At 71.9% G+C, this 114,841-nt stretch carries 93 protein-coding genes and 2 tRNA genes (2 of these 95 cut by a window edge); 56 read left to right on the forward strand and 39 right to left on the reverse strand.

The annotated features are described in order from the left end of the window. The 5 genes from ACZ7EC_RS15185 to ACZ7EC_RS15205 form a co-directional block, all read left to right on the forward strand. Positions 1-351, forward strand: partial view of a DUF5063 domain-containing protein gene (locus tag ACZ7EC_RS15185; protein WP_397984834.1) — the 3' portion only. Its footprint begins 312 nt before the window's first position; the window shows 351 of its 663 coding nt (coding positions 313-663); its start codon lies off the left edge, out of view; it ends in the stop codon at positions 349-351. 206 nt (positions 352-557) lie between these two features. Further along, a complete protein-coding gene (locus tag ACZ7EC_RS15190; RefSeq protein WP_471062644.1) occupies positions 558-1,829 on the forward strand; it encodes an aspartate kinase in 1,272 nt (423 codons plus the stop codon). Next, positions 1,826-2,881 (forward strand): aspartate-semialdehyde dehydrogenase, encoded by a 1,056-nt coding sequence (locus ACZ7EC_RS15195; protein ID WP_471062646.1) that lies wholly within the window; start codon positions 1,826-1,828, stop codon positions 2,879-2,881. The genes ACZ7EC_RS15190 and ACZ7EC_RS15195 overlap by 4 nt, the downstream gene beginning before the upstream one ends. 316 nt (positions 2,882-3,197) lie before the next feature. Then, complete coding sequence (locus ACZ7EC_RS15200) at positions 3,198-3,875, forward strand: SigE family RNA polymerase sigma factor (protein WP_397984831.1); 678 nt, start codon at positions 3,198-3,200, stop codon at positions 3,873-3,875. A gap of 58 nt (positions 3,876-3,933) precedes the next feature. Then, a complete protein-coding gene (locus ACZ7EC_RS15205) occupies positions 3,934-5,076 on the forward strand; it encodes a hypothetical protein (protein WP_471062648.1) in 1,143 nt (380 codons plus the stop codon). A gap of 70 nt (positions 5,077-5,146) precedes the next feature. Here the strand turns inward: ACZ7EC_RS15205 and ACZ7EC_RS15210 are convergent, their stop codons facing one another. Beyond that, positions 5,147-5,938 carry an SURF1 family protein gene (locus ACZ7EC_RS15210; protein WP_471062649.1) on the reverse strand — a complete coding sequence of 264 codons (792 nt, stop codon included), beginning with the start codon at positions 5,936-5,938 and terminating at the stop codon, positions 5,147-5,149. A 145-nt stretch (positions 5,939-6,083) separates the two neighbouring features. Between ACZ7EC_RS15210 and ACZ7EC_RS15215 the strand changes: the two genes are divergently transcribed. Continuing rightward, the gene (locus ACZ7EC_RS15215) at positions 6,084-7,916 is read left to right on the forward strand and encodes a S9 family peptidase (protein ID WP_471062651.1); all 1,833 of its coding nucleotides are present in this window, start codon (positions 6,084-6,086) and stop codon (positions 7,914-7,916) included. Positions 7,917-7,969: 53 nt separating this feature from the next. On the opposite strand, the gene ACZ7EC_RS15220 is transcribed toward ACZ7EC_RS15215, so the two are convergent. Both ACZ7EC_RS15220 and ACZ7EC_RS15225 read right to left on the reverse strand, forming a co-directional pair. After that, positions 7,970-9,772: a potassium channel family protein gene (locus ACZ7EC_RS15220; protein WP_471062893.1), complete on the reverse strand. Its 1,803-nt coding sequence runs from the start codon at positions 9,770-9,772 to the stop codon at positions 7,970-7,972. A gap of 105 nt (positions 9,773-9,877) precedes the next feature. After that, positions 9,878-11,932: an NAD(+) synthase gene (locus tag ACZ7EC_RS15225; RefSeq protein ID WP_471062653.1), complete on the reverse strand. Its 2,055-nt coding sequence runs from the start codon at positions 11,930-11,932 to the stop codon at positions 9,878-9,880. Positions 11,933-12,035: 103 nt separating this feature from the next. Between ACZ7EC_RS15225 and ACZ7EC_RS15230 the strand changes: the two genes are divergently transcribed. The 3 genes from ACZ7EC_RS15230 to ACZ7EC_RS15240 all read left to right on the forward strand — a co-directional run bounded on the left by ACZ7EC_RS15230 (position 12,036) and on the right by ACZ7EC_RS15240 (position 15,022). Beyond that, positions 12,036-12,323 carry a metal-sensitive transcriptional regulator gene (locus ACZ7EC_RS15230; RefSeq protein WP_471062655.1) on the forward strand — a complete coding sequence of 96 codons (288 nt, stop codon included), beginning with the start codon at positions 12,036-12,038 and terminating at the stop codon, positions 12,321-12,323. Between the two features lie 410 nt (positions 12,324-12,733). After that, the gene (gene ctaD / locus ACZ7EC_RS15235) at positions 12,734-14,467 is read left to right on the forward strand and encodes an aa3-type cytochrome oxidase subunit I (protein ID WP_471062657.1); all 1,734 of its coding nucleotides are present in this window, start codon (positions 12,734-12,736) and stop codon (positions 14,465-14,467) included. Positions 14,468-14,494: 27 nt separating this feature from the next. After that, positions 14,495-15,022: a hypothetical protein gene (locus ACZ7EC_RS15240; RefSeq protein ID WP_471062658.1), complete on the forward strand. Its 528-nt coding sequence runs from the start codon at positions 14,495-14,497 to the stop codon at positions 15,020-15,022. Positions 15,023-15,100: 78 nt separating this feature from the next. On the opposite strand, the gene ACZ7EC_RS15245 is transcribed toward ACZ7EC_RS15240, so the two are convergent. Then, positions 15,101-16,249, reverse strand: coding sequence for a M23 family metallopeptidase (locus tag ACZ7EC_RS15245; protein ID WP_471062659.1), 1,149 nt, complete (start codon positions 16,247-16,249; stop codon positions 15,101-15,103). 427 nt (positions 16,250-16,676) lie between these two features. On the opposite strand from ACZ7EC_RS15245, the gene ACZ7EC_RS15250 reads away from it, so the two are divergent. Then, on the forward strand, positions 16,677-17,642 hold the full coding sequence (locus tag ACZ7EC_RS15250) for an ABC transporter ATP-binding protein (protein WP_471062661.1): 966 nt from the start codon (positions 16,677-16,679) through the stop codon (positions 17,640-17,642). Then, the gene (locus ACZ7EC_RS15255; RefSeq protein ID WP_471062663.1) at positions 17,639-18,478 is read left to right on the forward strand and encodes an ABC transporter permease; all 840 of its coding nucleotides are present in this window, start codon (positions 17,639-17,641) and stop codon (positions 18,476-18,478) included. Before ACZ7EC_RS15250 ends, ACZ7EC_RS15255 begins: the two co-directional genes overlap by 4 nt. A gap of 78 nt (positions 18,479-18,556) precedes the next feature. On the opposite strand, the gene ACZ7EC_RS15260 is transcribed toward ACZ7EC_RS15255, so the two are convergent. Genes ACZ7EC_RS15260 through ACZ7EC_RS15295 form a run of 8 tightly spaced genes read right to left on the reverse strand, consistent with a single transcriptional unit; the run spans position 18,557 to position 30,862 of the window. After that, complete coding sequence (locus ACZ7EC_RS15260; RefSeq protein ID WP_471062665.1) at positions 18,557-19,747, reverse strand: FAD-dependent monooxygenase; 1,191 nt, start codon at positions 19,745-19,747, stop codon at positions 18,557-18,559. After that, positions 19,744-20,955, reverse strand: coding sequence for an FAD-dependent monooxygenase (locus tag ACZ7EC_RS15265; protein ID WP_471062667.1), 1,212 nt, complete (start codon positions 20,953-20,955; stop codon positions 19,744-19,746). The genes ACZ7EC_RS15260 and ACZ7EC_RS15265 overlap by 4 nt, the downstream gene beginning before the upstream one ends. Further along, positions 20,952-21,902 (reverse strand): thiopeptide-type bacteriocin biosynthesis protein, encoded by a 951-nt coding sequence (locus ACZ7EC_RS15270; RefSeq protein WP_471062668.1) that lies wholly within the window; start codon positions 21,900-21,902, stop codon positions 20,952-20,954. Before ACZ7EC_RS15270 ends, ACZ7EC_RS15265 begins: the two co-directional genes overlap by 4 nt. Positions 21,903-21,916: 14 nt before the next feature. Beyond that, positions 21,917-23,506, reverse strand: a complete 1,590-nt coding sequence (locus ACZ7EC_RS15275) for a hypothetical protein (protein ID WP_471062670.1) — start codon at positions 23,504-23,506, stop codon at positions 21,917-21,919. Continuing rightward, positions 23,484-25,433: a TOMM precursor leader peptide-binding protein gene (locus ACZ7EC_RS15280; protein ID WP_471062672.1), complete on the reverse strand. Its 1,950-nt coding sequence runs from the start codon at positions 25,431-25,433 to the stop codon at positions 23,484-23,486. Before ACZ7EC_RS15280 ends, ACZ7EC_RS15275 begins: the two co-directional genes overlap by 23 nt. Then, complete coding sequence (locus tag ACZ7EC_RS15285) at positions 25,423-27,117, reverse strand: hypothetical protein (protein ID WP_471062674.1); 1,695 nt, start codon at positions 27,115-27,117, stop codon at positions 25,423-25,425. Before ACZ7EC_RS15285 ends, ACZ7EC_RS15280 begins: the two co-directional genes overlap by 11 nt. Then, complete coding sequence (locus ACZ7EC_RS15290) at positions 27,114-29,717, reverse strand: lantibiotic dehydratase (protein ID WP_471062676.1); 2,604 nt, start codon at positions 29,715-29,717, stop codon at positions 27,114-27,116. Before ACZ7EC_RS15290 ends, ACZ7EC_RS15285 begins: the two co-directional genes overlap by 4 nt. Beyond that, entirely contained in the window at positions 29,714-30,862 is a 1,149-nt protein-coding gene (locus ACZ7EC_RS15295) for a hypothetical protein (RefSeq protein WP_471062677.1), read from the reverse strand. The genes ACZ7EC_RS15290 and ACZ7EC_RS15295 overlap by 4 nt, the downstream gene beginning before the upstream one ends. 137 nt (positions 30,863-30,999) lie before the next feature. Between ACZ7EC_RS15295 and ACZ7EC_RS15300 the strand changes: the two genes are divergently transcribed. Continuing rightward, entirely contained in the window at positions 31,000-31,566 is a 567-nt protein-coding gene (locus tag ACZ7EC_RS15300) for a hypothetical protein (protein ID WP_471062678.1), read from the forward strand. 91 nt (positions 31,567-31,657) lie between these two features. Here the strand turns inward: ACZ7EC_RS15300 and ACZ7EC_RS15305 are convergent, their stop codons facing one another. Next, positions 31,658-31,834, reverse strand: a complete 177-nt coding sequence (locus ACZ7EC_RS15305) for a thiazolylpeptide-type bacteriocin (protein ID WP_127355226.1) — start codon at positions 31,832-31,834, stop codon at positions 31,658-31,660. 264 nt (positions 31,835-32,098) lie between these two features. Next, on the reverse strand, positions 32,099-33,616 hold the full coding sequence (locus ACZ7EC_RS15310; RefSeq protein ID WP_471062681.1) for a SagB/ThcOx family dehydrogenase: 1,518 nt from the start codon (positions 33,614-33,616) through the stop codon (positions 32,099-32,101). 280 nt (positions 33,617-33,896) lie between these two features. On the opposite strand from ACZ7EC_RS15310, the gene ACZ7EC_RS15315 reads away from it, so the two are divergent. From ACZ7EC_RS15315 to ACZ7EC_RS15325, 3 genes are read left to right on the forward strand one after another with little or no spacing between them, the layout of a single operon-like run. Next, on the forward strand, positions 33,897-35,456 hold the full coding sequence (locus tag ACZ7EC_RS15315; RefSeq protein WP_471062683.1) for a class I adenylate-forming enzyme family protein: 1,560 nt from the start codon (positions 33,897-33,899) through the stop codon (positions 35,454-35,456). After that, a complete protein-coding gene (locus tag ACZ7EC_RS15320) occupies positions 35,453-36,307 on the forward strand; it encodes a 2-amino-3,7-dideoxy-D-threo-hept-6-ulosonate synthase (RefSeq protein WP_471062684.1) in 855 nt (284 codons plus the stop codon). Before ACZ7EC_RS15315 ends, ACZ7EC_RS15320 begins: the two co-directional genes overlap by 4 nt. Continuing rightward, a complete protein-coding gene (locus ACZ7EC_RS15325; RefSeq protein ID WP_471062895.1) occupies positions 36,279-37,388 on the forward strand; it encodes a 3-dehydroquinate synthase II family protein in 1,110 nt (369 codons plus the stop codon). Before ACZ7EC_RS15320 ends, ACZ7EC_RS15325 begins: the two co-directional genes overlap by 29 nt. 71 nt (positions 37,389-37,459) lie before the next feature. Here ACZ7EC_RS15325 and ACZ7EC_RS15330 read toward each other — a convergent pair whose 3' ends face one another. From ACZ7EC_RS15330 to ACZ7EC_RS15345, 4 genes are all read right to left on the reverse strand, one after another. Next, positions 37,460-38,065, reverse strand: coding sequence for a helix-turn-helix transcriptional regulator (locus ACZ7EC_RS15330; RefSeq protein ID WP_471062686.1), 606 nt, complete (start codon positions 38,063-38,065; stop codon positions 37,460-37,462). Between the two features lie 385 nt (positions 38,066-38,450). Continuing rightward, a tRNA-Pro gene (locus ACZ7EC_RS15335) sits at positions 38,451-38,524 on the reverse strand. A gap of 67 nt (positions 38,525-38,591) precedes the next feature. Further along, positions 38,592-39,323, reverse strand: a complete 732-nt coding sequence (locus ACZ7EC_RS15340; RefSeq protein ID WP_471062688.1) for a Pr6Pr family membrane protein — start codon at positions 39,321-39,323, stop codon at positions 38,592-38,594. Between the two features lie 55 nt (positions 39,324-39,378). Next, positions 39,379-40,305: a metallophosphoesterase gene (locus ACZ7EC_RS15345; RefSeq protein ID WP_471062690.1), complete on the reverse strand. Its 927-nt coding sequence runs from the start codon at positions 40,303-40,305 to the stop codon at positions 39,379-39,381. A gap of 94 nt (positions 40,306-40,399) precedes the next feature. Here ACZ7EC_RS15345 and ACZ7EC_RS15350 point away from each other — a divergent pair, with 94 nt between their 5' ends. Next, the gene (locus ACZ7EC_RS15350) at positions 40,400-40,867 is read left to right on the forward strand and encodes a GatB/YqeY domain-containing protein (protein WP_471062692.1); all 468 of its coding nucleotides are present in this window, start codon (positions 40,400-40,402) and stop codon (positions 40,865-40,867) included. Between the two features lie 93 nt (positions 40,868-40,960). Here the strand turns inward: ACZ7EC_RS15350 and ACZ7EC_RS15355 are convergent, their stop codons facing one another. Beyond that, positions 40,961-43,297, reverse strand: coding sequence for a transglycosylase domain-containing protein (locus ACZ7EC_RS15355; protein ID WP_471062694.1), 2,337 nt, complete (start codon positions 43,295-43,297; stop codon positions 40,961-40,963). A 494-nt stretch (positions 43,298-43,791) separates the two neighbouring features. Between ACZ7EC_RS15355 and wblA the strand changes: the two genes are divergently transcribed. After that, a complete protein-coding gene (wblA, locus tag ACZ7EC_RS15360; RefSeq protein ID WP_366669404.1) occupies positions 43,792-44,130 on the forward strand; it encodes a transcriptional regulator WblA in 339 nt (112 codons plus the stop codon). 129 nt (positions 44,131-44,259) lie between these two features. Here wblA and bagB read toward each other — a convergent pair whose 3' ends face one another. Both bagB and bagA read right to left on the reverse strand, forming a co-directional pair. Continuing rightward, positions 44,260-45,753 carry an ATPase BagB gene (gene bagB, locus ACZ7EC_RS15365; RefSeq protein ID WP_471062695.1) on the reverse strand — a complete coding sequence of 498 codons (1,494 nt, stop codon included), beginning with the start codon at positions 45,751-45,753 and terminating at the stop codon, positions 44,260-44,262. Next, on the reverse strand, positions 45,750-46,727 hold the full coding sequence (gene bagA / locus ACZ7EC_RS15370) for an ATPase BagA (protein WP_471062696.1): 978 nt from the start codon (positions 46,725-46,727) through the stop codon (positions 45,750-45,752). The genes bagB and bagA overlap by 4 nt, the downstream gene beginning before the upstream one ends. Before the next feature lie 100 nt (positions 46,728-46,827). Here bagA and ACZ7EC_RS15375 point away from each other — a divergent pair, with 100 nt between their 5' ends. From ACZ7EC_RS15375 to ACZ7EC_RS15390, 4 genes are all read left to right on the forward strand, one after another. After that, the gene (locus tag ACZ7EC_RS15375) at positions 46,828-46,986 is read left to right on the forward strand and encodes a DUF4177 domain-containing protein (RefSeq protein WP_018547934.1); all 159 of its coding nucleotides are present in this window, start codon (positions 46,828-46,830) and stop codon (positions 46,984-46,986) included. Next, entirely contained in the window at positions 46,983-47,447 is a 465-nt protein-coding gene (locus tag ACZ7EC_RS15380) for a RidA family protein (protein ID WP_471062697.1), read from the forward strand. Before ACZ7EC_RS15375 ends, ACZ7EC_RS15380 begins: the two co-directional genes overlap by 4 nt. A gap of 138 nt (positions 47,448-47,585) precedes the next feature. Then, positions 47,586-48,479 carry an NUDIX hydrolase gene (locus ACZ7EC_RS15385; RefSeq protein WP_471062699.1) on the forward strand — a complete coding sequence of 298 codons (894 nt, stop codon included), beginning with the start codon at positions 47,586-47,588 and terminating at the stop codon, positions 48,477-48,479. Then, positions 48,476-49,306, forward strand: a complete 831-nt coding sequence (locus ACZ7EC_RS15390; protein ID WP_471062701.1) for an MBL fold metallo-hydrolase — start codon at positions 48,476-48,478, stop codon at positions 49,304-49,306. Before ACZ7EC_RS15385 ends, ACZ7EC_RS15390 begins: the two co-directional genes overlap by 4 nt. 35 nt (positions 49,307-49,341) lie before the next feature. On the opposite strand, the gene ACZ7EC_RS15395 is transcribed toward ACZ7EC_RS15390, so the two are convergent. Both ACZ7EC_RS15395 and ACZ7EC_RS15400 read right to left on the reverse strand, forming a co-directional pair. Continuing rightward, a complete protein-coding gene (locus ACZ7EC_RS15395; protein WP_471062703.1) occupies positions 49,342-50,172 on the reverse strand; it encodes a nucleotidyltransferase domain-containing protein in 831 nt (276 codons plus the stop codon). 118 nt (positions 50,173-50,290) lie between these two features. Further along, positions 50,291-50,965, reverse strand: a complete 675-nt coding sequence (locus tag ACZ7EC_RS15400; RefSeq protein WP_014674022.1) for a Crp/Fnr family transcriptional regulator — start codon at positions 50,963-50,965, stop codon at positions 50,291-50,293. A gap of 324 nt (positions 50,966-51,289) precedes the next feature. Here ACZ7EC_RS15400 and nth point away from each other — a divergent pair, with 324 nt between their 5' ends. The 3 genes from nth (at position 51,290) to ACZ7EC_RS15415 (ending at position 54,382) form a co-directional block, all read left to right on the forward strand. Beyond that, on the forward strand, positions 51,290-52,309 hold the full coding sequence (nth, locus tag ACZ7EC_RS15405; protein WP_471062704.1) for an endonuclease III: 1,020 nt from the start codon (positions 51,290-51,292) through the stop codon (positions 52,307-52,309). Between the two features lie 55 nt (positions 52,310-52,364). After that, positions 52,365-53,060 carry an NUDIX hydrolase gene (locus ACZ7EC_RS15410; protein ID WP_397984781.1) on the forward strand — a complete coding sequence of 232 codons (696 nt, stop codon included), beginning with the start codon at positions 52,365-52,367 and terminating at the stop codon, positions 53,058-53,060. 122 nt (positions 53,061-53,182) lie between these two features. Further along, positions 53,183-54,382, forward strand: a complete 1,200-nt coding sequence (locus ACZ7EC_RS15415; RefSeq protein WP_471062707.1) for a MarP family serine protease — start codon at positions 53,183-53,185, stop codon at positions 54,380-54,382. A 16-nt stretch (positions 54,383-54,398) separates the two neighbouring features. Here the strand turns inward: ACZ7EC_RS15415 and ACZ7EC_RS15420 are convergent, their stop codons facing one another. The 5 genes from ACZ7EC_RS15420 to acs form a co-directional block, all read right to left on the reverse strand. Continuing rightward, the gene (locus ACZ7EC_RS15420) at positions 54,399-54,578 is read right to left on the reverse strand and encodes a hypothetical protein (RefSeq protein WP_079174927.1); all 180 of its coding nucleotides are present in this window, start codon (positions 54,576-54,578) and stop codon (positions 54,399-54,401) included. Between the two features lie 139 nt (positions 54,579-54,717). Further along, positions 54,718-55,650, reverse strand: a complete 933-nt coding sequence (locus ACZ7EC_RS15425) for an alpha/beta fold hydrolase (protein WP_471062709.1) — start codon at positions 55,648-55,650, stop codon at positions 54,718-54,720. Beyond that, positions 55,647-56,135 carry a phage holin family protein gene (locus tag ACZ7EC_RS15430; protein WP_471062711.1) on the reverse strand — a complete coding sequence of 163 codons (489 nt, stop codon included), beginning with the start codon at positions 56,133-56,135 and terminating at the stop codon, positions 55,647-55,649. Before ACZ7EC_RS15430 ends, ACZ7EC_RS15425 begins: the two co-directional genes overlap by 4 nt. Positions 56,136-56,234: 99 nt before the next feature. Continuing rightward, positions 56,235-57,677, reverse strand: a complete 1,443-nt coding sequence (gene nhaA / locus ACZ7EC_RS15435; RefSeq protein WP_471062712.1) for a Na+/H+ antiporter NhaA — start codon at positions 57,675-57,677, stop codon at positions 56,235-56,237. Positions 57,678-57,882: 205 nt separating this feature from the next. Beyond that, entirely contained in the window at positions 57,883-59,841 is a 1,959-nt protein-coding gene (gene acs, locus ACZ7EC_RS15440) for an acetate--CoA ligase (RefSeq protein ID WP_471062714.1), read from the reverse strand. 358 nt (positions 59,842-60,199) lie between these two features. On the opposite strand from acs, the gene ACZ7EC_RS15445 reads away from it, so the two are divergent. Beyond that, positions 60,200-61,471 carry a polysaccharide deacetylase family protein gene (locus ACZ7EC_RS15445; RefSeq protein ID WP_471062716.1) on the forward strand — a complete coding sequence of 424 codons (1,272 nt, stop codon included), beginning with the start codon at positions 60,200-60,202 and terminating at the stop codon, positions 61,469-61,471. Positions 61,472-61,555: 84 nt separating this feature from the next. Here the strand turns inward: ACZ7EC_RS15445 and ACZ7EC_RS15450 are convergent, their stop codons facing one another. Then, positions 61,556-62,581, reverse strand: a complete 1,026-nt coding sequence (locus ACZ7EC_RS15450; protein WP_471062717.1) for an ATP-binding protein — start codon at positions 62,579-62,581, stop codon at positions 61,556-61,558. Positions 62,582-62,682: 101 nt separating this feature from the next. On the opposite strand from ACZ7EC_RS15450, the gene ACZ7EC_RS15455 reads away from it, so the two are divergent. Beyond that, complete coding sequence (locus tag ACZ7EC_RS15455) at positions 62,683-63,507, forward strand: Fic family protein (RefSeq protein WP_471062719.1); 825 nt, start codon at positions 62,683-62,685, stop codon at positions 63,505-63,507. Between the two features lie 397 nt (positions 63,508-63,904). Here ACZ7EC_RS15455 and ACZ7EC_RS15460 read toward each other — a convergent pair whose 3' ends face one another. Further along, complete coding sequence (locus ACZ7EC_RS15460; RefSeq protein ID WP_471062721.1) at positions 63,905-64,735, reverse strand: HAD family hydrolase; 831 nt, start codon at positions 64,733-64,735, stop codon at positions 63,905-63,907. A 600-nt stretch (positions 64,736-65,335) separates the two neighbouring features. Between ACZ7EC_RS15460 and ssd the strand changes: the two genes are divergently transcribed. The 7 genes from ssd to ACZ7EC_RS15495 all read left to right on the forward strand — a co-directional run bounded on the left by ssd (position 65,336) and on the right by ACZ7EC_RS15495 (position 70,505). Further along, on the forward strand, positions 65,336-66,433 hold the full coding sequence (gene ssd, locus ACZ7EC_RS15465; RefSeq protein ID WP_471062723.1) for a septum site-determining protein Ssd: 1,098 nt from the start codon (positions 65,336-65,338) through the stop codon (positions 66,431-66,433). Positions 66,434-66,513: 80 nt separating this feature from the next. Then, entirely contained in the window at positions 66,514-67,728 is a 1,215-nt protein-coding gene (locus tag ACZ7EC_RS15470; RefSeq protein ID WP_471062724.1) for a TadA family conjugal transfer-associated ATPase, read from the forward strand. A gap of 7 nt (positions 67,729-67,735) precedes the next feature. Then, entirely contained in the window at positions 67,736-68,581 is an 846-nt protein-coding gene (locus ACZ7EC_RS15475) for a type II secretion system F family protein (protein ID WP_471062897.1), read from the forward strand. Between the two features lie 36 nt (positions 68,582-68,617). Further along, the gene (locus ACZ7EC_RS15480; protein ID WP_471062726.1) at positions 68,618-69,400 is read left to right on the forward strand and encodes a type II secretion system F family protein; all 783 of its coding nucleotides are present in this window, start codon (positions 68,618-68,620) and stop codon (positions 69,398-69,400) included. Between the two features lie 139 nt (positions 69,401-69,539). Beyond that, positions 69,540-69,677 carry a DUF4244 domain-containing protein gene (locus tag ACZ7EC_RS15485; RefSeq protein WP_397987225.1) on the forward strand — a complete coding sequence of 46 codons (138 nt, stop codon included), beginning with the start codon at positions 69,540-69,542 and terminating at the stop codon, positions 69,675-69,677. A gap of 22 nt (positions 69,678-69,699) precedes the next feature. Continuing rightward, the gene (locus tag ACZ7EC_RS15490) at positions 69,700-70,038 is read left to right on the forward strand and encodes a TadE family type IV pilus minor pilin (RefSeq protein ID WP_471062728.1); all 339 of its coding nucleotides are present in this window, start codon (positions 69,700-69,702) and stop codon (positions 70,036-70,038) included. Next, on the forward strand, positions 70,035-70,505 hold the full coding sequence (locus tag ACZ7EC_RS15495) for an Rv3654c family TadE-like protein (protein ID WP_471062729.1): 471 nt from the start codon (positions 70,035-70,037) through the stop codon (positions 70,503-70,505). The genes ACZ7EC_RS15490 and ACZ7EC_RS15495 overlap by 4 nt, the downstream gene beginning before the upstream one ends. Positions 70,506-70,647: 142 nt before the next feature. Here ACZ7EC_RS15495 and ACZ7EC_RS15500 read toward each other — a convergent pair whose 3' ends face one another. Next, positions 70,648-73,230, reverse strand: a complete 2,583-nt coding sequence (locus ACZ7EC_RS15500; protein ID WP_471062731.1) for a DEAD/DEAH box helicase — start codon at positions 73,228-73,230, stop codon at positions 70,648-70,650. Between the two features lie 81 nt (positions 73,231-73,311). On the opposite strand from ACZ7EC_RS15500, the gene bldG reads away from it, so the two are divergent. From bldG to ACZ7EC_RS15565, 13 genes are all read left to right on the forward strand, one after another. Further along, on the forward strand, positions 73,312-73,653 hold the full coding sequence (gene bldG / locus ACZ7EC_RS15505) for an anti-sigma factor antagonist BldG (RefSeq protein ID WP_010986038.1): 342 nt from the start codon (positions 73,312-73,314) through the stop codon (positions 73,651-73,653). Positions 73,654-73,856: 203 nt separating this feature from the next. Further along, the gene (locus ACZ7EC_RS15510; RefSeq protein ID WP_471062733.1) at positions 73,857-74,294 is read left to right on the forward strand and encodes an ATP-binding protein; all 438 of its coding nucleotides are present in this window, start codon (positions 73,857-73,859) and stop codon (positions 74,292-74,294) included. 317 nt (positions 74,295-74,611) lie between these two features. Continuing rightward, the gene (locus tag ACZ7EC_RS15515; RefSeq protein ID WP_471062735.1) at positions 74,612-77,023 is read left to right on the forward strand and encodes a sodium-translocating pyrophosphatase; all 2,412 of its coding nucleotides are present in this window, start codon (positions 74,612-74,614) and stop codon (positions 77,021-77,023) included. 215 nt (positions 77,024-77,238) lie between these two features. Beyond that, positions 77,239-77,871 (forward strand): small secreted protein, encoded by a 633-nt coding sequence (locus ACZ7EC_RS15520; protein WP_471062737.1) that lies wholly within the window; start codon positions 77,239-77,241, stop codon positions 77,869-77,871. Positions 77,872-77,990: 119 nt separating this feature from the next. After that, positions 77,991-79,511, forward strand: a complete 1,521-nt coding sequence (locus ACZ7EC_RS15525; RefSeq protein ID WP_471062739.1) for a DUF7059 domain-containing protein — start codon at positions 77,991-77,993, stop codon at positions 79,509-79,511. Positions 79,512-80,117: 606 nt separating this feature from the next. Further along, complete coding sequence (locus ACZ7EC_RS15530) at positions 80,118-80,282, forward strand: hypothetical protein (RefSeq protein ID WP_471062741.1); 165 nt, start codon at positions 80,118-80,120, stop codon at positions 80,280-80,282. A 268-nt stretch (positions 80,283-80,550) separates the two neighbouring features. Then, positions 80,551-83,400 (forward strand): type I DNA topoisomerase, encoded by a 2,850-nt coding sequence (gene topA, locus ACZ7EC_RS15535; RefSeq protein ID WP_471062743.1) that lies wholly within the window; start codon positions 80,551-80,553, stop codon positions 83,398-83,400. A gap of 172 nt (positions 83,401-83,572) precedes the next feature. Further along, a complete protein-coding gene (gene tmk, locus ACZ7EC_RS15540) occupies positions 83,573-86,956 on the forward strand; it encodes a dTMP kinase (RefSeq protein ID WP_471062745.1) in 3,384 nt (1,127 codons plus the stop codon). Between the two features lie 146 nt (positions 86,957-87,102). Further along, a complete protein-coding gene (locus ACZ7EC_RS15545; RefSeq protein ID WP_471062747.1) occupies positions 87,103-88,308 on the forward strand; it encodes a DNA polymerase III subunit delta' in 1,206 nt (401 codons plus the stop codon). Between the two features lie 144 nt (positions 88,309-88,452). Continuing rightward, positions 88,453-90,063 (forward strand): alpha/beta hydrolase, encoded by a 1,611-nt coding sequence (locus tag ACZ7EC_RS15550; protein ID WP_471062749.1) that lies wholly within the window; start codon positions 88,453-88,455, stop codon positions 90,061-90,063. A gap of 108 nt (positions 90,064-90,171) precedes the next feature. Next, positions 90,172-90,245 (forward strand) — tRNA-Thr (locus ACZ7EC_RS15555). A 420-nt stretch (positions 90,246-90,665) separates the two neighbouring features. Further along, a complete protein-coding gene (locus ACZ7EC_RS15560) occupies positions 90,666-91,559 on the forward strand; it encodes a glycosyltransferase family 2 protein (protein ID WP_471062750.1) in 894 nt (297 codons plus the stop codon). A gap of 631 nt (positions 91,560-92,190) precedes the next feature. Continuing rightward, a complete protein-coding gene (locus ACZ7EC_RS15565) occupies positions 92,191-95,307 on the forward strand; it encodes an AfsR/SARP family transcriptional regulator (protein ID WP_471062899.1) in 3,117 nt (1,038 codons plus the stop codon). A 148-nt stretch (positions 95,308-95,455) separates the two neighbouring features. Here ACZ7EC_RS15565 and ACZ7EC_RS15570 read toward each other — a convergent pair whose 3' ends face one another. Both ACZ7EC_RS15570 and ACZ7EC_RS15575 read right to left on the reverse strand, forming a co-directional pair. Beyond that, the gene (locus ACZ7EC_RS15570) at positions 95,456-97,159 is read right to left on the reverse strand and encodes a bifunctional 3'-5' exonuclease/DNA polymerase (RefSeq protein ID WP_471062752.1); all 1,704 of its coding nucleotides are present in this window, start codon (positions 97,157-97,159) and stop codon (positions 95,456-95,458) included. Between the two features lie 48 nt (positions 97,160-97,207). After that, positions 97,208-97,951: a Clp protease N-terminal domain-containing protein gene (locus tag ACZ7EC_RS15575; protein WP_471062754.1), complete on the reverse strand. Its 744-nt coding sequence runs from the start codon at positions 97,949-97,951 to the stop codon at positions 97,208-97,210. Between the two features lie 144 nt (positions 97,952-98,095). Here ACZ7EC_RS15575 and ACZ7EC_RS15580 point away from each other — a divergent pair, with 144 nt between their 5' ends. Continuing rightward, positions 98,096-99,205: a DUF2786 domain-containing protein gene (locus ACZ7EC_RS15580; protein WP_471062756.1), complete on the forward strand. Its 1,110-nt coding sequence runs from the start codon at positions 98,096-98,098 to the stop codon at positions 99,203-99,205. Between the two features lie 191 nt (positions 99,206-99,396). Here ACZ7EC_RS15580 and ACZ7EC_RS15585 read toward each other — a convergent pair whose 3' ends face one another. Both ACZ7EC_RS15585 and ACZ7EC_RS15590 read right to left on the reverse strand, forming a co-directional pair. Further along, on the reverse strand, positions 99,397-99,915 hold the full coding sequence (locus ACZ7EC_RS15585) for a DUF4232 domain-containing protein (RefSeq protein ID WP_471062757.1): 519 nt from the start codon (positions 99,913-99,915) through the stop codon (positions 99,397-99,399). A 169-nt stretch (positions 99,916-100,084) separates the two neighbouring features. Further along, positions 100,085-100,591, reverse strand: coding sequence for a hypothetical protein (locus tag ACZ7EC_RS15590; RefSeq protein WP_471062758.1), 507 nt, complete (start codon positions 100,589-100,591; stop codon positions 100,085-100,087). 502 nt (positions 100,592-101,093) lie between these two features. On the opposite strand from ACZ7EC_RS15590, the gene ACZ7EC_RS15595 reads away from it, so the two are divergent. Further along, entirely contained in the window at positions 101,094-101,363 is a 270-nt protein-coding gene (locus ACZ7EC_RS15595) for a DUF397 domain-containing protein (RefSeq protein ID WP_111583097.1), read from the forward strand. An 89-nt stretch (positions 101,364-101,452) separates the two neighbouring features. On the opposite strand, the gene ACZ7EC_RS15600 is transcribed toward ACZ7EC_RS15595, so the two are convergent. Continuing rightward, complete coding sequence (locus ACZ7EC_RS15600; RefSeq protein ID WP_471062760.1) at positions 101,453-101,950, reverse strand: ATP-binding protein; 498 nt, start codon at positions 101,948-101,950, stop codon at positions 101,453-101,455. Between the two features lie 342 nt (positions 101,951-102,292). Between ACZ7EC_RS15600 and ACZ7EC_RS15605 the strand changes: the two genes are divergently transcribed. From ACZ7EC_RS15605 to ACZ7EC_RS15615, 3 genes are all read left to right on the forward strand, one after another. After that, positions 102,293-103,117: a helix-turn-helix domain-containing protein gene (locus ACZ7EC_RS15605; protein ID WP_471062900.1), complete on the forward strand. Its 825-nt coding sequence runs from the start codon at positions 102,293-102,295 to the stop codon at positions 103,115-103,117. Positions 103,118-103,192: 75 nt separating this feature from the next. After that, a complete protein-coding gene (locus tag ACZ7EC_RS15610) occupies positions 103,193-104,653 on the forward strand; it encodes an aldehyde dehydrogenase family protein (protein WP_471062762.1) in 1,461 nt (486 codons plus the stop codon). A gap of 113 nt (positions 104,654-104,766) precedes the next feature. Further along, positions 104,767-105,309 carry a DinB family protein gene (locus ACZ7EC_RS15615; protein WP_471062764.1) on the forward strand — a complete coding sequence of 181 codons (543 nt, stop codon included), beginning with the start codon at positions 104,767-104,769 and terminating at the stop codon, positions 105,307-105,309. A gap of 96 nt (positions 105,310-105,405) precedes the next feature. Here the strand turns inward: ACZ7EC_RS15615 and ACZ7EC_RS15620 are convergent, their stop codons facing one another. Then, a complete protein-coding gene (locus tag ACZ7EC_RS15620; protein ID WP_471062766.1) occupies positions 105,406-106,812 on the reverse strand; it encodes a glutamate decarboxylase in 1,407 nt (468 codons plus the stop codon). Positions 106,813-106,990: 178 nt separating this feature from the next. Between ACZ7EC_RS15620 and ACZ7EC_RS15625 the strand changes: the two genes are divergently transcribed. Then, positions 106,991-107,752: a MerR family transcriptional regulator gene (locus ACZ7EC_RS15625; protein ID WP_471062768.1), complete on the forward strand. Its 762-nt coding sequence runs from the start codon at positions 106,991-106,993 to the stop codon at positions 107,750-107,752. Between the two features lie 108 nt (positions 107,753-107,860). After that, positions 107,861-108,904: a DedA family protein gene (locus tag ACZ7EC_RS15630; RefSeq protein WP_471062770.1), complete on the forward strand. Its 1,044-nt coding sequence runs from the start codon at positions 107,861-107,863 to the stop codon at positions 108,902-108,904. A 12-nt stretch (positions 108,905-108,916) separates the two neighbouring features. On the opposite strand, the gene ACZ7EC_RS15635 is transcribed toward ACZ7EC_RS15630, so the two are convergent. Then, positions 108,917-110,572, reverse strand: coding sequence for a threonine/serine exporter family protein (locus ACZ7EC_RS15635; protein WP_471062772.1), 1,656 nt, complete (start codon positions 110,570-110,572; stop codon positions 108,917-108,919). 113 nt (positions 110,573-110,685) lie between these two features. After that, the gene (locus ACZ7EC_RS15640; protein ID WP_397984741.1) at positions 110,686-111,177 is read right to left on the reverse strand and encodes an inorganic diphosphatase; all 492 of its coding nucleotides are present in this window, start codon (positions 111,175-111,177) and stop codon (positions 110,686-110,688) included. 79 nt (positions 111,178-111,256) lie between these two features. Between ACZ7EC_RS15640 and dacB the strand changes: the two genes are divergently transcribed. The 3 genes from dacB to tilS all read left to right on the forward strand — a co-directional run. Continuing rightward, positions 111,257-112,858, forward strand: coding sequence for a D-alanyl-D-alanine carboxypeptidase/D-alanyl-D-alanine endopeptidase (gene dacB / locus ACZ7EC_RS15645; RefSeq protein ID WP_471062774.1), 1,602 nt, complete (start codon positions 111,257-111,259; stop codon positions 112,856-112,858). A gap of 246 nt (positions 112,859-113,104) precedes the next feature. After that, positions 113,105-114,238, forward strand: coding sequence for a zinc-dependent metalloprotease (locus tag ACZ7EC_RS15650; RefSeq protein ID WP_471062776.1), 1,134 nt, complete (start codon positions 113,105-113,107; stop codon positions 114,236-114,238). 192 nt (positions 114,239-114,430) lie between these two features. After that, on the forward strand, positions 114,431-114,841 hold the beginning of the coding sequence (gene tilS, locus ACZ7EC_RS15655; RefSeq protein WP_471062778.1) for a tRNA lysidine(34) synthetase TilS. The gene runs 657 nt beyond the window's last position; only the first 411 of its 1,068 coding nucleotides appear in the window; its start codon is at positions 114,431-114,433; the stop codon falls past the right edge of the window.

The following is a 114,841-nucleotide window of genomic DNA, read 5'->3' on the forward strand; positions in this document are numbered from 1 at the left end:
GACCCCTACGAGCCCCGCAAGGCCCCGGTGCCGGCCCGGATCTCCGACGACCTCGCCGACATCATCGCGGACCTGCGCCACGGCATGGTCCACTACCGCGCGGGCCGCACCAGCGAGGCGCTGTGGTGGTGGCAGTTCTCCTACTTCTCCAACTGGGGTCCGACGGCCTCCGCCGTGCTGCGCGCCCTCCAGTCGGTCCTCATCCACGTCCGCCTCAACCAGCCCCTGGAGGAGCTGGACGGCCTGGACACCGACCAGAGCCCGATGGGCGACGAGACGCTGGAGTTCGAGGCGGGCCGGGTGATGGCCGAGGAGATCGGCGGTCCGCTGGGGATCCAGCCGGGTTCGTGACGCCGTGACCGGGGTCCCGCGCGGTACGGCGCCGGCTGTGACCCGGCGCACGTTCCGCGTGGGCCGGGTCCCGGCGGGCAGGAGGCCATCCGGAAGCGGGCGTCCGGGAACTTCCGGGCCGATGTCTCACCATGCGGGAGCAGGCTGGTGGATTTCGGACGCTCGTTAAACTGAGCCGACACAAACGAACCGAGCGAGGAGCGCACGTGGGCCTTGTCGTGCAGAAGTACGGAGGCTCCTCCGTAGCCGATGCCGAGGGCATCAAGCGCGTCGCCAAGCGGATCGTGGAAGCGAAGAAGAACGGCAACCAGGTTGTCGTCGTCGTTTCCGCGATGGGCGACACGACGGACGAGTTGATCGATCTCGCCGCGCAGGTCTCTCCGATGCCTGCCGGACGCGAATTCGACATGCTGCTGACCGCCGGAGAGCGGATCTCCATGGCGCTGCTGGCCATGGCGATCAAAAACCTGGGCCACGAGGCCCAGTCCTTCACCGGCAGCCAGGCCGGCGTCATCACCGACTCGGTCCACAACAAGGCCCGGATCATCGATGTCACGCCGGGCCGCATCCGGACCGCGCTGGACGAGGGCAACATCGCGATCGTCGCCGGTTTCCAGGGCGTCAGCGCCGACAAGAAGGACATCACCACGCTCGGCCGCGGTGGCTCCGACACCACGGCCGTGGCCCTCGCCGCCGCCCTCGACGCCGAGGTCTGCGAGATCTACACCGACGTGGACGGCGTGTTCACCGCCGACCCGCGGGTGGTGAAGAAGGCGAAGAAGATCGACTGGATCTCCTTCGAGGACATGCTGGAGCTGGCGGCCTCCGGCTCCAAGGTGCTGCTCCACCGCTGTGTGGAGTACGCCCGCCGCTACAACATTCCGATCCACGTACGCTCCAGCTTCAGCGGGTTGCAGGGCACGTGGGTCAGCAGTGAGCCGATTGGGGTCAAGAAGGTGGAGCAGGCCATCATCTCCGGTGTCGCGCACGACACCTCCGAGGCCAAGATCACGGTCGTCGGTGTGCCCGACAAGCCGGGTGAGGCCGCCTCGATCTTCCGCGCCATCGCCGACGCGCAGATCAACATCGACATGGTCGTGCAGAACGTGTCCGCCGCCTCCACCGGCCTGACGGACATCTCCTTCACGCTGCCGAAGACCGAGGGCCGCAAGGCCATCGACGCCCTGGAGAAGTGCCGCGGCGGCATCGGCTTCGACTCGCTGCGCTACGACGACCAGATCGGCAAGATCTCCCTGGTCGGCGCGGGCATGAAGACCAATCCGGGCGTCACCGCGGCCTTCTTCGAGGCGCTGTCCGACGCGGGCGTGAACATCGAGCTGATCTCGACCTCCGAGATCCGCATCTCGGTCGTCACCCGCAAGGACGACGTGCCGGAGGCCGTGCGCGCCGTGCACACCGCCTTCGGGCTCGACTCCGACACCGACGAGGCCGTCGTCTACGGAGGCACCGGCCGATGAACGCCAAGCCGACGCTCGCGGTCGTGGGAGCGACCGGAGTGGTCGGCCGGGTCATGCTCCAGATCCTGTCCCAGCGCAAGGACATCTGGGGCGAGATCCGTCTGTTCGCCTCCCCCCGCCCGGTCGGCCGCAAGCTGTCCGTGCGCGGGGCGGAGGCCGAGGTGGCGGCCCTGACCGAGGACTCCTTCGACGGGGTCGACATCGCCCTGTTCGACGTGCCGGAGCCGGTGGCCGCCGAGTGGGCGCCCGTCGCCGCCGCGGCCGGCGCCGTGGTCGTGGACAACTCCGGCGCCTTCCGCGCCGATCCGGACGTGCCCCTGGTGGTGCCCGAGGTCAACGCCCACCGGGCGCGCAACCGCCCGCGCGGCATCATCGCCAACCCCGGCGCCACCACCCTCACCATGGTCGTCGCGCTCGGCGCACTGCACGCCGAGTACGGGCTGCGCGAGCTGGTGGTCTCCTCCTACCAGGCGGTGAGCGAGGCCGGCCGGGCCGGCGTGGAGGCGCTGCGCGCCCAGCTCTCCCAGGTCGCCGGCACCGAACTGGGCACCGCGCCGGGGGACGTACGACGCCTCGTGGGCGACGCCACCGGTCCGTTCCCGGAGCCGGTCGCGCTGAACGTCGTACCGTGGGCCGGCACCGCGGCCGAGGACGGCTGGTCCTCGGAGGAGCTGCGGGTGCGCGACGAGATGCGCAGGATCCTCTCGCTGCCCGGCCTGCCGGTCGCCGTCACCTGCGTCCGGGTCCCGGTGGTCACCACCCACTCGCTCACGGTCCACGCCCGCTTCCAGGGCGCGGCCGGGGTGGACGGCGCCCGCGAGATCCTCGCCACCGCGCCCGGCGTGGTGCTGTGCGACGACCCGGCGGCCGGCGAATACCCCACCCCCGCCGACGTGGTGGGCACCGACCCCGCCTGGGTGGGCCGGCTGCGCCAGTCGCTGGACGACGCGAGCGCGCTCGAACTCTTCGTGTGCGGCGACAATGTGCGCAAAGGTGCCGCTCTGAACCTCGTGCAGATCGCGGAGTTGGTCGCGCGGGAGTCCACCGGGTGAGCCGTGAGGCCGCTTTGTAGGATCTGTGTGCGAAGTGTGTCCGGCGGCATGGTTCAAACCGCTTGAGCCGGCCCTCCCGGCGACAGAAGATGTGCCTCCCCGCCCTCCGCAACCACGCGGAGGGCGGGAGCGTCTTTGCGGTCACTCTTCGGGGGCGGTGGGGGCGCCGTGAGCGGACCGGGCGCGGGGTCGCGCCCGTCCACATCGGACATAGGGGAAGAACGGTACGCATGACGGCACTTGAGGCACCGCCGGCTGTCGCACATGTGGCGTCCGGCGCGTACAACCCTGGCGGGGGCAGACGTGTCCAACTGGCGTGGCAGAGGTACTGGAACTCACCGGGGCACGCGGCACCGCGGCCCTCCGGCCGCCGCGTGCGGCGCTGCGTCCCCGCACGCCCGGCGGCATGCCGGTGATCGCGCCCATGCCAGCCGCGCGGCCCGCCCGCATACCCGGTCAGCGTGACGGCGCCGACGACACCGCGGCCACGGAGGCCGTGACCGGCACCACCGTGGACCATCTCACCGAGACCTACCGGGCGCACTACCGCTCCCTGCTGGGTCTCGCCGCCCTCCTCCTCGACGACACCGCCTCCTGCGAGGACGTCGTGCAGGAGGCGTTCATCCGGGTCCACTCGGCGCGCAAACGCGTCCGGGACCCGCAGAAGACCCTCGCCTACCTCCGGCAGACGGTCGTCAACCTCTCGCGCTCCACGCTGCGCCGCCGCATCCTCGGCCTCAAGCTGCTGGCCAAGCCGATGCCGGACATGGCGAGCGCGGAGGAGGGCGCGTACGACCAGCTGGAGCGCCGCGACCTCATCAAGGCGATGAAGGGCCTCCAGCGCCGCCAGCGGGAGGTCCTGGTGCTGCGCTACTTCGCGGACATGACCGAGGCCCAGGTCGCCGAGACGCTCGGCATCTCCCTGGGCTCGGTGAAGGCGTACGGCTCCCGCGGCATCGCCGCACTGCGGGTGGCCATGGAGCAATCGTCATGATCTGCGGCCCCCACCCCGAAGCCACCACCACTCCTCACCGCACGCTGGGAACGAAACTGTGAACCACGGCCCCGACGACAGGAGCACCGAGGGGCTCGGACCCGGACGCGCCCCGGAGGGCGCCGGCTTCTCCGGCCCCGCCGGCGAAGGGACCGGTCCGGGGTCCGAGGGCGAGTGGCTCGCCCGGACGCTCGGCGGCCTCGGCTCGGACGAGGCGGCGGTGCGGCGGCTGCTGCACTCCGCGGTCGACGGCATCGAGCCGGACACGAGCGCGCTGGAGCGGCTGCGCCGGGCGGTCCCCGCGCGCCGGGCCCGCAAGCGGCAGGCGGCCGTGGGCATGGCGGCGGCGGCCCTGTTCCTCGGTACGGCGATCCCGGCCCTCGTCCATGTCTCCGACTCCGGCGGCTCCGACCCGGACACCGCGATGGCCGGCCAGTCCTCGCAGGCGCACTCCGGCACGGGGCACGGCACGGACCAGGGCGGCCGGACGAGCGGCGGCCGGGGCACGGACGGCAACCCGGCCCAGCCCGGCAAGGGGGCGGGGAAGCCGGGCGGCAAGAACGGCGGCGGCGCGGCGGGCGCCGGCACCGCCGGGGGCGCGAACCCCTCCGCCACCCTGGCCGCGGGTGTCCCGGCGTGCACGCCGGCCCAGCTGGGCTCCGCCACGGGCAGCGCGGCCGCGCCGGACTCCACGGGGGTGGTGTACGGCACGTTCCGCGTCACCAACACCTCCTCCGGTCCCTGCACGGTGAGCGGTGCGGGCACGGTGGGCGCGAGTGCGCAGGGCGCGGCGGACCCCGCGAAGATCACCGTCGTACGGCATGCGGCGGGCGACGCGGCGGCGGGGCTGCCCGACCCCTCCCAGGAGGTCACGGGGCTGGTCCTGCAGCCCGGTTCCGCCTACCAGGAGAAGTTCGCCTTCGTCCCCTCCGAGACCTGTCCCAGCGCGGGCGGCACGACCGGCGGTGGCACGGACGGCGGCCCGTCCCCCGACCCGACGCCCACCTCCAGCGACGGCCCGGCGGCCGACACCGGCGGCTCCTCCGGCACCGCCACCCAGCTGGGCACGGGCGGCGCCCCGGCCGACGGCAGCGTCCTGATCACCCACACCCCGTCCCCCGGCGGCCCCACCGCCGCCGCGACGGTACCGGGGGAGTGCGCGGGGACGGTGTATTACACGGGGGTGCTGGCGGATTCCTGAGGCTCCGGGGGTGCGGCACCCGGCCGGCGCCGGTGAGCGCGACCCACCCCCGGCCGGCCCGGCCTGCGGCTCAGCCGCCGGACACCGTCACCGGCACGCTCTCCTGCGGCGCCAGGCCCAGCGCGGCGTCCCGCGCCGCCTCGACCTCCCGCCGCAGCAGCCGGAACCACATGAACACCGTGAACCCGGCGAACACGAACCACTCCCCGGTGTACCCGAGGTTCTGGAACGCCTTGAGATCCAGGCCCGTACCGTCCGGTGCCGACGCCGGCACCGCCTTCATCCCGGCATCCGCCTTGTCCAGCGTCACCCACGCGTCGTACAACCGGTCCGGCACCAGGTTGACCAGCGAGGCCGAACTGATCGCCGACGTCTGCCCCGCGGGCAGCCCGCCCTGCGCGCTGACCCCGTTGTCCCCCGGCGTCTCGGACGCCTGCAGCGCGCCCACGACGGTCACCTCGCCCCGCGGCGGTGCGGGCGCCTTCGCCGCGGACGCCGTTCCGGGCAGCCACCCCCGCACCACCGGGAGCGACTTCCCGGTGCCGGTCCGCAGCAGCGTCAGGACGTAGAAGCCGTTCTTCCCGTCCAGCTGCCGGCCGGGCACGAGCAGCTGCGCCCCGTACCGTCCGTGTGCGGACACCCGCCGCCCCGACGTCGCCTTGTCCACCGGCAGCATCGAATCGAGCGGGCGCGGCGCCTCGGTGCCGTCGGACGCGGCCTGACGGGTCGCGGCATGGGCCTCGTGCACCCGCCCCTCGAACCGGCTCAGCTGCCAGGACCCCATGAAGATGCAGAAGGGGATGGCGAGCAGCACGAAGACGTTGATGCCCCACCAGCGCGGAGTCAGCAGAAACCGGTACACGCCCCCACGGTACGGCGCCCGCCCCACCCCCCGGCCCGCGGGTCGGCCCTTGTGCCCCTTCGTCCGCGCGCTCGTCCCGGAAAGTTATCCACAGGCTGTGCCCACCCGCCGCACAATTGTCGCCGCGGCCAGGCAGTATGGGCGCATGACTGGGGCCAAGACTGAGAGCACGAAGCCGGGCGCACCGCAGGCGCCGGGCAGCGCGGACCTGCCGGACTGGGAGAAGCGGTTCCGGGCGCCGCGGGTGTCCCTGCCCGACTGGGCCGAGGACGCACCCGACCGCGCACTGTTCGTGTCGAACGCGACGGGGACGTACGAGCTGTACGCGTGGGACCGCGCCACGGGCGAGCAGCGCCAGGTCACCGACCGGCCGAACGGCACGACGGACGGCACGCTCTCCCCGGACGGCGCCTGGATCTGGTGGTTCGACGACAAGGACGGCGACGAGTTCGGCATCTGGCGCCGCCAGCCCTTCACCGGCGGTCCCGACGAGCCGGCCGTGCCCGGCCTCGCCCCCTCCTACCCGGCCGGCCTCGCCCTGGGCCGCGACGGCACGGCGGTCGTCGGCCGCTCCACCGACGAGGCCGGTACGACGATCCACCTGGCCCGCGCGGGCGCCGACCCGGCGGAGATCTACCGGCACAGCGAGTCCGCGGGCGTCGGCGACCTCTCCCACGACGGCTCCCTGATCGCCATCGAGCACACCGAGCACGGCGACGCCATGCACGCCGCGCTGCGCGTCCTGCGCCCGGACGGCTCGACGGTCGCCGAGCTGGACGACACCAAGGGCGGCGCCGAGGAGCTGGGCCTGGAGGTGCTGGGCTTCGCTCCGGTCGAGGGCGACACCCGGCTGCTCATCGGGCACCAGCGCCGCGGCCGCTGGGAGCCGCTGGTGTGGGACGCCGTCTCGGGGGAGGAGACGGACCTCGCCCTGGAGCTGCCCGGCGACGTCAGCGCCGAGTGGTACCCGGACGGCTCGGGCCTGCTGATCGCGCACAGCTTCGAGGCCCGCAGCGAACTGTTCCGGTACGACCTGGCGACCCGTGAGCTGACCCGCGTCCCCACCCCGCCCGGCACCGTGTCCGGGGCCACCGCGCGCCCGGACGGCAGCGTGGAGTACCTGTGGTCCTCGGCCGCCGAGCCGTCGGCCGTGCGGTCCACCTCCGGCCGTGTGGTCCTGGACCCGCCCGGCATGAAGTGCCCGCCGTCGGTGCCGGTGGAGGACGTGTGGGTGGAGGGCCCCGGCGGCCGTATCCACGCCCTGGTCCAGAAGCCCGCGGGCGCCACCGGCCCCCTGCCCACCGTCTTCGACCTGCACGGCGGCCCGACCTGGCACGACAGCGACTCCTTCGCCTCGGGCCCGGCCGCCTGGGTGGACCACGGGTACGCGGTGGTCCGCGTCAACTACCGCGGCTCCACCGGGTACGGCCGCGCGTGGACCGACGCCCTCAAGCACCGGGTCGGCCTGATCGAGCTGGAGGACGTGGCGGCGGTCCGCGACTGGGCGGTCTCCTCGGGCCTCGCCGACCCCGACCGCCTGGTCCTCACCGGCGGCTCCTGGGGCGGCTACCTCACCCTCCTCGGCCTCGGCACCCAGCCGGAGGCGTGGACGGTGGGCATCGCCGTCGTCCCGGTCGCGGACTACGTCACGGCGTACCACGACGAGATGGAGGCCCTGAAGGCCATGGACCGCACCCTCCTCGGCGGCACCCCCGAGGAGGTCCCGGAGCGTTTCGCGGCGTCCTCCCCGCTCACCTACGTCGACCGCGTCAAGGCCCCGGTCTACATCTCGGCGGGGGTGAACGACCCCCGCTGCCCCATCCGCCAGATCGACAACTACATCCGCCGCCTCCAGGCCCTCGGCGCCACCCACGAGGTGTACCGCTACGACGCCGGTCACGGCTCCCTGGTCGTCGACGAGCGCATCAAGCAGGTGGCCCTGGAACTGGACTTCGCCAGGCGCCACCTCCCGGCATAGCCACCGGTCCCGGCCGATTCCGGTGGGCGAGGGGGCGGTGGGGGCGGGTGGGGTCAGCGCAGGGAGGCCAGGCCGCGGCGGGTGACGGCGACCACCACGCGGTCGCCCTTCGCCAGCACATGGTCCGCGGGGGTGTCGCTGCGGCCCGCGAGCGCCAGGACCCGCCAGGCGCCGGGGCGGAACGCCTGGCCCACCGTCCGGCCCTCCAGCATCGGATGGCCGTCCACGTCGACCGCGGCGAACAGCAGCACCTGCCGCTCCACCGCCACCGCGCCGAGCACCTGCCGGCCGAGCATCGCCCCGGCGAACGCGGGCGCCGCCAGATGCGTCACGCTCCGGCTCCGGGTCAGGGCGTGCGGGTACGCGGCGCGCAGGGTGCGGTAGACCGCGGTGGCGAAGTCGTCGTCGTACAGCCGCAGCACCACCCGCAGATCCGGCCGTACCGTCCGCGCGTACAGCACCGCCTCCAGGTTCGTGGTGTCCGAGCTGGTCACCGCGAGCAGCGCCTGCGCCCGGCCGATCTTCGCGGACTCCAGCACCCCCTCCTGCGTGACGTCCCCGAGCACCACCGGCACCCGCAGCCGCCGTGCCGTCGCCAGTCCCCGCGCCTCGGGGTCGGACTCGACGCACACCACGGGCACGTTCAGCTCCCGCAGCCGGGTCAGCACCCGTGTGCCGATCTTGCCGAGGCCCAGCAGCACCACATGCCCGCCGAGCCCGCGCGGCGGCCTGCGCAGCGAGGTGGCGGTGCGGAAGGTGCCCAGCACTTCGAGGACCGCGGCCAGCAGCACCGGCAGCAGCAGCAATCCCACCAGCGCGGACAGGAGTTGGAGGAGCTGGCGGCCGAGCGGCGCGCCGAGGGCCGGGTCGTCGATGGCGAACATGTCGAGCAGGGTGAGGTAGAAGGCCCGCACCGGATGGATACCGGTGACCGTCCACAGGGCGATCGCCAGCGCCAGCACACAGCCGACCAGACCGGCCAGCGACCACCGCAGCCGCCGCGAGAACAGCGAGTTGAGCCAGGGGACGACCCCCGCCCCGCGCGCGGCCGACTCCGCGCCGCCCGCCGTCGACACCTGCTCCAGCACGATCGCGGTCCGCCCGGCGGCCCCCCGTACCTCCTCGTCGGCCGGCAGCAGCCGCGGTTCCTGGTCCCCGCCGGCCGCCCCGGTGGGGTCGTTCACCGACAGCAGGGCGAGGGTGTGCAGACCGGAGTCGGCGGGCAGCGGACGTTCCACCGCCCGCAGCAGCAGGCCCTCGCTCTGCACGACCTTGCTGGTGCCCGCGAGCGCGGTCGCGGCCAGCGCCGGCGCGGCGGTGTCGGCGTCGGACAGCACGGTGGTCGACGCCTCCGTGCCCGCGTCGTCCCCGCCGTCGTACGCCAACGCGGCCGCCTGGTCGAGGAGTTCCTCGATGTGCTGGCCGAGCCGCCGGTTGTAGAGCCGCAGCACGAGCCGCAGCCGCGGGTTGAGCCGGCGGGCGGTGAGCGCGGCACGGATGTTGGTCTCGTCGTCGTCGTGCACCAGCGCGAGCGCGGTGGCCCGCCCCACCCCGGCCTCGGCGAGCACCGCCTCGGTCAACTCCGCGGCTTCCAGCACGGCTTCACCGCCCGAACCGGCCGCCGGGGTCGTCGCGCCCGCCGTCGGCGGCCCGCCCGTCCCGCCGGGCCGGCCGCCGACCGCCGCGTTGACCATCCGGTCGAGCAGCGCCGCCGACGCGGCCCGCGCCCGGCCGACCACCGGCCCTCTCGCCGCGCGCTCGGCGGGCGGCACCACGAGGGTGACCTGCTCGCCGTACACCCCGCGCAACTCGGCCGCCAGCCGGTGCGCGAGCCCGTCGTCCCCGCACACCACCATGTGGGGTGCGCCGGGTCCCCCTTGAAACGGAACACTCGCCACGAGGGGAAAGACTGCCTCAGCGGGAAGCCTGGTTCCACTCCCGCCGCGGTGACTGACGGGCGGTCAGTGTCCTTCCGCCGCCTGCTCGAAGTCGAACCGCGCCAGATCCGCGAGCCACACCCGCGCGTTGCCGTCCGAGGGGGCCCGCCAGTCGCCGCGCGGGGAGAGGGAGCCGCCGGCCGAGACCTTGGGCCCGTTCGGCATGGCCGAGCGCTTGAACTGGGCGAACGCGAAGAAGCGGCGGCAGAAGACCTCCAGCCAGCGCACGATCTCCGCGAGGTCGTACGCGCCCCGCTCGGCCTCGGGGAAGCCGGGCGGCCAGGCGCCGGAGGCCGGGTCGTGCCAGGCGTGCCAGGCCAGGAAGGCGATCTTCGAGGGGCGGAAGCCGTAGCGCAGTACGTGGAAGAGGGTGAAGTCGTGCAGCGCGTACGGGCCGATCTTCGACTCGGTGGACTGCATCTCCTCGCCCGGCACCAGCTCCGGGCTGATCTCCGTGTCCAGGATCGCCGCGAGGATCTCGCCGGTCTCCGCGTCGAACTGCTCGCTGCTGATCACCCAGCGGATCAGGTGCTGGATCAGCGTCTTGGGCACGCCGGAGTTGACGTTGTAGTGGCTCATCTGGTCGCCGACGCCGTACGTCGACCAGCCGAGCGCCAACTCGGAGAGGTCGCCGGTGCCGAGCACGATGCCGCCGCGCTGGTTGGCCAGCCGGAACAGGTAGTCGGTGCGCAGGCCCGCCTGGACGTTCTCGAACGTGACGTCGTACACCGGCTCGCCCTCGGCGAAGGGGTGGCCCATCTCCTTGAGCATCAGCCGCGCGGTCGGCGTGATGTCCAGCTCGGCCGCGGTGATGCCGAGCGCCCGCATCAGCCGGTGCGCGTTGTCCTTGGTGTGGTCGCTGGTCGCGAAGCCGGGCAGGGTGAAGCCCAGGATGTCGCTGCGCGGGCGCCCGGCGCGGTCCATCGCGCGGGCGGCGACGATCAGCGCGTGCGTGGAGTCCAGGCCGCCGGAGACGCCGATGACCACCTTGGGGCCGCCGATCGCCTGGAGCCGCTGCTGGAGCCCCTCGACCTGGATGTTGTACGCCTCGTAGCAGTCCAGGGCGAGCCGGTCGGGGTCGGCGGGCACGAACGGGAAGCGCTCCACCCGGCGCCGCAGCCCCAGGTCGGCGGCGCGAGGCGGCTCCAGCGCGAAGGACACCGTGCGGAAGTCGCCGGTGCGGGCGGCGTGGGTGCGCCGGTTGTCGTCGAAGCTGCCCATCCTGCTGCGCTCCTGCCGCAGCAGGTCGAGGTCGACGTCGGCCGCCGCGAACTGCTCGCCGAGCGGGAAGCGCTCGGACTCGGCCAGCAGCACCCCGTTCTCGTAGATCATCGTCTGTCCGTCCCAGGACAGGTCGGTGGTCGACTCGCCGAGACCGGCCGCCGCGTAGACGTACGCGGCCAGGCAGCGCGAGGAGGCCGAGCGGCACAGCAGCTTGCGGTCCTCGGCGCGGCCCACGGTGATCGGGCTGCCGGAGAGGTTCGCGAGCACCGTCGCCCCCGCGAGCGCCGCCTCCGCGCTCGGCGGTACCGGCACCCACATGTCCTCGCAGATCTCGGCGTGCAGCACCAGTCCGGGCACGTCGTCGGCGGCGAACAGCAGATCCACGCCGAACGGCACGTCCGCGCCGCCGACCCGGATGGTGCCGCCGCGCTCGTCGTCGGCCGCGGCGATCTGGCGGCGCTCGTAGAACTCCCGGTAGTTCGGCGGGTACGACTTCGGGGCGACGCCGAGGATCCTGCCGCGGTGCACGACGACCGCGCAGTTGTAGATCCGGTTGCGGTGGCGCAGCGGGGCACCGACGACGAGCACCGGCAGCAGGTCGGCGGATCCGGCGACCACCTCCGTCAGGGCCGCCTCGACCGCGTCCAGCAGCGGGTCCTGGAGCAGCAGGTCCTCGATCGAGTAGCCGCACAGCACCATCTCCGGGAAGACGGCGACGGCGACGCCCTCCTCGGCGCACCGGCGCGCCTGGCGCAGGACCGATTCGGCGTTGGCGCGCGGGTCGGCGATGACGGTGTGGCCCGTGCACGCGGCGATGCGCGCGAAGCCATGCTGATAGATCGACCAGAAGTTCACAGGGGGAAGCCTAGAACTTCGGTGCCACGGCGGTCGCGGGCGCTCGCCTCGGCCCCGAATCCGGACGTACAGTACCCCTAGGGGTATTGCTGGAGGAGTGAGCGTGGAACTGGAGCTCGAGGGCGCGTCCCTGAAGGCCGTCCTGAACCGGCTGCGCCGTGCGCAGGGCCAGATCTCCGGAGTGATCCGGATGATCGAGGAGGGCCGGGACTGCGAGGAGGTCGTCACCCAGCTGGCCGCCGCCTCGCGGGCGCTGGACCGCGCCGGTTTCGCGATCATCGCCACCGGGCTCCAGCAGTGCGTGGCCGACATCGAGTCGGGCCGCAGGAGCGGGGAGGACGCGGAGGCGATGAAGGCGCGGATGGAGCGGCTGTTCCTGTCGCTGGCGTGAGGCGCTGAACGGTCCCCCCGCGGGCTTCCCCTACGGACTTCCTCTACGGGCTCCCTGGGGGGCTCCTTGAGGTCCCTTGGGCCTCCTGAGGACCTCTTGGGGGCCGGCGACACGACCACCGGCGCCCCCCTCGGCAGCGGGACCGGCGCGGCAGCCGGACCATCTTCGGCACCGCGCTGTACCGCCAACACCGACCGGTAGGGGCCGGGCAAGAAGGGCCACCCGGCCCTGCCGACGCCCGCGGCCGGGCCTGTTGGGCCCTACCGGCGAGGGGTGCCCGCGGGCTGATCATGTGGCGGGCCGGGAAGCGCCGGGTCCACCACCCGCACGCGTGGCGCTTCCCGGCCGGCTCCGACATGCACAGCTGGGAGGGACGCCGTCCGGTGGACGAGGCACAGACACACAAGGGGATGACCGGCCGGCCGCACCACGTGACGACCGGCCCTCCGGGCGCCGAGATCACGGGGGCCGGCGCGCGGCAGCCCGCCGTACGGCGCGCACGGCCCACCTGGATCCAGTGGCTGACCACCACGGACCACAAGCGGATCGGGACGATGTACCTGGTCTGCGCGTTCGCGTTCTTCCTGATCGGCGGTGTCCTGGCGCTGCTGATGCGCGCCGAGCTGGCCCGGCCCGGACTGCAGATCATGACGAACGAGCAGTTCGACCAGGCCTTCACCATGCACGGCTCGATCATGCTGCTGCTGTTCGCGATGCCGCTGTTCACCGGCTTCGCGAACTGGATCATGCCGCTCCAGATCGGCGCGCCCGACGTGGCGTTCCCCCGGCTGAACATGCTGGCCTTCTGGCTGTTCCTGTTCGGCTCGCTGATCGCGGCGGGCGGCTTCCTGACGCCCGACGGCGCGGCGGACTTCGGGTGGTTCCTGTACGCCCCGCTGTCCGACGCGGTGCACTCGCCGGGGCTCGGCTCCGACCTGTGGATCATGGGCGTCGCGCTGTCCGGCTTCGGTTCGATCGCGGGCGCGGTCAACTTCATCACCACGATCATCTGCATGCGCGCGCCCGGCATGACCATGTTCCGCATGCCGATCTTCGTATGGAACGTGCTGCTGACCGCGCTCCTGGTCCTGATCGTCTTCCCGGTCCTGGCCGCGGCCCTGTTCGCCCTGGAGTGCGACCGCAAGTTCGGCAGCCACATCTTCGACGCGGCCAACGGCGGCGCCCTGCTGTGGCAGCACCTCTTCTGGTTCTTCGGCCATCCGGAGGTCTACATCCTGGCGCTGCCGTTCTTCGGCATCATCTCCGAGATCATCCCGGTCTTCTCCCGCAAACCGATGTTCGGCTACATGGGCCTGATCGGCGCCACGATCGCCATCGCCGGCCTGTCGGTCACCGTCTGGGCGCACCACATGTACGTCACCGGCGGCGTGCTGCTTCCCTTCTTCTCCTTCATGACCTTCCTGATCGCCGTCCCGACCGGGGTGAAATTCTTCAACTGGATCGGCACGATGTGGAAGGGTTCACTCTCCTTCGAGACCCCGATGCTCTGGGCCACCGGCTTCCTGGTCACCTTCGTCTTCGGCGGTCTGACCGGCGTGATCCTGGCCTCTCCGCCGATGGACTTCCACCTGTCCGACTCCTACTTCGTGGTCGCCCACTTCCACTACACGATCTTCGGTACGGTCGTGTACGCGATGTTCGCCGGATTCCACTTCTGGTGGCCGAAGTTCACCGGCAGGATGCTGGACGAACGCCTCGGGAAGATCACCTTCTGGACGCTGACCGCGGGCTTCCACCTGACCTTCCTCGTGCAGCACTGGCTGGGCGCCGAGGGCATGCCGCGCCGGTACGCCGACTACCTCGCGACCGACGGTTTCACCGCCCTCAACACCCTGTCCACGATCGGCTCGTTCCTCCTCGGCCTGTCCCTCCTTCCGTTCTTCCACAACGTCTGGAAGACCGCCAAGTACGCCGAGCCGGTGGGCGTGGACGACCCCTGGGGCTACGGCCGTTCCCTGGAGTGGGCGACCTCCTGCCCGCCCCCGCGCCACAACTTCACCACCCTCCCCCGCATCCGCAGCGAGTCCCCGGCGTTCGACCTGCACCACCCGGAGATCACGGCCCTGGAGCTGCTGGAGACCTCGGAGTCCCCGGAGGCTCTCGGGGCAGGGGCGGCGGGTTAGCGCACGACGCGAAAGAGAGACCCCGGCATGCCGCATCCCGTACCGGCCCTGGTCACCACCGCGGTGACCGCCGCCGGCTGCGTCTGGTACCTCCCGGCCCTCGCCGACCTGCGCGCGGGCGCCGACCGCCCGGTCTCCCGCCGGGCGCGGGCGGCGTCCTGCGTGACGGCGTGGTCGACGGCGGCGGCCGTCGCCGTACTCCTGCTCACGACGACCCCCTGGACCTGGCCGGCGACCGCCGCCACGACAGGCGCCCTCCTGTCCCTCGCCCTCCTCGTCTCGTCGTCCCTCCTCCACGCCCGCGAAACCCGCGAAGCCGCCGCCCAGTGGGCGCAGTTGGCCCCCGCCCAAGCCCCACCGCCCCCCGACCGCACCCGCTATGTGGTCGCCGTCCTCCTCACCACCGGCCTGACCGCCGCCGCGATCACCGCCACCCTCCACCTGTCCGAGGGCCCCACCACCCCGACCGCCTGGCTGACCGCCATCACCGCCCCCACCGCCGTCCTGGCCCTCTTCATCACCCTGGCCACCACCCACATCCGCCACCCTCACTGACCACCCCCGTCCCCGATCCGGGCGGGGCGCACTGCCTCCCCACGTGCGCCCCGCCCGTCTTCCCGTACGTGCCGTCACCTAGGTACGCACGGTCCGCCCCCGGTACAGCGAACCGCCGATCCCCCGGAACTCCAGGTCGAGGCCGAGGCCGTCCCGTTCGGCGTGGATGTGCAGATGCGGCTCGCTGCTGTTCCCCGAGTTGCCGACCTCGCCGAGCGGCTGACCGGCCCGTACGACATCGCCCGCGGCCACGGTCACCGTGCCCGGCCGCAGATGGGCGAGCTTGACGATCTCGGCACCCGTGTCGATCCACACATGGTTGCCGTAGGGCGGCTGGTAGCGGATGACACCGGGCTCCTGGTCCTCGACGAGGCCGGCGGCGGAGACGACCGTACCGTCGCACGGGGCGAACACGGTCTGCCCGTAGGCCAGATACCTCTTGTTCCCACCGCGCCCGCCCGTGGTCCGGGAGCCGCCGGGCCCGACCTGGAGGAGATCCAGCGCACCACGCTGCTCGGGAACCGCCGCGTGATGGTTCAGGCCCCGCCCGCCACCCTGCCCCACGAGCCAACGGCCGCTCCGCAGCGGGAAGTCGAGGGGCCGGGAGACGGCCATCCCCCAGCGGTGCCGCCGCGCCCGCACCAGCAGCAGCCCGAACAGGACGCACAGGCCGATGCCCATGCCCAGCTCGGCGGCGTCACCCGACGAGGGGAGCCGCGGCAGCCGCCAGGCGGAGGCGACGGCCACGAGCGCGCCGGCCTGGAGCGCCCGGCGTATCCAGCGGGAGAACTCGGCGGGGGCAAACCAGCCGTGCACGACGAGGTAACCGGCCGCGACGATGAGCAGCCGGCCGCACCAGGCGACCCGGCTGGGAGCCGTCCAGCACGCGTCGATACGCAGGGCGAACAACACCGCGAGCACCACCCGGGCCGACACCGGCACCACCCACCGGGGAACCTTGAGCCGCGCCGGCCGGTGAACGGCGGGGGAGATCAGCAACGCGTCCAGCCGCTGGCCGTCCCCGCTGGCCGCGAACGCGAGCACCTCGCCCTCACTGCCCTGAATCACCAGCCCCTCGGGACTGTCCCGCACTCCGGTGACCTTGCCGACCCGCCGGAACGTGGCCTCGAGCACCGCGTCGAGCCGCTCCCGCCCCACAGCGGCGACCACACGGGGCGCGAGCCGCTCCCGCTCACCGGCCCCGGCGACGAGAAACCGGCGCAGCACCTCCCCGACAACCTCCCCCCGACCGCCCCCGTCCCGCATCATCCCCGCCTCCCCGTGTACGCGCCCGGTGCGCCCCCAGTGGACGAGACGGGCACCACGGCCCAGGCGTTGCCCGGGAGGGGAGGCGGCGTGTACTGCTTGCGTACCGAGTCCGCCACGGCCCTGCTCTCCGGCCGCGACGACGAGTTCGTCGCCGTCGTCCTCAAGGGCTACACGGGAAGGCGCTGGGGCGAGATCGTCCGCCTTCCGGCAGGTGCCCCGCCGTGCTTGACAACTGTCGCCGCCTTGATGACGGCCGTCATCACTTCCCCTGACACCGCTCCTTCTGGGTCAGGTCCTGCCCCTAGGGTCGCCATGCCCGACAGCTCAGGTCGGCGAATGAGAACAAGACGTTGAGGAGCGGCATGAGTGAACTGGAATGTCCGCGGTGACGGCGGTCGTCGTCGAAGGGCTGAGAAAGGCGTACGAGAGTCGCGAGGTGCTGCGCGGGATCGACTTCACAGTGTCGGAAGGTGAGATCTTCGCTTTCCTCGGGCCCAACGGCGCCGGCAAGACCACGACCCTGGAGATCCTCGAGGGCTTCCGCAGTCGCGACAAGGGTCGTGTGGAGGTGCTCGGACAGGACCCCGGGACGCCCGGCGGCAGCCGTCGGCTTCGCGAAGACGTTGGGCTCGTCCTACAGGACATAGCGGTGGAGCCGTACCTGTCCGTGCGCGAGACCGTCGCGCGCAATGCGGGCTATTACCGAGCGCCCCGCGATGTCGACGGGGTCATCGAACTCGTCGGTCTGGGCGAGAAGCAGAGCGCCAAGGTCAAGGAACTGTCGGGCGGACAGAAGCGGCGGCTCGACCTGGCGCTGGGGGTGGTGGGGAATCCCCGTCTGATCTTCCTTGACGAGCCCACCACGGGCTTTGACCCCAGCGCCAGGCGCAGTGCGTGGGAAGTGGTCCGCGATCTCCGGGATTCCGGAACCACGATTGTTCTCACGACGCACTACATGGACGAGGTACAGGCACTCGCCGACTCGGTGGCTGTGATCGCGGAGGGACGGATCGTCGCCTCGGGATCGCCTGCCTCGTTGGGCGGACGGGACAGTGCGCTCACCACGATCCGCTTCGAGCTGCCGGCGGGAACGCAGACGTCGGACCTGCCGGTCCAGAAGGTCAAGGCTGTCGACGGTTCGCTGGTCACCATCGAGGTGGAGGACCCGACGCCCACGTTGCACTCCCTCACCGACTGGGCCCTGCGCAAGGGGACGACGCTCGGTCGACTCACAGTCGAACGGCCTTCTCTCGAAGACGTGTACCTCGACATCACCCGCTCCTACGATCACGAACCATCCCAGCAGAACACCGCTGTTCGAGGGCGTCGACCGAATCGGAGCCGTTCATGACCCTTCAATCCTCGCCGCCCACAGCGGAGGACTCACCGGCCGCACCGGAGCAGGTGACCGCCGACAACGACGTGTCCGGGCGCAGCCGACTCAGGCTGCTGCTTCATCAGGTGCGTTATGAGGAGCTGGCCTTCTGGCGGAATCCGCAAGCGGTGATCTTCACCTTTCTCCTGCCCGTAGTCGTGGTGACGATCTTCGGCGCAGTGTTCGGGGGAGGCGACAAACAGGACTTCTTCTTCGGGATGTCCGGCATCCAGTACTACACACCGACGGTTGCTGCGGTCTCCGTACTGGGGGCGTGCTACGGGCAATTGGCGATCGTGCTGTCGACACGACGGCAGACCGGTCAGCTCAAGCGGTTGCGCGCTACTCCGTTGCCGACCTGGATCTACTTCGTCGGTCTGCTGGTCCACTGCCTCTTGGTCAGCTTCGTGGATGTCGTTCTGGTCATGGCAGTGGGGTCCTTTTACGGTGTGCGACTACCGGACCACTGGATGGCGATCGTGCTGACGCTGATCCTGGGCGCCGCAAGCTTCTGCGCGCTCGGAGTCGCTGTCGCATCGTTGGTCAGGAATGCCGAAGCCGCCCCGGCGCTGGTGCAGTTCATCCAGTTCCCCTTGGTGTTCATCTCGGGTAGCTACTTCCCGATTCACGCCGGGGTGCTGAACGACATCGCAGGTCTGCTGCCGGTCAAGCCGTTCAACGACGCCATGCTGGCACCGTTCGCACAGAGCGGTGGCTACCAGTGGAAGGACCTCGGCGTGCTGGCGGCCTGGGGCGTCGTCGGAGCGGTGGTGGCCGTCCGGCGGTTCCGATGGGACCCCCGCCCTGAATGACAGCCTGCTGCGGTGTGGGCTCGGGCCTGGCGACGTCAGCGGTCAGGCTCGAGCCACACCGCAGCAGGTCACGGCAGATCAGCGCGGGGTCAGAACTCGGCTCGCCCCGACGGCGTCACCGTACAGCCAGTCGAGGTCCGCCAGGTGTGCACGGTCCGCCAGGTTCGCATCGCGCGCTGCCTGCCGGGCCCCGTCCGGGAAGTGGAACGTCTCGGCGCGGAGCCGTGACTGCTGGTGGACCTCTGCCGTGCGCGGCCTGCGGACGGCTTCGTATCTGCGCAGTCCGCTCGGGATGTCGCTCGGGCTCGTGGTGAGACAGTCCGCCAGGACAACTGCGTCCTCCAGCGCCTGGCTCGCTCCCTGTGAAAGGAAGGGCAGCATCGGATGAGCGGCATCACCGACCAGCACTATCCGGCCAGTGCGGTACCGCGTGGCCAGGGGCCGGTCGAACAGCCCCCAGCGAGTCACGGATCCTGCCGATCGCAGCACCCGCACTACATCCTGGTGCCAGCCGCCGAACTCGGCCAAGAGCTCCGCGATCCCCGCGGGGAAGCCCCGGAGGACGCCTCCCCCTTCCGGACCGGCGCACACCGCGCTGAAGTGGATCGAATTTCCGGACGATACAGGGTAGTAAGTGATGTGCCGCCCGGGTCCGAGCCAGAACATCACTCGCGGCTGGTCCTCGAAGGACGGGACGGCCGAGGCAGGTACCAGCCCCCGATAGACCGAATAGCCCGCGAACAACGGCTCGTCGTCCACGACACTCCCGCGCAGCACGGAGTGCACGCCGTCCGCACCGATGACGACGTCGGCGGTCGTCGATCCGCCGTCGGCGAAGCGCAGCTCCACCCGGTCGTCGTGTTCCACCACCCGGCTCACTGCCTGACCGAGGTGGATCCGCCCTGGCGGCAGCAGGTCGACCAGACTGGCTTGCAGATCGGCGCGGTGAACCAGGTAGTACGGTGCACCGAACCGTTCCTCGCAGGGCCTTCCATGCGTGAGACGGGCCAGGAGCTTTCCGTCGTCCCAGCGCCGGGTCTCGATTGCGTCCGCTTTCATGGCATCGCGGCGCATGGACGGCTCGGCCCCCAGCTCATGAAGGATGCGGGCGCCGTTGGGGGAGAGCTGGATTCCCGCACCTATCGCCGACAGCGTCTGTGACTTCTCGTAGATGTCGCATGCGACACCGTGGCGGCGCAACAGAATGGAGACGGCGAGTCCCGACACCCCGGCGCCGACCACGGCCACCCGCGGTCCGTCGGCTCTCATGACACTCCTTCCCGTTCCTGGCGTGTGGTGCGGTGCGCGCCCGCCTCATGGCCGTAGAGCCAGGCGCGCTCGCGCAGCCCGGTGGGGCCCGCGGCCCGGCGCATCACCCGGTCCCGTTCGCGTTGTTGCGGCCCGTCCGCGAGGTGCATGCTCTCCGAGTGCTCTCGGGACCCCCGCTGGATGGCTGCCGTCCGCGGCGCACGGGCCTGCTCGTACCGGCCAAGCAGTTCCGGTACGTCGGCGCGGCGAGCCCCTGCAAGCAGCGCGGCGAGCTCCACCGCGTCCTCGACGGCCTGGTTCGCTCCCTGTGCCATGAAGGGCAGCATCGGGTGCGCGGCATCACCGAGCACCGTGAGCCGGCCCGCGGACCATGCCCGCAGCTCCGGCCGGTCGTACAGGGCCCACCGCCGGACCGTGTCGGCGGTGTGGGTGATGTACGGGACCAGTCCACGCCATCCCTCGAAGGCGGCCGCCAGTTCGGCGGGGTCACCGGTGGCCGACCAGGACTCCGCTCCTCCGTCGGCGAGGGGGGCGATCGCGGCGAAGCTCATCAACCGTCCGCCGGCCACGGGATAACAGACGAAGTGCCGGCCGGGGCCCAGCCACATCCTGATCAGTGGTTCGCCCGCAGGCGCCGGCAGCCGGTCAGCCGGAACGAGCCCCCGGAAGACACCGAGGCCGGAAAACACCGGTGCGTCGCGCACCAGTGACTCCCGGACCACGGAGTGAATGCCGTCGGCGCCCACCACGACGTCGGCACGATGCGTGACGCCGTTTTGGAAGGTGAGCACCATCTCGTCGTCGTCGCGGGAAACGGACAGAAGCCGATGGCCCAGCCGCAGCGGTCCTGGCCCGACCAGATCCAGGAGCGCCTTCTGCAGGTGCGCGCGGTGTATCGCGTAATAGGGAGCCCCGTACAGGTGCTCGCAGGCGGAGCCGAACGGCGTCCAGGTGATCAGTCCGCCTGCCCAGCCGTACACCCGCATCTCGTCGACGGCCACACCGTGCTCCCGCAGCGCGGGACCCAGGCCGAGCCGCGCCAGGTGACGCGCGGCGTTCGGGGCGAGCTGGACCCCCGCTCCGATTTCGGCCATCGAACGGGCCTGCTCGAACACCTCGCACGGGGTGCCGGACCGGGCGAGCGACGCCGCCAGTGTCAGCCCCCCGATGCCGGACCCGATCACCGCGATCCGCAGTCGTCCGCTCATGGCCGGCCTCCGTGAGCCGGATCCGGCAACGGGAAGGCGTGCGTCAGCCATGCGTAGGTGCGCAGCTCGTCGAAGAGCGTCCTGCCGAGACGGTTGTGAAGCATATGCACATGGGAGACGAGGATCTGCCCGGGAATGGTGGTCGTGGTGGTGCGTACCGCTCCGACGAGGTCCGACAGAGCCGCATGCCACGCCTCGAACGGGCCGTGCCGGGAAGGGTCGACGGGCTTGGCACCTGTGCCGGCCACGCGGCACATCTCGTCCAGCTGTTCCTCGCTGCAGCCGAACCCGCCCGCCCACGCCCGCCAGGCCATGAGGCTGTGGGCGTAGAAGGCGGCCTGCTCGGTCTCGTCGCCGAGCGCGGCGGCCGCGGAGATCGTGGCGCGCAGGGCCAGGGCGGAGCGGGCCTGCGGACTCGACACGTGCGGCAGCAGGGCGAGTACCAGCTCGCTGGACAGCTGGAACAGCCGCTCCGTACGGGGCATCAGGGCGGGGCCACCATAGCGCTCGGTCTCCTGCTCGTAGACGGCCCGGTGCACTCCCGGCGCACGTAGCGCGAGAACGTCGTCGTCCCTGAGCGATTCGTTCCGGGCGAGAAGCCGGGCCTCCGCGCTGTACGTCTTCTCGTCGAGCAGGCTCTCCCCGTCCGCCGGGCGTCCGGCGGTCTCCAGCCGCTCGTGCAACGCCTGTTCCACTTCGGCGTGCCGTGCCTCTGGCAGGTCCCCCACACGGAACCTGATATGGGGTCCGCCCTGCCAGTAGCGGATGAAGAACCAAGGAGCGCCGTCGAGTTCGCCGACCGTCGGCGCGACGACCTCGTTCACCACCCGGTCCAGTAGTGGCCGGGCGTTCGAGGCCAGATGCAGGTGCCAGGAACTCCAGTGCGTCGTGGATGTCGCGGCCTCCCCGGACCGGCGTGGCTGGCCGGGCGCAATCTGCTGTGTCACGGCGTTCTCCTCCCTCATACCCTGACGTCCAGCAGCGCATGGGTGGCGTGCCTCGGCAGGCCCGACACAGCGGCCAGAGTGATCATCTCGTCGGTGTCGAGCCGGAGAATGCGCTGTGTCGGCATCTCGTTGAACGCGCGGACCGGACGGGTGAACATGCCGTGCGCCGTGGTGGACAGGCACAGGCCGTGGAGGGCCCAGCCGCAGTAGTACTGCGCGGCGCTCCACCCGTTGGGTCCGAGGCGGGCGAAGAGTTCGCGGGGCTTCACCGACAGGAACCAGATGGCCGAGGCGTGGCGTACGTCGCAGCCCGTGTCGGGGCTGAGCCCGTAGCCGTACTCCGCCTCCAGCCGTGATGCGGCGCCTTGGTCCTTGACCAGCAGCTCCGGCTTTCCGTTCCGCACGCGGTGGATGCCGCTTTCGTACCCCTCCACGTCCTGGAGCACGGCCGTGAGCGTCACCAGTTCCGAGGCGGCCCGCAGACTGTGTCCAGGCGGTGGTACGGCGAGCCAGCGGATGGCGTCATCGACACAGTCCCCGGGCACCCGCGCACGTCGGCCGCCCATGCCGAGCAGGCGGCGGGGCATGCGGCCGGAGTTGCGCCGCCACATCACTTCCGCCCAGGACAGTGCGCCGGGCGGTGCCGCGACGTGTGCCGGAACGGCCGGCGTGACGGGGGCAGGCGGGTCGTCGAACGCCTGGGTGCGGTTGACGCGCACCAGGTCCGCGAGTGAGGCGTCATCGGGGCGGTCATCGGACGTTGCGGAGCGCCAGGACTTGGGCTCGGACGAGGCGTCGGGCTCCGGCCCGGTCTCGATCACGAGGGGGAGTGACCACTCCCAGCCAGGGGTCAGGCCCAGTTCGTCCAGCAAAGCGGCGGAGCCTTCGCGCGGCAGCACCAGGCGTCCCGGCAGCCCGAACAGTTCCAGCGCCATGGCCAGGGAGCGCAGGGTGATGCCGAGCTCCAGGTTCACCAGGGAGCCGCGGAACCACTTGTAGGCCCGAGGTATGCGCGTGTATCTGCCGGTCAGTGCGATGCGTCGCCGTCGGCCGTGGTGGGTGCCGGAGGTGAGCGCGGTGAGTGCGTGCCGCTCGGGCTCGAGCAGGTGCCAGCGCTCCCCGTCGTCGAGGAAGACCTGCACGGGATAGAGACAGCGCGGTGAGGCGTACCCGCGGTGCGGGTTGTAGACGTTGTCCGGGTCGGACCACTGCACGCCGAAGCTCGCGACGAGCGCACGGGCGAGGGCCTCGTCGGGGCCCGGGAAGGCTGCCCGGCCGTGCGGGAAGGTGAGGGTGTCGAGCAGGTCGGCGGTCCCCCGCGGAAGCTCCGTACGGCTGCCGCCTTCGATACACCAGGGCGGGCGCGGCATCACGTGCGAGGTCATGGGGGGTACCGGCATGCCGGTCCATGCCGGTACGGGTGGTGCGTCGTCGCCGGCGCCGAACTCGTACCACAGCGACTCCCGTTCGATGCTGTGGTCGCCGTACGGCGGAGGCAGGTCTACGGAGGCGCGCCGCACCATGCCGGGGGCCCACTCGATCACGCGCTTCTCCTCGGGACGCGGCAGAGTGCCGGCGCGCTCACGGGAACGGGTGCGGGTCATAAGGGATCTCCCGGTTCTCCTGCGACGTTCCGGCGAGCGCGGCCGCCAGGCGGGGAAGGTTCTTCAGGCGCTGCTGGGCGTGGCCGAAACACATGGGCAGAATGCCGGGGACGACGGCCTTGGCGACCGCCACGCCGACATCGGCGTGCTCGCGGGTGGTCTGGTTCACCAGGACGATCCGGTCCAGGCCGGCTTGCGCGTACAGGCCGCGCACATGGTCCAGGGCCCCGCGAACCGTCCCGCCGGAGGCCCGGCGCAAGATGCCGGGCCAGCCGGGGAACGCATCCTGCAGGGTCGTGTCCGGCCCACCGAGCACCTCGGAGACACGGGGCAGCTTCTCGGGCAGCGTGTACAGCTGCGGGTGGTGTTCCAGTTCCACCAGCTTCCAGGGATCGTCGAGCATCCGCTCGGCTTCCTCGCGGTTCCACTGCACCTTGTTGGTCACCAGCTGGGCGACCTCCCGCAGCGCGCCGCGGATGGCGGTGTTCGGGTTGGCTCCCGATCCTCCGGACGAGTACGTGGCGGGGAACGGGTTCCTGCGGTTCACCACCAGTACCCAGACGATGGGCAGGTCGATGTCCTGCTTCGCCAACAGGATGTGCACATCGAAGCCCCGCGTCTGGATCAGGTCGATCAGACTCCGGTTCTCCGGGTCCGTGATCGAGGCGTTCGAAATACGGGGCAGTGGCGTCCGGCGGTGCCAGGAGAGCAGAAAAGCATCACGTTCGGCCAGTTCGAGCAAGGAGTGCAGCGCGGCCTCGGCAAGGCTCGATCCGGCCGCGCAGCCGCTGGAGGAGTCGTGGAAGTACTTCCTCAGGGTGCCCGGCTCGGGCGTCCCGCCCTCGGCGCGGATCTTTCGCGCGACGACGCGAGCCGCTCGCGCCGCGTGACGGGAAAGCTTGAAGCGTTGCTCGTACTGGTAGAAACCGGCCTCGGCCGGCACCAGGAGGGGCTCACCGGAGGCCAGGTCATGACCCCACACCCAGTCCATCGGCGTGTCCGCCGTATAGGGGAGCACCTGACAGCTCGGGTGGGCCAACTGCTTCTCGGTGTGCTCACCGAGCGTCGTCGGGTCAAGGGCGTGGTCGGCGACCTCGCGATAGCTGCGCTCCAGCAGCAGCGGCGTGTCGAACGGGAAACTGCCGAGTCTCTCGTACGTCTCGATGATGCCGACGGGATCGGCCTCGGCGAACGTTCCGGCCCGGCCGTGTCCCGGCGCGGCGGCGTCGGGCGCCAGACACATGCTCATGGCGAAGGGGACGTTCGACTCGCGCATGATGACCTGTATCGGCCCGTAGCGTGCATCGAGCAGGCGGTCACGCATGGCGCCGGGCCTGACCAGGTGCGCACCGCCGGCGCCGCGTGTCGGGTCCCGGGGGGAGAGGGGTTCGGCGTCGAGCGTCAGCGGCGCGGGGCGCCAGTCGTCGGCGAGTACGGCTCCGGGCTGGGCGCATGCCGGACAGAAGAAGCTGCGGGGGATGCGGTGCCGTCGCACGTAGTGGGTGCCGACGGCGTACAACTCGCCCGGCTGCAAGGGATGGTCGGCCAGGTTCTCCAGAGCGGCGTCCAGCAGTACGGGCAGCAGAGGCCGGGCGGCACGCGGTACGGCCTGTGGTTCGTCCAGCGCGTCGGCCAGCGGGTGCTCCGCCGTGTTGCGCTCGCGTATCTCGGCGCAGCACGCGCAGCCCGAGTCCGTGCCGGGCACCCACCGCGGCCCGATGATCACCTCGTCGTCATGGAGCCGCACGGAGACGAGTTCCTCCCCGTTCGCGGCGCTCTTCTCCCACTGCGCGCGCTCCCAGGCCAGATCCCAGCCCCGGTTCAGCGCGATCGGCGCGCGCACCGTGTCGCCGATGCGCTGGATCGTCTCGGCCCAGGACGCGTCGAGGGACGCCATGCCGGGGCCGTGGTGCTGTTCATCGCGCATGTCGGATCTCCTGCGTGTGCTGCTGAGCCTGGACGGGGCCGCACCAGAAGGGGATGTCACCGAGCGAGGCGTCCGTGCGGCGGGAGTGGCCCCGGTAGGAGACGTTTCGTGCGGTGGCGAGCCGTTCGACCTGTGTGCGCAGCGAGTGAATCTCCTGGTCGTCCGCGACGGTGACCGCGTCCGTGCGCAGCGGCGGCAGCCCCGCCTCGCCGCCACGGGCGGCCGTCACCTGGGCGGCAGCGAGGGCCGTACTCAGGGCCTCGCGCACCGCGGTGTCGCCGTCGGGAGCCCAGGCCGCCCCCAGCACCCGACCGCTGTCGGACATCTCCACACGGGCCAGCCGCCAGTCGAGTCCGGGAACGTGCAGAACGCGGACGGTGATCGGCTCCGGCCGCCAGTCCTGCAGGATCCGGCGGATGCGGGCTGTCTCCTCGCCTTCCACGACCTCGATGCGTGTGGCCTGCGCCTCGTCGGCCAGCAGCCGCAGCACGCCGTCCAGCAACCAGCGTTCCTCCGTCAGGCCGGCGGCGGCCGCTTCACCGTGCACCGACGGGCAGCAGGACCGCAGCACCTCGAGAGCGGCTCCCACCGTCGCGCACCACTGGTCCTGCGCCCACACGGTGACGCGTCCCCCGGCGCCCGTCCGCAGCTCCATCTCCCGCACTGCCAAGGGCATCTGGGGAAGGGTCTGCTCGGTGGCGGCCGGTGTGTACAGGCCCTTCCAGCGGGCAGTGAGAACGTTGACGCGCTCGATCGTGTCGTCGGCGTCCGGGGTCTGCCCGGCCGGCGCGGTCTCGAGCTTTCGCAGTCCGTCGTCCGTCGTGGGGGCTCCGAGCAGCACCCGTTCCGCGACGAGTGCGGAACCGTGCACGACGTGCGCCGCGCCGGCCTCCTCGATTCCCAGCACGAGGTCGAACACCAGCTGACCGGCGATCGCACCGATCATGGCGTCGGCCACGGGCCGGGCGACCCGGTCGAGTTCCTCCCCCTGCGCCCATCCCAGAACCCTCTGGCGGACAGCGGCCAGCACCGGATAGGAGTCGGTGCCCCGCAGGACCGGTCCCGCCTGCAGCACGCGATCGTGCACGAGGACCGGCACGACCGGCACACCGGGCGCTGTCCGCTGCGCGCCGTGGAGTGCGAACACGCCGGCCCGCAGCTCGTCGTCGGTGCCGCAATACAGTACGGCGTCCACCTCGCCGCACGCGCCGAACTCGGTCACGTCCGGCATCAGCACCTCGCCGATACCGGCCCGGCCCAGCCCGCGGGCTGCCGAGCGTACGGCGTCCGCCTGACCGAGCAGGGCGACCCTTGCGGTGCGGATGCGGGCGAACGCGGTGTACGGGTCGGGGCACACCGACTCCACATACGCGAGCGAACCCGCGTACCGCTCACGGTCCTCGGTGCTCGGCTCGGGTCCGCGGAGCATCTCCTCGTCCAGCAGCATGCCGTGATCGCGCAGCCCTCGGGTCACCTGTCGCACGACGGGCCGGGCTCGTTCCGATCCCAGCGCCGTGACGAGCTCGTCCTCGGTCGTCCCCTGTTCGAGCAGCGGGAGGCACACGTCCGCAACCTTGAACAGATGGTCCCAGCCCTTGAGGACGAACTGCGCCCGCGCGCCACTGAAGTACACCCCGCCCGGCACCGGCGCGCAGTGCAGGTACGGCCTTGCTTTCAACCTCATCGGTTCTCCCCCTCGTACCGGAACAAGCCGCCAGGACGACGTCCTATCTCCACCACCCACTCCTGCGCATGCGTCCCGTCGACGACCGAAGGCAGGGCCTCTTCGAGGTAGTTGACCGCCTCGTCCTCCGTTGCCCGGCGGTCCAGCATCCTCGGCAGGACGCGCGTGCAGAGCGCGCTGGCGAGGTCCATGTACTGCGGCTTGTGCTGCAGTCGGCGGGGCAGTACGTCCGCCGGGTCGAGCGTCCTTGGCGAGTCCTGCCCGAACGCTGTCTTCAGGACGACCTCCTCTGGCACGTCGTACCGCGCGCGCCAGGCGGTCAGTTGCCGCAGCAACTCGTGTTCGGTGACTCCCGCGTTCAGGGCCGAGGCCAGCTCCGCGCCGCCGTACCAGCGGCGTCTTGCCAGGACGACGTCACCGACCGAGATCCTCGGAGACGTCAGTGTCCGCTGCTGGTCCCACGCTTGGGTCCGGTGCCAGCCGTCGACCAGGTCGTTGTTCAGTCGTCCTCCGGTGGACAGGGACGTCGCCAGGGACAGGGGAGGCGGGAAAAGCCCCGGATGGCCCGTGCCGAGTGCCAGTACCCGGATCCGTCGCCCGTCGGCGTCCTCGACGGCGAGCGTGTCGGTGTCCGCGTCGTGCACCAGGCGCAGGGCGTACCAGTCGTCCGGGTGCAGCCCCTCCGGCAGGATCCGCGGATGCGCGTTGACGTTGAGGCGGTGCAGGCCCAACTCCTCCACGACGCGGGCGCCGTCCCACGTGTACCGGTCGACAAGGCGCCGTGCGAGGTGGTCGACGGACTCGCCGGCCAGCTTCCGGTCGGCGTCGAGGAACCGGGCATACAGCATGCCGTGCCCCGGCAACCCGTCGTTGAACACGAGCCGGCCGCCCGCGGCCTGCACCAGAACCCCGTAGCTCAACGGGTCCCGACGGATGCGGGCGGGCATGTCGGAGGTGAGGTCGCGGGCCTCCCGCGCGGACAGCATGACGTCCGCCTCCTTGCCCTTCACCGCCTTGGTGATGCGGGCCTGCGTCTCCTCGATGACCCGGTGACGCAGCGCGAAAAGCCGCTCCAGACTGCCGTCAGCCGTGCCGAGGCCGGCGAGGGCGTCCACGTCGCCCTGGACGTACGACGCGTTCATCACGCCCGCGCGCCGGGAGACCTCTCGCACGAGCGATTCGGCGTGCTCGGCGAGCGGAACGTTCGCTCCGGAACCGAACCGCTGCACGAAGGCGGCCGTCGTCAGGACCCGTACGTCGTGCAGCCAGTCGAACGCCGACAGAAGTTCCACCGCGGCGCCGAGATCGTCCAGGCGGCCCCGCCAGCGCCCGGAGTCGATGGTCCGGGGGGAGAGCACATAGTCCTCTTCGACGGTGACGCGCGCGGGCCGCCGGGCCAGCGTGCTCAGTTCCCGGAAGTCCCCTTCGATCGCGCGGAGTTCGTCCCGCCGGTGGGCGACCTGGCCGGTGGCCAGCCGGGGCATTCGGGACCTGACGTCGTCCAGCAGCGCGCAGCCCGGAGTCCCCGGCCGCGTGAGCAGCGCCTCCAGGTCGGCGGCCCCGTCCTCCGGCTCGTTGTAGGTGCACAGGATCCCCTGGTGGACCGCCTGCAGGACCGCTTTCGCGGCATCCTGCCCGGTGCACCCCGTCTGCTCGGCGATGTGGGCCACCACCGAGCGCACCGGTCGAGGGCCCATGACGGTCGCGTCGACCAGTGCCCGGATGACGCCCTTGACCGGGGCGGACAGCCGCTGGAACCCGGATTCGGTGGGACGGAGGAAGAAGAGCGTGCTCCGCTCCTCGTCGAGCGCCGAGGTAGGTGAGAGAGCCACCCAGGCACCGAGCAGCGCGGAGCCCGTCGCCTGCGGCAGACCCCCCAGGACGTAGTTGAGCATGACCCGGTCCAGGCTCGGAAAGGCGGTCGCCCCCTCGAAGCCCACCTCACCCGGATCGACTCCGCCGGGCCCGGGTACGGCGATCCCGACAGCGGTGAAGCGGGCGAGCGGACTGGTGCGCACCATGGCCCGCGTCACGTACTGGATCAGCCCCCGCTCGGACTTGCGGCTCCGTGCGGACAGTCGGCCGGGGCCCGCAATCGCCGCACGGTACCGCTCCGACTCCTCGTACACCTCGGGGGAGACGAGGGCCAACGACCGGCGCAGGTCCTCGTCACCCAGCAGTTCGGCCAGCGTGTGACGCTCGCGGTCCGCGGCCTGCTCGTAGTGCTGGGCCACCTCCTCACGCAGCAGCCGCCGCCGTTCGGTGGCGTCGTGCCACGCGGCCACCGAAGGCGTCCCCGGCATGGCGCCCTTGACAGCACGGTCGTTGTGGATGGCACGGCGCACGGCGATGAGACGGCCGCGCAGGGTGTCGTCGGATGTTGCGCCGATGAGGGCGTACAGCTCCTCGGAGCACTGTTCTGCCGCCGCCCGCACGGCGTGTTCGGCCTCCGCCAACCGTGTCAGCAGGCTCCTGAGGGCACGGTCGCCGAGACGGCGACGGGCGAGGGGGTTGACGCGCAGCAGCCAGAGGGGCTCCTCGGCCGGGGCGGCGTGCGACGACTGCGTGCCCACGGCGGCCGGTGTCTGCATCGCGCTCATCGGACGGTCTCCCTGGCGTCCGCCCATCGCAGCCGGCCCGTCGCCAGCCGAACTTCCCATGTCTCGCCGAGGACCTCGTCGATCGTCTCGGCGAGGGCGTAACACATGTAGTAGCGCTGGACCGGAGAGACGGTGAGCAGTGGCAACTGCTGGTAGAAGAGGTTGATGAGCAGGCGGTACGCGGCGAACCACGGGGTCGGGTTGTCGATCACCCCGGCCTCCGCGGTGGCCCGGTGAAAGTCGGTGTCGGGGTGCTCGCCCTGCGGCACCACCTCGGGAGCGGTGGGCGGGCCCATGGCGGTGCCGTCCACGGACGCGTTGATCGCGTCGAGCAGCGCGGGGGTCAGTCTGCCCTCCATCACAGCGCTGTCCAGCGCGCCGGTGCAGTAGGCGAAGGCCACGCGCCACTCGGCGGCCGCACGGCTGACGTCTCCGGCGAGACGTTGCTCGACCGCGGCGCGCAGAAGGGGCGCCTCCTTGGCCCTGCGCGCGGCGAACACCGGGCGCATGTCCTTGCTGGGGGCCGCCCAGGCGAAGAACGCTTCGGCATGGGAGCGGAACGAGAACGCGCCGTGTGCGAGACCCAGGAAATAGGAGTCGCCCAGCGCGAGGAACGCCTCCGCGAGCCTGGTGGTGGCCAGTGACGGATCCCGGCTCAGTTCCTCGATCGTGTTCATCAGCGGTGCACACACGACTCCGGGCACCACTTCGGCCTCCCGCACACCGCGCAGCAGCGGGTTGCCGGGGGCCACGTCGTCCGCGCCGAGGAACTCGGTCTCGCCGTGCTCGCGCAGGGGGAGATACGGCGGGGCCACCGCCTCCAGGCGACCGAACTCCCGTGCCTGCGCGAGATAGGTCTCCTCGTTCAGCGCCCTGTCCGCGGGCAGCGGGCCGGCGTCGAGCCTGTCCGCCAGGTCCTTCCAGGGGAGGCCTCGCCCCGGCGCGCCGCGTCCCAGGACGTCCACGTGCGGTCCGTGCAGCCAGCCGCGGCGCAGCCGCACGACAGTGGCTCCGCCGTCCTTCAGCGAACGGGCGAGTGGTACCACGGACCTGGAGAGCCACGACAGCGTCACCGGCGCCCTGGTGTAGAGCCGGATTCCTTCGGCACGGCCTGCCACCGATCCGACGACACCATCTTCAGTCACATTGGCTCCCATGGTCAGCCATCCTTCAAGAATCAAATGAGGCCAGAAAAGAGCTACCACTCGATTACTGACATGCGTCATGTGCCTCATGACACCTGTGTCATATTCCGCGTGAAGTGCTGCGGTAGGCTGAGCGGGTGATCAAAGAATCTGGCAGCAGAAAACTGGGCGAAGACGGATCCCTGCAAGGCGCGATGGTGATGTCTGTTTTCGCATCACTGTGGGAACTTCTGGGTGTCTCCGGACTGATATCCGGAGTGTCGACGCCGGTATTGTCCTGCACTGCTGTCCTGGCCGTGGCTCTTGCCGTCGCTGCGGTCACTTTCACGATGCGCTTCGGCAGGCTGCCGGGGCCCAGACGCGAGCGCCGGCCGGCACCGGACAGCTTCCGGGTTTTCGGCCAGGTGAACATCGGACAGACTGTGGCGATCGTGGTGGCCGTGCTGGCTCTTGGCCGGTTCGGTCTGTGGCTGTACATCCCGGCCGCCGTCTGCCTGGTGGTGGGACTCCACTTCTTCCCGCTCGCGCGCTCCTTCGCCCAACCGCAGTACTGGTGGACCGGCGGATCGCTGACGGTCCTGGCGATTGCCGGCGCTCTGACGCTGGCAGCAGGCGGCGCTGCCGCGCACGTCCGTGTGCTGATCGGGTTCGGAGCCGCCCTTGTTCTGTGGGCGACCGCTCTGCACGTCGCCCGTCGGGGCTGATCCGGCCTGCCCCGGACGGCACCGGCGGTGTTCGCCCGGCGAAGGGCGAACACCGCCGTGCCGTCTCACTGGCTCAGACGACCGAACCTCGTCAGCAGGTGGACGAAGAGCAGGTCGACGAGGAGGACGAGGTGCCGCCGTTGCCGCCGGAGGCGCCCATCTCCGGCAGGGCCACGCCCTGGGAGACCTCGAGGACCTCGAGTTCGGTCACGTCGAACGAGTCGAAGACCTGCTCGATGTCAGCCGAGTTGACCGAGACGGTGTTCATGAAGAACTCCTCACAGTTTCCTTGTGCGGCCGGGCGGCCGCACAAGGAAACTATTTCGAATTCCGCGACCGAAAACCACCGTACGGCCTCTTCGATTGACGATTGTCACCTGCGTGATTACGGCTATCACGAAGGGTTCGGCGTGGAAATCGCCGAAGAAACCGGGAAGCGGGAAACGGAATTTTTGCTTCCCTGTAAAGGTGAATAAATGGCCCCCGCCGGAACGGCGGGGGCTTCGCCCGGACAGCGGACAGCGGGCAGGGGTCAGGCCCGGCGCAGTTCCGAGGTCGCCCAGGCCGCCCACTGGGGGTCGTTCTCCCATTTCCAGCCCTGGTCCTGGTCCCAGATGCCCGGGTCCCCCGGCGGCCGGCTGCCCAGAATGAAGTCGCCCACGGACGACTCACGCAGATAGTCCAAGCCGAGCACACGCGCCGACATGTCGGCGTCCCCGATACCGATACCGCACGGGGCCATGCCCATGGCCGTGGCCACGAGATACATGGTCTGGTAGAGCACTCCGGTGTGCCGGAGGGTCGTCGCGTACGCCATGCCGCTGTACTTCCAGGACAGCCGCTGGAAGCGGGACGTCATCGTGATCAGAACGTCTGGGTCGGCCTCCCTGGACGTCGACACGGACGCCACTTCCAGCATGCCCGCACGGTCGCCGGCGTCGGCGTTCACCAGGATGAGCCGGTGCCCGACGGGATCGTAGTAATAGATGCCCTGGTCGATGCCGGCGCACCGCTGGATGGTCAGGTACAGCTCCAGCTCGAAGGCCGAGCCTCCGGTGGGAAACGGACGCGAGACGATCTCGCCCCCCGGCTCGTCGTCCGCCGCCGGAACGAAACGTGTCCTGTTCCTGCCCACCCGGTACAGGAACTCGCCGATCTGCTCGGCTGTGAGGGGCTGTTCGCCGTAACCGCGGAACGACCTGCGGCCTTCGAGCGCGGCGGTCAGGCTCGGGTCACGGTGCCTGAGGTCGTCCAGCGAAGGGCGGTACAGCTCGATGGACGGGCCGTCCGGTACGGGCTTGACGGCCGGCTGCGGCGCGATCGTTCCCTTGTGCGCGAACACGCCTCCCAGTGGTCCGTCGAACCGGCCGGCGCGAACGCGGGAGTGGAACAGCAGGTCATGGAAGTCCCACTGACGCAGCGTCGGGTCCTCGTCGAAGTCCTCCTCGGCGGCGCGGACCTCGACGAATCCGGCGCCGACCAGGACACCTATGAGCGTGCGCGCCTCTGCCGGGGTGAGGTTCCCATTGGTTTCCCCGCTCAGGTCGCCGGCGCGCCGCGCTTTCGCGAGCGACGCCACGAGTTGCCCGGCTGCCGGATGCACAAGAAGCAACCTGACCCTGGCCAGCGGCGATTCCAGCACCCATGCCCCCGACCTGTTACGGCACAGGGCGAACCGGGACAACCTCACCATGTGGTCCTGGGGTACGTCCGCGATGTCCGGGTCGGCGTCCTGTGCGGTGTGCTCGAAACGGACCAACTCCCGGCCGTCGACGAGCAGGCCCCACACGAGCAGGCGCCCGAGACGGCTCAGCAGTCGCTGGAAGGGAGCGCGTTCGGCGGGAAGGAGCCCGTCGAGTGCCTTGTGCAGGGGAACGAGGTCATCGGCGAGCCGGGCGACGGCATCCCTCAGCCGCCCCTCCGGCAGCCTCAGGGCGAACGTGTTGACGGGCGTGACGAGTCTGACCGACGTGGCGTCGAACTCGACCCGAACGTCCTCCCGGAAGCCCACGAGGTACTCGGCTTCTGGCCCCGGTTTACCAGGCCGCATGCTGACCTCCGAAATCATGGTTGCGGAGCCACCATGGTCCGGTGACGGACATCCGCTCCGGCAAGGAGTCGGTGACGAGGATCAGAGGCTTCATGACATTGGTCACGCAGGCGTGACGAATTTTGGTGATGAGACCGCCCGATTATATTTGTGTCGCCGTTGATGATGATTGTCATCCGTGTCCGTCCGAAGCTTGCAGCTGCCCGGCCGTCATTCCACGATTACCACTGATCACCTGATGCGTCGCCAGGATCGCAACGTGGCGGAAGATAGGGCGGTAATGTCTACTGGACAGGCGCTGAACAGTCGGACGGAACTGAGCCGGAACTACGTTCTACGTATTGTGGAAGGGCTGGAAAGGGATCCGTCGAGAATCGTCGTGTATTCCTGGAACGGCGCCCTCACCGGGGCCGAGTTCCATGGGGCCATAGCACGTGCGGCAACCTTGCTGGCAGAAGTGGGCGTCAGGGCGGGTGACACCGTGGCCGTGCTCACGGAACCAAACTGCGCCGCCATGCTCGCCGCACGGTACGCAGTCCATCTGCGCGGTGCCGCCGTGGTCCACATCCGGTCTATGAACGCCCGGTCCGACGAGGACGAGCTGCCCGCCGCCGAGCAGATGCGACTGCTGCGCGCCACGGGGGCGCGGGTGCTGGTGGTGGACGAGCCCCACCGCGAGCGCGGTCATGCTCTGTGCCCCGACCTGGGCGGGACGACACTCGTCACGCTGTCCGGGGAGGTTTCCGGGCGCGGCGCCACGGACATGCCTCCCGCCGTCCCCTATGAGCCGGGGGACCTGGCGGTCGTGGACCTCACCAGCGGCACCACGGGCACTCCCAAGCTCGTGCGCCGGTCGTTCGAGGCCAGAGGCCGGCTCATCGACCTCTCCTTCGGCGCGTCGGCGCCCGAGCACCGGCCCACCCTGCTGTCGGTCACGCCGATCAGCCACGCCACGGCCACGATGGTGGACGCGGCGCTCGTCGCGGGGGGCACGGTGGTTCTGCACAACGGTTTCCGGGTGGAGGACGTGCTGCACGCCCTCGCGGAACAACGGGTGACCGATGTGTACCTGGCCGTGCCCCATCTCTACCAGCTCGTCGACCGGCCCGGCATCGAAGAAGCCGCCTTCCCCGCACTGCGGCAGGTGCTCTACAGCGGCACCGCGGCCGCTCCCTCGCGCATCGCCCGGGCCGCGCGCGTCTTCGGAGACACCCTGGTCCAGCTCTACGGCAGCACCGAGGCCGGCGGCATGTCCACCCTGACTCCGCTGGACCACGCCGAACCCGAACTGATCCCCAGCGTCGGCCGCCCCTTTCCCTGGGTGGAGATGGAGATCCGGCGGAACGAGTCCGATGAGACCGTTCCACACGGAGAGACGGGGGAGATATGCGTCCGGTCGCCCACGCTCATGGACGGATACCTCGGTGACGAGGAGCGTGTCGGTCCGGTGATGCGGGGCGGTTGGCTGCGCACCGGGGATATCGGCCACTGGGACAAGTACGGATATCTCCATCTGCTCGGCCGGATCGGCAGCGTCGTCAAGGCGAATGGAATAAAGATTCATCCGTCATCGGTCCAGGATGTTCTTATGCAGCATCCGAAGGTGGCGAACGCCGTGGTGCACGGAATACGCGATGCGGAGTCCGTCGAACAGCTGGAAGCCGCCGTGCAACTTCACGCCGGGACCAGCTGTACCGTCGACGAGTTGCGCACGCATGTCGCAGCCTCGCTTTCCGCGGCGCATGTTCCCGGACGTTTTTCCTGGTGGGAAGAGATACCACTCAACTCTTCCGGAAAACCCCACTATGCAGTACTCCGCGGTCGAAAGGATGTGCAATGAACCATCACGGGCATTTCGCGCGGTCGTTGCGCTTGCGGCGGCTGTTCCACCACACCATGTCAGGGTTGCTGATCACGCCGCTGGACCACTCGATCAGCGATGGTCCCGTCGTGCCGAGGAACAGCTCGATCGATCTGCTCGCGGGGCAGCTTGCGGCCGGCGGTGTCGACGCGGTTGTGGTGCACAAGGGCAGCGTCCGGCACATTCGTCCGGAGCGTTTCGCCGACATGTCACTCATCATCCACCTCAATGCGAGCACCGGGCAGGCGCCGGACCCGGACGCCAAATACGTCGTCACCGAGGTGGAGGAGGCGCTGCGCCTGGGCGCCGACGCGGTGAGTGTGCATGTCAACCTGGGCTCGGACGACGAGCGGCAGCAGATCGCTGACCTCGGCAGGATCTCCGATGCGTGCGACCGCTGGAACCTGCCGCTCATGGCCATGGTGTATCCCCGTGGGCCGCGTATCGCCGACCCGCACGACCCCGTGCTCATCGCCCATGCAGTGACTCTCGCTGCGGACCTCGGCGTGGATCTCATCAAGACGACCTTTCCGAAGTCCGTGTCGAACCTGAGGGCGCTCACCGAAGCATGCCCGGTACCGATCCTCATGGCAGGCGGCCCGGCGCAGGCCACAGAGGAGGGCGTCCTCTGTTTCGTCGAAGACGTGCTTGCGGGTGGTGCGCTCGGCGTGGCTATGGGCCGCAACGTCTTCCAGTCCACGTCCCCGCAGCGGATGGCCCAGCGGGTGGCGGGGCTCGTACACCGGTTGCCGACCGGCCGACCGGCAGAAGAACTCGACGACCTGACGAGGGGACATGAGCGTGACGGACAGCAAGCTGTGCTGGCTTGACCTACGCGAAGCGGGCGATCTCGCGCCGGCGATTCTCGAAGAGGCGGTGCATCAGCGCATTGACGCCGTTGTGGCCGGTGACATGAAGATGCTGGCCGATCTGCCCCCTACGATCCGCCGAGTCCTCGTACACCACGCCGGCGAGCCGGCAGAGGGCTTCGCCGGCGCCGACCTGGTCCTGGTGGCGGGCAGCGCCGACGATCGGGCGAAGCTCGCTCATGCACATCCGTCGATCGAATTCGGCCGCTACGTCGAGATCGTGGACGCGGACAGTCTGGAGATGGCCTGTCTGTCGGCCAGGACCGAACAGTGGAGCCTGCTCGACTTCCGCGACCCCACGAAGATCCCGCTGGAGATCGTCATTGCCGCCGCGGCCGGCTGTGAGGGGACGATCGTGACCACGGCAGCGGATGTCGAAGAGGCGCGGATCGTTTTCGGCGTGCTCGAACTGGGCTCCGACGGTGTGCTGATGCCGGCGCGAGCCATCGGCGACGCGACCGCGCTGAGGCAGGCGGCGGGAACCACCGCGGGGCAGATCTCACTCGTCGAGCTGGAGGTCACGGCGACCACGCACCTCGGGATGGGGGAACGGGCCTGCGTCGACACCTGTAGTTATCTCGGCCAGGACGAGGGCATCCTGGTGGGCTCCCACTCGAAGGGTATGGTCCTCTGCGTCAGCGAGACCCACCCACTTCCGTACATGCCGACACGACCCTTTCGAGTCAATGCCGGTGCGATTCACTCCTACACCGTTTCTCAGCACGGCCGTACTCACTACCTCAGCGAACTCGTCGCCGGGAGCAAGGTGTTGGCCGTGGACACAGAGGGGCGCACTCGTGTGGTCAGCGTCGGACGGGTCAAGATCGAGACGCGGCCTCTCATCTCGGTGGACGCGGTGGCGCCCAACGGACAAGCCGTAAACCTCATCCTCCAGGACGACTGGCACGTCAGGGTTCTCGGTCCGGGCGGTGCCGTGCTCAACAGCACGGAGCTGCGCCCCGGAGACAAGATCCTCGGGCATCTGCCGACAGCCGACCGGCATGTCGGCTACCCCATTGACGAGTTCTGCCGCGAGCAGTGACAACGGCGCCGGTACGGGAGGCCGGACCGCCTCCCAAACCGGCGCCTGTTGCACTCTGCCTGGTCATCGACTCAGATCCAACATCGTTCGCTCGCTATGCGCACGGCGTCGTACCGGTTACGGGCGTTGAGCTTCTTGATCGCAGCGGACGCCAGATTGCGAATGGTCCCTGAGGACAGGTAGAGCTCCCCCGCCATCTCCTTGACTGATGCTCCTGAGGCCGTGAGCCGTAGTACGTCGGCTTCGCGGTCAGTCAGAGGGCCGCATTGCCCGCCCGCAGCGGAGAGTAGCCGCGGATCTATGACCACCTGACCGCTTGCGACGCCCCGCACCGAGTCGATCAGTCTCCGCAGCCCGGCGTTCTTGGGGACGATACTCAGAGCTCCGGCCCTGAGGGCGCGGTTCACGAGGGGCCGCGTCGCGGTGTCCACGGTCAACGCCACCCCGCAGGCGGACCGCCTTCTGCAGATCTCACCGGTTGCCGCCGCCCAGTCTCCGTCGATCTTGTCAGGGTCTATCAGTGCGACGCATGCGTTCGTTCGTTCGATGACTTCGACAAGGTTGTCATACCTGTTGACGACGCTGACGACTTCGAAGCCCTCTTCGCGGTTGAGTGACTGAGCCATCAGCTCGGCCGTGAGAAGGGATCCGCCGGCAATGGCGATGCGGCTTGTCATATTGTTCCCCCGTTTGTGCCTGATGTGGCCTGCATGGCCTTTCCGTACGGTGCACAGGCAACTTGTGCATCACTCTAAAAACGTTTGTGCGAAATCTGTGGGGACCTGAGCAAGATTTGAGGATCGCTGACGGGCGGCGCGGTTCCCCGCCGCTGGAGGCGGACGTGTCGGCGCCGACGGCCCGGCTTCCGGGTGGCTGCGAGGCTGGATTCGCGAACGCGCAGGTACGAGCGCCCTCGGGCGCAGTGCTTCACGTGGCCCCAGTGGTCGCCCGTGGGAGAAGCCGACCAAGGTCTTCTCCCGCATCTCTCCCAAACGACCCCCAGGAACCACTCAGGGGCCTGATCCATTAACTGGATCAGGCCCCTGACCTGGTACTACGGCGTCGGGGTGGCGGGATTTGAACCCACGACCTCTTCGTCCCGAACGAAGCGCGCTGCCAAGCTGCGCTACACCCCGGTGTCGCTGCTTGTCGCGGCGACGTCGTTTACTTTAGCCCACTGGGGGCCAGGAAACGAAATCCGGTTCACAGGCGGCGGCTGATCGGGGTCGGGCGGGTGTGGTCCAGGGTCACGAGGAGCGCGGCCAGGATGTAGGTCGCGAGGCCCAGCAGGAGCGCGTTGGTCAGGGTGGCGCGGTAGCCGTGGGCGGCGGGGTTCAGGAAGGGGTAGAGGTAGGGCGCGCCGCGGGTGAGGCAGAAGGCCAGGTAGGCCAGGGGGTACAGGAGCCAGCTCGTGGCCTGCTGGAGGTGCAGGCGGGGTGCCGGGGTCAGGCACAGCCAGTCCAGCAGGGCCGCCGCGGGGGCCACCGTGTGCAGGAGCTGGAGGGTGATCCACTGGGTGTGCCAGCGCTCCGGGGGTGTCGGGAGGGCCGTCATGGAGAACGGCGTCCGGGCCAGGAGCAGGTGGTACGTCAGCGCGGAGACCAGCGCGTACAGGAGGGCCGCGCCGGTCGGCCAGGACGGCAGGGCGCGGCGGCCGCGCCAGGCGCGGGACGCCGACAGGAGCATCGTCACGGCCAGGATCACGCCCGCCTGCACACCGAAGTAGCTCAGCGCGTGCGCCGGGGTGCTCCGCAGGACGGCGAGCGCCACGCCTGCCGCCGCGAGCAGCGCGGTCAGCAGGCGGAACGCCGCGACGGCGGGGCGGTGGGACGGGGCCGGCACCGCCCTGGCCGGCGCCGGGGAGCGCGGCAGCAGCGGGGACGACGCCGGGACCGGGGGCAGGCCCGGAATCTCCCTGGGTATCTGGGCGGTCATGTCCTCACGCTAGGAAGGTACCGGCGTGAGGGCCATGCGGGTTACGCCAGGTGGGTCAGGTCCTCGGCACCAGCGTCAGCAGCGACGCCTCCGGGGGGCAGGCGAAGCGCACCGGGGTGTAGCGGTTGGTACCGCAGCCCGCCGAGACGTGCAGGTAGGAGGTGCGGTCCTGCGCCGTGTGCGTGGACAGGCCCTTCACCCGGTCCGTGTCCAGGTCGCAGTTGGTGACCAGGGCGCCGTAGAAGGGGATGCACAGCTGGCCGCCGTGCGTGTGGCCGGCCAGGATCAGCGGGTAGCCGTCGGCGGTGAAGGCGTCCAGGACGCGCAGGTAGGGGGCGTGGACCACGCCGAGCGAGAAGTCGTACGACTCCGTCGGACCGCCGGCCACCTTGGCGTAGCGGTCGCGCTTGATGTGGGGGTCGTCCAGTCCGGTCAGCTCGATCGACACGCCCTCGATCTTGAGGGCGCCGCGGGTGTTGGTGAGGTTCACCCAGCCGGCCTCGTCGAAGCCGTCCCGCAGGTCCTCCCACGGGTTGTGGATCGCGCCGACCGCGGGCGCGTTGCCGTTCAGGCCGTGGCGGCCGTTGGTCTTCTCCATCAAGTAGCGGGCGGGGTTGCGGAGTTTGGGGCCGTAGTAGTCGTTGGAGCCGAAGACGTACGCCCCCGGAAACTCCATCAGCGGGCCCAGCGCGTCCAGCACCTCCGGCACGCCCTCCGGGTCCGACAGGTTGTCGCCGGTGTTGATCACGAAGTCCGGGCGCAGCCCCGCCAGCGAGCGCAGCCAGCGCTGCTTCTTGCGCTGGCCGCCGACCATGTGGATGTCGGAGACCTGGAGCACGCGCAGCGGATGCATGCCCGGCGGCAGGACGGGGACGGTCACCCGCCGCAGACGGAAGGAGCGGGCTTCGAAGCCCACCGAGTACGCCAGACCGGCGGCGCCGGCCGCCATGATTCCCAGGGGGATTCCGTATCGCGCGCGCATATGACCATGGTGTCAGACCGCGGCCGGGTACCGGGACCGCCCGCCCGTTAAATCGGCGGGCACCCGGTGCCCCGCACCTGCGACAATCGACCACATGACCACCACGCTCAAGTCGAAGCTCCAGGACGACCTCAACGCCGCGATCAAGGAGCGCAACGAGCTCCGCTCCTCGACGCTCCGGCTGACCCTCTCGGCGATCACCAATGAGGAGGTCGCGGGCAAGGAGAAGCGGGAGCTGTCCGACGACGAGGTCCTCAAGGTGATCACCCGTGAGGCGAAGAAGCGCCGCGAGGCGGCCGACGCCTTCGCGAAGGGCGGCCGCGCCGAGTCGGCCGAGCGGGAGCGGGCGGAGGGCGAGGTGCTCGCCGAGTACCTGCCGAAGCAGCTGTCCGACGACGAGCTGAACGCGATCGTCGCCGAGGCCGTCGCGCAGGCCACGGCCGGGGGTGCCGAGGGGCCGCGCGCCATGGGTGCCGTCATGAAGATCGTGAACCCCAAGGTGGCGGGCCGCGCCGAGGGCGGCCGCGTCGCCGCCGCGGTGAAGAAGCTCCTCCAGGGCTGACGCCGGGGACCGGGAAGCCAGTACGGCGGTACGACGACGGGGCCGCACCCTTTGTTCCGGGGTGCGGCCCCGTCGTCGTACCGCTGGCAGGAGCTAGCGGCGACCGCCGGTCCCCCCGACCGCCCGGCCGTTCGGGCCGCCGTTCGTCTGCCCCTGGACGATGGTGCCCGGCGGCACCGGGCCGCCGGTGTCGCCGCCCGTCGCGCCGCCGCCGGTCAGACCGCCGAGCAGGCCGCCGATCAGCTGTCCGTGGCTGCCTCCGTTGGCGCCCCCATTGGCGCCTGCGTTGGCGCCCCCGTCGGTGCCGCCGTGCCGGCCGCCGTCGCCCTGTCCCTGGTGGTTGTCGCCGGAGCCGTTGTCGTCCGGGATGTCGACCAGGTTGAAGTCCTCCACCGGCTTGCCCTCCAGGGCGCCGTTCATCATGTCGCGCCAGATCGGGCCGGGGACCTCACCGCCGTAGACCTTGTCGTGCGGGATGCCGCCGATGGTGATGTCGACCATGTGGCGCCGGTGCTGCGGGTCGCCGACCCAGACCGCGCCCGCCATGTTCGGGGTGTAGCCGACGAACCAGGCGGCGAAGCGCTCGTCCGTCGTACCGGTCTTGCCCGCGCTCGGGCGGTCGCCGAGGCCGGCCTCCTGGCCGGTGCCGTCCTCGACCACGCCCTTGAGGAGCGTGCTGACGGTGTCCGCCGTCTTCTCGGACATCGCGCGCGAGCAGGTCGAACGCGGCACCGGCAGCGACTTCACCCGGCTGCCGGTCGTCTGCGTGACCGACTCGATGGCGACCGGGGTGCAGTACATGCCGCGCGAGGCGAAGGTGGCGTAGGCGCTCGCCATCGTCAGCGGGGACATCTCCTGCGTGCCGAGGGCGATCGAGGGGGCCTGGTCGATCGGGCGGCCGTCGGCGCGCGCCACGCCCATCTTCTTCGCCATGCCGATCACCGGGCAGATGCCGATGTCGCTGATCAGCTGCACGTAGTAGGTGTTGACCGACTTGGCGGTCGCCTCCTTCATGCCGTACGGCCCGTGCTCCGACTCGTTCTCGTTGGTCAGCTTGGCCGGCTTGGCCGGGTCGTTGCGCCAGATCTTGCCGTTGCAGGCGGCCACCGGGCTCGGGTACGGCATCTGGTACGGCGAGGAGTACTGCTGCGTCGGGGGCTTGCCGCCTTCGATCGCGGCCGCCGCGACGATCGGCTTGAACGTCGACCCCGGCTGGTAGCCCGCGCCGCCGCCCATGGCCTGGTTCACCGACAGGTTGATCTGCGTCTCGTTCGTGCCGAAGCCGTACGGCCGGGACTGGCCCATCGCGAGGATCTTGCCGGTGCCGGGCTCGACGATCGTCGCGGCCGTCGCCACCTGGTCGGACTTGTAGACGTGGTCCTTGATGGAGCTCTGCGCGGACTGCTGGGCCTGCGGGTCGAGCGTCGTACGGATCGTCAGACCGCCCTGGTTCCACAGCTTCGCGCGCGCCTGCTTGGTCTTGCCGAAGACCGGGTCGGTGAGGAAGACCTCGCGCACGTAGTCGCAGAAGAAGCCGGCGCCCTGGACCGCGGTGATGCAGCCGTTCTTGGGCTGGCTGGGGTGCAGCCCGAGCGGTTCGCGCTTGGCCTGGGCGGCCTCCTGCGGGGAGATGTCGCCCAGTTCCGCCATGCGCTGGAGCACGATGTTGCGGCGCTTGGTGGCCTCCGCCTCGTCGTTGACCGGGTCGTAGCGGCTCGGGGACTGCACGATGCCGGCCAGCAGCGCGGACTCCTGGAGGTTCAGGTCCTTGGCGTGCTTGGAGAAGTACCGCTCGGAGGCGGCCTCCACGCCGTAGGCCTGCTCGCCGAAGAAGGTGATGTTCAGATAGTTCTCGAGGATCTTCTTCTTGCCGAGCTGTTCCTCGATCTGGATCGCGTACTTCAGCTCCCGGACCTTGCGGCCCAGCGTCTGCTGGGTGGCCTCGGCGACCTTCGTCGGGTCGTCGCCGGCCTCCTCGATGAAGTAGTTCTTCACCAGCTGCTGGGTGAGCGTGGAGGCGCCCTGCGCGACCCCGCCCTCCTGCGCGTTCTTGTTCAGGGCGCGCAGCACGCCCTTGAGGTCGATCGCGCCGTGCTGGTAGAAGCGCGAGTCCTCGATCGCGACGATCGCCTTCTGCATGTACGGCGAGATGTCCTTGAGATCGACCACCGTACGGTCCCTGCTGTACACGCTCGCGATCTGCCGCCCCTTGGCGTCCAGGATCGTGGTGCGCTGGCTGAGCTGGGGACTCTTCAGATTGGCCGGGATCTCGTCGAAGCTCTTGACCGAGCCCTTGGCCGCGAGGCCCAGAGCGCCGGCCGCGGGCAGCGCGATGCCGGCCATCACGGCTCCCGCGAGCACACTGACACCGAGGAACTTCGCGGCCTGCTGCAGCGGCGACAGACCACCGCCCGAGCGCTTCTTTGGCATGGGGGCAGCCTAATCCGTACCCCTGAGCGTTTTGCGGGAGCGGCCTGCCCTCGGGATGTTCCGGTGCCGGTGCGCGGCCGACGCGTACCGTCTGACCTGCCTACGTTTCCATTTCCCGGACAGGCGCGCAGCCCTTGGCCTAAGCTGCTCCCAACTGTCACAGCCGTACGGCCCGCACCACTCGCTCCGGCGCCCGGAACCGTCGCGAACCCCCCGCGCCGCGCCCCGAGACGTGTCCGTTTGCGCCTCGTGTGTCACCCGGTGCCCGCTGTGGCGCACCGTAGCTGTCCTGGTTTGCCGGGACAGTCGCATATGTCGCCAGCTCACTCCCGCGGGTGATCTGCCGCTTACCCATAGTCCGTTCGGGCCATTCAAGATTGGGCCCGACGGGGGTGTTGCGCTGTGCCCACCTTCCGTAACGTCCTCAACTGGCGGCGGTGAATATGCCGCTGCCGCCGTGGGGGAGCCTCGATTCGGGAGAGGACGGCGCCGGTATGGGCTGGGTAACCGACTGGAGTGCGCAGGCTGCCTGCCGCACTACCGATCCGGATGAACTGTTCGTTCAAGGAGCAGCGCAGAACAGAGCCAAGGCGGTGTGCACCGGATGTCCGGTACGCACCGAGTGCCTGGCGGACGCGCTGGACAATCGCGTCGAGTTCGGCGTGTGGGGAGGCATGACGGAGCGGGAGCGCCGCGCACTGCTGCGCCGCCGGCCCACCGTGACCTCCTGGCGCAGGCTGCTGGAGACCGCCCGCTCGGAGTACGAGCGCGGCACCGGGTTCGTACGCCTCGACAGCGACGAGGTGTACGAGAACTACGCGGCCGTCAGCTAGCGGGCATCCGTCCGGCACCTCCGGGGTTCGGCCGAGAGCCCCCGGACGGCCCCGGCTCCCCTTGCCCTCGCGATGCCCGGCTTGTCCTCACGGTGCCCGGCTTCCGGCCGGGTCGCGACGGGTCCGGTGCTACGACGGTTCCGCCGGGCGGTCCGTGAGCGCGCCCGCCGCGAGCCGGTCGCCGATGTCGCGCAGGCCCGTGAGGTCGTGCACATCGCCGGGCAGCGCGGGTACGTCGACCACCGCCACCTCGGGGTGGCGGGCGGTGAAACGGTCCCGCGTGCGCTGCTCGCGCGCCAGGAGATGCATGCGTTCCGCGTGCAGTCTCAGCAGGCCCGCGGCGAGCCGGTCGACGGAACGTTCCTCGTCGGTGGGGGAACCTCCGGGGGAAGCGTCGGGAGCGTCGGCACCGGCTGCCGCCCCGGATGCGGCATCGGGTGCGGGAGATGGTGAACTGCCGTACGTGTCGGGAGAGTTACGAAGTCCAGCTTTCCCGTCCCCCTGATCCACAATGCCGGGGTCCGCAAGATTTTCCGCGGCGTCGAGCGCCCGCTCGGCCGACAGCCGGCCCGCGCCGCTGCCGTGCACCCGGTTGAGCACCAGACCCACCAGCGGCATGTCCTCCGCAGCCAGCCGCTCCACGAAGTACGCGGCCTCGCGCAGCGCGTCCCGCTCCGGGGCCGCCACCACCAGGAACGCGGTGCCGGGCGCCTGGAGCAGCTTGTACGTGGCGTCCGCGCGGGTGCGGAAGCCGCCGAAGGTGGTGTCCATCGCGGACACGAACGTCTGGACGTCCTTGAGGAGTTGGCCGCCGAGCAGCTTGCCCAGGGTGCCGGTCATCATCGACATCCCCACGTTCAGGAACGCCATGCCGGCGCGGCCGCCCAGCTTGGCGGGGGCGGTGAGCAGGCGGATCAGCCGGCCGTCCAGGAAGGAGCCGAGCCGCTTGGGGGCGTCCAGGAAGTCCAGGGCCGAGCGGGAGGGCGGGGTGTCGACCACGATCAGGTCCCATTCGTCCCGCGCCCGCAGCTGGCCCAGCTTCTCCATCGCCATGTACTCCTGCGTGCCCGCGAAGCCCGCCGAGAGCGACTGGTAGAAGGGGTTCGCCAGGATCGCGGCCGCCCGCTCGCGGTCCGCGTGCGCCTCCACGACCTCGTCGAAGGTGCGCTTCATGTCGAGCATCATGGCGTGCAGTTCGCCGTCGCCGTCGGTGCCCTTGACCCGGCGGGGCACGTTGTCGAGGGAGTCGATGCCCATCGACTGGGCCAGCCTGCGGGCCGGGTCGATGGTGAGGACGACGACCTTGCGGCCCCGCTCGGCCGCGCGCAGGCCCAGGGCGGCCGCGGTGGTCGTCTTGCCGACGCCGCCGGAACCGCAGCACACCACGATGCGCGTCCTCGGGTCGTCGAGGAGCGCGTCGACGTCGAGCACCCGCGAGGACGCCAGCCGCCGGGCCGCCGCCTCCTGCCCCTCCGCCCCGCCACGTCCCTCGGGCTCGCCCCGCCCCTGCGCCGTACCGCGCCCCTCGGGCTCGGCACGCCCCCCGGACCCCTCGCGGCTTCCGCCCCGGCCCCCGGCCGCCGCCTTGCGACCCGCGGCCGCGCCCTGCTCCTCGGCTGTCATGACACCTCCTGGTCGCGCAGCTCGGCGGCGAGTTCGTACAGACCCGCCAGGTCCATTCCCTCGGCGAGCAGGGGAAGTTCGTGCAGGGGCAGGCCCAGCTCGCCGAGTACGCCGCGCTGCTCCTGCTCCAGGGCGTGGCGCACGGCGTACTCCGCGGCCTGGGCCAGCAGCGGGTCCACCAGCTTCTCCGCGTTCCCGCCGCGCCGCGCGCCACCGAGGCCGGCGGCCGACAGGGACCGGGCCACGGCGGAATGGTCGACCGTCCGGACGAGTTCCAGGTCCGCGGCGTCCAACACCTCGGGCCGCACCATGTTCACGATGACCCGGCCCACCGGCAGCCGCGCCGATCGCAGTTCCGCGATGCCGTCGGCGGTCTCCTGGACCGGCATCTCCTCCAGCAGCGTCACCAGGTGCACCGCCGTCTCCGGCGACTTGAGGACCCGCATCACGGCCTGTGCCTGATTGTGTATCGGGCCGATCTTCGCCAGGCCCGCCACCTCGTCGTTGACATTGAGGAAGCGGGTGACGCGGCCGGTCGGGGGCGCGTCCATGACCACGTAGTCGTAGACGAACCGGCCGCGGCGGTCCTTGCGGCGCACCGCCTCGCACGCCTTGCCGGTGAGCAGGACGTCCCGGATGCCGGGCGCGATGGTGGTGGCGAAGTCGATGGCGCCCAGCTTCTTCAGGGCTCTGCCCGCGCCGCCGAGTTTGTAGAACATCTGGAGATAGTCCAGAAGGGCCAGTTCGGGGTCTATGGCGAGCGCGTACACCTCCCCGCCGCCGGGGGCGACCGCGATCTTCCGCTCCTCGTACGGCAACGCCTCCGTCTCGAAGAGTTGGGCGATGCCCTGCCGGCCCTCGACCTCCACGAGAAGCGTCCGCTTCCCCTCGGTCGCGAGGGCCAGCGCGAGTGCGGCGGCGACCGTCGTCTTTCCGGTCCCGCCCTTGCCGCTGACGACCTGGAGCCTGCTCACGTCTTCGAGACTAACCAGTCCGGCCGACCGTCACGCGGGAGGCTGTGGATAACGGGGAGACCGCGAGGGAGTGATCGGTCACAGCGGATACAGTCGGCCCATGACCAAGTGGGAATACTCAACCGTGCCGCTGCTCGTCCATGCCACGAAGCAGATTCTGGACAACTGGGGCGAGGACGGCTGGGAGCTCGTCCAGGTCGTGCCCGGCCCGAACCCCGAGCAGCTGGTCGCCTACCTGAAGCGGGAGAAGCAGGCATGAGCGCGGTCGAGGAGAAGCTCGCCTCCCTGGGCCTGAGCCTGCCGGAGGTCGTACCGCCGCTGGCCGCCTACCAGCCGGCCGTGCGGTCCGGTGCCTACGTGTACACCGCGGGCCAGCTGCCGATGGTCGAGGGCAAGCTGCCCGTCACCGGCAAGGTGGGCGCCGAGGTCACGGCCGACGAGGCCAAGGACCTGGCCCGCACCTGCGCGCTGAACGCACTGGCGGCCGTGAAGTCCGTGGCCGGCGACCTGGACCGGATCGCGCGCGTGGTCAAGGTCACCGGGTTCGTCGCCTCCGCAGCCGACTTCACCGGCCAGCCCGGTGTGATCAACGGCGCCAGCGAGCTGCTCGGCGAGGTCCTCGGCGACAAGGGCGTGCACGCCCGCAGCGCGGTCGGCGTCGCGGTGCTCCCGATGGACGCGCCGGTCGAGGTCGAGATCCAGGTCGAGCTGGTTCCCTAGGGCCTCCCGTTTGGATCGTGCCGGGCTCGCGGGCCCTGGCACCGCTCCCTGATCCGGCCTGATCCGAACGGAAGACCCTGGCTCGTCGCACCTCCGGCACCTCTCGAACATTCGCCCTACACCAGATAGCCTCCGGCCATGGCGAACGGTCAGTGGTACCCCCCGGAGTGGCCGGACCGCATCCGCGCGCTCGCGGACGGCACCCTCACCCCGGTGTCTCCCCGGCGTGCGGCGACGGTGCTCCTGCTGAAGGACACCGAGGCCGGACCGGCCGTCCACATGCTGCGCAGACGCGCCTCCATGGCCTTCGCCGGAGGCGCGTACGCGTATCCCGGCGGCGGTGTCGACCCGCGCGACGACGACACGCGGATCCGCTGGGCCGGCCCCTCGCGCGCGTCGTGGGCCGGGCGGCTCGGGGTGGACGAGGCCGGCGCCCAGGCGATCGTCTGCGCGGCGGTCCGGGAGACGTACGAGGAGGCGGGCGTCCTGCTCGCCGGACCCGATCCGGACACCGTCGTCGGCGACACCACGGGCGACGACTGGGAGGCGGACCGCGCCGCCCTGGTCGCGCGTGAGCAGTCCTTCGCCGAGTTCCTGCACCGGCGCGGCCTGGTGCTGCGCTCGGACCTGCTGGGCGCCTGGGCGCGCTGGATCACCCCGGAGTTCGAGGCGCGCCGCTACGACACCTGGTTCTTCGCGGCCGTCCTCCCACAGGGGCAGCGCACCCGGAACGCCTCCACGGAGGCCGACCGCACGGTGTGGATCCGCCCGGCCGAGGCCGCCGCCGGGTACGACCGGGGCGAGCTGCTGATGATGCCGCCCACCATCGCCGCGCTGCGCGAACTCCTGCCGTACGACACCGCCGCCGGGGCGCTCGCGGCCGCCGCGGCACGCGATCTGACCCCGGTGCAGGCGACCGCCCGGCTCCAGGACGGCGAGATCGTGCTGTCCTGGCCGGGGCACGAGGAGTTCACCAAGCACGTCCCGACGGGCGCCGCGCCCGCCGACGCGACCGCGGGAGGCCGCGCATGACCGACGCGAGCGCGCTGCCCGGCCAGCCCAGGGGCCTGGCCGGCTCGGGACCCGCCACGGCGCGGGCCGTCAACGTCCTCGCGCCCAACCCCTCCGCCATGACCCTGGACGGCACCAACACCTGGATCGTCGCCGAGCCGGACTCCGACCTGGCCGTGGTGATCGATCCGGGGCCGCTGGACGAGGGCCATCTGCGCGCGGTCGTGGACACGGCGGAGAAGGCCGGCCGGCGGATAGCCCTGACCCTGCTCACCCACGGCCACGAGGACCACGCCGAGGGCGCGGGCCGGCTCGCGGAGCTGACCGGCAGCCGGGTGCGCGCCCTGGACCCGGCGCTCCGCCTCGGCGACGAGGGGCTGGCCGCGGGCGACGTGATCACCATCGGGGGGCTCGAACTGAGGGTCGTACCGACCCCCGGCCACACCTCGGACTCGCTGTCCTTCCACCTCCCGGCCGACCGGGCGGTGCTGACCGGCGATACCGTCCTCGGACGCGGTACGACGATGGTGGCGCACCCCGACGGACGCCTCGGCGACTATCTGGACTCCCTGCGCCGCCTGCGCTCCCTCACGGTGGACGACGGCGTGCACACCGTCCTGCCGGGCCACGGTCCGGTCCTGGAGGACGCCCGGGGCGCCGTGGAGTTCTACCTGGCCCACCGCGCCAACCGGCTCGCCCAGGTGGAGACGGCCGTCGAGAACGGCCACCGCACCGCGGCCGAGGTCGTCGCGCATGTCTACGCCGACGTCGACCGCTCCCTGTGGCCGGCGGCGGAGCTGTCCGTGCGGGCCCAGCTGGAGTACCTCGGCGAGCACGGCCTGATCTGAGGCGGTACGGCCCGGCACGATCCGAACGAGAGGCTCTAAGGGGCGTCCTCGGGGCGCGGGGCCTTCACGCCGTGCACCCGCGCGTACTCGGCGGCGAGCCAGGGGCCCAGGTCGTCCACGTGGCGGCGCAGCACGCCCCGGTCGGCGACGGGCTCCTGGCCGTACCGGGCCGCCTCGCGCAGCTGCGGGGCCCGCTCGGGGTAGTAGGCCGCGCAGACCTCGGCCATCTCGTCCAGATCGCTCGTCCAGCCGTTCCAGCGGGTCATGACGAGGGTGAATCCCGTGCGGACCAGGTGGCGGGAGGTGAAGCGCACCAGGCGGCGCAGGGCCGCCTGGTCGTCCCCGGCGGCCGCGATCCGTTCGCGCCAGCGGGGCAGCAGCCGGGCGAGGTCGCCGTTGGTCTCGCGGGCCAGCAGGGAGCCGGGACGGTAGCGGGGCAGCAGCTCGGCCAGGTCGTTGCCGAGCAGCGGGGTGCACAGGCACGCCAGGAACCAGCCCAGGTCGTACCGCTCCGCCGGGCCGAGCAGCCGCTCCCGGCCGTACAGCAGCGTCCCGACACCGTCGATCTGCGGAAACTCGCGGTCCAGGGCCTCGCCGAGGGCCTGGACGCCGGCCCGGTCGGCGGCGGCCGGTTCGGCGCGCAGGACGACGAACAGGTCCAGGTCGCTGCGGCCGGCGCGCGCGGTGCCGCGGGGGATCGACCCGTAGAGGTACGCCCCGTCCAACCGGGTCCCGAGGAGCTGCGGCAACCGCTCCCGTACGGCGGCCACGACCGGCCGGAAGGAGTCGGGCACGCGCGCGAGGGAGCCCTCGCGGACGAAGCAGCCGTCGGGGGCGAGGCCGTGGGGGCGGGGCGGTTCGGGCATGGGCCCACTGTGCCGGGCGCGCCGGAACGGGGCAGCCGGTTTTTCGCGGGAGGGACGGCTCAGGGCGCGGCTCCCGCGGAGCCGCGCCCTGGACGCCGTACCGGAGAAGGGCCGCGCGTCAGCGCGAACGCTTGGCCAGCCGCTCCACGTCCAGCAGGATGACCGCGCGCGCCTCCAGGCGCAGCCAGCCGCGCTGGGCGAAGTCGGCCAGGGCCTTGTTGACGGTCTCGCGGGAGGCGCCGACCAGCTGGGCCAGCTCCTCCTGGGTGAGGTCGTGGACGACGTGGATGCCCTCTTCGGACTGCACGCCGAAGCGGCGCGACAGGTCGAGCAGGGCGCGCGCCACACGGCCGGGGACATCGGAGAAGACCAGGTCGGACATGGCGTCGTTGGTCTTGCGCAGTCGGCGGGCGACGGCGCGCAGCAGGGCGCCGGCCACCTCGGGGCGGGCGTTCAGCCAGGGCTGGAGGTCGCCGTGGCCGAGGCCGAGCAGCTTGACCTCGGTCAGCGCGGTCGCGGTGGCCGTGCGCGGGCCCGGATCGAACAGCGACAGCTCGCCGATCAGCTCGCCGGGACCGACGACGGCGAGCATGTTCTCGCGGCCGTCGGGGGAGGTGCGGTGCAGCTTGACCTTGCCCTCGGTGACGACGTACAGGCGGTCGCCCGGGTCGCCCTCGTGGAACAGGGAGTCGCCGCGAGCGAGGGTGACCTCGCTCATCGAGGCGCGAAGCTCCGCGGCCTGCTCATCGTCGAGCGCCGCGAAAAGCGGGTTGCGCCGCAGAACGTCGTCCACGAGTTCTCTCCTTGTCGACCTGCTCAGGGGATCTTGCTCCCCTGCGTGCCAGGGACCGTGTTCTCATTTTGCCGGACGGTCCAAACAGTGTGATCTGTCACAAGGATGCCGCACGGGTGTGCCGGGGTAAGCGTCAGGGGTCCAATCGGGCGCCGATCTTCGGGGTCCGGGGCGGATGCCGGTGCCGGGCTCTAGGCTGGCCGGGTGTCCAAATCGCCGGTGAGAGCACAGGCCAAGGGGGCTTAGCGGGTGGCTGTACGTCGCGATTCCGCTGTGGGCGAACAGGGCCCCGACGGCAGTAAGAAAAGTAGAAAAAAGGCGGATATGGCGGAAGAGGCGGGTTCGGCAGGGAAGACGGGATCTGCCGGGGAGGCCGGATCTGCCGCGAAGACACCTTCCGCGAAGAAGGCGGCCCCGGCGAAGAAGGCCGCTCCGGTGAAGAAGGCGGCTCCGGCGAAGGCCGTCTCGGGCAGGAAGGCCGGCCCCGCGGAGAAGGCCGTGGCCGCCGATGGAGCGGTCGCGGTGAAGAAGGCCGCGCCCGCCAGGAAGGTCGCCGTCGAGCCGCCCGGCAAGGAGTCCCGGACCGCCCTGGTCCGCCGGGCCCGCCGGATCAACCGCGAGCTGGCCGAGGTGTACCCGTACGCGCACCCGGAACTGGACTTCGAGAACCCCTTCCAGCTGCTGGTCGCGACGGTCCTGTCCGCCCAGACCACCGACCTGCGCGTCAACCAGACGACCCCCGGCCTCTTCGCCCGCTATCCCACCCCCGAGGACCTGGCAGCCGCCAACCCGGAGGAGGTCGAGGAGATCCTGCGCCCCTGCGGCTTCTTCCGGGCCAAGACCAGGTCGGTCATAGGGCTCTCCAAGGCGCTGGTGGAGGACTTCGGCGGCGAGGTGCCCGGAAGGCTGGAGGACCTGGTCAAGCTGCCCGGCGTCGGCCGCAAGACCGCCTTCGTGGTGCTCGGCAACGCCTTCGGGCGCCCCGGCATCACCGTGGACACCCACTTCCAGCGGCTGGTACGGCGCTGGCGCTGGACCGAGGAGAGCGACCCGGACAAGATCGAGGCCGCGGTCGGCGCGCTGTTCCCCAAGAGCGACTGGACCGACCTGTCCCACCACGTCATCTGGCACGGCCGGCGCATCTGCCACGCCCGCAAGCCCGCCTGCGGCGCCTGCCCGATCGCCCCGCTCTGCCCGGCCTACGGCGAGGGCGAGACCGACCCGGAGAAGGCGAAGAAGCTGCTGAAGTACGAGAAGGGCGGCCTGCCCGGCCAGCGGCTCAACCCGCCGCAGGCCTACCTGGACGCGGGCGGCAGGCCCGCGCCGCCGCTGGGGGCCGCGTGACGGAACGAACCCGGCGCCCGCGGCGTTGGACGACACAGAGCGACGGGGGTGGGCGATGACGCGGGCCGGCGAGGCACGACGCGACGTGGTGGCGCTGGACGGCCGGGGACTGCCGGACTGGCTGACCCCGGTGGCCCGCGCCGCCGAGACCATCGAACCCCTCCAGCTCAGCCGCTTCCTGCCGCCGGAGAACGGCGAGGGCCGCCAGTCCGCCGTGCTCATCCTGTTCGGCGAGGGCGAGCGCGGCCCCGAGCTGCTGCTGATGGAGCGCGCCGGCACGCTGCGCTCGCACGCGGGCCAGCCGTCCTTCCCCGGCGGCTCCCTCGACCCCGAGGACGGCGATCCGCTCGGCGAGGGCCCGCTGCGCGCCGCCCTGCGCGAGGCCGAGGAGGAGACCGGGCTCGACCCCCGCGGGGTGCAGCCGTTCGCCGTGCTGCCCCGGCTGTACATCCCGGTCAGCCGCTTCGTCGTCACACCGGTCCTCGGCTGGTGGCGCGAGCCCAGCCCGGTCGGCGCGGTGGACCCGAACGAGACGGCGCGGGTCTTCACCGTCCCCGTGGCGGATCTCACGGACCCCGCCAACCGCGTCACCGTCGTCCACCCCAGCGGATTCCGGGGCCCGGCATTCCAGGTCGAATCGGCCCTTGTGTGGGGTTTCACGGCCGGGGTGATCGACCGGCTGCTGCACTACGCGGGCTGGGAGCGCCCCTGGGACCGGGAGAAGCTGGCCCCGCTCGACTGGAGCTCATGACAGGGTGATCCCCGTGCTGTCTCTTTCCCGGGGACGCAGGGTCCCTCCGTCCCCAAGGGGTCGGGCCGGACACCTCGTCCGTGCCGCGGGAAGCGGAATGGAGTAGGCGAGGGCCTGAAGCGGTGAACGTGCTGGACATCCTGTTGCTGGTCGCGGCCGTGTGGTTCGCGGTCGTGGGCTACCGCCAGGGCTTCGTCGTGGGCATCCTGTCGGTGATCGGGTTCCTCGGCGGCGGCCTCGCGGCGGTGTACGCGCTGCCCGTCGTCTGGGACGCGGCGACCGGCAACGCGGAGGTGAACACCACCGCCGCCGTCGCCGCCGTGGTCGTCGTCATCGTCTGCGCCTCCGTCGGCCAGGCCCTGACCACCCACCTCGGCAACAAACTGCGCAAGCACATCACCTGGTCCCCGGCCCGCGCCCTGGACGCCACCGGCGGCGCCCTGGTCAACGTGGTGGCGATGCTCCTGGTCGCCTGGCTGATCGGCTCCGCCCTGGCCGGCACCACCCTGCCCACCCTGGGCAAGCAGGTGCGCGGCTCCAAGGTGCTGCTCGGGGTCTCCCGCGCACTGCCCGCGCGGGCCGGCGGCTGGTTCGCGGACTTCTCCTCCGTCCTCGCGCAGAACGGCTTCCCGCAGGTCTTCAGCCCGTTCTCCAACGAGCCGATCAAGGATGTCCAGCCGCCGGACCCGGCCCTCGCCGGCAGTCCGGTCGCCACCCGCGCCCAGCGCTCCATCGTCAAGGTCACCGGCACCGCGCAGAGCTGCGGCAAGGTCCTGGAGGGCACCGGCTTCGTCTTCGCCGACCGCCGGGTGATGACCAACGCACACGTCGTCGGCGGGGTGGACGCGCCGACGGTGCAGATAGGCGGGGTCGGCCGGCGGTACGACGCCAAGGTGGTGCTGTACGACTGGAAGCGCGACATCGCGGTACTCGACGTACCGGACCTGAAGGCGGACGCGCTGAAGTTCTCCGCGCCGGACGCGGCCGGGGGCGACGGCGCGATCGTGGCCGGCTTCCCGGAGAACGGCGCGTACGACGTGCGGGCCGCGCGGGTGCGGGGGCGCATCTCGGTCAACGGCCCGGACATCTACCACCGCGGCAGCGTGCGCCGCGATGTGTACTCGCTGTACGCGACCGTCCGCCAGGGAAACTCCGGCGGGCCCCTGCTCACCCCGGAGGGCAGGGTCTACGGGGTGGTGTTCGCCAAGTCCCTGGACGACGCCGAGACCGGCTACGCGCTGACGGCGGACGAGATCCGGCCGGACATCGCCCGCGGTCGCACGGCGAACGAACAGGTGGGTACGGACAGCTGCGCGCTGTGAGCCGCAAGGCGGCGGTTCAGTTGCGCGGGTGACGCAGGCGCACCGAGACCCAGCGGGCCCGGCGGCGCAGGATGCGCGGGATCCCCACCCGCAGTTCGCCCTCCGCGAGTTGCGGAGTGCCTCGCTGAGGCGTGCTCAGGCCCGTGGCCGAGCGGCGGTTGCGGGGTGCGTCACTGTAGTCGTGCGTCCAGCCCATACCCCTGCGTGTGCCCCCGGCCCAAGGTCGATAACCGCTTGGACGGCGGCCAATTGGCGTATGCGGCGGGCATGTGGCCGAACGGGTGACAAGTGGCGGGGAACCGGACACCGCCCGCATCGGTTCCGCCGCCGCGTCGTCACCGGTCGGGCTCGGGGTCCTTCAGCCAGTTGACCAGCTCCGTCGAGAACGTCACCGGGTCCTCCTCGTGCGGGAAATGGCCGAGTCCGTCGAACAGCCGCCAGCGGTACGGCGCTTCGACGTACTCCCCGGAACCGGCGGCGCTGCGTGTCCGGCTCACCGGATCGAGTGAACCGTGCAGATGCAGCGTGGGCACCCGCACCGGCCGCTTCATCCTGCGGTAGAACTGCACGCCGTCCGGGCGGGCCAGGGAGCGCACCAGCCAGCGGTACGGCTCGACGGAGCAGTGCGCGGTGGAGGGGATGCACATGGCCCGCTGGTACGTGCGCACCGCCTCGTCCTCCGGGGGGCGCGGCCCGGACCAGTCCCGGATCAGACGGCCCACCAGCTCCCCGTCGTCGGCGGTGAGTTGGCGCTCGGGGACCCAGGGCCGCTGGAAGCCCCAGATATAGGAGTTGGCGGCCGCCTGCCGGGCGTCCCGCAGCATCGCCGCGCGCCAGCGCCTCGGATGCGGCATCGACGCCACCGCGAGCCGGCGCACCAGCTTGGGGCGCATGGCCGCGGCCGTCCACGCCAGATAGCCGCCGAGGTCGTGCCCGACGAGCGCGGCGTCCGGCTCGCCGAGGGAGCGGATGACGCCGGTGACGTCCAGGGCGAGGTTGGCGGGGTCGTAGCCGCGCGGTGTGCGGTCGCTGCCGCCGACGCCCCGCAGGTCCATGGCCACCGCCCGGTAGCCGGCCTCCGCGAGGGCGACCAGCTGGTGCCGCCAGGTCCACCAGAACTGCGGGAAGCCGTGGAGCAGCAGCACCAGGGGACCGTCACCGAGTTCCGCGATGTGGAAGCGGGCGCCGTTGGCGGCGACGTCCCGGTGGATCACCCGGTGTCCGGGCAGATCGATCCGTACCAGCGAGGGAGGAGCGGGGTCCGTCATGAGGACGAGCGTGCCACAGCCTCGATGGCCGCGGGGCTGCGATCCTCGGGAAGCTCCGGGCGCGGGTGCGGCTTGGCGTTGCCGAGGACGCTCGCCGACTCCTTCATGGACGCGGCGACCTTCTGCGGGCCGCGGCCCTTCTTGGCCTTCTTCGCGAACACCACGCCGATCAGCGCGAGCAGACCGGCGACGAGCACGTTCGCCGCGAAGGACAGCACGAAGCAGACCGCCAGGTTCCAGTGGGTCCAGGTGCGGATGCCGTACGCCAGGGCGAAGTTGAGCATCGGCAGGGAGAAGACCAGGACCGCGCCCGCCATCGAGAACGCGCCGCCGCTGGTCGCGCCGCGCTTCACGTCCTGCTTGAGCTGTGCCTTGGCCAGCGCGATCTCGTCGTGCACCAGCGCCGACAATTCGGTCGTCGCCGAGGCGAACAGCTGGCCGATGCTGCGTTCGGCGCCGACCGGGCTGCCGTCGGGTGCGCTCATCGCGGTCTCCCTTACGAGTTCTCTCGTGTCCCCGGGACCTCGCGGCGGGCGGCCGCCCGGCCCCAGGGGCACCGTCTTGATTTGTACCGTCTCGTCAGATCATGCCGGACGGCCGCCCTCCTCGCCTGCCCCGCCCGGCACTTCCGCACGCCCGTCACCCGCCGCGGCCGTCCGCTCGGCGGCGATCCGCCGGTGTTCGGCGGCCCTGCGCTCCAGGATCGCGGCCATCCGCAGGTGGTACGCCGGGTCGCCCTCCTCGTAGATGTCGGGGATGCCGTCGAGGTCGTCGTCGCGGTCCTCGGCCTCGCACAGCCGCCGGTACTTGGCGTTGCGTATCTTCAGCAGCACGGTGGCACAGGCCGCGGCGATCAGTGAGCCGGTGAGGACGGCGGCCTTGGTCTCGTCGGTGAGGAGCGCGTTTCCGTCGTAGGCCAGCTCGCCGATGAGCAGCGAGACCGTGAAGCCGATACCGGCCAGCGAGGCCACCGCGAAGACGTCCGCCCAGGCGAGGTCCTCGCTGAGGGAGGCGCGGGTGAAGCGGACGGTCAGCCAGGTGCCGCCGAAGATGCCGAGCGCTTTGCCGACGACGAGGCCCAGCACCACGCCGAGGGTCTCCGGCCGGGTGAACAGGTCGCCCAGGGCCCGCCCGGACACCATCACACCGGCGCTGAACAGCGCGAACACCGGTACCGCGAACCCGGCCGACAGGGGGCGCACCAGGTGCTCGACGCGCTCGCCCGGCGAGTGCTGCTCGCCCTCGCGGGTGGTGCAGCGCAGCATCAGTCCCATGGCCACGCCGGCGATGGTGGCGTGCACGCCGCTGTTGTACATCAGGGCCCAGTTGACGAGGGCGAGCGGCACGTAGACGTACCAGCCGCGCACGCCCTTGCGCAGCAGCAGCCAGAAGACGGCGAGGCCGAGGAAGGCGCCGCCGAGCGCGGCGAAGTTCAGCCGGTCGGTGAAGAAGACCGCGATGATCAGGATCGCGAAGAGGTCGTCCACGACGGCGAGGGTGAGCAGGAAGGCGCGCAGGGCGCTGGGCAGCGAGGTGCCGATCACCGCGAGGACGGCGAGCGCGAAGGCGATGTCGGTGGCGGTGGGCACCGCCCAGCCCCGTGTGGAGCCGTGGCCGGTGAGGGCGGTGACGGTGTAGACGAGCGCGGGCACGGCCATGCCGCACAGCGCGGCCACCACGGGGAGCACGGCCGCCTTGGGGTCGCGCAGGTCGCCGGCGACCAGTTCGCGTTTGAGTTCGATGCCGGCGACGAAGAAGAAGATCGCGAGGACGCCGTCGGCGGCCCAGTGGGCGACCGAGAGGTCCAGGCCGAGAGCGGCGGGGCCGAAGGTGAAGTGGCCGACCGCTTCGTAGCTGTGGCGCAGCGCCGGGACGTTCGCCCAGATCAGGGCGGTGACGGCGGCGATGAGCAGGAGCACTCCGCCGACGGTCTCCGTGCGCAGGGCGTCCGCGACGTAGGTCCGCTCGGGCAGGGACAGGCGTCCGAGGACCTTGCGGGCGGGGTGCGGGGTGCGGGGCGCGGTCACGATGGGGACCTCCGGGAGCGGGCAGGACGGCTTGCCTGCCGACCAGACTTCCCGGCGCACCTCGGGTGGATCTTGTTGAGTTCTTGACGCTTTGGTTACTTTACCTAACTTGTCCGGCGAGGGAAAGACGAGAGGGACGGATGGGCCCCGACGTGCGGAAGGGGCGCCCGGCGGGTGCCGGGCGCCCCTTCGCGGTCGTACGGGGTCAGTCCTCGCTGGGGGTGGCGGGGAGCTTGGACTGGATGAGGTCCATGACGCTGGAGTCGGTCAGCGTCGTCACGTCACCGAGCTGCCGGTTCTCGGCGACGTCGCGCAGCAGGCGGCGCATGATCTTGCCGGAGCGTGTCTTGGGGAGTTCGGCGACGGGGAGGATCCGCTTGGGCTTGGCGATGGGGCCGAGGGTGGCGCCGACGTGGTCGCGGAGGCTGCCGATCAGGGATTCGTCGTCCGCCGACGCCGTACCGCGCAGGATGACGAAGGCGACGATGGCCTGGCCGGTGGTCTCGTCGGCGGCGCCGACCACCGCCGCCTCGGCGACCGCGGGGTGCGAGACGAGGGCGGATTCGACCTCGGTGGTGGAGATGTTGTGCCCGGACACCAGCATCACGTCGTCCACGCGGCCGAGGAGCCAGATGTCGCCGTCCTCGTCCTTCTTGGCGCCGTCGCCGGCGAAGTACTTGCCCTCGAAGCGGGACCAGTAGGTGTCCTTGAAGCGCTGGTCGTCGCCCCAGATGGTGCGCAGCATCGACGGCCACGGCTCGGTGAGCACCAGGTAGCCGCCACCGCCGTTGGGCACCTCGTTGGCCTCGTCGTCCACGACGGTGGCGCTGATGCCGGGCAGCGGGCGCTGGGCGGAGCCGGGCTTGGCGTCGGTGACACCGGGCAGCGGCGAGATCATCATGGCGCCGGTCTCGGTCTGCCACCAGGTGTCCACGACCGGGGTGCGGTCGGCGCCGATGTGCTTGCGGTACCAGATCCACGCCTCGGGGTTGATGGGTTCGCCGACCGAGCCGAGGACGCGCAGGCTGCCGAGGTCGAACTTGGCGGGGATGTCGTCTCCCCACTTCATGAAGGTGCGGATCGCGGTGGGCGCGGTGTAGAGGATGGACACCTTGTACTTCTGGACGATCTCCCAGAAGCGGCCCTGGTGGGGGGTGTCGGGGGTGCCCTCGTACATGACCTGGGTGGCGCCGTTGGCCAGCGGCCCGTAGACGATGTAGGAGTGGCCGGTCACCCAGCCGACGTCGGCGGTGCACCAGTAGACGTCGGTTTCGGGCTTGAGGTCGAAGACGGCCCAGTGGGTGTAGGCGGCCTGGGTGAGATACCCGCCGGAGGTGTGCAGGATGCCCTTGGGCTTCCCCGTCGTACCCGACGTGTACAGGATGAACAGGGGGTGTTCGGCGTCGAAGGCCTCGGGGGTGTGCTCGGCCGGCTGGGTGGCGAGGAGGTCGTGCCACCACACGTCGCGGGTGTCGTCCCAGGCGACGTCCTGGCCGGTGCGGCGGACGACGAGGACGTGCTCGACGTTGCCGGCCTTCTCGACGGCCTCGTCGACGGCGGGCTTGAGGGCGGAGGGCTTGCCCCGGCGGTAGCCGCCGTCGGAGGTGATGACGACGCGGGCGTCGGCGTCCTTGATGCGGGTGGCCAGCGCGTCGGCGGAGAAGCCGCCGAAGACGACGGAGTGGGCGGCGCCGATCCGGGCGCAGGCCAGCATGGCGATGGCGGTCTCGGGGATCATCGGCATGTAGACGGCGACCCGGTCGCCCTTGCGCACGCCGAGCTGGAGGAGGGCGTTGGCGGCGCGGGAGACCTCGTCCTTGAGTTCGGCGTAGGTGAGGGCGCGGCTGTCGCCGGGTTCGCCCTCGAAGTGGATGGCGACGCGGTCGCCGTGGCCTGCCTCGACGTGCCGGTCCACGCAGTTGTAGGCGACGTTGAGCGCGCCGTCCTTGAACCACTTCGCGAACGGGGGGTTCGACCAGTCCAGCGTCTCGGTCGGTTCCTTGGCCCAGGTCAGTCGGCGGGCCTGGGTGGCCCAGAAGCCGAGCCGGTCAGCCTTGGCCTGCTCATACGCCTCCGCCGTGACGTTGGCGTGTGCGGCCAGGTCGGCGGGGGGCGCGAACCTGCGTTCTTCCTTCAGCAGGTTGGCCAGGCTCTCATTGCTCACGACATCCGCCTTTCGAGGGTGTCCGATGTGTCCCAGGCCACAGCTCATCAGACGTGAGGGGCCGGTGACAAGGGTCGACGGGAAAATTGGTTTAGACCTGTGCGGACCGGAAGGGGAGGGGTGGAGTAACGGTTCGTAAAGGACGGGTAATGCCACGTAAAGATCATCCATAACATTCCGGGGCAAACGGTCTAGGAGATCCCCCGCAATGGTGGATAAATCATTTGATCGGCTTGTCATCCTAATTCCTTCTCGGGTCCGTGTGATCTTGGGCGGTGCCGCCGGTTCAAACCCGACGGATCACCACAAAAGGCCCTCGTCAGCGTTCGTCTGAGAGAAGGAAGAAGGTGGGCGGAACATGGCCGCCAACCAGAGGATCGCCGTCGGCGTGGTCGCCGCGGCCTGTGCTGTCTCGCTCGCGGCGTGCGGGACCGGCACCCATGGCGTGCAGGAGAGGACATCCGGCCCGCAGAAGGGGGCGCCCGCGGCACCCGCGCCCAAGAGCGTGCTCCGGCTGATCGGCGACGGATCGACCGCGTACACCGGTGCGCAGCCCCGTCTGCCCAGGCCCGAGCGGCTGAAGCCCGGTCAGAAACCCCCGCAGTTCGTCGTCTTCTCCTGGGACGGCGCGGGCGAGGACAGCCAGAAGCTGTTCTCGCACTTCCGCAAGGTCGCCAAGGAGAACAACGCCAACATGACGTTCTTCCTCAGCGGTGTCTACCTGCTGCCGGAGGACAAGCGCGACCTCTACCGGCCCCCGCAGCACTCGCCGGGCAGCTCCGACATCGGCTTCAACGACCAGCAGGGGATCAGCGACACCGTCAAGCAGGCCCGGCTCGCCTGGCTGGACGGCAACGAGATCGGCACCCACTTCAACGGCCACTTCTGCGGGCCCGACGGCGGGGTCGGCACCTGGTCGGTGGACGAGTGGAAAAGCGAGATCGCCCAGGCCAAGCAGTTCGTGGAGAACTGGAAGACGAACTCCGGCATGAAGAACGCGGCCCCGCTGCCCTTCGATTACGACAAGGAGCTGATCGGCGGCCGCACCCCCTGCCTGGAGGGCCAGAAGAACTTCGTGAAGGCGGCCCGCCAACTGGGCTTCCGCTACGACTCCAGCGGGGTCGACAACCAGCTCTGGCCGAAGAAGAAGGACGGCCTGTGGGACCTGTCGATGCAGCTGGTCCCCTTCCCCGGCCACAACTTCGAAGAGTTGACCATGGACTACAACTACATGATCAACCAGTCGGGCACCCAGACCCAGGGCGACCCCGACAAGTTCGACTCCTGGGGCGACCAGGTGCGCGACAGCCTCCTCCAGGGCTTCGACCGGGCCTATGACGGCAACCGTGCGCCCCTGGTCGTCGGCAACCACTTCGAGTCCTGGAACGGCGGTACGTACATGCGCGCCGTCGAGGACGTGGTGAAGAAGGTCTGCAACAAGCCCGAGGTGCGCTGTGTCTCCTTCCACCAGCTGGCCGACTGGCTGGACGCCCAGGACCCCAAGACGCTGGAGAAACTGCGGAGTCTGAAGGTGGGCGAGGCTCCCAAGCAGGGCTGGGCGTCCTTCCTCTCCGGCCGCCCGGCCCCGGCGCCCAAGGGAGTCCCCGGAGCGCCGGCCGGCAAGGGGTAGCCACCGGGCGGCAGTTGCCGGGAGCCGCCAGGCGGGAGCTTGTCGCGCTGGAGCTGCCGGCCGGGAGCTGCCGGCCGGGAGCTGTCAGGCGGGCGTCGACACGCTCGCCTCGGCACCCGCCGCGACGCCCGCTTCGGAGTCTTCCATGCCCTCGCCGAGTACGAAGTCGGGGTCGACCTGCGCCGCCAGGTCGACCCCGGTGCGCTCATTGCCCCACGACTCGGCGTTCTTCAGGTGGAAGTGCACCATCTGGCGCATGTAGCGCTCCGGGTCCCGCCGCTCGTACATGGCGTCCGCGGTGGCCCGCAGGGTCGCGAGCGCGCGGGCGTTGGCCTCCTCCAGGAGGTCGAACCGCGGCGGGCGGCCCTTCTCCATGGCCCGCACCCAGTCCGAGCGCCCGACCGTGACCAGCAGGTCGTCCCCGACCTCCGCGCGCAGGAAGTCGATGTCGTCCTGCTCCTGGATCTTGTTGCCGACGACCTTCAGGGCGACGCCGTAGTCGCGGGCGTACTCCTTGTACTGGCGGTAGACGGAGACGCCCTTGCGGGTCGGTTCGGCGACCAGGAACGTCATGTCGAAGCGGGTGAACATGCCGGAGGCGAAGGAGTCCGAGCCCGCGGTCATGTCGACCACCACGTACTCGTCGGGGCCGTCGACGAGGTGGTTCAGGTACAGCTCCACCGCTCCGGTCTTGGAGTGGTAGCAGGCGACGCCGAGATCGGCGTCGGTGAAGGGGCCGGTGACCATCAGGCGGACGGCGCCGCCGTCGAGCTCCACCGGGCGGGCGCAGGCGTCGTAGACCGGGTTGGGCTCGCGCACCCGCACCAGCCGCGAGCCCCGCCCCGGTGGGGTCGTCTTGATCATGCTGGCGGCGGAGGCGATGCGCGGGTTGCCGCCGCGCAGATAGTCCTTGATCAGCGGCAGCCGCTCGCCCATGGCGGGCAGCGCGGCGGCCTCCGCCTCGTCCAGACCGAGCGCGGGGCCGAGGTGCTGGTTGATGTCCGCGTCGATCGCGACGACGGCGGCCTCGGCTCGGGCGAGATGGCGGATGAAGAGGGAGGAGAGCGTGGTCTTGCCACTCCCGCCCTTCCCGACGAAAGCAATTTTCATGTTCACCAAGCGTAGTTGAGTGATAGCTGTATGTGGCATGACCGAGTGAAGAAGACCACTCCTTCGTGGGGTCTGCCGGTCGGGTGCGTAGGGTCGTACTCATGAGTACGACAGGCGCGACCGCCGATCCGCTCGCGGCCCTGGGCGCACTGCCCGGCGTGGCCGAGTCCGTGGAGTCCGTGCGCAAGGCCGTGGACCGGGTCTACGGGCACCGGATCATGCGGCGCCGCAGCAACGAGATCACCTCCGAGGCCGCTCTGCGCGCCGCCCGCGGCTCGGCGGCGCTCTCCGGCGCCGACTGGGCGCTGGAGGAGGTGCGGCGGCGTACCGACTTCGGCACCGACGGCGAGGCGCGGGTCATGGGCGCGGCCCTGCGGCTGACGGCCGAGGCGGGCCAACTGCTGTCCATCTGGCGGCAGTCGCCGCTGCGGGTGCTGGCCCGGCTGCACCTGGTGGCCGCGGCGAGCGACGAGAGCCAGGTCGGCCGGCCGCGCCAGGCCGGCGAGGCGGTGGACGAGCCGCTGGTCGAGCTGCCGCTGCCCAGCGCGCGGGAGGTCTCCGGGCGGCTGGACGGGCTCGCGGACCTGATCATCGCGGGCAGCTCCGCCCCGGCCCTGGTGACGGCGGCCGTGGTGCACGGCGAGCTGCTCGCGCTGCGCCCCTTCGCCTCGCACAACGGGCTGGTCGCGCGCGCCGCCGAGCGGATCGTGCTGATCGGCAGCGGCCTGGATCCGAAGGCGATCTGCCCGGCCGAGGTCGGCCACGCCGAACAGGGGCGCGCCGAGTACCTGGCGGCGCTGGACGGCTACGTCTCGGGCACTCCCGAGGGCATGGCCGCCTGGATCGCGCACTGCGGGCGCGCGGTCGAGTTCGGGGCGCGGGAGTCGACGGCGGTGTGCGAGGCGCTTCAGCGCGGCGCGGCCTGAGGTTTCGCGGCCGGATGCGGACAGAGGCCGGCCGGGCGCGGACGAGAATGCGGCGGTACGAGTGCTCGTACCGCCGCTGGCATGAACGCCCGGTTACCAAGCGTCCTCGATGACTTGCCCATCAGGACGGGGACTTTGCCCGTACCTGGTGCGGCTGGCCCGTATTCGACGGGTCGACGTCGCGTGGGTGCCCGGTGTTCATGCGGTGGTCCGTGGGCCATTTGCGTAGTGACTGGGGATCCTCTCGGATGTCCATGGTCGCGCGGGCCGCTGATTTCTTTGTACCGCGCGGTGGGGGACAAGCGGAACCCCTGCCCGCACTTCTTTACTTTCGGGTGCAAGCAGGGGCGAAAAGGGCGCTCGGGGGTGCGCGGTACGCGCCGTCAGCCGCGGCTCGTCATACGGTGCCCCGGCGCCGGTTGGCGTACCAGACGAGGCCGGCCGTCGCGGCCGCCGCTCCCACGGCCGCCGCGGCGACGAGGGCGGGGCGCGGCGGCACGGAGAGGGTGGGCAGCCGCTTCTTGAGCGGGACGGGGCGGCGGAACTCCAGGACCGGCCAGTTGCGCGCGACGGCCTCGCGGCGCAGCGCGCGGTCCGGGTTGACGGCGTGCGGGTGCCCGACCGCCTGGAGCATCGGCAGGTCGGTCGCCGAGTCGCTGTAGGCGAAGCAGCGGTCGAGGTCGTACCCCTCGGAGGCGGCCAACCCGCGGATCGCCTCCGCCTTGGTCGGGCCATAGGCGTAGTACTCCACCTCGCCGGTGAAGCAGCCGTCCTCGCCGACGACCATGCGGGTGGCCACCACCCGGTCCGCGCCCAGGAGTTCACCGATCGGCTCGACCACCTCGGCGCCGGACGTGGAGACGATCACCACGTCCCGGCCGGCCGTGTGGTGCTCCTCGATGAGCGAGGCGGCCTCGTCGTAGATGATCGGATCGATCAGGTCGTGCAGGGTCTCGGCGACGATCTCCCGCACCTGCTGCTGGTTCCAGCCCCGGACCATGTCCGAGAGATAGGCGCGCACCCGCTCCATCTGGTCGTGGTCCAGACCGCCGGCCAGGAACACGAACTGGGCATAGGCGGTGCGCAACGCGGCCCTGCGGTTGATCAGCCCGCCTTGGTAGAAGGACTTGCCGAAGGTGAGTGTGCTGGACTTCGCAATGACTGTCTTGTCCAGGTCGAAGAAGGCCGCCGCGCGGGGCAAGGAGTGGTTTTCCACGCCCCTGAGCATAGGCGCCCACCATTCGGCGTAAGGTGGGGCGCGTGGGTTTGCCTGAGAAGGCTCTCGGGTACACCATGGAAGTCACGGATCGTTCGCGACCGTGCTAACCCGGTCCGGCTCCTCCCCCCCCGAGTCGGCCGTGGGGACGACCCCCGCTCTCCCCCCCGGCGGGGGTCGTCGCATGTCCGGACGGGTTTTCCCGCCTCTTTCCTTCCTTCGTACGGCCCAGCGGCCGGCGCTTCCGCGTCGGGACCGCCGCTTTCGTGCGCCCATGATCCGTTACTCGGGGTAATCGTAGGGCTGCGCTGTGGATGCCGCACGGGCTCGGTGCGGGCGTCACCGGTTTGGGTGACGGAGTTATTCACAGGGTCCGAGTTGTCCACGGTTTTCCACCAAGATCCACACGATTTTGCGGATCGGCGCACGGTGATTCCCACGCGCTCCCGCCGCGGCGAGTTCACGGCCGGTTCCGTTTGCGGGAGGCGTATGGCCGATTCCGGTCGGCCGTTCATGTCGCTGTTCACGCCGTTCATATGGAAGCCGCCCGCCGGTTCTCCACATGTCGGGAAATCGCGTGGCCGCGGGGCCGCGCGGCGAAGGGGGAACACCGTGTCCGGAACCATCACCCATGACCCACCGCCCGTCCGCGGCGGCGGTCCGCTCATCGTCACCGAGGACACCGCGCTCCTGGACGACCTGCTGCGCCTGTGCGCGGCCGCGGGTGCGACACCCGAGGTGCACCACGGCGTTCCCGACCAGGGCGACACCTGGGCGGCGGCCCCGCTCGTGCTGGTCGGGGACGACGCCGCCCACCGGCTGCTCGGGGCCGCGCGCCGGCGCCAGGTGGTGCTGATCGGCCGGGACAAGGAGGACCCGGACGTGTGGCGGCGCGGCATGGAGATCGGCGCCGACCATGTGCTGATCCTCCCCGACGGCGAGCAGTGGCTGGTCGACCGGATCGCCGATGTCGCCGAGGGGGTCGGCCGCCCGGCCCTCACCGTCGGCGTGATCGGCGGCCGGGGCGGGGCCGGCGCGTCCACCCTGGCCTGCGCGCTCGCCGTCACCGCCGCCCGCGAGGGGGTGCGCACCCTGCTCGTGGACGCCGATCCGCTCGGCGGCGGCCTCGATGTGCTGCTCGGCGGCGAGGGCGCCGAGGGCCTGCGCTGGCCGGCCTTCGCCGCCTCCCGCGGCCGGGTCGGCGGCGGCGCCCTGGAGGAGTCGCTGCCCGCCCTGCACTCCCTGCGGGTGCTCAGCTGGGACCGGGGCGACTGCGTCGCCGTGCCGCCGCAGGCCGTGCGCGCGGTGCTCGCCGCCGCCCGGCGCCGCGGCGGTGCCGTCGTGGTCGACCTGCCGCGCCGTCTGGACGACGGGGTCGGCGAGGTCCTCGCCCAGCTCGACCTGGCCCTCCTCGTGGTCCCCGCCGAGCTGCGGGCACTCGCCGCGGCCGGCCGGATCGCCGCCGCCGTCGGCAGGGCCGTCCGCGATCTGCGGGTCGCGGTGCGCGGGCCGTACGCGCCCGGTCTGGACGACCGCGAGGTGGCCCGCCTGCTCGGCCTGCCGCTCGCCGGGGAGGTGCCGGTGGAGCCCGTCCTGCTCCGGCCGAGGGGCGGCGCGAAACCGCCGGGCGCGAGTGGACGCGGCCCGTTGGCCCGGTTCTGCACGGGGTTCTGGGAGCGGGCGCTGGTGGAGTCCGGGGGTGCGCGGTGAGCGCGGTCCGGGGGAGCGGGACGAGCGGGGTCCTGGGGCAGGAGACGAGTGCGGTCCGGGGGCGCCGGACGAGCTTCGACGTGCCCGACCAGGCCGCCCTGCTCGACGGGGTGCGCCGGCAGCTCGCCGAGAGCGGCGCCGAACCCACCCCGGCGCGGGTCGCACAGGCGCTGCGCGCGCAGGGGCGGGTGCTCGGGGACGCCGAGATCCTCCAGGTGGCCGAGCGGCTGAGATCCGAACTCGTCGGCACCGGGCCCCTGGAGCCGTTGCTCGCGGACCCCGAGGTCACCGACGTGCTGGTGTCGGCGCCCGACCGGGTCTGGGTGGACCGGGGCGGCGGCCTGGAGCTGACGCCGGTGACCTTCCCCGACGCGGCGGCGGTACGACGCCTCGCGCAGCGGCTCGCCGCGGTGGCCGGACGCAGGCTGGACGACGCCCGGCCGTGGGCGGACGCCCGGCTCCCCGACGGCACCCGGCTGCACGCGGTGCTGCCCCCGGTCGCCGTCGGCTGCACCTGCCTGGCCCTGCGGGTGGTACGACCGCGGGCCTTCACCCTCGCCGAACTCGTGGCGGCCGGCACCATCCCGCCCGGCGGCGACCGGATCCTGCGCGCCCTGCTGGCCGCCCGGCTGTCCTTCCTGGTCAGCGGCGGCACCGGCAGCGGCAAGACGACGCTGCTCAGCGCCCTGCTGGGCCTGGTCGGCGCCGATGAGCGGATCGTGCTCGCCGAGGACTCCGCCGAGCTGAGACCCGACCACCCGCATGTCGTCCGGCTGGAGACCCGTCCCGCCAACCAGGAGGGCGCGGGCCTGGTCGCCCTTGAGGACCTGGTGCGCCAGGCCCTGCGGATGCGGCCGGACCGGCTGGTCGTCGGAGAGGTGCGCGGGCCCGAGGTCGTCCATCTGCTGGCCGCGCTCAACACGGGCCATGAGGGCGGCTGTTGCACGGTCCACGCCAACACGGCCGGGGACGTCCCGGCCCGCCTGGAGGCGCTGGCCACGGCCGCGGGGCTCGACCGCGCCGCCCTGCACAGCCAGTTGGCGGCGGCCCTGTCCGTGGTGCTCCACCTGGTGCGGGACCGGTCCGGACGGCGCCGGATCGCGGAGGTGCACGTCTTGGAGCGGGACGCCACGGGGCTGGTGCGGACGGTGCCCGCGCTGCGGTGGGGGGAGCGGGCGTTCGTGCGGGAGAAGGGGTGGGGGCGGCTGGCACGGCTGCTGGGCGGAGCGGGGGAGTTCGAGGACGGGTTCGGTGGTGGGCGCGACGGGTTCGGTGGTGGCGAAGGTGGCGGGTGAGATGTCGATGGGGGTCGCGCTGGTCTGCCTCGGCGCGCTGGGATGGCTGCTGTGCGAGCGGCACCACGGGGCGCGGCGGGCGCGGCTGCTGCTGGCCGGGGACGCGGGGCCGGGGGCCGGTCCCTCGGTCCAGGACCGACTCGCCTCGCTGGTGCGGCGGTTGCGTGCCCGTTGGGGAGCCGAGTGGTGGGCCCTGGCCGTCGGGCTGCCGCTCGCCCTGCTGGGCACCTCGGTGATTCCGGTCGCTGTGGGGGCGGCCGGGGTGCCCGTGCTGCGCCGGGTGCGGCTGGCCGGGGAGGCGAGACGCGACCGGGAGCGGCGGGCGGACCGGGTGATCGCCCTGTGCGGGGCGTTCGCCGGGGAGGTGCGGGCCGGACGGCAGCCCGGCGAGGCGCTGCTGCGGGCGGCGCGGGACTCGGGCGGGCTCGGCGAGGCAGGGGCGGCCGTGGTCGCGGCGGCCCGCTTCGGCGGGGATGTGCCCGGTGCCCTCGCCGCGGCTGCCCGGCAACCGGGTGCCGAGGGGCTGCTCGGTCTGGCCGCCTGCTGGCGGGTGGCCGTCGACCAGGGCGCGGGGCTCGCGGCCGGTCTCGACCGGCTGGACGGCGCCCTGCGTGCCGAGCGGGATCAACGCGCCGATCTGCGCGCCCAGTTGGCGGGCGCCAAAGCCACCGCCGTCCTGCTCGCCGCCCTTCCCGCCCTCGGGCTCCTGCTCGGCGCGGCCATGGGCGCCGCCCCGCTGCGGGTCCTGCTGCACAGCGGCCCCGGCCTCGGCTGCCTGCTGATCGGCGCGGCGTTCGAGACGGCCGGGCTGTGGTGGTCGGCGCGGATCGTGCGGGGAGCGGGGGCGGCGTGAGCGGCCGGTCCGGGATGCGAAAGGAGGGGTGAGGGCGTGAGCGGGGATGTCGTGCACAGGCTGGGGACGGCCGCGGTCCTGGTGCTGGCGCTCGGCTGGGGCGGCCGGGTGGCGGTGTCGGTCCGGCGGGGACGCCGGGCACGGCAGCGGGCGGCCGGGCTGCTGGCGCCGGGGGCCGGGGTGGAGAAGCCGCCGCCGCGGGCCGTCATGGACGCGGTACGGCGATGGCTGCCGCCCGTGGGCGCGGCGGGCGGGGTGTGGGTGCTGGTCGGCGGCGCCGCCGGGGTGCTGCTCGGGCTGGGCGTCGGTGCCGTGCTCTGGCGCCGGCGGGCCCATCAGGTGGCCGCGGGCGGGGCGACGGCCGTCGACATCGCCGAGGCCGCGCGCCAACTGCCGCTCGCCGCCGATCTGCTGGCGGCCTGCATCGCGGCCGGTGCCGGGCCGGTGGTCGCCGCGCAGGCAGTGGGAGAGGCCCTGGGCGGACCCGCGGGCCGGGCGCTGGCGCGGGGCGCGGCGGAGGTGCGGCTCGGCGGCACACCGGCGGACGCCTGGCGCGACCTGGCCGCGCTGCCGGGCGCGGACGCCCTGGCCCGGCTGCTGGAACGGGCCGGTGAGTCGGGACTGCCCGCCGCCGCTCCGGTGGCCCGTATCGCCTCGGACACCCGCGCGCAGTGGAGCCGCATCGCGACGGCACGGGCCCGGCGGGCGGCCGTACTGATCTCCGCGCCGGTGGGGCTGTGCTTCCTGCCCGCCTTCGTCGCGCTCGGAGTGCTGCCCGTGGTGATCGGACTGGCGGGCGGGGTGATGGCGGGGAGGTGAGGGGCGGCGGTGGACGCCGTGGAAGACGACTGGCCGGAAATGTGCGGAACGTACCTGTGAAAACAAGGGAGTCGAAGTGAAGAGGAAGATCGTCAGGGTGCTGGCAGGGGTGCGGCGGGTGAGCCGTCGGGACTCCGGGATGGTGACCTCCGAGTACGCGATGGGGATCATCGCGGCCGTCGGATTCGCGTTGCTGCTCTACGAGGTCGTCACCAGCGGCCAGGTCCGGGCCGAGCTCCAGTCCATCGTGAAGAAGGCCCTCAGTGCGCGGATGTGAACGGGGCTCGGACGGTGGGTTCGTGACGGCGGAGGCGGCCATGGTGCTCTGCGTGCTCGTGGCGTTCACGATGGCGCTGGTCTGGGGGCTGCTGGTGGCGGCGGCACAGATCCGGTGCGTGGACGCGGCCCGCACCGGCGCACGGGCCGCCGCCCGCCAGGACCCGCCCGCCGCGGTGCTGTCGGTGACCCGCCAGGCGGCGCCGCGCGGAGCCCGCGTGACGGTCGGCCGGGAGGGCGACCAGGTCCGGGTGACCGTGGTGGCGAGACCGCCGGTGCTCAGCGGACTGCCCTTCGAACTCCGCGAGGAGGCCGTGGCGCTGGCGGAGGAGACGGTCGGGGAGAGGGGAGCGGCGCCGTGAGGCGACAGGGGGTGCGGGTGTGGGTCCGGGACTGGCGTTGGGGCCGGGCTCCGGCTCGGCGGACGGCGGGCCGGTACGGCTCCGACCGGGGGTCCGCCTCCGTCTGGGGGCTCGGGGCGATCGCGGTGCTCTGTGTGGTGTTCGGCGCGGTGCTGGCGCTCGGGCACGCTGTCACCGTCCGGCACCGGGCGGCCGGTGGTGCGGACCTGGCGGCACTCGCGGCCGCGGACCACTGGGCCGAGGGCGGTGGGACGGCCTGCGCCCGAGCCGCCCGCGTGGCGTCGGCCCAGGGGGTACGGCTGGTGCGCTGCACGGTCGAGGGCGAGATCGCGGACGTGACGGCGGCCTCGGGAAGCGGCCCCTTCACGGCGGAGGTCCGCTCCAGAGCCGGCCCGGCGGCCCCCACCCCGCCCGCGCCCGCCCCGCAGCCCCTCGCACCGCCGCACTCCGCCCTGGAGAGCCGGTGACACGGGCACCGGGCGAGCCGCCCACCGGCACTCGGGCCGCGGCTCCAGGCGCGCAGGTACTCGGGGCCGCGGTCCCAGGTCCTGTGGCTGCGGCGCGGTCGTCGAAGCGTCCGCCGCCACCCGATCCGCCCTGTCCCCGGCGTCAGCCCCCCGTACCCCGCCCCGAAGTCGGCGCCGTCTCCTCCGGTGGGGCTTCCGCCGCCGGCTCCTGTTCCGGTGGCCGGGGTGCGTCGCGCAGCAGGGTCGTCAGGAGGCGGACCGCGCCGCGCTTGTGGAGGGGGTCGTTGCCGTTGCCGCACTTGGGGGACTGGATACAGGAGGGGCAGCCGGCGTCGCACTCGCAGGAGGCGATGGCCTCGCGGGTGGCGGTGAGCCAGGCGCGGGCGGTGTGGAAGGCGCGCTCGGCGAACCCCGCGCCGCCGGGGTGGCCGTCGTACACGAAGACCGTCGGCAGGAGAGTGTCGGGATGCAGCGGTACGGAGACGCCGCCGATGTCCCAGCGGTCGCAGGTCGCGAAAAGCGGCAGCATGCCGATGGAGGCGTGCTCGGCGGCGTGCAGGGAGCCGCCGAGGATCTCCGGGGTGATCCGGGCCTCGTCCAGCTGGTCCTCGGTGACCGTCCACCACACCGCGCGCGTGCGCAGCGTACGAGGAGGGAGGTCGAGTTTCGTCTCGCCCAGCACCTCGCCGGTGATCAGGCGCCGGCGCAGGAAGGAGACCACCTGGTTGGTGACCTCGACGGAGCCGTAGCAGAGCCGGCCCGCGCCCCAGGGGATCTCGGTGTCGGTCTCCAGGACGGAGATGGCGGTGGTGTCGCGGGCGACCGTGGAGTACGGCGGCTCGGCCTGCTCGACCAGGGCGACCGAATCCTCCAGATCGAGGGAGCGCACCAGGTAGGTGCGGCCCTGGTGGAGGTGGACCGCGCCCTCGTGGACGGTGGAGTGCGCGGCGGCCTCGTCGACCGTGCCGAGCAGGCGCCCCGTGCCCTCCTCCACGATCTGCACCGGGCGCCCGCCCGCGCCGCGGATGTCGGTCAGGTCGGCGGCCCGTTCCCGGCGGGTCCAGTGCCAGGCGCGGGCCCGCCGGCGCAGCAGCTTCGCGGCCTCCAGCTGCGGCAGCACGTCCGCGCAGGCGGGACCGAACAGGGCGAGGTCCTCCTCGGTCAGCGGGAGTTCCGACGCGGCGGCACACAGGTGCGGGGCGAGGACGTAGGGGTTGTCGGGGTCGAGGACGGTCGACTCCACCGGCCGGTCGAACAGGGCCTCCGGGTGGTGGACGAGGAAGGTGTCCAGCGGATCGTCTCGCGCGACGAGGACCGCGAGGGCGCCCTGCCCGGAGCGGCCCGCGCGGCCCGCCTGCTGCCACAGGGAGGCCCGTGTGCCCGGATAGCCGCAGATCACCACCGCGTCCAGCCCGGAGACGTCCACGCCCAGCTCCAGGGCCGTGGTGGCGGCGAGCCCGAGGAGTTCCCCGGAGTGCAGGGCGCGTTCCAGCGCGCGCCGCTCCTCGGGGAGGTAGCCGCCGCGATAGGCCGCGACCCGCCGGGCCAGGGAGCGGTCGACCTCGGCCAGTCGCTCCTGGGCGATCACCGAGATCAGCTCGGCGCCGCGCCGGGAGCGTACGAAGGCGACCGAGCGCACGCCCTGCACGGTCAGGTCGGTCAGCAGATCGGCGGTCTCCGCGGTGGCGGTGCGGCGTACCGGCGCGCCCTTCTCGCCGTGCAGCTCGGTGAGCGGCGGCTCCCACAGGGCGAAGACCAGCTCGCCGCGCGGGGAGGCGTCGTCGGCGACCTCCACCACCGGCAGGCCGGTCAGCCGGCGGGCGGCGACGGCGGGTTCGGCGGCGGTCGCGGAGGCCAGCAGGAAGACCGGGGAGGAGCCGTAACGGGCGCAGACGCGGCGCAGCCGGCGCAGTACCTGGGCGACGTGCGAGCCGAAGACGCCCCGGTAGGTGTGGCACTCGTCGATGACGACGTACTTCAGCGACTTCAGGAAGGAGGCCCAGCGCGGGTGGGCGGGCAGTATCCCGCGGTGCAGCATGTCGGGGTTGGTGAGGACGTAGTTGGCGTACTGGCGTACCCACTCGCGTTCCTCGAAGGGGGTGTCGCCGTCGTACACGGCGGGGCGGACCGCGCTGCCCAGTGGTTGTGAAAGTTCCTTCACCGCGCGGCACTGGTCCGCCGCGAGCGCCTTGGTGGGGGAGAGGTACAGCGCGGTGGCCCCCCGGCCGGCCACCCGTGGCCCGCCACCGCCCCGTGGAGGCTCCTCGCGCTGCTGTGCCCAGCGGGTGGACGCTTCCGAACCCTCCAGAAGGGTGGACAGCACGGGCACGAGGTACGCGAGGGACTTGCCGGAGGCGGTGCCGGTGGCGACGACCACCGAATCGCCGTCCAGGGCGTGCTCGGCGGCCAGTGCCTGGTGCGCCCAGGGATGCTCGATGCCGCACTCCTGTACGGCCGCGATCACCTCGGACCGAATCCGGTCAGGCCAGACGGCATGGCGGCCCGTGCGCGGGGGCAAGTGCTCCGTATGAGTGATGCGCGCGGCCCGGCTCGGACCGGAGGCGAGCCTGCCCAGGACAGCGCCCGGCGACGGGCGGGACGCCGGGTCGGGCACGGGTCGATCGGATCGGTGATTCTTGGCCATCGGCACCGAGTGTGTCACTGGCGTGACGGACAATGGAGTCAAGGCGTCGTACACGCACGCCGGTAAGTGATTGAATGCCATCGCGGCTGGCGTTGCGTCCCGAGGGCCGCACGTCAAGATGCCCGAGGGGCGACCGCTCGATAGCAAGGTGCTGGAGGATCCGTGGACCTGTCCCTGTCGACCCGTACCGTCGGCGATCGTACGGTCGTCGAGGTCGGTGGCGAAATCGATGTATACACCGCGCCCAAGCTGCGCGAGCAGCTGGTCGAGCTGGTGAACGACGGCAATTTCCACCTTGTCGTCGACATGGAGGGCGTGGACTTCCTCGACTCCACCGGACTCGGCGTGCTGGTCGGCGGCCTGAAGCGAGTGCGGGCCCATGAGGGCTCGCTGCGCCTGGTCTGCAACCAGGAGCGCATTCTCAAGATCTTCCGTATCACCGGCCTCACCAAGGTGTTCCCGATCCACACCTCGGTCGAGGAAGCGGTGGCGGCCACCGACTGACCCGGTCCGGCCGACCCTGCCGCCGGCGTGTCTGCCCGCGGCGGGGCCGCCGGTGGGTCGTGCCCGGTTCCGGCCGCCGTGCCCCGTCTCGCACCCCGTAGGTGCCGTGCCGGGTGCGCCGGGCGGATCCGGGTATCGAAGTTCATGAGGGGCGGGTCCGGCGAACCCGCCCTACCGCAGTCCCGTAGTCGTGAGGGGGATGCATGGCCACCGTCGAACTCCGCTTCAGCGCGCTGCCCGAGCACGTCAGGACCGCCCGTCTGGTGGCGGCCGCGGTGGCACGCAGGGCCGGAGTGGACGAGGCGGTTCTGGACGAGGTGCGGCTCGCCGTGGGCGAGGCGTGCTCCCGTGCCGTGGGACTCCACCAGACCGGCGGCATCGACGCGCCGGTGAAGGTGGCGCTGATCGAGGAGGAGAAACAGTTCTCCATCGAGGTCGGCGACGAGGCCCCGCACGCGGTCCCGGCCGAGCAGGTGACCCATGGCGCCGCCGCGGACGCGGACGTCGAGGCCGAGGAGGACGAAATGGGCCTCGCGGTCATCAGCGGCCTCGTGGACGACGTCGAGGTCACCACCGGGGAGAACGGCGGGCTGATCCGCATGACCTGGCCCGCCGCCCCGCCGGCGGTCACCGTCGGCTGAGGCCCCCCGCCACTCGACGACCCCGAACACACGACACGATCAGGGCCCTGCTCAGCAGGGCCCTGATCGTGTTTCAGGCAGATCATTTCCGGCGCCCCCAGGAATTCGTGAAGGAATTCACGATCAATAGCCGTATCATTCGATCAAGATTCCATGGGATCGACGGCGTCCGTCAATGCTTTTGAGGCATTACCCCTTTCGAAGTCGGTCACCGGTGCATGCAGGCCATTTCCGTTTACCGTGCTCTTTTGGCATCACCCAGGGGTACCTACAATCCGTCCACATCTTGAGCTCAGCCCAAGCGTCAAGGAGGACGAATGGCGGGGCTTTCTTACCCCTCTGAGTTTGACCACCCCACATACCTCGCGGCCGCGGTGCTCACCAACGGCAACAGGGTCATCGTGGCCGTCATCGCGGCGGTGGCCCTCGCCGCGCTGGTGGTCGCGGGGATCCTGGTGCGCCAGGTACTCGCCGCGGGCGAGGGCACCGACAGCATGAAGAAGATCGCCGAAGCGGTCCAGGAAGGCGCCAAGGCGTATCTCGCCCGGCAGCTGCGCACGCTCGGCGTATTCGCCGTCGTCGTCTTCTTCCTGCTCCTGCTGCTGCCCGCGGACGACTGGAATCAGCGTGCCGGGCGCTCGGTGTTCTTCCTGATCGGTGCGGTGTTCTCGGCCGCCACCGGCTATATCGGCATGTGGCTCGCGGTACGCAGCAATGTGCGGGTCGCCGCCGCGGCACGGGAGGCGACTCCGGGCGAGGGCGAACCCGAAAAAGATCTCACGACCGTCTCGCACATCGCGATGAAGATCGCATTTCGCACGGGCGGTGTGGTCGGCATGTTCACGGTGGGCCTCGGCCTGCTGGGCGCCTCCTGTGTGGTGCTGGTCTACGCCGCCGACGCGCCGAAGGTCCTGGAGGGCTTCGGCCTCGGCGCCGCCCTGATCGCCATGTTCATGCGAGTCGGCGGCGGCATCTTCACCAAGGCCGCCGACGTCGGCGCGGACCTGGTCGGCAAGGTCGAGCAGGGCATCCCGGAGGACGACCCGCGCAACGCCGCCACCATCGCGGACAACGTGGGCGACAACGTCGGCGACTGCGCGGGCATGGCGGCCGACCTCTTCGAGTCGTACGCCGTCACCCTGGTGGCCGCGCTGATCCTCGGCAAGGCCGCCTTCGGCGACTCGGGGCTCGCCTTCCCGCTGCTGGTGCCCGCCATCGGCGTGCTCACGGCGATGATCGGCATCTTCGCGGTCGCCCCCCGGCGCGCCGACCGCAGCGGCATGACCGCGATCAACCGCGGCTTCTTCATCTCCGCGGTGATCTCCCTCGTCCTGGTCGCCGTCGCGGTCTTCGTCTACCTGCCGTCGAGTTACGCCGACCTCAGCGGAGTGACGGACGCGGCGATCAAGGGCAAGGACGGCGATCCGCGGGTCCTCGCCCTGGTCGCGGTGGCCATCGGCATCCTGCTCGCCGCCGTCATCCAGCAGCTGACCGGCTACTTCACCGAGACCAACCGGCGCCCGGTCCGCGACATCGGCAAGACCTCCCTGACCGGTCCCGCCACCGTCGTCCTGTCCGGCATCTCGGTCGGCCTGGAGTCCGCCGTCTACACCGCGCTGCTCATCGGGCTCGGCGTGTACGGCGCGTTCCTGCTCGGCGGCACGTCGATCATGCTCGCGCTGTTCGCGGTCGCGCTGGCCGGCACCGGTCTGCTGACCACCGTCGGCGTGATCGTCGCCATGGACACCTTCGGGCCGGTCTCCGACAACGCCCAGGGCATCGCCGAGATGTCCGGCGACGTCGAGGGCGCGGGCGCGCAGGTGCTCACCAACCTGGACGCGGTCGGCAACACCACCAAGGCGATCACCAAGGGCATCGCGATCGCCACCGCGGTGCTCGCGGCGTCGGCCCTCTTCGGGTCGTACCGCGACGCGATCACCACCAATGTGCAGGACGTCGGGGAGAAGCTCAGCGGGCCCGGCGCGCCGCTGAGCCTGTCCCTGGACATCTCGCAGCCCAACAACCTGGTCGGGCTCATCGCGGGCGCCGCGGTCGTCTTCCTCTTCTCCGGACTGGCCATCAACGCCGTGTCGCGGTCGGCGGGCGCGGTGGTGTTCGAAGTGCGGCGGCAGTTCCGCGAGAAGCCCGGAATCATGGACTACACGGAGAAGCCCGAGTACGGCAAGGTCGTCGACATCTGCACCAAGGACGCCCTGCGGGAGCTGGCCACGCCGGGTCTGCTCGCCGTGATGGCACCGATCTTCGTCGGGTTCACGCTCGGCGTCGGCTCGCTCGGCTCCTACCTCGCCGGTGCGATCGGCGCGGGCACGCTGATGGCGGTGTTCCTCGCCAACTCCGGCGGCGCCTGGGACAACGCCAAGAAGCTGGTGGAGGACGGCCACCACGGCGGCAAGGGCAGCGAGGCCCACGCCGCCACGGTGATCGGCGACACGGTCGGCGACCCCTTCAAGGACACCGCCGGGCCGGCGATCAACCCGCTGCTGAAGGTCATGAACCTGGTCTCGCTGCTCATCGCGCCCGCGGTGATCAAGTTCTCCTACGGCCATGACAAGAACCTCGGCGTGCGGATCGGGGTCGCGATCCTCGCGCTGCTGGTGATCGGCACGGCCGTGTACATCTCCAAGCGGCGCGGCATCGCCGTCGGCGACGAGGACGAGGAGAGCGCCGGACGGGTCGCCAACTCGGCCGACGCGGCGGTGGTTTCGTAGGTTTCAGGACTCGGCCTGCGCAAAGAGCGGGCGGGCGGTGCGTTCTCCGGGGCGCGCCGCCCGCCCGTTCGCGTGTGCGGGTGGGGTCCCGTCCGTGTGCGGGCGTGGCCCTGCCGTGAGCCTTCTCTCGCACAAAAAGTAATAAAAGGTACCTAGGGGGCGATCGGTGTGCGGAGGGTGTGCGTCCGCCGTGTAGGGTCCGGGGCCCGAGAGCCATGGAAGGGACCAATCCGGTGAACAAGAAGCTCGCGGCCGCACTGTCCGGCGGTGCGGTACTGGTGGCTGCGCTGTCGGGATGCAGCGGCAACAGCGCCCCCAAGGGGCCCGACCCCAAGCTGGTCTCCTGGGCCAAGTCGGTGTGCGACGCCGTACCCGCGCAGGACGCGAAGATCAAGGCGGCCAACGCGGCGATCTCCACGACGGCGGCCGACACGGCCAAGCCCGAGACGCTCCAGAAGACCGACTCCAAGGCGTTCCAGGACATGGCCGACGGCTACAAGGCGATCGCGACCTCCGTCAACGAGGCCGGCGCGCCCCCCGGAGTCGCCGGCGGCGCCAAGCGGCTCAGCGATGTCGTGAAGAGTTTCAACAGCCTCTCGGCCTCCTACGCCGACCTGAAGAAGCAGGTCGACGGCCTGGACACCAAGGACCAGGCGAAGTTCGCCTCCGGGCTGCACGACGTCGCCCAGCAGATGACCGAGCTGGAGAAGAAGCACCAGAGCGGCACCGAGTCCCTGAAGGCGCTCCAGCAGGGCGAGGTCCAGGACGCCATCGCCCAGCAGCCCAGCTGCAAGAAGGTCGCCTCCGCGGCGTCGTCCTCGCCCTCCGCGCCGTCCACGGCGGGCTGACCGGCGCCCGAGGCAGGACGTCCGCGGCGGCCTGACCGCGCCCGGCGCGGGCGGGGGACGGCCGTGCGCGCCGGGCGTGCGCGCCGTCCCCTTCGGCCCGCGCGGGACACAATGGGACCGTGACTGACTCCGCACTCGCCCCCCTGCCCGCCGCCGACCGTCCCGAGGCCGCCGCGCGCCTGCGGGACGCGCTGCTGGCCGCGTCCTTCACCGCCGACGGTCTGCTCGAACTGCTCGGCGCGCCCGCGTACGCGGCGCTGGCCCGCAGCGAGACCGTGCCCGCGCTGCGGGCCACCCGTGGCGACACGCCGCTGGAGACCCTCGTACGGCTCCTCCTGCTCCAGCAGCCCGTGCCCCGCGCGCGGGTGGCCGCCGTACTCCCCGTCGAGGAGGCGGTCGAGGCCGGGTGGCTGGTGCGGGTGGGCGGCGACGAGGTGGCCGCCACGGTGGATGTACGGCCGTACGGCGGTCCCGGCGGCGAGGACTGGTTCATCGTGTCGGACCTCGGCTGCGCGGTCGGCGGCGCGGGGGGCATCGGGCAGCGGGCCGAGGGGGTCGTGCTGGGGGTCGGCGGGGCGTCCACCACGCTCGCCGGCATCACCGTGCGCACGCCGGTCGCCGCCGCCCTGGACCTCGGCACCGGCTCCGGCATCCAGGCGCTGCACGCCTCCCGGCACGCCACGCGCGTGACGGCGACCGACCTCAACCCCCGCGCGCTGCACATCACGGCGCTCACGCTGGCGCTCTCCGGCGCGCCCGCCGCCGAGCTGCGCGAGGGCTCGCTGTTCGAACCGGTGCGTGAGGACGAGAAGTTCGACCTGATCGTCTCCAACCCGCCCTTCGTGATCTCCCCCGGCGCCCGGCTCACCTACCGCGACGGCGGCATGGGCGGGGACGATCTGTGCCGCTCGCTGGTCCAGCAGGCGGGGGAACGCCTCACCGAGGGCGGGTACGCGCAGTTCCTCGCCAACTGGCAGCACGTGGCGGGGGAGGACTGGCAGGACAGGCTCAGGTCGTGGGTGCCGCGCGGGTGCGACGCGTGGATCGTGCAGCGCGAGGTCCAGGACGTCACGCAGTACGCCGAGTTGTGGCTGCGGGACGCCGGGGACCACCGCGGGGACCCGGCGGAGTACCAGGCGCGGTACGACGCCTGGCTCGACGAGTTCGAGGCGCGCAAGGTCAAGGCGGTCGGCTTCGGCTGGATCACCCTGCGCAGGAGCGAGGCGGCCGAGCCGTCCATCACGGTGGAGGAATGGCCGCATCCGGTGGAGCAGCCGCTCGGGGACACCATCCGGGCGCACTTCGAGCGCGTCGACTACCTGCGCGAGCACGACGACGCGGCGCTGCTCGCCCACCACTTCAGGCTGGTCGGCGAGGTGGTGCAGGAACAGGTCGGGCTGCCCGGCGCGGAGGACCCCGAGCACGTCGTGCTGCGCCAGCACCGCGGCATGCGCCGGGCCACCAAGGTGGACACGGTCGGCGCGGGCTTCGCGGGCGTCTGCGACGGCACCCTGAGCGCGGGCCGCATCCTGGACGCCATCGCCCAGCTGATGGGCGAGGACTCCGTCCGCCTCCGCGACCAGACCCCCGCCCAGATCCGCCTCCTGGTGGAACAGGGCTTCCTGGAGCCGGCGAACTGAGGGAACCGCCCGGCGCGGGCCGGTGAGGACGGGGGCGGCCGGATCCGGGCGGGCCGGGGCGGGACGGGGCGACTCGGAACCCGGCCCTGGGCCCGTCCCTGACCGCAGCCCCTTGGGGGCACGGCAGGCGGCTGCGGGCGAAGACGCGTCCGCGTCGGGGTGGTCGTCGTGCGTGCGGGGCGTACCCCGGTCCGGGGTCGCGCGGCGATGGTCGCCGTCCCGGTGATCCGCCGCAGGCGCGGGGGCGTGCACCTCGGCCCGCTCGTGCGCGGCCGAGGGCGGGGTACCTCGCCCAGCCTGCCCCGCGGAAGCAGCCCTGCTCCTGATGAACCCCGCACACGGCCGCTCCCCACCTCCGCACCCCCGCCCAAAGCCTCCCGCGCCCGCCCGCGTGTCTCCCGTTGGCAAAACGGCCGGAAAAATATCTGTCGCGAGGTGGACAGGGCCGGCCCCGCTTCCCCGGCCGGTCGGGAGGCGGGACGGCGGTCCGCCGTTCACCCCGTCGTCGCCCGCCCGTCGCCCCCGCGTGCCAGTCTCACCGCGCTGGGTGGAGCCGGAAGGGGCGGGCGGGGGATGGAGCAGGGGCCGGCGGCATTCGTGGGGGCGGTGTTTGTCCTGTTCGGAGGGGCCCTCCTGGTGTGGACCGGGGCGCGGCTGCGGCGGGGTGAGGCGGTGGCCCTCGGTGTGAACCGGGTCGCATCGGCCACCCTCGCGAGCGTGGCCGGAAGCCTCGCGCTGGCCCTCGGCGGCTACTGCCTCACGCGCCTCTGACGTCGGCGGGTGCCGGCCCGCCGGTGTGTCGCGGGAGCAAGAGGAGCGTCACGCTCCGGACAGACCCGGACGGGGTACCCGGCAGTCCGGGCGGCAGGAATGCCGGTAGTCGGGTTACCGTTCGAGTGGCCGTTGTGGGCTTTTCCCGTTTGACACGGGGGCGGGATGTACCGTCACACTCCGCAGCGTCACACGTGCCAGCAGTACGTTGCGACCCCGGGACCAAGGCCTGGGGAGGCCACAGCGTCGACCGGAGAGAAGAGCGAAGTTGTCCCCGACCAGCGAGACCGCAGAGGGCGGCCGCCGACTCGTCATCGTCGAGTCGCCTGCCAAGGCGAAGACGATCAAGGGCTACCTCGGCCCCGGCTACGTAGTCGAAGCGAGCGTCGGGCACATCCGTGACCTCCCCAACGGCGCCGCCGAGGTGCCCGAGAAGTACACCGGTGAGGTGCGCCGCCTCGGCGTGGACGTCGAGCACGACTTCCAGCCGGTCTACGTGGTCAACGCGGACAAGAAGGCGCAGGTCAAGAAGCTCAAGGACCTGCTGAAGGACTCCGACGAACTCTTCCTGGCCACCGATGAGGACCGGGAGGGCGAGGCCATCGCCTGGCACCTCCAGGAGGTGCTGAAGCCGAAGATCCCGGTCAAGCGGATGGTCTTCCACGAGATCACCAAGGACGCGATCCGCGAGGCCGTCGCCAACCCGCGGCAGCTCAACCAGAAGTTGGTCGACGCCCAGGAGACCCGCCGCATCCTCGACCGCCTCTACGGCTACGAGGTCTCCCCGGTGCTGTGGAAGAAGGTCATGCCCCGGCTGTCGGCCGGCCGCGTGCAGTCCGTCGCGACCCGGCTGGTGGTCGAGCGGGAACGCGAGCGCATCGCCTTCCGCTCCGCCGAGTACTGGGACCTCACCGGCACCTTCGGCACCGGCCGCGCGGGCGACCCCTCGGACCCGTCGTCGCTGGTCGCGCGTCTGCAGACCGTCGACGGACGGCGTGTCGCGCAGGGCCGCGACTTCGACTCCGTCGGGCAGTTGAAGTCCGCGAACACCCTGCACCTGGACGAGGCGACCGCGCGCGCCCTCGCCGCCGCCCTGGAGAACACCCGCTTCTCCGTGCGCTCGGTGGAGTCGAAGCCGTACCGCCGCTCCCCGTACGCGCCGTTCCGTACGACGACGCTCCAGCAGGAGGCCAGCCGCAAGCTCGGCTTCGGCGCCAAGGCGACGATGCAGATCGCCCAGAAGCTGTACGAGAACGGCTACATCACGTACATGCGTACGGACTCCACGACGCTGAGCGAGACCGCCATCTCGGCCGCCCGCGCCCAGGTCACGCAGCTGTACGGCGCCGACTACCTGCCCCCGCAGCCGCGGACGTACGCGGCGAAGGTGAAGAACGCGCAGGAGGCGCACGAGGCGATCCGTCCCTCGGGTGATCGTTTCCGCACGCCCGCGGAGACCGGCCTGACCGGCGACCAGTTCAAGCTGTACGAGCTGATCTGGAAGCGGACCGTCGCCTCCCAGATGAAGGACGCGACCGGCAACAGCGTGACCGTGAAGATCGGTGGCACCGCCGCCGACGGCCGGGACGTGGAGTTCAGCGCCTCCGGCAAGACGATCACTTTCCACGGCTTCCTCAAGGCGTACGTCGAGGGCGCCGACGACCCGAACGCCGAGCTGGACGACCGCGAGCGCCGGCTGCCGCAGGTCGCCGAGGGCGACGCGCTGTCCGCCGAGGAGATCACGGTCGACGGCCACGCCACCAAGCCCCCGGCCCGCTACACCGAGGCCTCCCTGGTCAAGGAGCTGGAGGAGCGCGAGATCGGCCGCCCGTCGACCTATGCGTCGATCATCGGCACGATCCTCGATCGCGGCTATGTCTTCAAGAAGGGCACGGCGCTCGTGCCGTCCTTCCTGTCCTTCGCCGTCGTAAACCTTCTGGAGAAGCACTTCGGCCGGCTGGTCGACTACGACTTCACCGCCAAGATGGAGGACGACCTCGACCGCATCGCCCGCGGCGAGGCCCAGGCCGTGCCGTGGCTGAAGCGCTTCTACTTCGGCGAGGGCACCATCAGCGGCGCCGCGGCCGACGCGGGCAACGGCGACGGGGACCACCTCGGCGGCCTCAAGGAACTGGTCACCGACCTGGGCGCGATCGACGCCCGCGAGGTGTCCTCCTTCCCGGTGGGCAACGGCATCGTGCTGCGGGTCGGCCGCTACGGGCCGTACATCGAGCGCGGCGAGAAGGACACCGAGCAGCACCAGCGCGCCGACATCCCCGAGGACCTGGCGCCGGACGAGCTGACCGAGGAGCTGGCCGAGAAGCTGCTGGCCGAGCCCAGCGGCGACGTCGAGCTGGGCACCGACCCGGCCACCGGCCACCAGATCGTCGCCAAGAAGGGCCGCTACGGGCCGTACGTCACCGAGGTCCTCCCCGAGGGCACCCCGAAGACCGGCAAGAACGCGGTCAAGCCGCGCACCGCCTCCCTCTTCAAGTCGATGACGCTGGACACGGTGACGCTGGACGACGCGCTGAAGCTGATGTCCCTGCCGCGTGTCGTCGGCACCGACGCCGAGGGCCAGGAGATCACCGCCCAGAACGGCCGTTACGGGCCGTACCTGAAGAAGGGCACGGACTCGCGCTCGCTGCAGTCCGAGGACCAGATCTTCACGATCACGCTGGAGGAGGCGCTGGCGATCTACGCCCAGCCCAAGCAGCGTGGGCGGGCCGCCGCCAAGCCGCCGCTGAAGGAGCTGGGCGAGGACCCGGTGTCCAAGAAGCCGGTCGTGGTCAAGGACGGCCGCTTCGGGCCGTACGTCACCGACGGCGAGACCAACGCGACCCTGCGCTCCGGTGACAGCGTCGAGGCGATCACCCCGGAGCGCGGCTTCGAACTTCTTGCCGAGAAGCGCGCGAAGGGCCCCGCCAAGAAGGCCGCGAAGAAGGCACCGGCCAAGAAGACCGCGCCGGCGAAGAAGGCCACCGCCAAGAAGACCGCGGCGAAGAAGACCACGGCGAGCGCCGCGAAGAAGACGACGGCGAAGAAGGCCACCGCCAAGAAGGCGACGGCGGCCAAGTCGGCGTCTTCCGGCCCGGCGGCTTCGGGTCCGGAGGACTGAGACCCGGAGGACCGGCCCCGGAGGACCGACTCCCCGACGACCGGGCCCCGTAGGGCCGCGTCCCAGGAGCCTCGTCTCGCCCCGCGCACGCCCCGGCATCACTTTGGTGTCGGGGCGTGCGCATGCCAGGAGTGCGAGGTGTGGTGTCGGCGGCTGCGGATAGGCTGAACGCATGACGCGAGCCGAGCAGCCAACGGCCCACACTCCAGAACCGGACGACGCCCTGGTCGCGGACTCCCGCGAGCGCGCCGTACGTTCCCTGTTGCGCCGACCGCAGTTGCGGCGCCTGTGGAGCGCGCAGCTGGTGAGCGGGGTCGGCGACCTTCTCGCCCTCTTCGTCCTGGTCGCCCTCGTCCTCCAGGCGTCGATCGCCCAGGGGGCGTTCGGCGGCGGTTACCGCGGCGTGGCGTTCGCGGTCGCGACGGTCTTCGCCGCCCGCGGCCTCGCCGCGCTGGTCTTCGGCGCGGTCCTGCTCGGGCCGCTGACCACGCTCACCGCCGAGGGCGGCCCGCTCGACCGCCGCTGGACCATGGTCGGCGCCGACGGCCTGCGCGCCGCGCTGCTGATCGCGGCCCCCCTGTGGATCGACTGGACCCCGGCGAACGCACCGGCCGTGCTGCTGGTCACCGCCTTCGTCACCGGCGTCGCCGAGCGGCTGTGGACGGTGTGCCGCGAGAGCGCGGCCCCGGCCCTGCTGCCCGCCCCGCCGCCGGAGGGCGCGACCGTGCGGCCGCTGCCGGACCACATGGACGCCCTGCGCCGCCTCGCGCTGCGCACCGCCTTCCTCGCCGTACCGCTGGCCGCCGCCACCCTGGTCGTCGCCGCCCTGTTCAACAACCTGCTGGCCACCGGCGTGCCGTGGTTCGACCAGCACCACGCGGCCCTCGCGTCGTACGTGGCGGCGGGCCTGTTCGCCGCCTCCCTCTCGCTGCTGACCGCCCTGGAGCTGCCCGGCACGCGCACCCCGCGCCCCCGGTCCCCGCTGGAGGGCCTGCGCCGCCCGCGCACCGGCGCCGGTGTCGACAAGGGGCGCACGGGCGCGATCCCGCTGCTCGTCCCCGCCTGCGCCGCCGTGGCCGGGGTCATCGCGGCCGCCGTCTCCGTGTGCGTGCTGCACGCGACCGACCTGGGCGGCGGCCCCGTCCTGTTCGGTCTGCTGGTGCTCGGCCTGACTGGCGGCGTCGCCCTCGGCATCCGTACGGCCCCCGCGCTGCTGCCCTCGCTGTCCCGCCGCCGGCTGCTGGCCCTCGCGATCGCCTTCACCGGCATCGCGCTGCTGGCCGCCGGGCTGGTCCCGGACGTCACCACGGTGCTGCTGATCCTCACCCTGGCGGGCCTCGGCGCGGGCATCGCGGCCAACACCGGGCACGCGCTGCTCGACCAGGAGACCGAGGACTACCGCAGGGCTCGGGTCACCGAGCACCTCCACGCCGTCGTCCGCGTCTTCATAGCGCTCGGCGCGGTGATCGCCCCGGTGGTCGCCGGGCTGATCGGCCGGCACCGGCTGGAGAACGGCCGGTTCGTGTTCGCGCACGGCGGCGCCTCGTTCACGCTGATGCTGGTCGGCGCCCTGCTGCTGCCGGTGGCCGCGCTGGTGCTCGCCAAGGTCGACGACCGTTCCGGCATCCCGCTGCGCCAGGACCTCAGGGACGCGCTGCTCGGCGGCGACGACCCGGTCGAGGCGCAGGCCGCGAACGGCTTCTTCATCGCCCTGGAGGGCGGCGACGGCGCCGGCAAGTCCACCCAGGCCGAGGCCCTCGCCGAGTGGATCCGCGGCAAGGGCCACGAGGTCGTGCTCACCCGCGAACCGGGGGCCACCCCGGTGGGCAAGCGGCTGCGCTCGATCCTCCTGGACGTCTCCTCGGCCGGTCTCTCGCACCGCGCGGAGGCGCTGCTGTACGCCGCCGACCGCGCCGAGCACGTCGACACCGTCGTACGCCCCGCCCTGGAGCGCGGCGCGGTGGTGATCTCCGACCGCTACATCGACTCCTCCGTCGCCTACCAGGGCGCCGGCCGCGATCTGTCCCCGACCGAGATCGCCCGCATCAACCGCTGGGCGACCGACGGTCTGGTGCCGCACCTGACCGTGCTGCTGGACGTCGCTCCGGAGGCCGCCCGCGAGCGGTTCACCGAGGCGCCGGACCGGCTGGAATCGGAGCCCGCGGAGTTCCACGCGCGCGTGCGTTCCGGTTTCCTCACCCTGGCCGCCGCCGACCCCGGCCGCTACCTGGTGGTGGACGCCGGGCAGGAGCCCGAAGCCGTCACCACCGTGATCCGGCACCGCCTCGACACCGTGCTGCCGCTGTCCCGAGCCGAGATCGAGGCCCGTGAGGAAGCGCGCAGGAAGGCCGAGGAGGAGGCGCGCCGCAAGGCCGAGGAAGAGGCCGCGCGCAAGGCCGAGGAGGAGCGCCTGGAGCGTGAGCGCCAGGAGGAGCTGGCCCGGCTGCGCGCCGAGGAGGAGGAGCGCAAGCGCCGCGAGCTGGAGGAGGCGCAGCGCCGCGAGGCCGAGCGGCAGGCGGAGGAGGCCCGGCAGCGGGCGGCCGAGGCGGCCCGGCGCGCCGAGGAGGAGCGGCAGCGGCTGCTCGCCGAGGAGAAGGCCCGCGCCGAGGAGGAGGCGCGCCGCAGGGCCGAGGAGGAGCGCCGCCGCGAGCAGGCCGAGGAAGAGGCCCGGCTGCGCGCGGAGGAGGAGGCCCGCCAGGCCCGGATCCGCGCCGAGGAGGAGGCCAGGCTGGCCAGGGAGCGCGCCGAGGAGCAGGCCCGGCGGCTGGAGGCGCAGCGCAAGGCGGAGGAGGCCCTGCTCCGCGCCGAGGAGGCTCGCCGCCGTGCCGCCGAGGCCGCGGCGGCCGCCGACGCGGCGGCCCGCAGGCCCGGCAGCCCCCAGCCGAAGGCCCCCGGCGTGACCTCGGACGCGGCCACGGTCGCCACTCCGGTGGTGTCGCCTGACCGGGGCGCGGGGGAGACGGGCAGCGGCGCGCAGGCGCCGGGCCGGGGCGTGGAAGCGTCGGGCCGGGGTGCCGGAGGGACGGGCCGGGGCGCGGAGGAGACCGTGCCCACGCCGGTCGTCTCGCCCGACCGGGACGAGCCGTCCGCCCGCGCCGCCCGGAACCCGTTCTCCGAGGCCGAGACGACCGCCGAGCTGCCCCAGCCGCCCGCCGTCGCGGGCGCCGCGGACGAGACGGCCGTGCTGCCGCAGGTGCCGGCGGGCGCCGCCGAGGAGACGGCCGTGCTGCCGCAGGTGCCGGCGAGCGCCGCCGAGGAGACCGCCGTGCTGCCGCAGATCGGCGCGGACGAGACGGCCGTGCTGCCGCCCGTGCGCGACGACGCCCCGGCCGACCGGGTGCCGCGCGGCTTCTTCCGCGACGAGCGCCCCGCGCACCCCGACGGCTCCGAGGACCGCACCCGCGAGATGCCCCAGCCCGGTGCCGAGAGCGCCCGCCGCCGCCCGCGCCCGGACTGGGCCGAGGAGACCCCGCTGGACGACCTGCCGTCGCTGGCGGACGAGTTGCTGGGGTCGTACGACGACCGGGACGAGCCCCGCAGGGGGCGCCGGGGCTGATCCCGGACCCCGTTGTGAGCGGCGCTCGCGTCCTGCCGGAGCAGGGGCGGGCGCCGCTCGGCGTTCCCGGTGTGGTCCCGGTTGTCAGACCCCGCCCGCACAATGGAGGTCGGAACGCGGAGTGTGACGGAAGGGCGGCGTGACCCGTGAGCGTGTGGGACGACCTCGTCGGGCAGGAGAAGGTGAGCGAGGTGCTGGGCGCCGCCGCGCGGGACGCCGACGCCCTGGTCACCGCCGCCGCGGCCGACGAGCCGCCGCCGGAGTCGTCCCGGATGACGCACGCGTGGCTGTTCACCGGGCCGCCCGGCGCGGGCCGCAACCAGGCCGCGCGGGCTTTCGCCGCCGCCCTCCAGTGCGTGAGCCCCGACCGGGCCCTCGGCGGCGCCCCCGGCTGCGGCTTCTGCGACGGCTGCCACACCGCGCTGCTCGGCACCCACGCGGACGTCAGCACGGTCGCCGCGGTCGGCGCCGAGATCCTGGTGAAGGACATGCGGGACACGGTCCGCAAGTCGTTCACCGCACCGGCGGGCGGCCGCTGGCAGATCATCCTGGTCGAGGACGCCGAGCGGCTGAACGAGAAATCGGCGAACGCCGTGCTCAAGGCCGTCGAGGAGCCCGCCCCCCGCACGGTCTGGCTGCTGTGCGCCCCCTCCATCGAGGACGTCCTGCCGACCATCCGCTCCCGCTGCCGCCACCTGAACCTGCGCACCCCGTCCGTGGCCGCCGTCGCCGACATGCTCGTACGACGCGACGGCGTGGACCCGCAGGCCGCGGCCGACGCCGCCCGCGCCACCCAGGGCCATGTGGACCGCGCCCGGCGCCTGGCCACCGACCCGGCGGCCCGCGAGCGCCGCGCCGCCGTCCTGCGACTCCCGCTGCGCCTGGACGAGGTCGGCGCCTGCCTGCGGGCCGCCCAGGAACTGGTCGACGCGGCCGCCGAGGACGCCAAGCAGCTCGCCGAGGAGACGGACGGCAAGGAGGCCGAGGAGATGAAGGCGGCGCTCGGCGCGGCCCAGGGCGGCCGGCTGCCGCGCGGCACGGCGGGCGTGATGAAGGACCTGGAGGACATGCAGAAACGCCGCAGGACCCGCACCCAGCGCGACAGCCTGGACGTGGCCCTCGGCGACCTCACCACCTTCTACCGCGACGTCCTCGCCCTCCAGCTCGGCTCCCGCGTGGCGATCGCCAACGCCGACGCGCAGGACGCCCTGGACCGGCTGGCCCGCGCCAGCACCCCGGAGTCCACCCTGCGCCGCATCGAGGCGATCGCCGCGTGCCGCGACGCCCTGGACCGCAATGTGGCGCCGCTGCTGGCGGTGGAGGCGATGACGATGGCACTGCGGGCGGGCTGACGGCGGAGCCGCGGGCGGGCTGAGATGGCACGGTGGCTTCGCGAGCGCGGGCCGCATCCGGCCGCATGGCCACCCCGTCCCCCGTACGGGGCGACAATCGGAACTCCCCGCATCCACTGCGTCGCCCAGCGTTACTCTCGCGGGATGCAGACCAGGTCCTCCCCGTCCCGCCCCCGGACCACGGCACGGCTCACGGCCGCTGCCCTGGTTACCGCGGCCCTCCTCGTGTCCGCGTGCTCCCCCGGCAGCAGCTCGATCGGGCCGTCCTCGGCGGCGTCGGCGCGGACGGGCGCGGCGAGCGTCCCCGTCCTGGCCCCGCTGCCGCGCGCGATCCCGGCCGCGCTGGCGCCGTACTACACACAGCGGCTGACGTGGCGCGACTGCGGCGCCTCCGGATTCCAGTGCGCCACGATGCGCGCGCCGCTGGACTACGACCGGCCGGGCGCGGGCGACGTACGGCTCGCGGTGTCCCGCAAGGCCGCGACGGGCAGCGGCAAGCGGCTCGGCTCGCTGCTGGTCAATCCGGGCGGTCCGGGCGGCTCCGCGGTGGCCTACCTCCAGCAGTACGCCGGGCTCGGCTACCCCGCCGAGGTCCGTACCCGCTACGACATGGTGGCGATGGACCCGCGCGGCGTCGCCCGCAGCGAGCCCGTCGAGTGCCTCGACGACCGCCAGATGGACACGTACACGCAGACCGACGTGACCCCCGACGACCGGGCCGAGCAGAACGCGGCGGTCGCGGCGGACCAGAAGTTCGCGCAGGCCTGCGGGGCGCGCTCGGCGCGGCTGCTGCGGCATGTCTCCACCGTCGAGGCGGCCCGTGACATGGACATCCTCCGCGCGGCGCTGGGAGACCCGAGGCTGAACTACGTGGGGGCGTCGTACGGCACCTTCCTCGGCGCGACCTACGCCGGTCTCTTCCCGAGCCGGGTGGGCCGCGTGGTCCTGGACGGCGCGCTGGACCCCTCCCTCGACTCCCGCACGGTGAACCTGGAGCAGGCCGAGGGCTTCGAGACGGCGTTCCAGGCCTTCACCGAGGACTGCCTGCGGCGCACCGACTGCCCGCTCGGCCGCAGGGGGGCGACGCCGGAGCAGGCCGCCGACCACCTCAGGGCCTTCTTCCGCAAGCTCGACGCCCATCCCGTCCCGACGGGCGACCGCGACGGCCGCAAACTCGGCGAAGCGCTGGCCACCACCGGCGTGATCGCGGCGATGTACGACGAGGGTGCCTGGGGGCAGCTGCGCGCGGCGCTGACGTCGGCGGCGAAGGGCGACGGCGCGGCGCTGCTCGCCCTCTCCGACAGCTACTACGAGCGCGACGCCGACGGCCACTACAGCAACCTGATGATGGCCAACAACGCGGTGAACTGCCTGGACCTGCCACCCGCCTTCACCGGCCCCGAGCAGCTGCGGCAGGCGCAGTCCGCGTTCGAGAAGGCGTCCCCGGTGTTCGGCGAGGGCCTGGCCTGGACCTCGCTGAACTGCGCGTACTGGCCGGTGCGGGCCACGGGCGAGCCGCACCGGATCACGGCGCGGGGCGCGGCCCCGATCGTGGTCGTCGGCACCACCCGCGACCCGGCCACCCCCTACCGCTGGGCCCGGTCCCTGGCCGGCCAGCTCTCCTCCGGCCACCTCCTGACCTACGCCGGCGACGGCCACACCGCCTTCCTGCGCGGCAGCACGTGCGTCGACTCCGCCATCGACACCTACCTCCTCCACGGCACCCCGCCACCCGCCGGCAAACGCTGCTCCTAGACCTTCGTACCGGCCCCGGTCCTCCGCTCCCGAGGCCGGTACGAAGCACCCCTGGAAACTGTGTAGACTTACCGACGTTGCCGACCGCACCCTAGGTGCACGCAGCACGCCGCTTTAGCTCAGATGGCCAGAGCAACGCACTCGTAATGCGTAGGTCTCGGGTTCGAATCCCGAAAGCGGCTCCGGCAAAGGCCAGGTCACATAGCCCGTGACCTGGTCTTTTTGTTGTTTCGAGGGGCGCCATTAGACCCGGCCGAGCGCCGGGGGCGGCTCGCGGGAGTGGAGCGCCCCGGCTCGGGCAATGGGGACCGCGGGCCGCACAACCGGAACGCCGGGTCCCACTCCAGTGGCCGCGAAACGGCTCACCGCACCGGCCCTTGACGCCGACTCACCGACCCGGCGATTCACCACCCGTCACCCGCCGCCCCCTCCGCTCGGTCATGCCCGGAACTCCGATTCCCTCGCGCCCGGCAAAGAGTGGCAAAGGGGATGTAAAGGCGATAGGTGGCGGGCGAACCAGCGGAGGTGGGGGAACATCTTGGTGAACGATGGGCGGCGCACGGTCGGGAACGCGCCGCCGCCGGCCGGATGGGGTGTGGGACGTGATGGAGCCGAGGATCGCCGTCGCCGTGGTGACGATGGGCAACCGGCCCGCCGAGGTCGACGCCCTGCTCGAATCCGTGGCCAAGCAGGATCTCGCCCCCGCCCGGATCGTGATCGTCGGCAACGGCTGCCGGCTCCCCGAGTTCGCCCGCCGGCTCTCCCTGCCCGGCGAGGTCACCGCCATCGACGTGCCGGAGAACCTGGGCTGCCCCGGCGGCCGCAACGTCGCCCTCGCCCGGCTGCGCGAGTTCGGGGACGTCGACGTCGTCGTGGAACTGGACGACGACGGGCTGCTCGTCGACGCCGACGTGCTGCGCCGGGTACGGGACCTGTACGCCGCCGACCCGCGCCTCGGCATCGTCGGCTTCCGCATCGCCGACGAGCACGGCGAGACCCAGCAGCGGCACGTGCCCAGGGTCGGCCGCTCCGACCCGATGCGCGGCGGCTACGTCACCGGGTTCCTGGGCGGCGGGCACGCCCTGAGCATGGCCATGCTGGCCGAGACCGGGGACTGGCCGGCCGAGTTCTTCTTCGCGCACGAGGAGACCGACCTGGCCTGGCGCGCCGCCGACGCCGGCTGGAAGATCCGCTACTCGCCCGAACTGCTCCTCCAGCACCCCAAGACCTCCCCGGCCCGGCACGCCATCTACTACCGGGTCAACGCCCGCAACCGCGTCTGGCTCGTCCGGCGCCGGCTGCCGCTGCCGCTGGTTCCGGTGCACCTCGGGGTGTGGACGCTGCTCACCCTCGCCCGCACCCGTTCCGCGGCCGGGCTCAAGGCGTGGTTCGGCGGGTTCGTGGAGGGGGTGCGGGAGCCGGCCGGCGAGCGCCGCCCGATGCGCTGGCGGACGGTGTGGCGCCTGACACGGTTGGGGCGCCCGCCGGTGATCTGAGGGGCGCGTGATCCGAGGGGCGCGTGATCCGAGGCGCACGCGGGCGTACGGGCCGGCGTGGAGGCGGGACGGGGTCCCGGTCGTTCACCTCCGCCGACCGGGACCACCCATGTCCCCGGATCCGACCTGCGGCGACACTCCCCCGAGTTACGCGACTGACGCGCGCGCCGTCGGACGGCTCCGATGGAATGATCACATCAAGTCTCACCAACGAATCGCTAACATGTGGCCAATGGCGGGACGGCGACCGGCAAGGCAGATGACCGGAACTCGCCCACCGCCAGCGGTAAAAGACCGGCGTTCGGGCGGATGACCGGTCACGGTAGATGGCGGGAAATCGTCGCCGTCCGGGCGGATTTCCGCCAGGAGCACGGCGGGCAGGCGCCCGTCGCGGAGCACGGTCGGCCCCGACCGTGCGGGAAGGCAGTGGAGCGGCGTGAAAGGGCGGCGCGAGCTGCGGTTCGGACTGCTGGGTCCGCTGGTCCTCTATGACCGCCCGTCGTACGACGACCCGAGCGGTGCGGGGGCGTGCGAAAGGCCGGACGACGCCCCCGACTGCACCACCTCCGACTGCACCACCCCTGACCGCACCGCCCCCGACACCGCTGTCCGCGCCATCGGCAGCCCCAAGATGCGTGCCCTCCTCGCCGCGCTGCTGCTGGAGCGCGGCCGGGTCGTGTCGGTGGAGTCGCTGAAGGACGCGCTGTGGGGCGGGGCGCCGCCGGCCTCCGCGCAGGCGTCGCTGCACAACCACGTCACCCGGCTGCGCCGCCTCCTGGACGATCCCGAACGGCTCAGGTCCGTGCCGCCGGGCTACCTGCTGCGCGTGGAACGGGGCGAGTTGGACGTGGACGTGTTCGACTCCCTGGTCGCCGACGCGCGCGCCGCCCACGCCCGGCAGGACTGGCCGGGCGTCGTACGGTCCTGCACGCACGCCCTCGCCCTGTGGCGCGGCAGCCCGCTCAGCGGACTGCCGGACCTCGCCGCCAGCACTCTGGTGCCCCGCCTGGAGGAGGCGCGGCTGATCCTGCTCAAATGGCGGTACGACGCCGAACTCGCCCTCGGTGGAGCGCGGTTGACGGCACTCGTCCCCGAGCTGTCGGCCCTCGTCGCCGAGCATCCGCTCCGTGAGGCGTACCACCGTCAGCTGATGCTCGCCCTGCACCGTACCGGCCGCCAGGCCGAGGCCCTCGCCGTCCACCGCGATCTGCGCGCCCGCCTGATCGAGGAACTCGGGGTCGAACCCGGCCCCGCGATCCGCGAGGCCCACGCCGAAGTGCTCCGGGGGAGCGGCGGTGGCGACGCGCGGCCCTCGGCGGACGGGGACGGCGAGCGCGACGGCAAGGACGGAGAAGACGAAGGAAACGCGGGCCGGGATGGCGGGGAGAGCGGAGACCGGGAGGACGAAGGGTGCGGGGGCGGAAGCGAGCCGAACCCCGTCACTTCCGTGGTTTCGCACGACGACGACCGCGAAGGCGACGCACCCCCACCACCCCACTCTCCCCCACCACCCCACTGTCCCCGACTTCCCCCACCGCCCGCCCAACTCCCGCCCCCGCCAGCTCATTTCACCGGCCGCGGCCCCGCCCGCCGCGCCCTGCGGCACGCGCTGACCGAGCCGCCCGCGCCGGGGCCGGCCGTCGCCGTGGTCTCCGGCATGGCGGGGGTCGGCAAGAGCGCCCTCGCCCTGCACGTCGCCCATGAGCTGCGGGAACGTTTCCCCGACGGCCAGCTCTACGTCAACCTGCACGGCGCCACCCCCGGCATGCCTCCGCTCGGCCCCGCGCAGGCGCTCGCCGCCCTGCTGCACGACCTGGGCGTCGAGCCCCGCAAGGTACCCGAACACCCGGACGCGGCGACCGCGTTGCTCCGCTCCCTGCTCGCCCCCGCCCGCGTCCTGCTGGTCCTGGACGACGCGGCCGACGCCGCCCAGGTCCGGCCCCTCATCCCGGCCGGCCCCGGCTGCGCGGTGATCGTCACCAGCCGCTCCCCGCTGACCACCCTCGACGGCGCCCGGCGCTTCCCGCTCGCCCCGCTGGCCGGCGAGGACAGCGCGGCCCTGCTCCGCGCGCTGAGCGGCCGTCCGGGACTGGACGCCGGCCATGCCCTGGTCGAGCTGACCGGCGGACTGCCGCTGGCCCTGCGCGTGGTCGCGGCCCGGCTCGCCGCCCGGCGCGCCCTCACGCCGGACGTGCTCGCCGGTCAACTGGCGTCCACCGGAGGGAGGCTACGGCAACTGGAGTACGACGACCTCAGCGTCCGGCGCTCCCTCGCCGTCGCCCATGACGCCCTCGCCACGGCCGGGCGCGAGGCCGACCGGGACGCGGCCCTCCTCCTGCGCCACATCGGCGCGCTCGACCTGCCGGCCTACGGCGCCCCGCTCCTCGCCCGCCTCGCCGGCATCGACGCGCGCCGCGCCGAGGCCGCCCTGGACCGCCTCGTCGACGTGGCCCTCCTGGAGGAGACGGCCTACGGCCGCTACATCCCGCACGACCTGGTCCGCGAGTTCGCCCGCGAACTGACCCACGGCGGGGCGGAGTTCCGCCCGGCCGCTGTCCCCGTTCCGCCCGTCACCGCCGCCGACCGCGCTCATGTCCGCACCCGCGACGACGACGCCTCCCCGGACCTCGTCGCGCTGCGCTGGTACGCCGCCGTGGCCGAGCGCGTGCTCGTCGCCATCGTGGAGCCCGGTCTCGACCTGGACGACCGGCGGCGGCCGACCTCCGCGCAGCCGGCGGAGCACGCCACCGAGGTGGCCGCTCTGTCGTCCTTCGAGTCGGCCGGGCAGGCGTTCGCCTGGGGCGAGACGGAGCTGGAGAACGTGGTCGCGCTGGTGGCGCGCAACGCCGGCGCCGCCGATCCGCGGCGGCTCGCCCACCTCTCGGTGCTGGTCCGCCTGCTGTTCCCGTGTGTGCAGCGCAGCGGCCGGGTCGCGGAGATGGAGGTGCTCGGGCGGGCCGCGCTCGAAGCGGCGCGGCGACTCGGTGACCCGGAGGCGCAGGCGTACGCGCTCGGCGATCTCGCGGGCCTGCACTTCCTGACCGGCCGGCACAACCAGGCCCTCGCCCTGACCGACCGCTGCCTGGAGAGCTGGCGGCGGCTCGGCGTGCCCAGCCGCGTCCGGCGCTGCCTGAACAACCGGGGGCTGCTGCTGGAGGGACTCGGCCGGTTCGCGGAGTCCGAGGAGGCGCTGCGGGAGAGCCTGTCCTGCGCGCGGCTGCTGAACGACCCCGTCGGCGAGGCCATCACCCACAGCCATCTCGGCAACCTGTACGAACACACCGATCCGCGCGCCGCGATCGAGCAGCACCGGCGTTCGCTGGCGCTCGGGGAGGCGGCCGGCGCGGTCATCGTGCGCCACTTCGCGCACTGCAACATCGGCTACGCCCATCTCGCCCTGGACGAACCGGCCGCCGCCGCACGGCACTTCGAGCAGAGCCTCGGCATCCTCGGCGGGCACGGCGACTGGCACGGCGAGGCGCGGACCCGGCTCGGTCTGGTCCGCGCGCTGCGGCGGCTGGGGGAGGACGAGCGGGCGTACACCGAGTGCGGCGAGCTGCTGCGCCGCGCCGACGCCCGCGCCGACCGCTACACGGGCGGCCTGGCCCGCCACCAGCACGGCCTGCTGCTGCACGCACAGGGCCGCCACCAGGAGGCCCGCACCGCCTGGCGCACCGCCCTCGCCGCCCTGGCCGGCACGGACGAACGGACCGTGATGACCGAGCTGCGGGAACTCCTGGCCGAGTGAACCGCCGGGCGGCGGGCGCCCGGTGCGCGGCGGCGGCCGGTCAGCCCGCTCGTACCCGCGCGGCGGCACGCGGTCGCCCGGCACCGGTCCGCACGCAGCAGGCGACCGCATGGCGCACGGGGGGCCCGCAGCCGCCCTGCGCCGCGCCCTACTTGGCGTCCGCATAGCACTCCACCACCGCCGTCGTGAAGGGGAAGCGCACCGGTGTCTCGCCGAAGGTCAGGCGGCCGGCGAGGGCGGCTGCCTCGCGGATGGCGGCCACCACGGTGTCGGCCTCCTCGGCGGGGCAGTGCACGATCACCTCGTCGTGCTGGAAGAAGACCAGCTCGGCCCGCAGCCCGGCACAGGACCGGCGCAGCGCGGCGAGCAGCAGCAGGGCCCAGTCGGCGGCGCTGCCCTGGACGACGAAGTTGCGCGCGAAGCGGCCCCGCGCACGGGAGTCGGTGGAGGCGTGACCCGGCACCCAGACCTGGCCGTCGGACGGTGCCTCCGCCGCGTCCTCCGCGGGCCCGACGGGGATGCCCGCCTCCTCCGCCGCGTCCTCGTCGGTACCCGCGGCCGGCGGACAGGTGCGGCCCAGCCAGGTGCGCACCAGCCGGCCCTCCTCGCCCGCCCGCGCCGCGTCGTCGACATAGGCGACGGCCTTCGGGAAGCGGCGGCGCAGCGCGGCGAGGTTCTTCAGGCCGTCGCCGGAGGTCTGGCCGTAGACCGCGCCCAGCACGGCCAGCTTGGCCTGGTCGCGGTCGCCGGAGAAGGCGCGGTCGGACACCGCCTGGTAGAGGTCGCTCTCGCGGCCCGCGACCTCCATCAGGCCGGGGTCGCGGGAGATCGCGGCCAGCACCCGCGGCTCCATCTGGTCGGCGTCGGCCACCACCAGCCGCCAGCCGGGGTCGGCGACCACGGCCCGCCGGATCACCTTGGGGATCTGGAGGGCGCCCCCGCCATGGGTCACCCAGCGCCCGGTGACCGTGCCGCCGGACTGGAACTCCGGGCGGAAGCGGCCCTCGCGCACCCAGTCCTGGAGCCAGGACCAGCCGTGGGCCACCCAGATGCGGTACAGCTTCTTGTAGGCGAGCAGTGGTGCGACGGCCGGGTGGTCGACGGACTGGAGCTCCCAGCGGCGGGTGGACCTCACCTTGATCCCGGCCTGTGCGAAGGCCCTGAGCACATCGGCCGGCAGATCGGGGCGGACCCGGCGGCCGAACGCCGCGGAGATCTCGTCCGCCAGCTCCGCGAGGCGGCGCGGCTCGCCCCCGCCCGCGTACCGCTCGCCGAGCAGATCACGCAGCAAGTCCCGGTGGACCTCGGCGCTCCAGGGCAGCCCGGCCCGGTTCATCTCGGCGGCCACCAGGGTGCCGGCGGACTCGGCGGCGGTCAGCAGCCGCATCCGTGCCGGGTCGGCCGCCTTGTCGTGCCGCCGCTGCTGATCGGCGTAGACGGCGAGGAGATCGGCCAGGGGGAGCGCGCTGCCGGTGGGTTCGAACAGCGGGGACTGGGCGCCCGGTTCGGCCGCCCGCTGCGGAGGATCGGGCGGCACGGGGCCGCCCCGGAGGCGGGCCAGGGCGGCGGCGGCCGAGCGTGGCTCGCCGTACCGCCCCTCGTGGCCCAGCAGCAGGGTCTCGGCGACCTCGATGTCGTAGCACCGCTCCACTCGCACCCCCGTGGCGAGCAGACGCGGGTAGACGTCGGCGGTCGACCGCCACACCCAGCGCGTCACCTCCGGGCGGCTCCGCACCGCCCCGGCGGCATCCCTCTCCCGCCGCACCGGCCCGGCGGGCAGCCCGTCCGGGCCGAGGGGGGCGACGTCCACGCCACCGTCCTCGGCCGGAGCGAGTGCCCATCGGTCGGCCATGACTGCGAGTGTGGCAGGCACCACTGACAATCGCCGTGACCTGCGGTTTCAGCCCTCGGTGGGGGGCTGCGCGCGCTTGTCCCTCAGCGGTGCGAGGACGGTGTCCACGTACTCCTCGGCCGCGGCCTTGGTGATGCCGAGCCCGCTGAGGACACCCGTGCCGTTCTCGTGCTCCAGCAGGGCCAGCAGGAGGTGTTCGGTGCCGATGTAGTTGTGCCCGAGCCGCAGGGCCTCGCGGAAGGTGAGTTCCAGGACCTTCTTGGCGCCGGGCCCGTAGGGGACGAGGTCGGGGATCTGTTCGGCGGCGGGCGGCAGCGCGGCGGTCGCGGCCTCGCGAACGGCGTCCAGCGGGACGCCCTGCGCGGTGATCGCCTTCGCGGCGAGGCCCTCCGGCTCGGACAGCAGCCCGAGGACCAGGTGCTCCGGCCGCCCCTCCGGGTTCCGGGCGGCCACCGCCTCGTTGTGCGCGGCCATGACCGCGTCTCGCGCGCGGGGGGTGTAGCGGTTGAAGCCCTGGCTCGGGTCGAGGTCGGCGGACTCCTTCGGCACGAACCGCTTCTGCGCCGCCTGCCGGGTCACGCCCATGCTCTTGCCGATCTCGGTCCAGGACGCGCCCGAGCGGCGGGCCTGGTCCACGAAGTGCCCGATCAGGTGGTCCGCCACGTCGCCGAGGTGATCGGCCGCGAGCACCGCGTCCTGAAGCTGGTTGAGGGGTTCGTGATGAACCTTCTTGATGGCCTCGATGAGGTCGTCGAGGCGCACGGATGCCGCGATGTTCGGATTGGTCGCCATGTGTCAACCGTAGGTTGCGCCCTCTGTACTGTCAACCGATGGTTGACAGTGGATCGGGTGCAGCCTCGATGGCGGCGCGGACTTATCCACAGGCTGTGGACGTCTTCGGGCGCGGTGTCGGCGGGGCGTGGCACGATCGGCGATGTGACCAGTTCTGCCAGCACGGTCGAGCGTGCCTTCCGGGCCGCGCTCTACGACGACACCGACACCGGCCTCGACACCGGCGCCTCCCTGCTCGCCGCCGACCCCGCCGCGGACACCGAACTCGCCCGGCGCGGCGAAGAGTTCGTGGCGACCGCGTGGCGGCGCGGCTGGGCGCCCGCCGACGTCGTACGGCTGGTGCGGCGCGAGCTGGAGCCGCCGCATGTGCACCTGGCCGCCGCGCTGATCCGGGCCCAGTCCGGAGCGGACCGGCCGCGCGGGCGCCGCTGGACCGCCCAGCTCGCCGAGCTGCCCGAGGGCCCCGCGCACGGAGCCGACCGCTTCTCCCGTGCCACCGCCGTCCTTGAGCTGTACCGCCTGCTGCTGCGCCTGCCCACCCTGGAACCCCTGGAGGAGGAGAGCCGCCGCCCCCACGACCCCGCCGCCGCCCGGCTCCTCGGCCGCATCCGCGCGCTGCTCGCCAAGGCCGAGGCGACCGGCTACCCGGAGGAGGCCGAGGCCCTGACCGCCAAGGCGCAGGAGCTGATGGCCCGGCACAGCGTGGACGAGGCGCTGCTCGCCGCCGCGGCGCCCGCACCGGACGCGCCCGGCGCCTGCCGGATAGGCGTCGAGCCGCCGTACGAACAGGCCAAGGCCGTCCTGCTGGACGCCGTGGCCACCGCGAACCACTGCCGCGCGGTGTGGAACGAACCGCTCTGCTTCTCCACCGTCGTCGGCTTCGAGGGCGACCTGGAGGCGGTCGAACTGCTCTACACCTCGCTGCTGGTGCAGGCCACACACGCCATGACCAAGGCCGAGGCGGGCCAGCGGGCGGCCGGACGCAAGCGCACCAAGACCTTCCGGCAGTCCTTCCTCGCCGCCTACGCCCACCGGGTCGGCGCCCGGCTCGCGGCCGCCGCCGAGAGCCAGATCAGCCGGGACCTGCTGCCGGTGCTGGCCACGCGCGAGACAGCCGTCGCCGGCCGTCTGGAGCGGATGTTCCCCGAGACCACGACCACCCGGCTGCGCGGGGTGAGCGACGAGGCCGGCTGGACGGAGGGCGCGGCAGCCGCCGACCGCGCCCAGGTCAGGGCGCGGCCACGGCTGGGATGAGCCGCGGACCGGACGCCCCGCGGCCGGGATCTCTCGGGCGGATCCCCCCAGGCTCGCGGGGCCTGGCACCGCGCCTCGCGGCGTTGCCGCCGGTTGCCACGGCTCCGGCATGTCCTTCCTCCGCCCCGCGACGCACGGCACCGGAGTCCGCTCCAACGCCTCCTGGATCGGCCTGATCCAAACGAAAGACCCTAGTCGCCGGCCTGCTGGAAGGTGCTGACGGAGGCGTTCGGCTTGGTCGCCGCGCCCTGGCCGGCGACCGGGCCGTACTTCCAGGGGAAGCTCTGCACCGTGTCGCCGCCCGGCAGGGCGATCTTCAGCTCGGTGGCCGCGAGGCTGGTGGCGTCGCCGTCCTTGCCGCGCACATAGCTGATGGTGAAGGACGCGGCGTCGCCCTTGGCGAGCTTCAGCGTCTGCGCCTTCGCACCCTTCTGGGCGGGCAGCGTCGCGCTCGCGCCGCCCTTGCTCAGGGTGACGCCCGGAAAGTTCTCCAGCGTGCAGGTCTTGCTCTGGTTGGTGATGCTGACCGGCACCTCGCCGGTGTCGCCCGCCGCCGGCGCCACACTCGCCGCCCCGACCTGGAGGGACACCCCGCCGAGCTGGCAGGCCGAGCTGTTCTTGCCACCGCTGCCGCTGTGCCCCCCGCCCCCGCAGGCGGTCAGCAGCAGGGCGGCGGCAACGGCGGTGACGGTGAGCGGAAAGGCACGCATGAGCAGGTCCCATCGAGGTCGTGACGGTGCTCCAGCATCATCGCGCCTGAGCGGCGGTGCCGTTCGCGCGCCCCTCGCGAATCACCGCTTCAGGTGCTTCCCGGCGGACCGCACCGCGCCGCGGGGGCGTCACCGCGGCGCGCGGCGCGTCAACGCCGGGAAGCGGACGTCACCGCGCGGCGGCGGTCGGCAGTCCGGACGGCAGCTTGCCGCCCTCCGCCTTCGTGTACGTCTCCTGGCCCACCTTGCCCGACCAGGTCACCTTCATGGACGCGCCGTCGACCGAATCGACCATCCCGGTGGTGCGGTCCTGACTGCCCTTGGCGCAGGTCAGGTGGATCATCTGCATACCGGACTCGTTGCCCGCGGTGCCGCTGCACACCGTGCCGCCGGTCGCGAAGATGCCCGCCTGCCTGCCGTTGATCACCAGGGCCACGATGGTGCCGCCGCGGGTGGCCAGCCAGCTGCCCTGGAGCTTTCCGGAGGCGCCGCTCACCCCGGAGCCACCGGCGGACGAGGAGGGTGCGGGGCCGGTGTTCGCCGCGCCCGACGGGCTCGTGGCGGGGTGGGCGTCGCCACCGCCGCCGCACGCCGTCAGCGCCAGCGCGCCGACCAGACCCGCGGCCAGAGCCGTGATCCGCACCCGTGTAGTGGTCGAAGCAGTCGCCGAAGTCACGTCAGGCTCCCCAAGCTGTAGGCGTCCGCCGCCCTCGGCCGGACGGCCGCAGCAAGCTATCAGCAGCCTCCCGCCGGGGCCTTCCATGCGCCGGGACTTCTCCGTCCGGGCCGGAACAGGAAGGGCGCGGAACGCGTCTCTTCCTTGTGCAGGAGACGCCCGAGCGCGGGTGGAGCCCGCGTGCAGGAGGAGTCCGGGTCCTGGCTGGAGGAATCCGGTCCCGGCGTTCCGGCCCGGCCGACGGCAGGGATGATCAGGGGCGGAGGACGGAGAGGGCATGCGACGGCCGCTCCGGGGCAGGCGCTGGGACGGCTTCAGGTGAAACGGCGGCATACGGCCGCACATCGTCAGGCAAAGCGCGCGTCAAGACTGTAACGACGAGAGCACTCGCCGTGCACGTGCATCTGCTCATGCAAGTGCACGTGAGGCGAGGGTTATGATCCAGGTCAGTTGACCACCGCATCTATGGCCTCACCAGCCAGTGCACACCGGGGAGCGACCTGTGGACCGCGACGTTGACGGCGTGTTCGGGGGGTACGACGTGTACAACGGCATGGCTGCCACGCAGCTGGACGGAGTGGCCTGGCAGAAAAGCAGGCACAGCAACTCGCAGGGATCCTGCGTGGAGTTCGCGCGGCTGCCGGGCGGTGAGGTGGCCGTGCGCAACTCCCGCTTCCCGGACGGACCGGCCCTGGTGTACACGCGGGCCGAGATAGAGGCGATGCTGCTCGGGATCAAGGACGGCGAGTTCGACCACTTGATCGCCGGCTGAGCGGCAGGGGGCCGGCGCCGGGCGGTGCGTGCCCGACCCCCTCGCTCGGCCCGAGGCGCGGCGCCCCCTGCGGTGACGCGCGTAGACGATCAGGCGGGCTGGTCCAGACGGAACATCGCCCAGACGATCTTCCCCTCCAGCGAACCGGCCAGCGGCTGCCAGCCCCAGCTGTCCGCGAAGGAGTCGACCAGGAAGAGGCCCCGCCCCGACTCCGCGGAGAAGTCGTCGGAGTCCCGCGGCGCCGGCGTCTCGTGGCTCGGGTCCCGCACCGCGCAGACCAGCCGCTCGTCCCAGCGCATCAAGTGCAGCCGCACCGAGGCGGCTTGCTCCTCGGGGCAGCCGTACTCGCCCGGCAGCGCATGCCGCAGCGCGTTGGTGACGAGTTCGGAGACGACCAGGCAGACATCGTCGAAGCGCTCGCCCGCACCCCACTGGTCGAGGGTGTCACGGGTGAACCGCCGGGCCTCGCGTACCGCTTCGTACCGCGCCGGCAGAGCACAGGAAGCGGCGCTGGACACGGCCGCGGGGTCCAGCGGCGGAAGGCCCTGCCGTAACGGCTTGAGCATGGTCGATCCATTCGTCCCCATGCGAGGCACTCCCGAATTCGCGGTCGTTGCGATGCAGCGGTGGCGCGAGACCATGGTTTCGGATGGGAAGGGTAGATGCAAGGGCAGATGCACGTGCACGCGACCGAAATGGATAGGCCCGTACCACTTCTTGGCCATTTTTTCTGCCATCTTCATGACAGTTCCCGCCAGTGGTCCGGACCACTGCCCCGCCCCGCTCGCTGGAAACGGGCCCGATCTCTCCGTTTGCGTAATCGTACGAGTACTGCACGGAGCGTTTTAGTGGCAGACTGCGGGCCCTGAAGACGGTTGGGGAGGCTGGCGAAGGTGAGCGCGGGAGAGCCCGGATCGGTGGTGCGGCGGATGCTGCTCGGCTCGCAACTCAGGCGACTGCGTGAAGCACGGGGGATCACGCGCGAGGCGGCCGGGTATTCCATCCGGGCGTCCGAGTCCAAGATCAGCCGGATGGAGTTGGGCCGGGTGAGCTTCAAGACGAGGGACGTCGAAGACCTGCTGACGCTGTACGGCATCACCGACGAGGCGGAGCGCCAGTCGCTGCTGTCCCTCGCCCGCGAGGCCAACGTGGCGGGATGGTGGCACAGTTACAGCGACGTCCTGCCCAACTGGTTCCCCACCTATGTGGGCCTGGAGGGCGCCGCCACCCTGATCCGCGTCTACGAGGTGCAGTTCGTGCACGGCCTGCTCCAGACCGAGGAGTACGCCCGCGCGGTGGTCCGGCGCGGCATGAAGGGCGCGAGCGCCGACGACGTCGAACGGCGGGTCGCGCTGCGCCTGGAGCGCCAGAAGTACCTGCTCTCCGACAACGCCCCCGAGTTCCACATCGTCCTGGACGAGGCCGCCCTGCGCCGCCCCTACGGCGACCGCGAGGTGATGCGCGGCCAGCTCCAGCACCTCATCGACGTCTCCGAGCGGCCGAACGTACGGCTCCAGGTGATGCCGTTCAGCTTCGGCGGGCACTCCGGCGAGAGCGGCGCCTTCACCATCCTCAGCTTCCCCGAGTCCGACCTCTCCGACGTCGTCTACCTGGAGCAGCTGACCAGCGCCCTGTACCTCGACAAGCGCGAGGACGTGGCCCAGTACGAGCAGGCCCTCAAGGAGTTGCAGCAGGACAGTCCGGGTCCCGACGAGAGCCGGGATGTTCTGAGGGGACTCCTCCAACTCTCCTGACCCGCAAGTAGGATGACGCTCGATCAGACTCAGACCGTGGCCGGGATCCGGCTCCGCTAGCGATTGAGGGATCACATGTCGTCCTATTTCAGCGACCTGGCCCAGCAGTACATCGACGGCGAATGGCGACCGGGCAGCGGTTCCTGGGACGTCATCGACTTCAATCCGTACGACGACGAGAAGCTGGCCTCGATCACCGTGGCCACCGTCGAGGAGGTCGACCAGGCCTACCGGGCCGCCGAGCGCGCCCAGAAGGCATGGGCCGACACCAACCCGTACGCCCGGCGCACGGTGTTCGAGCGGGTGCTCAGACTCGTCGAGGACCGCGAGCAGGAGATAGCCGACCTGATCATCGCGGAGCTGGGCGGCACGCGGGTGAAGGCCGGTTTCGAGCTGCACCTCGCCAAGGAGTTCCTGCGCGAGTCCATCAATCTGGCGCTGCGTCCCGAGGGCCGGATCCTGCCGTCTCCGGGCGAGGGCAAGGAGAACCGCGTCTACCGGGTGCCGGTGGGCGTCGTGGGCGTGATCAGTCCCTTCAACTTCCCCTTCCTGCTGTCGCTGAAGTCCGTGGCCCCGGCGCTCGCGCTCGGCAACGGCGTGGTGCTCAAGCCGCACCAGAACACCCCGATCGCCGGTGGCACGCTCATCGCCAGGCTGTTCGAGGAGGCCGGGCTGCCCGGCGGGCTGCTCAATGTCGTCGTCACCGACATCGCCGAGATCGGCGACGCGTTCATCGAGCACCCGGTCCCCAAGGTCATCTCCTTCACGGGCTCCGACCAGGTGGGCCGGCACGTCGCCACCGTCTGCGCCGCGAACTTCAAGCGCTCGGTGCTCGAACTGGGCGGCAACAGCGCGCTGGTGGTGCTGGACGACGCGGACCTCGACTACGCGGTGGACGCGGCGGTCTTCAGCCGGTTCGTGCACCAGGGGCAGGTCTGCATGGCCGCCAACCGGGTCCTGGTGGACCGCTCGGTCGCGGACGAGTTCACCGAGAAGTTCGTCGCCAAGGTGCGCACCCTCAAGGTGGGCGACCCGCGCGACCCGGAGACCGTCATCGGCCCGGTCATCAACTCCGCGCAGGCGAACGCCGTTTCGGGCGTGGTCGAGCAGGCGCTCGCCGAGGGCGCGACGGCGCTGGTGCACGGCGGCACGACCAACAACCTGGTCGAGCCCTCGGTGCTCACCGGCGTCCCCGCCGACTCCCCGCTGCTCCAGCAGGAGGTGTTCGGACCGGTCGTCTTCCTGGTGCCGTTCGACGGCGAGCAGGAGGCGGTGCGGATCGTCAACGACACGCCGTACGGCCTCAGCGGCGCCGTGCACACCGGGGACATCGAGCGGGGCGTCGCCTTCGCCAAGCGGATCGACACCGGCATGTTCCATGTGAACGACGGCACCGTGCACGACGAGCCGATCGTGCCCTTCGGTGGCGAGAAGCACTCCGGCGTCGGCCGGCTCAACGGCGAGACGACGCTGGAGGCGTTCACCACGGTCAAGTGGATCTCCGTCCAGCACGGCCGCAGCGGCTTCCCGTTCTGATCTTCCCTTCCGCGTTCCGCGCGGCCCTTCAGGACAGGATCCGGCCTAGAAGGCCCGTAGCTTTCCCGGTGTCGGGGCGAACGCCCCGGTGAACCGAGGAAAGGCGGCCGGTCATGGTCACGCATGTGCCCGCGGAGGAGCGGGGCGACGAGCGGGGAGCGCTGCTGGCGTTCATCGAGGAGCAGCGCGGCGGCATCCGCCGGTCGGTGCTCGGGCTGAGCGAGGAGCAGGCCCGCACCCGGCCGAGCGCGAGCGAGCTGTCACTGGGCGGGCTGCTCAAGCATGCCGCCGAGGTCGAGCAGATGTGGCTCGCACGGGCCCGGCAGGAGGCGCCGCCGGTGCGCCGGGACCAGTCCAACTGGCACGAGAGCTTCGAGCTGGTCGGCGAGGAGACGGTGGCCTCGCAGCTCGCCCACTGGGAGCGGATCGCCGCCGAGACGGAGAAGTTCATCCGCTCCGCCCCGAGCCTGGACGACACCTTCCCGCTCCCGCCGGACCCCTGGTTCCCGCCGGAGGGACGCGTCTCCCTGCGCTGGCTCTGCCTCCACCTGATCCGTGAGACCGCCCGCCACGCGGGGCACGCGGACATCATCCGGGAGTCACTCGACGGGAAGACCGCGTTCGAGCTGGTGGCCCTGGAACGGGCGGAGGGCTGAGCGGAGACCGCCGGGCCGCCGTCGGCCGCCGGTTCGCGGCGGCCGACGTATCCCCCCACTGCGTACCTCCCCTGTGAAGCCGTCTCCGGTGCTCTCCTAATGGTGGAAGCTCGTCGCCGCCCCTTTGTCCCGCGTGAGCGGATGCGGCTGGCGGCGCAGTTCCGGCAGGAGGCGGGTCAGGTCGGCGAGGAAGAGGTCGGCCAGGTCGTGCGAGAAGCCGTTGCGGCACACGACGCGCAGGACGGAGAGGTCCTCGCGGTTGGCCGGGAAGGTGTACGCGGGGACCAGCCAGCCGCTCTCGCGCAGGCGGCGGGAGACGTCGAAGACGTCGTACGCGGTCACATGGTCGGCCGTGGTCAGCGCGAAGACCGGGAGTTCGTCGCCCCGCGTCAGCAGCCGGAAGTCGCCGAGGCCCTCGATGCGGTCGGCGAGGGAGCGGGCCACGTCACGGGTGGACTGCTGGACCGCGCGGAAGCCCTCGCGGCCCAGGCGCAGGAAGGTGTAGTACTGCGCGACGACCTGCGCGCCGGGGCGGGAGAAGTTGAGGGCGAAGGTCGGCATGTCGCCGCCCAGGTAGTTGACCCGGAAGACCAGTTCCTCGGGCAGCGCCTCCGCGTCCCGCCACAGGGCCCAGCCGACACCCGGATACACCAGTCCGTACTTGTGTCCCGAGGTGTTGATGGAGGCCACCCGCGGCAGCCGGAAGTCCCACACCAGGTCCTCGTCCAGGAAGGGCGCCACCATCGCGCCGGACGCCCCGTCCACATGCACCGGGATGTCCAGGCCGGTGCGCTCCTGGAGGGCGTCCAGGGCCGCGCACAGGTCGGCGATCGGCTCGTAGGAACCGTCGAAGGTCGAGCCGAGGATGCCGACGACGCCGATGGTGTTCTCGTCGCACAGCTCGGCCGCCGCCTGCGGGTCCAGGTGGTAGCGGTCGCCGTCCATGGGGACCTGGCGCGCCTCCACCTCCCAGAAGTTGCAGAACTTCTCCCAGCACACCTGGACGTTGATCCCCATCACCAGATTGGGGCGCGCGCCCGGATACCGGTCGGCGTTGCGTTGCGCCCAGCGCCGCTTCAGCGCCATCCCGGCCAGCATGCACGCCTCGCTCGACCCCGTGGTCGAACAGCCCACCGCGGTGGCCGGGTCCGGTGCGTTCCACAGATCCGCGAGCATCGCCACGCAGCGCCGCTCCAGCTCGGCGGTGCGCGGGTACTCGTCCTTGTCGATCATGTTCTTGTCCCGGCACTCCGCCATCAGCACCCCGGCCTGGGGCTCCATCCAGGTGCTGACGAACGTGGCCAGGTTCAGCCGGGAGTTGCCGTCCAGCATCAGCTCGTCGTGCACCAGCTGGTAGGCGGTCGTGGGGGCCATCGGGGCGTCCGGAAGCCGGTGGGTGGGCGGGGCCTCGGTCATACCGCCGACCGGGTCGGCCTCCCCGAAGAACGGGTTGACGGACAGCACCCGCTCCTGATGCTTCTGCGGACCTTTGTGCAGGGCCATGTCTGCCTCCTCGCCGCCACCTTATGCAGGTCCGCACGGCCCCGACATCCGGAATGACCCGGACGCCTACCCTGATCCGCGGGTCCCGGCATCGGGGGCGCCGCGGACTTGCACCTCACGCCGCGTGAGGCCGCAGGCTGACCGTCGTACCGACCGACGAACGGAAGGAAGCGGACAGTTGAGCTACTCCGTGGGACAGGTCGCGGGGTTCGCCGGCGTCACGGTGCGCACCCTGCACCACTACGACGAGATCGGCCTCCTGGTGCCCGGCGGGCGCACTCCCGCGGGGCACCGCCGCTACACCGACGCCGACCTGGACCGGCTCCAGCGGATCCTGTTCTACCGGGAGCTCGGCTTTCCGCTCGACGAGGTCGCGGTGCTGCTCGACGACCCGGACACGGACCCGCGCGCACACCTGCGCCGGCAGCACGCTCTGCTGACCGCCCGGATCGAGAAGCTGCGCCGGATGGCCGAGGCCGTGGAACACGCCATGGAGGCACGCAAGATGGGCATCGATCTGACACCCGAGGAGCGGTTCGAGGTGTTCGGGGACCAGGACCCCGAGCAGTACGCCGAGGAGGCGGAGGCCCGCTGGGGCGGCACGGCGCAGTGGGCCGAGTCCCAGCGCCGCGCCGCGGCCTACGGCAAGGAGGACTGGAAGCGGATGCAGGCCGAGGCGGACGACTGGAGCGAGCGCTATGTGCGCCTGGTGGCCGCCGGCGAACCCGCGGCGGGGGAGGCCGCCAGGGCCCTGGCCGAGGAGCACCGGCAGCACATCGGCCGGTGGTTCTACGAGTGCCCGTACGCGATGCACCGCTGTCTCGCCGCAATGTATGTCGCCGACGAGCGCTTCAGGGCGTACTACGACGCGATGCACCCCGGACTCGCCGAACACCTGCACGACGCGATCCTGGCGAACGCCGACCGGCGGAGCTCTTGAGCGGCGGCCGGCAGGGAACCCGGAGGGGGCACGTCACGTTGATAGCTTTGTGCGGCCCCACCCGGTCACCGTAGCCGCCCCTTCTCCCCCCTTCAGGAGCCCGGACCCGTGATGACACTCGCCCTAGGCCCGAGCTGGCTCGATCCCAACTATCTGCTCGACACGTACAGCGTCTGGGGTCTGCTGCTCATAGTCTTCGCCGAGTCCGGCCTGCTCATCGGCTTCTTCCTGCCCGGCGACTCGCTGCTGTTCACCTGCGGTCTGCTGATCACCTCGCACCAGCTGGACTTCCCGCTGTGGGGTGCGATCGCCCTGATCTGCGTCGCCGCGATCCTCGGCGACCAGGCGGGCTACATGTTCGGCAAGAAGGTCGGGCCGTCCCTGTTCAACCGGCCCGACTCGCGCCTGTTCAAACAGGAGAATGTCGCCAAGGCGCACGAATTCTTCGAGAAGTACGGCCCCAAGTCGCTGATCCTGGCCCGCTTCGTGCCGGTGGTGCGCACCTTCACGCCGATCATCGCGGGCGTGAGCGGCATGCGCTACCGCTCCTTCCTGACCTTCAACGTCATCGGCGGCGCCCTGTGGGGCGCGGGCGTCACCCTGCTCGGCTCCTGGCTCGGCAACATCGGCTTCGTCAAGAACAACATCGAGGCGATCCTGATCCTGATCGTCCTCGTCTCGGTGGTCCCGATCGCGATCGAGTACCTCAGGGCCCGCGGCAAGAGCAAGAAGGCCCCCGAGGAGCAGCCCCGCCCCGCCGCCGCGGCACCGCGGTTCCCGCAGCCGCCGGTCATGGACGACGCCACGACCCGGCTGCGCCGCATCGAGCCGGACGAGCGCTACGGGCAGCAGCAGTACGGCGGGCAGCAGCACGGCGATCAGCGGCCGTACGGCGGGCCGCAGCAGTACGGCGACCAGGGGCACGACCAGGGCTACGGCCAGCAGGGCCACGGCGGCCGGGAGCACGGCCGGCAGGGCTACGGCGACCAGCCCCAGCCTCAGTACCAGCAGCCTCAGCAGCCCCAGTACCAGCAGCAGGACTGGAACCAGCAGCCCCAGCAGCCGTACTACGACCCCCGGCAGTACCCGCAGCAGGGCCACGATCAGCGGCAGGGCCAGGACCAGTACCCGTACGACTACCGCGAGCAGTAGGCGCCCGGCCGCTCAGAATCCCCTGGTCCGCTTGGCGGCCCGGCGCTTCCCCGGCGAGCCCACGCGCAGGAACAGCCGGAAGATCTCCGAGCCCAGGTTGACCCCGATCGCGATCGCCATGGCCAGCGACGCCGCGTTGGCCAGCGACACCAGCCCCTTGTCCACGTTGTTCTGGGCCATGTTCAGCAGCCCGAAGTAGGTCGCGGAACCGGGCAGCAGCGGCCCGATCGCCGCCGTGGTGTACGGCAGCGCGGAGGCGAACCGGTAGCGGGAGAGCAGCTGCCCGAACAGCCCGACCAGGCCGGCGGCGACGGCCGTGGAGGCCACCGGCGAGATGCCGGCGACATAGTGCATCGCGCCGTACACGCTCCAGGCGACGCCTCCGTTGAGGGTCACCCAGAGCACGGTGGACCGCTCCTGCTGGAGCAGGACCGCGAAGGTCAGCGACAGCAGCATGGAGGCCGCGATCTGGATCAGGGGCCGCTGGGAGATGTGCAGCGCCGCCTCCGGGTTGAGCTTGCCGCCCACCTTCACGCCGAAGTACAGGACGATCAGCACACCGGTGACGATGCCCACGAAGAAGTACAGGACCTCCAGGAGGCGGGCGGAGGCGGTGATGTAGAAGCCCGTCAGGCCGTCCTGGACGCCCGCCACCAGCGCCCGTCCGGGCAGCAGCGCGAACAGTCCACCGGTGATCACCGCGGACGCCTTCACGTCCACATGGGCCAGCGAGAACGCCACCCCGATCGCCGCGGGCGGCATCGCGGCCACCGTGAACTGGTAGAACTCCGGCAGCCCGCGCCCCGCGCACAGCCAGGCGAGGCGGTCGCCGAGCATCGCGCCGACCGCCGCCGCGAAGAACACGACGAGATCGCCGCCGACGAGAATCGAGGCGGCGCCCGCCAGCAGCCCGCTGGCCAGGGACAGCGCCCAGCCGGGGTAGGGGTGCCGGTTGCGGCGTATCTCTGCGAGCCGCCGGTACGCCTCCTCCAGGGAGACATGGGTGTCCGGATCGGTCAGATCGTCCACCAGGCGGAAGACGGCCGCCAGGCGGGTGTAGTCGGTGCCCCGGCGCCGTACCGTCCGCGACGCCGTCACCGGGTCCTCGACCAGCGAGGGCTGATGCGAGATCGACAGCAGGGTGAAGGTGACGTTGGGCTCGCAGCGGTCCAGGCCGTAGGACCGGCACACCGCGAACATCGCGGCCTCCACGTCCTCCGCGCCCTCGCCGCCCGCCAGCAGCAGCTCGCCGATACGCAGCGTCAGGTCCAGCACGCGCGGGACGGCCGGGCCGCTCTCCTCCTCGTGCTGCACCGGCTCGGGCGCGGGCCGGTCCGCCACCGACATGCGCAGCATGGTGCGCATCCGGTCCTGCCAGGGCGCGTCCTTGATCAGGCTGACCAGGGGCACCCCGGTGGCCGGCGTGAACGCGGACACGCCGCCCTGCGGGCCGTACGTGCTCGGGGTGGTGAACGCCGAGCCCTCCGGCTCGCCGGCCGGCGACTGCGGCGTGAGCAGCCCTTGCGGCACCTGGAACTCGGAGGTCGTCTCCGGCTCGCTCCCCGTCTTCGGGACGTCGAGCCCCTTGGGAATGGCGAACTCCGATGTGATCTCCGGGTCGTACCGCGCCTCGTCCGACCGGGGCTTGCGGTCGTCCGCCTCCGTCACCTCGCCCCTTTCCTGAACGACACATTCCGCTGCCTCAGTATGCGCATGCACCGCGCGCGGACATGCAAACGGGCCGCACACCACGGCGTGCGGCCCGTTCGGTGAACCGGGGGTCAGTGACCGCCCTGCTCCTTGAAGCGCTTGTAGGACCGCTCGATCTCCTGCTCGGCCTCGGTGCGGCCGACCCAGTTGGCGCCCTCGACCGACTTGCCGGGCTCCAGGTCCTTGTAGACCTCGAAGAAGTGCTGGATCTCCAGGCGGTCGAACTCCGACACGTGGTGGATGTCGCGCAGGTGCTCCACCCGCGGGTCGGTGGACGGAACGCACAGCAGCTTGTCGTCGCCGCCGGCCTCGTCCGTCATGCGGAACATGCCGATCGCGCGGCAGCGGATCAGGCAGCCCGGAAAGGTCGGCTCGTCCAGGATGACCAGCGCGTCCAGCGGGTCGCCGTCCTCGCCGAGGGTGTTCTCGACGAAGCCGTAGTCGGTCGGGTAGGCGGTCGAGGTGAAGAGGCGACGGTCCAGACGGATCCGACCGGTCTCGTGGTCCACCTCGTACTTGTTGCGCGAACCCTTCGGGATCTCGATCGTGACGTCGAACTCCACCGGTGGCTCCTTCATGATCAGCACATAGTTCTGGTGGTTAAGTGTCCCTCACGCAGGTGTGTGATCGCGAAAGGGGCTGGTGGTCGTGCCGGAGCTCGGGCCTTGGCGGACCGCGGGACCGCGGGTGAGGCGGCTCGCCGGCGCCGTACGACCGCGCCTTGCGCATGCCGTGAGAACGGCGAAGCCGCAGGTCACAAGAGTGGTGGCCACGGTACGACCACTGCTCGCCGACCTCCCCCGTCCGCGTTCCCTCAGCACGTTGCAGTACACCGCGGGCGCCGCCACCGCCGGCCTGGTGCTCACCGTCGGCGTGGTGGCCCTGTCGGGCCCGTGGGACGCCACCGGTCAGCGTACGGCCGAGCGGGACCGGGCGACCGCCCTCGAACACGCACGTGGCGCAGATCACGGGCCGGGCCCCGCGGCGGGCGCACCGCGGCCCGCGCCGAGCGCCCCGGCCGTCCTGGCGGGCCTGGGCGCCGCGACCGGCCCCCTGGACACCCGGAAGGCCCCGGCGGGCGGTGGCAAGGTCCTGGCGGACGTCCTGGGGCCGCTCCTGGGCTCCGCCGCGCTCGGGAACGGCCACGCGGCGGTGGTGGTCGACGCGGCCACGGGCCGGCGGCTGTACGGCGTCGAACCCGACAAGGGGCTCACGCCCGCCTCCACGACCAAGCTGGCCACCGCGGTCGCCGCGCTGAACGCGCTCGGCCCGGACCACCGCTTCACGACCCGCGCCGAGCTTCAGGGCGACACGCACACGCTCGTCCTCGTCGGCGGCGGCGACCCCACGCTCACGGCGCACGCGCAGGCCGGCGGATGGGCGAGCCTGCGCACCCTGGCGACACGGACGGCACAGGCACTGCGGGAACGCGGCATCCATAAGATCACGCTGTCGTACGACACGACGCTCTACTCCGGTTCGGCCCTGCATCCCATAGGAGTCAACGAGAACCTGGCGCCGGTCAGCGCCCTCACCGCCGACGAGGGCCGCAGGAACGACTCCAGCAGCGGGCCCGCGCTCCGCGTCGCCGACCCGGCGAAGGACGCGGCGCAGAAGTTCGCGGGCTTCCTCAAGGCGGCCGGCGTCGAGGCGACGGGGCCGGGCCCGGCCAAGGGCGGCGGCGGTGCCCGGACCGTCGCGAGCGTCTCCTCGCCGCCGCTGTCCGCGCTGGTCGAGCGCATGCTGACGAACAGCGACAACGACATCGCCGAGGCCCTGGCCCGGCAGACCGCCCTCGCGAGCGGGCAGCCCGGCAGCTTCGCCGGGGGTGCCAGGGCGATCGCCGCGCAGCTGCGCACGCTGGGCCTGCCGCTGACGGGCACGTCCTTCCACGACGGCAGCGGCCTCGACCGCGCCGACCGGCTCACGGCCGACCTCCTCACCGCGATCCTGGTCAAGGCCGGCGCCCCCGACCACCCCGGCCTGCGCCCGCTGCTCACCGGCCTGCCCATCGCCCACTTCACGGGCACGCTGGCCGGCCGCTACGCCGACGGCGCGGCCGGTCTGGTGCACGCCAAGACGGGCACCCTGACCGGCGTCAACACGCTGGCCGGCACGGTCGTCGACCAGGACGGCCGCCTGCTGGCCTTCGCCTTCCTGGCCTCCGGCACGACGGACCCGGTGGCCGCCCAGTCGGCCCTGGACAAGACGGCGACGGCCCTGGCGGCGTGCGGCTGCGGCTGACCACGACGTCCACCGCTGACCACGACGGCCACCGCGGCCCCCGGCGGACCGGCCGCCACCGTCGCCCCCGGCGGACCGGCCGTCGGCGTCACCGTCCTGCCCGGTGGACCGGGGCCGGTCGCGCCCGTCGCCCGCCCCGTGCCGCCGGGTCCGGTCGCCCCCCGTGCCCCGTGCCGGGCGGCCCCTCGCCGCGGTCCCGGTGTCCACGGCCTGCCCCAAGTGGTAGCGCTCACGTACCGTTGACGCATGACAGGCTTCGGAGGCACCGCATCCCCCGGCATGGTCGACTGGAACCTCGCGGTGGCGACCGCGACCCGGCTCGTTCGGCCCGGCCCCGACGTCACCCGTGACGAGGCCCGGTCCGTCGTCGCGGAACTGCGGCGGCACGCGAAGGCCTCGGAGGAGCACGTGAGGGGCTTCACGCGGCTGGAGACCGAGCAGAGCCACGACACCCCCGTCCTCGTCGTCGACCGCCCCGGCTGGGTCCGGGCCAACGTCGCCGGCTTCCGGGAGATCCTCAAACCGCTCCTGGAGAAGATGCAGGAACGCCGCGGCGGCAACCCCGGCAGCGCCGTCCTCGGCGCCGTCGGCGGCAAGGTCACCGGCGTGGAACTGGGCATGCTGCTGTCGTTCCTCTCCTCCCGCGTCCTCGGCCAGTACGAGACCTTCGCCCCCTCCACCCGCGACCTGCCGGCCGGCGCGAACGGCGGCGGGCGCCTCCTCCTCGTCGCCCCCAACATCGTGCACGTGGAGCGCGAACTCGACGTCGAACCGCACGACTTCCGCCTGTGGGTGTGCCTGCACGAGGAGACCCACCGCACGCAGTTCACGGCCGTGCCCTGGCTGCGTGACCACCTGGAGGGCGAAATCCAGTCTTTCCTGGCGGAGACGGACGTCGACCCCATGACCTTCCTGGAGCGCATCCGGGAGGCCGCCCAGTCCCTCGCCGGGGGCCGCCCCGAGACCGAGGAGGACGACGGCGGACGCTCCTTCGTGGAGCTGGTGCAGACGCCCGCCCAGCGCGAGATCCTCGGCCGCCTCACCGCGGTGATGTCCTTGCTGGAGGGCCACGCCGACTACGTGATGGACGGGGTCGGCCCCAGCGTCGTACCGTCCGTGGCCGAGATCCGCGAGAAGTTCCAGCAGCGGCGCGCCAAGGGCGCCTCCCGGCTCGACCAGGCCCTGCGCAAGCTGCTGGGCCTGGACGCCAAACTCAAGCAGTACCGGGACGGCGAGCGCTTCGTACGGGCCGTCACGGATCAGGTCGGCGTCGACGGCTTCAACCGCGTGTGGACCTCGCCCAACACCCTGCCCACCAGGGCGGAGATCGCCAAACCGGCGGACTGGGTCGCGCGGGTGCACCGCAAGGCCGATTCGTGAAACGCGCGCACGGGTCGTGAATCGAATCCGGCCGACGGCAGTCGAACGCCCCTCCAATCACCCGTCCGAGGGACCGTGAGTCATGCGTAGGCGTGCGATGCTCGGGGAACGGCCTGGTTCTGTCACCATCTACACACTCTGAGTGACCGAACCGGGCTCACCCCCCGGATAATTCATGAAGGGAACCGGACAATGGGTCCCCATCCTGCGGTCGCGGCGATACGCCTGGCGGTCCGCCGCGTCCTCCACGACATCCTGAACACCCTCCCGACCACCGGCGAGCGCCGGGACCGGGCGGCCGAGCGGCTCCCCTCCCCGCTCGGTTCCACCCTCGTGTCCCCGCCCGCGAGCCCCCTCGTGCTCGTCGCCTGCTCCGGCGGCGCCGACTCGATGGCCCTCGCCTCCGCCCTCGCCTTCGAGGCACCCCGGCTCGGCCTGCGGGCCGGCGGCATCACCGTCGACCACGGCCTCCAGCCCGGCTCCGATCTGCGCGCCGAAGAGGTCGCCCTGCGGATGCGCGGACTCGGCCTCGACCCCGTCGAGTCCGTCTGCGTGGACGTCGGCCGCGCCGGCGGCCCCGAGGCCGCCGCCCGCGACGCCCGG

It is taken from the genome of Streptomyces sp. NPDC037203 (genome assembly GCF_055605065.1).

What these genes read in the sequence shown, in the direction of transcription:
- ACZ7EC_RS15195 (WP_471062646.1), top strand. Translation starts at nt 1,826, where the DNA reads ATGAACGCCAAGCCGACGCTCGCGGTCGTGGGAGCGACCGGAGTGGTC.
- ACZ7EC_RS15215 (WP_471062651.1), top strand. Translation starts at nt 6,084, where the DNA reads ATGACTGGGGCCAAGACTGAGAGCACGAAGCCGGGCGCACCGCAGGCG.
- ACZ7EC_RS15220 (WP_471062893.1), bottom strand. Translation starts at nt 9,772, where the DNA reads ATGGTGGTGTGCGGGGACGACGGGCTCGCGCACCGGCTGGCGGCCGAG.
- ctaD (WP_471062657.1), top strand. Translation starts at nt 12,734, where the DNA reads ATGACCGGCCGGCCGCACCACGTGACGACCGGCCCTCCGGGCGCCGAG.
- ACZ7EC_RS15240 (WP_471062658.1), top strand. Translation starts at nt 14,495, where the DNA reads ATGCCGCATCCCGTACCGGCCCTGGTCACCACCGCGGTGACCGCCGCC.
- ACZ7EC_RS15255 (WP_471062663.1), top strand. Translation starts at nt 17,639, where the DNA reads ATGACCCTTCAATCCTCGCCGCCCACAGCGGAGGACTCACCGGCCGCA.
- ACZ7EC_RS15260 (WP_471062665.1), bottom strand. Translation starts at nt 19,747, where the DNA reads ATGAGAGCCGACGGACCGCGGGTGGCCGTGGTCGGCGCCGGGGTGTCG.
- ACZ7EC_RS15265 (WP_471062667.1), bottom strand. Translation starts at nt 20,955, where the DNA reads ATGAGCGGACGACTGCGGATCGCGGTGATCGGGTCCGGCATCGGGGGG.
- ACZ7EC_RS15275 (WP_471062670.1), bottom strand. Translation starts at nt 23,506, where the DNA reads ATGACCCGCACCCGTTCCCGTGAGCGCGCCGGCACTCTGCCGCGTCCC.
- ACZ7EC_RS15280 (WP_471062672.1), bottom strand. Translation starts at nt 25,433, where the DNA reads ATGCGCGATGAACAGCACCACGGCCCCGGCATGGCGTCCCTCGACGCG.
- ACZ7EC_RS15285 (WP_471062674.1), bottom strand. Translation starts at nt 27,117, where the DNA reads ATGAGGTTGAAAGCAAGGCCGTACCTGCACTGCGCGCCGGTGCCGGGC.
- ACZ7EC_RS15290 (WP_471062676.1), bottom strand. Translation starts at nt 29,717, where the DNA reads ATGAGCGCGATGCAGACACCGGCCGCCGTGGGCACGCAGTCGTCGCAC.
- ACZ7EC_RS15305 (WP_127355226.1), bottom strand. Translation starts at nt 31,834, where the DNA reads ATGAACACCGTCTCGGTCAACTCGGCTGACATCGAGCAGGTCTTCGAC.
- ACZ7EC_RS15310 (WP_471062681.1), bottom strand. Translation starts at nt 33,616, where the DNA reads ATGCGGCCTGGTAAACCGGGGCCAGAAGCCGAGTACCTCGTGGGCTTC.
- ACZ7EC_RS15315 (WP_471062683.1), top strand. Translation starts at nt 33,897, where the DNA reads ATGTCTACTGGACAGGCGCTGAACAGTCGGACGGAACTGAGCCGGAAC.
- ACZ7EC_RS15320 (WP_471062684.1), top strand. Translation starts at nt 35,453, where the DNA reads ATGAACCATCACGGGCATTTCGCGCGGTCGTTGCGCTTGCGGCGGCTG.
- ACZ7EC_RS15330 (WP_471062686.1), bottom strand. Translation starts at nt 38,065, where the DNA reads ATGACAAGCCGCATCGCCATTGCCGGCGGATCCCTTCTCACGGCCGAG.
- ACZ7EC_RS15340 (WP_471062688.1), bottom strand. Translation starts at nt 39,323, where the DNA reads ATGACCGCCCAGATACCCAGGGAGATTCCGGGCCTGCCCCCGGTCCCG.
- ACZ7EC_RS15345 (WP_471062690.1), bottom strand. Translation starts at nt 40,305, where the DNA reads ATGCGCGCGCGATACGGAATCCCCCTGGGAATCATGGCGGCCGGCGCC.
- ACZ7EC_RS15350 (WP_471062692.1), top strand. Translation starts at nt 40,400, where the DNA reads ATGACCACCACGCTCAAGTCGAAGCTCCAGGACGACCTCAACGCCGCG.
- ACZ7EC_RS15355 (WP_471062694.1), bottom strand. Translation starts at nt 43,297, where the DNA reads ATGCCAAAGAAGCGCTCGGGCGGTGGTCTGTCGCCGCTGCAGCAGGCC.
- wblA (WP_366669404.1), top strand. Translation starts at nt 43,792, where the DNA reads ATGGGCTGGGTAACCGACTGGAGTGCGCAGGCTGCCTGCCGCACTACC.
- bagB (WP_471062695.1), bottom strand. Translation starts at nt 45,753, where the DNA reads ATGACAGCCGAGGAGCAGGGCGCGGCCGCGGGTCGCAAGGCGGCGGCC.
- ACZ7EC_RS15375 (WP_018547934.1), top strand. Translation starts at nt 46,828, where the DNA reads ATGACCAAGTGGGAATACTCAACCGTGCCGCTGCTCGTCCATGCCACG.
- ACZ7EC_RS15380 (WP_471062697.1), top strand. Translation starts at nt 46,983, where the DNA reads ATGAGCGCGGTCGAGGAGAAGCTCGCCTCCCTGGGCCTGAGCCTGCCG.
- ACZ7EC_RS15385 (WP_471062699.1), top strand. Translation starts at nt 47,586, where the DNA reads ATGGCGAACGGTCAGTGGTACCCCCCGGAGTGGCCGGACCGCATCCGC.
- ACZ7EC_RS15390 (WP_471062701.1), top strand. Translation starts at nt 48,476, where the DNA reads ATGACCGACGCGAGCGCGCTGCCCGGCCAGCCCAGGGGCCTGGCCGGC.
- ACZ7EC_RS15395 (WP_471062703.1), bottom strand. Translation starts at nt 50,172, where the DNA reads ATGCCCGAACCGCCCCGCCCCCACGGCCTCGCCCCCGACGGCTGCTTC.
- nth (WP_471062704.1), top strand. Translation starts at nt 51,290, where the DNA reads ATGGCGGAAGAGGCGGGTTCGGCAGGGAAGACGGGATCTGCCGGGGAG.
- ACZ7EC_RS15410 (WP_397984781.1), top strand. Translation starts at nt 52,365, where the DNA reads ATGACGCGGGCCGGCGAGGCACGACGCGACGTGGTGGCGCTGGACGGC.
- ACZ7EC_RS15420 (WP_079174927.1), bottom strand. Translation starts at nt 54,578, where the DNA reads ATGGGCTGGACGCACGACTACAGTGACGCACCCCGCAACCGCCGCTCG.
- ACZ7EC_RS15425 (WP_471062709.1), bottom strand. Translation starts at nt 55,650, where the DNA reads ATGACGGACCCCGCTCCTCCCTCGCTGGTACGGATCGATCTGCCCGGA.
- ACZ7EC_RS15430 (WP_471062711.1), bottom strand. Translation starts at nt 56,135, where the DNA reads ATGAGCGCACCCGACGGCAGCCCGGTCGGCGCCGAACGCAGCATCGGC.
- ACZ7EC_RS15445 (WP_471062716.1), top strand. Translation starts at nt 60,200, where the DNA reads ATGGCCGCCAACCAGAGGATCGCCGTCGGCGTGGTCGCCGCGGCCTGT.
- ACZ7EC_RS15450 (WP_471062717.1), bottom strand. Translation starts at nt 62,581, where the DNA reads ATGAAAATTGCTTTCGTCGGGAAGGGCGGGAGTGGCAAGACCACGCTC.
- ACZ7EC_RS15455 (WP_471062719.1), top strand. Translation starts at nt 62,683, where the DNA reads ATGAGTACGACAGGCGCGACCGCCGATCCGCTCGCGGCCCTGGGCGCA.
- ACZ7EC_RS15460 (WP_471062721.1), bottom strand. Translation starts at nt 64,735, where the DNA reads ATGCTCAGGGGCGTGGAAAACCACTCCTTGCCCCGCGCGGCGGCCTTC.
- ACZ7EC_RS15475 (WP_471062897.1), top strand. Translation starts at nt 67,736, where the DNA reads ATGGGGGTCGCGCTGGTCTGCCTCGGCGCGCTGGGATGGCTGCTGTGC.
- ACZ7EC_RS15485 (WP_397987225.1), top strand. Translation starts at nt 69,540, where the DNA reads ATGGTGACCTCCGAGTACGCGATGGGGATCATCGCGGCCGTCGGATTC.
- ACZ7EC_RS15500 (WP_471062731.1), bottom strand. Translation starts at nt 73,230, where the DNA reads ATGGCATTCAATCACTTACCGGCGTGCGTGTACGACGCCTTGACTCCA.
- ACZ7EC_RS15510 (WP_471062733.1), top strand. Translation starts at nt 73,857, where the DNA reads ATGGCCACCGTCGAACTCCGCTTCAGCGCGCTGCCCGAGCACGTCAGG.
- ACZ7EC_RS15515 (WP_471062735.1), top strand. Translation starts at nt 74,612, where the DNA reads ATGGCGGGGCTTTCTTACCCCTCTGAGTTTGACCACCCCACATACCTC.
- ACZ7EC_RS15520 (WP_471062737.1), top strand. Translation starts at nt 77,239, where the DNA reads ATGGAAGGGACCAATCCGGTGAACAAGAAGCTCGCGGCCGCACTGTCC.
- tmk (WP_471062745.1), top strand. Translation starts at nt 83,573, where the DNA reads ATGACGCGAGCCGAGCAGCCAACGGCCCACACTCCAGAACCGGACGAC.
- ACZ7EC_RS15550 (WP_471062749.1), top strand. Translation starts at nt 88,453, where the DNA reads ATGCAGACCAGGTCCTCCCCGTCCCGCCCCCGGACCACGGCACGGCTC.
- ACZ7EC_RS15565 (WP_471062899.1), top strand. Translation starts at nt 92,191, where the DNA reads ATGCGTGCCCTCCTCGCCGCGCTGCTGCTGGAGCGCGGCCGGGTCGTG.
- ACZ7EC_RS15570 (WP_471062752.1), bottom strand. Translation starts at nt 97,159, where the DNA reads ATGGCCGACCGATGGGCACTCGCTCCGGCCGAGGACGGTGGCGTGGAC.
- ACZ7EC_RS15575 (WP_471062754.1), bottom strand. Translation starts at nt 97,951, where the DNA reads ATGGCGACCAATCCGAACATCGCGGCATCCGTGCGCCTCGACGACCTC.
- ACZ7EC_RS15585 (WP_471062757.1), bottom strand. Translation starts at nt 99,915, where the DNA reads ATGCGTGCCTTTCCGCTCACCGTCACCGCCGTTGCCGCCGCCCTGCTG.
- ACZ7EC_RS15600 (WP_471062760.1), bottom strand. Translation starts at nt 101,950, where the DNA reads ATGGGGACGAATGGATCGACCATGCTCAAGCCGTTACGGCAGGGCCTT.
- ACZ7EC_RS15605 (WP_471062900.1), top strand. Translation starts at nt 102,293, where the DNA reads ATGCTGCTCGGCTCGCAACTCAGGCGACTGCGTGAAGCACGGGGGATC.
- ACZ7EC_RS15610 (WP_471062762.1), top strand. Translation starts at nt 103,193, where the DNA reads ATGTCGTCCTATTTCAGCGACCTGGCCCAGCAGTACATCGACGGCGAA.
- ACZ7EC_RS15615 (WP_471062764.1), top strand. Translation starts at nt 104,767, where the DNA reads ATGGTCACGCATGTGCCCGCGGAGGAGCGGGGCGACGAGCGGGGAGCG.
- ACZ7EC_RS15620 (WP_471062766.1), bottom strand. Translation starts at nt 106,812, where the DNA reads ATGGCCCTGCACAAAGGTCCGCAGAAGCATCAGGAGCGGGTGCTGTCC.
- ACZ7EC_RS15650 (WP_471062776.1), top strand. Translation starts at nt 113,105, where the DNA reads ATGACAGGCTTCGGAGGCACCGCATCCCCCGGCATGGTCGACTGGAAC.